Annotated in this window: 121 protein-coding genes, 5 tRNA genes, 3 rRNA genes, 1 riboswitch and 3 other annotated features (1 of these 133 only partly in view); of the genes, 115 read left to right on the top strand and 14 right to left on the bottom strand. The window is 36.6% G+C overall.

The annotated features are described in order from the left end of the window. From spoIIE to lysS, 13 genes are all read left to right on the top strand, one after another. A protein-coding gene (gene spoIIE, locus FHY60_RS15780; protein ID WP_163216046.1) for a stage II sporulation protein E crosses the window boundary here: on the top strand, nucleotides 1–258 show its final stretch. 2,121 nt of this gene lie to the left of the window's left edge; only the last 258 of its 2,379 coding nucleotides appear in the window; the start codon falls outside the window, past its left edge; it ends in the stop codon at nucleotides 256–258. A 98-nt stretch (nucleotides 259–356) separates the two neighbouring features. Further along, a complete protein-coding gene (tilS, locus tag FHY60_RS15775) occupies nucleotides 357–1,787 on the top strand; it encodes a tRNA lysidine(34) synthetase TilS (protein WP_341472532.1) in 1,431 nt (476 codons plus the stop codon). Then, a complete protein-coding gene (gene hpt / locus FHY60_RS15770) occupies nucleotides 1,784–2,320 on the top strand; it encodes a hypoxanthine phosphoribosyltransferase (protein WP_139905930.1) in 537 nt (178 codons plus the stop codon). Before tilS ends, hpt begins: the two co-directional genes overlap by 4 nt. A 94-nt stretch (nucleotides 2,321–2,414) precedes the next feature. Then, a complete protein-coding gene (gene ftsH, locus FHY60_RS15765; protein ID WP_139905929.1) occupies nucleotides 2,415–4,226 on the top strand; it encodes an ATP-dependent zinc metalloprotease FtsH in 1,812 nt (603 codons plus the stop codon). Between the two features lie 42 nt (nucleotides 4,227–4,268). After that, nucleotides 4,269–5,939, top strand: a complete 1,671-nt coding sequence (locus FHY60_RS15760) for a formate--tetrahydrofolate ligase (protein WP_139905928.1) — start codon at nucleotides 4,269–4,271, stop codon at nucleotides 5,937–5,939. Between the two features lie 157 nt (nucleotides 5,940–6,096). Continuing rightward, nucleotides 6,097–7,581, top strand: a complete 1,485-nt coding sequence (locus FHY60_RS15755) for an acyl-CoA carboxylase subunit beta (RefSeq protein ID WP_139905927.1) — start codon at nucleotides 6,097–6,099, stop codon at nucleotides 7,579–7,581. 15 nt (nucleotides 7,582–7,596) lie between these two features. Beyond that, a complete protein-coding gene (locus tag FHY60_RS15750) occupies nucleotides 7,597–7,944 on the top strand; it encodes a hypothetical protein (RefSeq protein WP_139905926.1) in 348 nt (115 codons plus the stop codon). 18 nt (nucleotides 7,945–7,962) lie between these two features. Then, entirely contained in the window at nucleotides 7,963–8,400 is a 438-nt protein-coding gene (locus tag FHY60_RS15745) for a biotin/lipoyl-containing protein (RefSeq protein WP_139905925.1), read from the top strand. A 117-nt stretch (nucleotides 8,401–8,517) separates the two neighbouring features. Beyond that, entirely contained in the window at nucleotides 8,518–9,297 is a 780-nt protein-coding gene (locus FHY60_RS15740; protein WP_139905924.1) for a type III pantothenate kinase, read from the top strand. An 8-nt stretch (nucleotides 9,298–9,305) separates the two neighbouring features. Continuing rightward, nucleotides 9,306–10,286: a tRNA dihydrouridine synthase DusB gene (gene dusB / locus FHY60_RS15735; protein ID WP_139905923.1), complete on the top strand. Its 981-nt coding sequence runs from the start codon at nucleotides 9,306–9,308 to the stop codon at nucleotides 10,284–10,286. A gap of 109 nt (nucleotides 10,287–10,395) precedes the next feature. Then, complete coding sequence (locus FHY60_RS15730; RefSeq protein ID WP_180375421.1) at nucleotides 10,396–11,208, top strand: hypothetical protein; 813 nt, start codon at nucleotides 10,396–10,398, stop codon at nucleotides 11,206–11,208. A gap of 147 nt (nucleotides 11,209–11,355) precedes the next feature. Next, complete coding sequence (gene greA, locus FHY60_RS15725; RefSeq protein WP_139905921.1) at nucleotides 11,356–11,838, top strand: transcription elongation factor GreA; 483 nt, start codon at nucleotides 11,356–11,358, stop codon at nucleotides 11,836–11,838. A 17-nt stretch (nucleotides 11,839–11,855) separates the two neighbouring features. Further along, the gene (lysS, locus tag FHY60_RS15720) at nucleotides 11,856–13,364 is read left to right on the top strand and encodes a lysine--tRNA ligase (protein WP_139905920.1); all 1,509 of its coding nucleotides are present in this window, start codon (nucleotides 11,856–11,858) and stop codon (nucleotides 13,362–13,364) included. A gap of 333 nt (nucleotides 13,365–13,697) precedes the next feature. Here lysS and FHY60_RS15715 read toward each other — a convergent pair whose 3' ends face one another. Further along, complete coding sequence (locus FHY60_RS15715) at nucleotides 13,698–14,993, bottom strand: IS30 family transposase (protein ID WP_139905919.1); 1,296 nt, start codon at nucleotides 14,991–14,993, stop codon at nucleotides 13,698–13,700. 441 nt (nucleotides 14,994–15,434) lie between these two features. Further along, entirely contained in the window at nucleotides 15,435–16,730 is a 1,296-nt protein-coding gene (locus tag FHY60_RS15710; protein WP_139902412.1) for an IS30 family transposase, read from the bottom strand. Nucleotides 16,731–16,979: 249 nt separating this feature from the next. Between FHY60_RS15710 and FHY60_RS15705 the strand changes: the two genes are divergently transcribed. The 13 genes from FHY60_RS15705 to FHY60_RS15650 all read left to right on the top strand — a co-directional run bounded on the left by FHY60_RS15705 (nucleotide 16,980) and on the right by FHY60_RS15650 (nucleotide 33,227). Further along, nucleotides 16,980–17,054: transfer RNA gene (locus tag FHY60_RS15705), tRNA-Asn, on the top strand. A 148-nt stretch (nucleotides 17,055–17,202) separates the two neighbouring features. After that, nucleotides 17,203–17,365: a binding site (T-box leader), on the top strand. Nucleotides 17,366–17,411: 46 nt separating this feature from the next. Then, complete coding sequence (locus FHY60_RS15700) at nucleotides 17,412–18,803, top strand: glycine--tRNA ligase (RefSeq protein WP_139905918.1); 1,392 nt, start codon at nucleotides 17,412–17,414, stop codon at nucleotides 18,801–18,803. Nucleotides 18,804–18,841: 38 nt separating this feature from the next. Beyond that, nucleotides 18,842–19,009 (top strand): hypothetical protein, encoded by a 168-nt coding sequence (locus FHY60_RS18060; protein ID WP_180375420.1) that lies wholly within the window; start codon nucleotides 18,842–18,844, stop codon nucleotides 19,007–19,009. 304 nt (nucleotides 19,010–19,313) lie between these two features. After that, the gene (gene murD / locus FHY60_RS15695) at nucleotides 19,314–20,684 is read left to right on the top strand and encodes a UDP-N-acetylmuramoyl-L-alanine--D-glutamate ligase (protein ID WP_139905917.1); all 1,371 of its coding nucleotides are present in this window, start codon (nucleotides 19,314–19,316) and stop codon (nucleotides 20,682–20,684) included. 88 nt (nucleotides 20,685–20,772) lie between these two features. Then, complete coding sequence (locus FHY60_RS15690) at nucleotides 20,773–21,264, top strand: shikimate kinase (protein WP_139905916.1); 492 nt, start codon at nucleotides 20,773–20,775, stop codon at nucleotides 21,262–21,264. A gap of 216 nt (nucleotides 21,265–21,480) precedes the next feature. After that, complete coding sequence (locus FHY60_RS15685; RefSeq protein WP_163216155.1) at nucleotides 21,481–22,158, top strand: metallophosphoesterase family protein; 678 nt, start codon at nucleotides 21,481–21,483, stop codon at nucleotides 22,156–22,158. 232 nt (nucleotides 22,159–22,390) lie between these two features. Beyond that, nucleotides 22,391–23,182, top strand: a complete 792-nt coding sequence (locus FHY60_RS15680; RefSeq protein WP_163216158.1) for a ParA family protein — start codon at nucleotides 22,391–22,393, stop codon at nucleotides 23,180–23,182. A gap of 18 nt (nucleotides 23,183–23,200) precedes the next feature. Further along, on the top strand, nucleotides 23,201–27,436 hold the full coding sequence (locus FHY60_RS15675; RefSeq protein ID WP_139905913.1) for a hypothetical protein: 4,236 nt from the start codon (nucleotides 23,201–23,203) through the stop codon (nucleotides 27,434–27,436). A gap of 578 nt (nucleotides 27,437–28,014) precedes the next feature. Next, a 16S ribosomal RNA gene (locus FHY60_RS15670) occupies nucleotides 28,015–29,515 on the top strand. Between the two features lie 413 nt (nucleotides 29,516–29,928). Beyond that, nucleotides 29,929–32,879 (top strand): 23S ribosomal RNA (locus tag FHY60_RS15665). 46 nt (nucleotides 32,880–32,925) lie between these two features. Then, nucleotides 32,926–33,042, top strand: a 5S ribosomal RNA gene (gene rrf / locus FHY60_RS15660). The 16S, 23S and 5S rRNA genes sit together here with 2 tRNA genes alongside, the layout of an rRNA operon. A gap of 28 nt (nucleotides 33,043–33,070) precedes the next feature. Next, nucleotides 33,071–33,146 (top strand) — tRNA-Phe (locus FHY60_RS15655). 7 nt (nucleotides 33,147–33,153) lie between these two features. Beyond that, nucleotides 33,154–33,227 (top strand) — tRNA-Cys (locus tag FHY60_RS15650). Nucleotides 33,228–33,478: 251 nt separating this feature from the next. Here the strand turns inward: FHY60_RS15650 and FHY60_RS15645 are convergent. Further along, nucleotides 33,479–34,399: a S66 peptidase family protein gene (locus FHY60_RS15645; protein ID WP_139905912.1), complete on the bottom strand. Its 921-nt coding sequence runs from the start codon at nucleotides 34,397–34,399 to the stop codon at nucleotides 33,479–33,481. 140 nt (nucleotides 34,400–34,539) lie between these two features. Continuing rightward, nucleotides 34,540–35,484 (bottom strand): magnesium transporter CorA family protein, encoded by a 945-nt coding sequence (locus FHY60_RS15640; protein ID WP_139905911.1) that lies wholly within the window; start codon nucleotides 35,482–35,484, stop codon nucleotides 34,540–34,542. 322 nt (nucleotides 35,485–35,806) lie between these two features. On the opposite strand from FHY60_RS15640, the gene FHY60_RS15635 reads away from it, so the two are divergent. Then, the gene (locus FHY60_RS15635; protein WP_139905910.1) at nucleotides 35,807–36,319 is read left to right on the top strand and encodes a hypothetical protein; all 513 of its coding nucleotides are present in this window, start codon (nucleotides 35,807–35,809) and stop codon (nucleotides 36,317–36,319) included. An 11-nt stretch (nucleotides 36,320–36,330) separates the two neighbouring features. Here the strand turns inward: FHY60_RS15635 and FHY60_RS15630 are convergent, their stop codons facing one another. Continuing rightward, nucleotides 36,331–37,500: a zinc-binding metallopeptidase family protein gene (locus FHY60_RS15630; RefSeq protein WP_139905909.1), complete on the bottom strand. Its 1,170-nt coding sequence runs from the start codon at nucleotides 37,498–37,500 to the stop codon at nucleotides 36,331–36,333. Nucleotides 37,501–37,743: 243 nt separating this feature from the next. Between FHY60_RS15630 and FHY60_RS15625 the strand changes: the two genes are divergently transcribed. The 8 genes from FHY60_RS15625 to FHY60_RS15590 all read left to right on the top strand — a co-directional run bounded on the left by FHY60_RS15625 (nucleotide 37,744) and on the right by FHY60_RS15590 (nucleotide 43,095). After that, nucleotides 37,744–37,947, top strand: coding sequence for a sigma factor G inhibitor Gin (locus FHY60_RS15625; RefSeq protein WP_139905908.1), 204 nt, complete (start codon nucleotides 37,744–37,746; stop codon nucleotides 37,945–37,947). A gap of 48 nt (nucleotides 37,948–37,995) precedes the next feature. Next, nucleotides 37,996–39,429, top strand: a complete 1,434-nt coding sequence (locus FHY60_RS15620) for an aminotransferase class I/II-fold pyridoxal phosphate-dependent enzyme (RefSeq protein WP_139905907.1) — start codon at nucleotides 37,996–37,998, stop codon at nucleotides 39,427–39,429. A 12-nt stretch (nucleotides 39,430–39,441) separates the two neighbouring features. Next, entirely contained in the window at nucleotides 39,442–40,134 is a 693-nt protein-coding gene (locus FHY60_RS15615; protein WP_479723582.1) for a dTMP kinase, read from the top strand. Nucleotides 40,135–40,223: 89 nt separating this feature from the next. Next, on the top strand, nucleotides 40,224–40,553 hold the full coding sequence (locus FHY60_RS15610; protein WP_139905905.1) for a cyclic-di-AMP receptor: 330 nt from the start codon (nucleotides 40,224–40,226) through the stop codon (nucleotides 40,551–40,553). 89 nt (nucleotides 40,554–40,642) lie between these two features. Beyond that, nucleotides 40,643–41,587, top strand: a complete 945-nt coding sequence (locus tag FHY60_RS15605; protein ID WP_139905904.1) for a DNA polymerase III subunit delta' — start codon at nucleotides 40,643–40,645, stop codon at nucleotides 41,585–41,587. Nucleotides 41,588–41,719: 132 nt separating this feature from the next. Beyond that, nucleotides 41,720–42,628, top strand: a complete 909-nt coding sequence (locus FHY60_RS15600) for a PSP1 domain-containing protein (RefSeq protein WP_139905903.1) — start codon at nucleotides 41,720–41,722, stop codon at nucleotides 42,626–42,628. A gap of 10 nt (nucleotides 42,629–42,638) precedes the next feature. After that, complete coding sequence (locus FHY60_RS15595; protein WP_139905902.1) at nucleotides 42,639–42,842, top strand: heavy-metal-associated domain-containing protein; 204 nt, start codon at nucleotides 42,639–42,641, stop codon at nucleotides 42,840–42,842. 82 nt (nucleotides 42,843–42,924) lie between these two features. Continuing rightward, a complete protein-coding gene (locus FHY60_RS15590) occupies nucleotides 42,925–43,095 on the top strand; it encodes a DUF362 domain-containing protein (RefSeq protein WP_139905901.1) in 171 nt (56 codons plus the stop codon). A 43-nt stretch (nucleotides 43,096–43,138) separates the two neighbouring features. Here FHY60_RS15590 and FHY60_RS15585 read toward each other — a convergent pair whose 3' ends face one another. Next, nucleotides 43,139–43,783 (bottom strand): MBL fold metallo-hydrolase, encoded by a 645-nt coding sequence (locus FHY60_RS15585; protein ID WP_139905900.1) that lies wholly within the window; start codon nucleotides 43,781–43,783, stop codon nucleotides 43,139–43,141. Nucleotides 43,784–44,006: 223 nt separating this feature from the next. On the opposite strand from FHY60_RS15585, the gene FHY60_RS15580 reads away from it, so the two are divergent. The 6 genes from FHY60_RS15580 (at nucleotide 44,007) to disA (ending at nucleotide 51,194) form a co-directional block, all read left to right on the top strand. After that, nucleotides 44,007–44,465: a CtsR family transcriptional regulator gene (locus tag FHY60_RS15580; protein ID WP_139905899.1), complete on the top strand. Its 459-nt coding sequence runs from the start codon at nucleotides 44,007–44,009 to the stop codon at nucleotides 44,463–44,465. A 16-nt stretch (nucleotides 44,466–44,481) separates the two neighbouring features. Next, complete coding sequence (locus tag FHY60_RS15575) at nucleotides 44,482–45,006, top strand: UvrB/UvrC motif-containing protein (RefSeq protein ID WP_139905898.1); 525 nt, start codon at nucleotides 44,482–44,484, stop codon at nucleotides 45,004–45,006. A gap of 1 nt (nucleotide 45,007) precedes the next feature. Beyond that, the gene (locus tag FHY60_RS15570) at nucleotides 45,008–46,033 is read left to right on the top strand and encodes a protein arginine kinase (RefSeq protein ID WP_139905897.1); all 1,026 of its coding nucleotides are present in this window, start codon (nucleotides 45,008–45,010) and stop codon (nucleotides 46,031–46,033) included. A 29-nt stretch (nucleotides 46,034–46,062) separates the two neighbouring features. Further along, on the top strand, nucleotides 46,063–48,504 hold the full coding sequence (locus tag FHY60_RS15565) for an ATP-dependent Clp protease ATP-binding subunit (protein WP_139905896.1): 2,442 nt from the start codon (nucleotides 46,063–46,065) through the stop codon (nucleotides 48,502–48,504). Nucleotides 48,505–48,702: 198 nt separating this feature from the next. Beyond that, entirely contained in the window at nucleotides 48,703–50,070 is a 1,368-nt protein-coding gene (gene radA, locus FHY60_RS15560; RefSeq protein ID WP_139905895.1) for a DNA repair protein RadA, read from the top strand. Nucleotides 50,071–50,129: 59 nt separating this feature from the next. Beyond that, nucleotides 50,130–51,194 (top strand): DNA integrity scanning diadenylate cyclase DisA, encoded by a 1,065-nt coding sequence (gene disA / locus FHY60_RS15555; protein ID WP_139905894.1) that lies wholly within the window; start codon nucleotides 50,130–50,132, stop codon nucleotides 51,192–51,194. 49 nt (nucleotides 51,195–51,243) lie between these two features. Here the strand turns inward: disA and FHY60_RS15550 are convergent, their stop codons facing one another. After that, entirely contained in the window at nucleotides 51,244–51,642 is a 399-nt protein-coding gene (locus FHY60_RS15550; protein WP_139905893.1) for a nucleoside triphosphate pyrophosphohydrolase family protein, read from the bottom strand. Nucleotides 51,643–51,921: 279 nt separating this feature from the next. Here FHY60_RS15550 and FHY60_RS15545 point away from each other — a divergent pair, with 279 nt between their 5' ends. From FHY60_RS15545 to rpsI, 62 genes are all read left to right on the top strand, one after another. Then, entirely contained in the window at nucleotides 51,922–53,031 is a 1,110-nt protein-coding gene (locus FHY60_RS15545; RefSeq protein ID WP_139905892.1) for a PIN/TRAM domain-containing protein, read from the top strand. A gap of 12 nt (nucleotides 53,032–53,043) precedes the next feature. After that, nucleotides 53,044–53,736 carry a 2-C-methyl-D-erythritol 4-phosphate cytidylyltransferase gene (ispD, locus tag FHY60_RS15540; protein ID WP_139905891.1) on the top strand — a complete coding sequence of 231 codons (693 nt, stop codon included), beginning with the start codon at nucleotides 53,044–53,046 and terminating at the stop codon, nucleotides 53,734–53,736. A 60-nt stretch (nucleotides 53,737–53,796) separates the two neighbouring features. Next, nucleotides 53,797–53,966: a binding site (T-box leader), on the top strand. A 76-nt stretch (nucleotides 53,967–54,042) separates the two neighbouring features. Next, nucleotides 54,043–55,479 carry a proline--tRNA ligase gene (gene proS / locus FHY60_RS15535; RefSeq protein WP_139905890.1) on the top strand — a complete coding sequence of 479 codons (1,437 nt, stop codon included), beginning with the start codon at nucleotides 54,043–54,045 and terminating at the stop codon, nucleotides 55,477–55,479. Between the two features lie 55 nt (nucleotides 55,480–55,534). Continuing rightward, a complete protein-coding gene (cysS, locus tag FHY60_RS15530; RefSeq protein WP_139905889.1) occupies nucleotides 55,535–56,935 on the top strand; it encodes a cysteine--tRNA ligase in 1,401 nt (466 codons plus the stop codon). Between the two features lie 137 nt (nucleotides 56,936–57,072). Further along, a complete protein-coding gene (locus FHY60_RS15525) occupies nucleotides 57,073–57,498 on the top strand; it encodes a Mini-ribonuclease 3 (RefSeq protein WP_139905888.1) in 426 nt (141 codons plus the stop codon). 10 nt (nucleotides 57,499–57,508) lie between these two features. After that, a complete protein-coding gene (rlmB, locus tag FHY60_RS15520) occupies nucleotides 57,509–58,378 on the top strand; it encodes a 23S rRNA (guanosine(2251)-2'-O)-methyltransferase RlmB (protein WP_139906475.1) in 870 nt (289 codons plus the stop codon). A 239-nt stretch (nucleotides 58,379–58,617) separates the two neighbouring features. Next, nucleotides 58,618–59,253, top strand: a complete 636-nt coding sequence (gene sigH, locus FHY60_RS15515) for an RNA polymerase sporulation sigma factor SigH (protein WP_139906474.1) — start codon at nucleotides 58,618–58,620, stop codon at nucleotides 59,251–59,253. A 66-nt stretch (nucleotides 59,254–59,319) separates the two neighbouring features. Beyond that, a tRNA-Gly gene (locus FHY60_RS15510) sits at nucleotides 59,320–59,393 on the top strand. Between the two features lie 6 nt (nucleotides 59,394–59,399). Beyond that, a tRNA-Thr gene (locus FHY60_RS15505) sits at nucleotides 59,400–59,475 on the top strand. 67 nt (nucleotides 59,476–59,542) lie between these two features. Continuing rightward, nucleotides 59,543–60,736 (top strand): elongation factor Tu, encoded by a 1,194-nt coding sequence (gene tuf / locus FHY60_RS15500; RefSeq protein WP_139905874.1) that lies wholly within the window; start codon nucleotides 59,543–59,545, stop codon nucleotides 60,734–60,736. Between the two features lie 163 nt (nucleotides 60,737–60,899). Next, nucleotides 60,900–61,049 carry a 50S ribosomal protein L33 gene (gene rpmG / locus FHY60_RS15495; protein ID WP_139905887.1) on the top strand — a complete coding sequence of 50 codons (150 nt, stop codon included), beginning with the start codon at nucleotides 60,900–60,902 and terminating at the stop codon, nucleotides 61,047–61,049. Between the two features lie 43 nt (nucleotides 61,050–61,092). Continuing rightward, nucleotides 61,093–61,326 carry a preprotein translocase subunit SecE gene (gene secE / locus FHY60_RS15490; RefSeq protein WP_139905886.1) on the top strand — a complete coding sequence of 78 codons (234 nt, stop codon included), beginning with the start codon at nucleotides 61,093–61,095 and terminating at the stop codon, nucleotides 61,324–61,326. A 39-nt stretch (nucleotides 61,327–61,365) separates the two neighbouring features. Beyond that, the gene (gene nusG / locus FHY60_RS15485) at nucleotides 61,366–61,887 is read left to right on the top strand and encodes a transcription termination/antitermination protein NusG (RefSeq protein ID WP_139905885.1); all 522 of its coding nucleotides are present in this window, start codon (nucleotides 61,366–61,368) and stop codon (nucleotides 61,885–61,887) included. An 85-nt stretch (nucleotides 61,888–61,972) separates the two neighbouring features. Further along, nucleotides 61,973–62,398 (top strand): 50S ribosomal protein L11, encoded by a 426-nt coding sequence (gene rplK / locus FHY60_RS15480; RefSeq protein ID WP_139905884.1) that lies wholly within the window; start codon nucleotides 61,973–61,975, stop codon nucleotides 62,396–62,398. Between the two features lie 83 nt (nucleotides 62,399–62,481). Continuing rightward, complete coding sequence (gene rplA, locus FHY60_RS15475) at nucleotides 62,482–63,171, top strand: 50S ribosomal protein L1 (protein WP_139905883.1); 690 nt, start codon at nucleotides 62,482–62,484, stop codon at nucleotides 63,169–63,171. A 38-nt stretch (nucleotides 63,172–63,209) separates the two neighbouring features. After that, nucleotides 63,210–63,341: a sequence feature (ribosomal protein L10 leader region), on the top strand. Nucleotides 63,342–63,375: 34 nt separating this feature from the next. Continuing rightward, nucleotides 63,376–63,873: a 50S ribosomal protein L10 gene (gene rplJ, locus FHY60_RS15470; RefSeq protein WP_139905882.1), complete on the top strand. Its 498-nt coding sequence runs from the start codon at nucleotides 63,376–63,378 to the stop codon at nucleotides 63,871–63,873. Nucleotides 63,874–63,903: 30 nt separating this feature from the next. Beyond that, on the top strand, nucleotides 63,904–64,272 hold the full coding sequence (gene rplL / locus FHY60_RS15465; protein ID WP_139905881.1) for a 50S ribosomal protein L7/L12: 369 nt from the start codon (nucleotides 63,904–63,906) through the stop codon (nucleotides 64,270–64,272). Between the two features lie 250 nt (nucleotides 64,273–64,522). Beyond that, entirely contained in the window at nucleotides 64,523–68,224 is a 3,702-nt protein-coding gene (gene rpoB / locus FHY60_RS15460; protein WP_139905880.1) for a DNA-directed RNA polymerase subunit beta, read from the top strand. A gap of 22 nt (nucleotides 68,225–68,246) precedes the next feature. After that, entirely contained in the window at nucleotides 68,247–71,783 is a 3,537-nt protein-coding gene (gene rpoC, locus FHY60_RS15455) for a DNA-directed RNA polymerase subunit beta' (protein WP_139905879.1), read from the top strand. A gap of 134 nt (nucleotides 71,784–71,917) precedes the next feature. Further along, nucleotides 71,918–72,163: a ribosomal L7Ae/L30e/S12e/Gadd45 family protein gene (locus tag FHY60_RS15450; RefSeq protein ID WP_139905878.1), complete on the top strand. Its 246-nt coding sequence runs from the start codon at nucleotides 71,918–71,920 to the stop codon at nucleotides 72,161–72,163. A gap of 55 nt (nucleotides 72,164–72,218) precedes the next feature. After that, the gene (gene rpsL, locus FHY60_RS15445) at nucleotides 72,219–72,596 is read left to right on the top strand and encodes a 30S ribosomal protein S12 (RefSeq protein ID WP_139905877.1); all 378 of its coding nucleotides are present in this window, start codon (nucleotides 72,219–72,221) and stop codon (nucleotides 72,594–72,596) included. 140 nt (nucleotides 72,597–72,736) lie between these two features. Next, on the top strand, nucleotides 72,737–73,207 hold the full coding sequence (rpsG, locus tag FHY60_RS15440) for a 30S ribosomal protein S7 (RefSeq protein WP_139905876.1): 471 nt from the start codon (nucleotides 72,737–72,739) through the stop codon (nucleotides 73,205–73,207). 70 nt (nucleotides 73,208–73,277) lie between these two features. After that, nucleotides 73,278–75,341: an elongation factor G gene (gene fusA / locus FHY60_RS15435; RefSeq protein WP_139905875.1), complete on the top strand. Its 2,064-nt coding sequence runs from the start codon at nucleotides 73,278–73,280 to the stop codon at nucleotides 75,339–75,341. A gap of 85 nt (nucleotides 75,342–75,426) precedes the next feature. Further along, complete coding sequence (tuf, locus tag FHY60_RS15430) at nucleotides 75,427–76,620, top strand: elongation factor Tu (protein ID WP_139905874.1); 1,194 nt, start codon at nucleotides 75,427–75,429, stop codon at nucleotides 76,618–76,620. Between the two features lie 486 nt (nucleotides 76,621–77,106). After that, entirely contained in the window at nucleotides 77,107–77,415 is a 309-nt protein-coding gene (gene rpsJ / locus FHY60_RS15425) for a 30S ribosomal protein S10 (RefSeq protein ID WP_139905873.1), read from the top strand. Nucleotides 77,416–77,490: 75 nt separating this feature from the next. After that, nucleotides 77,491–78,120 carry a 50S ribosomal protein L3 gene (rplC, locus tag FHY60_RS15420; RefSeq protein ID WP_139905872.1) on the top strand — a complete coding sequence of 210 codons (630 nt, stop codon included), beginning with the start codon at nucleotides 77,491–77,493 and terminating at the stop codon, nucleotides 78,118–78,120. A gap of 25 nt (nucleotides 78,121–78,145) precedes the next feature. Continuing rightward, nucleotides 78,146–78,766, top strand: coding sequence for a 50S ribosomal protein L4 (gene rplD, locus FHY60_RS15415; RefSeq protein ID WP_139905871.1), 621 nt, complete (start codon nucleotides 78,146–78,148; stop codon nucleotides 78,764–78,766). Continuing rightward, nucleotides 78,766–79,062, top strand: a complete 297-nt coding sequence (gene rplW / locus FHY60_RS15410) for a 50S ribosomal protein L23 (RefSeq protein WP_139905870.1) — start codon at nucleotides 78,766–78,768, stop codon at nucleotides 79,060–79,062. The genes rplD and rplW overlap by 1 nt, the downstream gene beginning before the upstream one ends. Nucleotides 79,063–79,125: 63 nt before the next feature. Then, on the top strand, nucleotides 79,126–79,959 hold the full coding sequence (gene rplB, locus FHY60_RS15405; RefSeq protein ID WP_139905869.1) for a 50S ribosomal protein L2: 834 nt from the start codon (nucleotides 79,126–79,128) through the stop codon (nucleotides 79,957–79,959). A gap of 62 nt (nucleotides 79,960–80,021) precedes the next feature. Further along, nucleotides 80,022–80,303: a 30S ribosomal protein S19 gene (gene rpsS, locus FHY60_RS15400; RefSeq protein WP_139905868.1), complete on the top strand. Its 282-nt coding sequence runs from the start codon at nucleotides 80,022–80,024 to the stop codon at nucleotides 80,301–80,303. 22 nt (nucleotides 80,304–80,325) lie between these two features. After that, nucleotides 80,326–80,661 carry a 50S ribosomal protein L22 gene (rplV, locus tag FHY60_RS15395; protein ID WP_139905867.1) on the top strand — a complete coding sequence of 112 codons (336 nt, stop codon included), beginning with the start codon at nucleotides 80,326–80,328 and terminating at the stop codon, nucleotides 80,659–80,661. Between the two features lie 16 nt (nucleotides 80,662–80,677). Continuing rightward, entirely contained in the window at nucleotides 80,678–81,361 is a 684-nt protein-coding gene (gene rpsC, locus FHY60_RS15390; RefSeq protein ID WP_139905866.1) for a 30S ribosomal protein S3, read from the top strand. A 23-nt stretch (nucleotides 81,362–81,384) separates the two neighbouring features. Next, on the top strand, nucleotides 81,385–81,828 hold the full coding sequence (gene rplP, locus FHY60_RS15385; protein WP_139905865.1) for a 50S ribosomal protein L16: 444 nt from the start codon (nucleotides 81,385–81,387) through the stop codon (nucleotides 81,826–81,828). Next, nucleotides 81,818–82,030: a 50S ribosomal protein L29 gene (gene rpmC / locus FHY60_RS15380; RefSeq protein ID WP_139905864.1), complete on the top strand. Its 213-nt coding sequence runs from the start codon at nucleotides 81,818–81,820 to the stop codon at nucleotides 82,028–82,030. Before rplP ends, rpmC begins: the two co-directional genes overlap by 11 nt. A 20-nt stretch (nucleotides 82,031–82,050) precedes the next feature. Continuing rightward, on the top strand, nucleotides 82,051–82,305 hold the full coding sequence (gene rpsQ / locus FHY60_RS15375) for a 30S ribosomal protein S17 (protein ID WP_139905863.1): 255 nt from the start codon (nucleotides 82,051–82,053) through the stop codon (nucleotides 82,303–82,305). A gap of 30 nt (nucleotides 82,306–82,335) precedes the next feature. Then, nucleotides 82,336–82,704: a 50S ribosomal protein L14 gene (rplN, locus tag FHY60_RS15370; protein WP_139905862.1), complete on the top strand. Its 369-nt coding sequence runs from the start codon at nucleotides 82,336–82,338 to the stop codon at nucleotides 82,702–82,704. Nucleotides 82,705–82,719: 15 nt separating this feature from the next. Next, the gene (gene rplX, locus FHY60_RS15365; protein ID WP_139905861.1) at nucleotides 82,720–83,043 is read left to right on the top strand and encodes a 50S ribosomal protein L24; all 324 of its coding nucleotides are present in this window, start codon (nucleotides 82,720–82,722) and stop codon (nucleotides 83,041–83,043) included. Between the two features lie 22 nt (nucleotides 83,044–83,065). Beyond that, nucleotides 83,066–83,611 carry a 50S ribosomal protein L5 gene (gene rplE, locus FHY60_RS15360; RefSeq protein WP_139905860.1) on the top strand — a complete coding sequence of 182 codons (546 nt, stop codon included), beginning with the start codon at nucleotides 83,066–83,068 and terminating at the stop codon, nucleotides 83,609–83,611. Nucleotides 83,612–83,623: 12 nt separating this feature from the next. Then, on the top strand, nucleotides 83,624–83,809 hold the full coding sequence (locus FHY60_RS15355) for a type Z 30S ribosomal protein S14 (protein ID WP_139905859.1): 186 nt from the start codon (nucleotides 83,624–83,626) through the stop codon (nucleotides 83,807–83,809). Nucleotides 83,810–83,841: 32 nt separating this feature from the next. Further along, nucleotides 83,842–84,240, top strand: coding sequence for a 30S ribosomal protein S8 (gene rpsH, locus FHY60_RS15350; RefSeq protein WP_139905858.1), 399 nt, complete (start codon nucleotides 83,842–83,844; stop codon nucleotides 84,238–84,240). Nucleotides 84,241–84,470: 230 nt separating this feature from the next. Next, a complete protein-coding gene (gene rplF, locus FHY60_RS15345; RefSeq protein ID WP_139905857.1) occupies nucleotides 84,471–85,013 on the top strand; it encodes a 50S ribosomal protein L6 in 543 nt (180 codons plus the stop codon). A gap of 19 nt (nucleotides 85,014–85,032) precedes the next feature. Beyond that, the gene (gene rplR / locus FHY60_RS15340) at nucleotides 85,033–85,395 is read left to right on the top strand and encodes a 50S ribosomal protein L18 (RefSeq protein ID WP_139905856.1); all 363 of its coding nucleotides are present in this window, start codon (nucleotides 85,033–85,035) and stop codon (nucleotides 85,393–85,395) included. 14 nt (nucleotides 85,396–85,409) lie between these two features. Further along, on the top strand, nucleotides 85,410–85,907 hold the full coding sequence (rpsE, locus tag FHY60_RS15335; RefSeq protein ID WP_139905855.1) for a 30S ribosomal protein S5: 498 nt from the start codon (nucleotides 85,410–85,412) through the stop codon (nucleotides 85,905–85,907). A 12-nt stretch (nucleotides 85,908–85,919) separates the two neighbouring features. Beyond that, nucleotides 85,920–86,099 carry a 50S ribosomal protein L30 gene (rpmD, locus tag FHY60_RS15330; protein WP_139905854.1) on the top strand — a complete coding sequence of 60 codons (180 nt, stop codon included), beginning with the start codon at nucleotides 85,920–85,922 and terminating at the stop codon, nucleotides 86,097–86,099. Nucleotides 86,100–86,269: 170 nt separating this feature from the next. Further along, the gene (gene rplO / locus FHY60_RS15325) at nucleotides 86,270–86,710 is read left to right on the top strand and encodes a 50S ribosomal protein L15 (protein ID WP_139905853.1); all 441 of its coding nucleotides are present in this window, start codon (nucleotides 86,270–86,272) and stop codon (nucleotides 86,708–86,710) included. A gap of 1 nt (nucleotide 86,711) precedes the next feature. After that, entirely contained in the window at nucleotides 86,712–87,995 is a 1,284-nt protein-coding gene (gene secY / locus FHY60_RS15320) for a preprotein translocase subunit SecY (protein WP_139905852.1), read from the top strand. A 23-nt stretch (nucleotides 87,996–88,018) separates the two neighbouring features. Continuing rightward, complete coding sequence (locus tag FHY60_RS15315; protein WP_139905851.1) at nucleotides 88,019–88,675, top strand: adenylate kinase; 657 nt, start codon at nucleotides 88,019–88,021, stop codon at nucleotides 88,673–88,675. After that, nucleotides 88,672–89,415, top strand: a complete 744-nt coding sequence (map, locus tag FHY60_RS15310) for a type I methionyl aminopeptidase (RefSeq protein WP_139905850.1) — start codon at nucleotides 88,672–88,674, stop codon at nucleotides 89,413–89,415. The genes FHY60_RS15315 and map overlap by 4 nt, the downstream gene beginning before the upstream one ends. 47 nt (nucleotides 89,416–89,462) lie before the next feature. Beyond that, entirely contained in the window at nucleotides 89,463–89,744 is a 282-nt protein-coding gene (locus tag FHY60_RS15305) for a KOW domain-containing RNA-binding protein (protein ID WP_139905849.1), read from the top strand. Nucleotides 89,745–89,751: 7 nt separating this feature from the next. Next, nucleotides 89,752–89,970, top strand: a complete 219-nt coding sequence (gene infA / locus FHY60_RS15300; RefSeq protein ID WP_079425314.1) for a translation initiation factor IF-1 — start codon at nucleotides 89,752–89,754, stop codon at nucleotides 89,968–89,970. Nucleotides 89,971–89,985: 15 nt separating this feature from the next. Beyond that, nucleotides 89,986–90,099: a 50S ribosomal protein L36 gene (gene rpmJ, locus FHY60_RS15295; RefSeq protein WP_003373491.1), complete on the top strand. Its 114-nt coding sequence runs from the start codon at nucleotides 89,986–89,988 to the stop codon at nucleotides 90,097–90,099. Between the two features lie 123 nt (nucleotides 90,100–90,222). Further along, a complete protein-coding gene (rpsM, locus tag FHY60_RS15290; protein WP_139905848.1) occupies nucleotides 90,223–90,594 on the top strand; it encodes a 30S ribosomal protein S13 in 372 nt (123 codons plus the stop codon). A 15-nt stretch (nucleotides 90,595–90,609) separates the two neighbouring features. Next, nucleotides 90,610–91,005 (top strand): 30S ribosomal protein S11, encoded by a 396-nt coding sequence (gene rpsK / locus FHY60_RS15285; protein WP_139905847.1) that lies wholly within the window; start codon nucleotides 90,610–90,612, stop codon nucleotides 91,003–91,005. 27 nt (nucleotides 91,006–91,032) lie between these two features. Beyond that, on the top strand, nucleotides 91,033–91,653 hold the full coding sequence (gene rpsD, locus FHY60_RS15280) for a 30S ribosomal protein S4 (RefSeq protein WP_139905846.1): 621 nt from the start codon (nucleotides 91,033–91,035) through the stop codon (nucleotides 91,651–91,653). Between the two features lie 141 nt (nucleotides 91,654–91,794). After that, nucleotides 91,795–92,742 (top strand): DNA-directed RNA polymerase subunit alpha, encoded by a 948-nt coding sequence (locus tag FHY60_RS15275; protein ID WP_139905845.1) that lies wholly within the window; start codon nucleotides 91,795–91,797, stop codon nucleotides 92,740–92,742. A gap of 12 nt (nucleotides 92,743–92,754) precedes the next feature. Next, nucleotides 92,755–93,096 (top strand): 50S ribosomal protein L17, encoded by a 342-nt coding sequence (rplQ, locus tag FHY60_RS15270; protein WP_139905844.1) that lies wholly within the window; start codon nucleotides 92,755–92,757, stop codon nucleotides 93,094–93,096. Between the two features lie 144 nt (nucleotides 93,097–93,240). Further along, complete coding sequence (locus FHY60_RS15265) at nucleotides 93,241–94,086, top strand: energy-coupling factor transporter ATPase (protein WP_139905843.1); 846 nt, start codon at nucleotides 93,241–93,243, stop codon at nucleotides 94,084–94,086. Further along, a complete protein-coding gene (locus tag FHY60_RS15260; protein WP_139905842.1) occupies nucleotides 94,071–94,919 on the top strand; it encodes an energy-coupling factor transporter ATPase in 849 nt (282 codons plus the stop codon). The genes FHY60_RS15265 and FHY60_RS15260 overlap by 16 nt, the downstream gene beginning before the upstream one ends. A gap of 19 nt (nucleotides 94,920–94,938) precedes the next feature. After that, the gene (locus FHY60_RS15255; protein ID WP_139905841.1) at nucleotides 94,939–95,748 is read left to right on the top strand and encodes an energy-coupling factor transporter transmembrane component T family protein; all 810 of its coding nucleotides are present in this window, start codon (nucleotides 94,939–94,941) and stop codon (nucleotides 95,746–95,748) included. A 16-nt stretch (nucleotides 95,749–95,764) separates the two neighbouring features. Continuing rightward, nucleotides 95,765–96,499 (top strand): tRNA pseudouridine(38-40) synthase TruA, encoded by a 735-nt coding sequence (gene truA, locus FHY60_RS15250; protein WP_139905840.1) that lies wholly within the window; start codon nucleotides 95,765–95,767, stop codon nucleotides 96,497–96,499. 146 nt (nucleotides 96,500–96,645) lie between these two features. Beyond that, entirely contained in the window at nucleotides 96,646–97,080 is a 435-nt protein-coding gene (gene rplM / locus FHY60_RS15245; RefSeq protein ID WP_139905839.1) for a 50S ribosomal protein L13, read from the top strand. 24 nt (nucleotides 97,081–97,104) lie between these two features. Beyond that, entirely contained in the window at nucleotides 97,105–97,497 is a 393-nt protein-coding gene (gene rpsI / locus FHY60_RS15240) for a 30S ribosomal protein S9 (protein ID WP_139905838.1), read from the top strand. A gap of 189 nt (nucleotides 97,498–97,686) precedes the next feature. On the opposite strand, the gene tnpC is transcribed toward rpsI, so the two are convergent. The 4 genes from tnpC to FHY60_RS15220 form a co-directional block, all read right to left on the bottom strand. Then, nucleotides 97,687–99,321, bottom strand: coding sequence for an IS66 family transposase (gene tnpC / locus FHY60_RS15235; RefSeq protein WP_139904024.1), 1,635 nt, complete (start codon nucleotides 99,319–99,321; stop codon nucleotides 97,687–97,689). Between the two features lie 140 nt (nucleotides 99,322–99,461). Next, complete coding sequence (gene tnpB, locus FHY60_RS15230) at nucleotides 99,462–99,818, bottom strand: IS66 family insertion sequence element accessory protein TnpB (protein WP_139902289.1); 357 nt, start codon at nucleotides 99,816–99,818, stop codon at nucleotides 99,462–99,464. Then, on the bottom strand, nucleotides 99,812–100,120 hold the full coding sequence (gene tnpA / locus FHY60_RS15225) for an IS66 family insertion sequence element accessory protein TnpA (RefSeq protein WP_139902291.1): 309 nt from the start codon (nucleotides 100,118–100,120) through the stop codon (nucleotides 99,812–99,814). Before tnpA ends, tnpB begins: the two co-directional genes overlap by 7 nt. Before the next feature lie 85 nt (nucleotides 100,121–100,205). Next, nucleotides 100,206–100,793 (bottom strand): class I SAM-dependent methyltransferase, encoded by a 588-nt coding sequence (locus tag FHY60_RS15220; RefSeq protein ID WP_139905837.1) that lies wholly within the window; start codon nucleotides 100,791–100,793, stop codon nucleotides 100,206–100,208. A gap of 318 nt (nucleotides 100,794–101,111) precedes the next feature. Between FHY60_RS15220 and FHY60_RS15215 the strand changes: the two genes are divergently transcribed. Beyond that, nucleotides 101,112–102,731 carry a Na/Pi cotransporter family protein gene (locus FHY60_RS15215; protein WP_139905836.1) on the top strand — a complete coding sequence of 540 codons (1,620 nt, stop codon included), beginning with the start codon at nucleotides 101,112–101,114 and terminating at the stop codon, nucleotides 102,729–102,731. 158 nt (nucleotides 102,732–102,889) lie between these two features. Further along, entirely contained in the window at nucleotides 102,890–103,546 is a 657-nt protein-coding gene (gene cwlD, locus FHY60_RS15210) for an N-acetylmuramoyl-L-alanine amidase CwlD (RefSeq protein WP_243122164.1), read from the top strand. Nucleotides 103,547–103,635: 89 nt separating this feature from the next. On the opposite strand, the gene FHY60_RS15205 is transcribed toward cwlD, so the two are convergent. Beyond that, on the bottom strand, nucleotides 103,636–103,845 hold the full coding sequence (locus FHY60_RS15205) for a hypothetical protein (RefSeq protein ID WP_139905834.1): 210 nt from the start codon (nucleotides 103,843–103,845) through the stop codon (nucleotides 103,636–103,638). A gap of 200 nt (nucleotides 103,846–104,045) precedes the next feature. Between FHY60_RS15205 and FHY60_RS15200 the strand changes: the two genes are divergently transcribed. Together FHY60_RS15200 and FHY60_RS15195 are read left to right on the top strand one after the other, a co-directional pair. After that, nucleotides 104,046–104,888: a fumarate hydratase gene (locus tag FHY60_RS15200; RefSeq protein WP_139905833.1), complete on the top strand. Its 843-nt coding sequence runs from the start codon at nucleotides 104,046–104,048 to the stop codon at nucleotides 104,886–104,888. 13 nt (nucleotides 104,889–104,901) lie between these two features. Continuing rightward, on the top strand, nucleotides 104,902–105,429 hold the full coding sequence (locus FHY60_RS15195; RefSeq protein WP_139905832.1) for a Fe-S-containing hydro-lyase: 528 nt from the start codon (nucleotides 104,902–104,904) through the stop codon (nucleotides 105,427–105,429). Nucleotides 105,430–105,505: 76 nt separating this feature from the next. On the opposite strand, the gene FHY60_RS15190 is transcribed toward FHY60_RS15195, so the two are convergent. Continuing rightward, entirely contained in the window at nucleotides 105,506–105,925 is a 420-nt protein-coding gene (locus FHY60_RS15190) for a hypothetical protein (protein ID WP_139905831.1), read from the bottom strand. Between the two features lie 100 nt (nucleotides 105,926–106,025). On the opposite strand from FHY60_RS15190, the gene FHY60_RS15185 reads away from it, so the two are divergent. The 8 genes from FHY60_RS15185 (at nucleotide 106,026) to FHY60_RS15150 (ending at nucleotide 114,424) form a co-directional block, all read left to right on the top strand. After that, a complete protein-coding gene (locus FHY60_RS15185; protein ID WP_139905830.1) occupies nucleotides 106,026–106,907 on the top strand; it encodes a YitT family protein in 882 nt (293 codons plus the stop codon). 95 nt (nucleotides 106,908–107,002) lie between these two features. Beyond that, nucleotides 107,003–107,557 (top strand): RNA polymerase sigma factor, encoded by a 555-nt coding sequence (locus FHY60_RS15180; protein ID WP_139905829.1) that lies wholly within the window; start codon nucleotides 107,003–107,005, stop codon nucleotides 107,555–107,557. Then, nucleotides 107,554–108,639: a DUF4652 domain-containing protein gene (locus FHY60_RS15175; protein WP_139905828.1), complete on the top strand. Its 1,086-nt coding sequence runs from the start codon at nucleotides 107,554–107,556 to the stop codon at nucleotides 108,637–108,639. Before FHY60_RS15180 ends, FHY60_RS15175 begins: the two co-directional genes overlap by 4 nt. Before the next feature lie 94 nt (nucleotides 108,640–108,733). Next, complete coding sequence (locus FHY60_RS15170; protein ID WP_139905827.1) at nucleotides 108,734–110,008, top strand: tetratricopeptide repeat protein; 1,275 nt, start codon at nucleotides 108,734–108,736, stop codon at nucleotides 110,006–110,008. Nucleotides 110,009–110,080: 72 nt separating this feature from the next. After that, entirely contained in the window at nucleotides 110,081–111,253 is a 1,173-nt protein-coding gene (gene iadA, locus FHY60_RS15165; protein ID WP_139905826.1) for a beta-aspartyl-peptidase, read from the top strand. Between the two features lie 193 nt (nucleotides 111,254–111,446). Continuing rightward, nucleotides 111,447–113,126, top strand: a complete 1,680-nt coding sequence (locus FHY60_RS15160) for a PQQ-binding-like beta-propeller repeat protein (protein WP_139905825.1) — start codon at nucleotides 111,447–111,449, stop codon at nucleotides 113,124–113,126. A gap of 110 nt (nucleotides 113,127–113,236) precedes the next feature. Further along, nucleotides 113,237–113,551: a thioredoxin gene (gene trxA / locus FHY60_RS15155; protein ID WP_139905824.1), complete on the top strand. Its 315-nt coding sequence runs from the start codon at nucleotides 113,237–113,239 to the stop codon at nucleotides 113,549–113,551. A gap of 12 nt (nucleotides 113,552–113,563) precedes the next feature. Then, nucleotides 113,564–114,424: an NAD(P)/FAD-dependent oxidoreductase gene (locus tag FHY60_RS15150; protein ID WP_139905823.1), complete on the top strand. Its 861-nt coding sequence runs from the start codon at nucleotides 113,564–113,566 to the stop codon at nucleotides 114,422–114,424. A 175-nt stretch (nucleotides 114,425–114,599) separates the two neighbouring features. On the opposite strand, the gene FHY60_RS15145 is transcribed toward FHY60_RS15150, so the two are convergent. Continuing rightward, entirely contained in the window at nucleotides 114,600–115,133 is a 534-nt protein-coding gene (locus FHY60_RS15145) for a cell wall hydrolase (RefSeq protein ID WP_139905822.1), read from the bottom strand. Then, a riboswitch (cyclic di-AMP (ydaO/yuaA leader) is annotated at nucleotides 115,133–115,275 on the bottom strand. It overlaps the preceding gene by 1 nt. Nucleotides 115,276–115,343 lie beyond the last annotated feature (68 nt).

Genomic DNA, 115,343 nt, shown 5'->3' with positions numbered 1-115,343 from the left:
GACAAAGTAGATGTTGATGTAACTGACAAAAAGGTTAAGAACGGTGACATTATAGTAATGCTAAGCGACGGTGTACTGGAATGTGAAGGCAATAGTGACTCAATGCAAAATTGGATAACCAATTACCTTGAAAAATGTATTCATACAAATCCAAAGGATATAGCTGAAGAAATTGCTGCCAGAGTAAAAGAGGTCAATAATGGAAAGGCTAATGATGATATGACGATAATAGCTTCAAGAGTATATAGTTTATATTAATTTATAAATTGGGATGGCTTATAGTCATCCTATTATTTTGATTTACTTGACATGTTTAGACTATTAATGGTTATAATGGATATAAAAAAGGTAATGAGGTGTCCATTTTGCTGCAAAAAGTTATAGATTTTATAAATAAATATTCCATGCTAAATAAAGGGGATAGGGTAATTGTAGCTCTTTCAGGAGGACCGGACTCTGTGTGCCTTATGCATATGTTGAATGAAGTAAAAGAAATATATGATATTGAAATATACGGTGCCCATGTAAACCACTGCTTAAGAGGAGAAGAGGCAGATGAAGATGAAGCTTATGCTGAAAGATTTTGCAGAAGTCTTGGGGTGGAATTTTATTCTAAAAAAGTTGATATTAATGAAATGGCCAAAAGGCAAAATATATCCAGTGAAACTGCAGGTAGAGAAGCTAGGTACAGGTTTTTTAATGAATTAAAGGAACGCTTGGGTGCCAATAAAATTGCTCTGGCCCATAATTTAAATGATCAGGCGGAGACAGTGCTTATGCGTATAATGAGAGGAGCAGGCATAGAAGGTCTCCAAGGTATAAAACCGGTTAGAGACGGCATTTTCATAAGACCTATACTGGTGCTGAAAAGAGAAGAAATTGAAAGCTACTGTGCATTTAATCAGCTCAATCCAAGAACAGATAAAACAAATTTTGAGAATATATATAATAGGAATAAGGTTAGGCTTGAGTTAATACCATATATTGAAAAAAACTTTAATAAAGATATTTTAAATACCTTAAATAGGTTGGCGAACATAGTTAGCAAGGACAATGAATATATTGATGAGGTTGCAGGGAAAAAATATAAGACCTACTGTTCCTTGGAAAATAATACAGTGACCCTTAACAAAAGATTGGCAGAGGAGCATGAGGCAATTATATCAAGAGTAATAAGAAAGGCGTTATACGAGATAAATGGAAGCTTAGTAAATATTGAGATGATCCACATAGGTGACATTATTGACCTATTCACAATAGGTACAGGAAAGAAGGTTACTTTACCATCCGGCGTACAAGCGGAGAATGTATATGGAGATATAAGGATATATAAGGTAAATGAAACTATACAGGATAAAACCTTTGACGGATGTATTGTTTTATTAGCGAAAAATGATATTTCCAGGGAAATATTGTTTTCAAGATACATAGAAGAAATGGATGTAACAGTGGGCATAAGACTGGTTAAAAAAGATGAAATTATTAAATTTGGCGAGGATCCATATAAAAAGTACTTTGATTATGATAAAATTATAAACAGTATATCTATAAGATATAGACTTCAAGGGGACAGATTTAGTCCTTATGGAATGAAGGGGAGCAAAAAGATCAAGGATTTGTTTATGGATTTAAAGATTCCCAAGGATGAAAGAGATAACATCCCCCTGCTCTGCTTTGACGAAGAAATTGTTTGGGTTGTGGGATATAATGTCAGCAATAATTACATTGTGACAAAAAATACAAAAAACATTTTAGAAATAAAAATTAGGAAAGGAGAAACTAAATGATAAAGCACTTAAAAGAAATTCTATTGGATGAGAACAAAATTAAGGAGAAAGTAAAAGAACTGGGAAAAATAATTACTCAGGATTATGAGGGCAAAGAACTGGTGCTGGTTGGAGTATTAAAGGGCTCTGTAATGTTTATGTCCGATTTGATGAAGAACATTGAGATTCCATGTTGTATGGACTTTATGGCGGTTTCAAGTTATGGAGCGGCAACGGAAAGCTCTGGCATCGTTAGGATATTAAAGGATTTAGATTATCCTATAGAAGGAAAGGATATACTCATAGTAGAGGACATAATAGATTCAGGGATAACATTAAAGTACTTATTGGAATACCTGAAGGCAAGGAAACCATCATCCATAGAAGTTGCTTGCTTATTGAATAAACCTGAGAGAAGAAGGGTAGAAATAGAAGTGAAATATCAAGGCTTTGAAGTACCGGATCACTTCTTGGTTGGCTATGGATTGGATTATGCGGAAAGGTATAGAAACTTACCTTTTATCGGCATACTGAAGGAAGAGGTTTATAAATAATGTTACAATAAAGTTATTGTAATGAAAAAACTGTTATGATACAATTTTATAGTATCAAGTTAGATAGCAAATTTTATAGAGAGGGGGGCCAGATATGAAGAAATTTTCCAGTGCAACACTCTGGCTTTTTGTATTGATAATGGTAATTGTTGCGGCTTTTCTTTTGGTGGATGCCGGAAGAGGATCTAATACAATAACAGCCGATGAGTTTGAAAAAGCATATGAGGGTGGAAAACTCGCTTCGATGCAGGTTCATGAAGATATGATGACAGTTACAGGAAAGTTTGCTGATACCAATAAGGAATATCAAGCAATAGTCCCTTATCAGAGGGTGCTTCAAATAATTGATAAATATCCAGCAAGTAACACTATGAAGGAGACTTATGTAAAGCCCACTAATGTTCCGTTTTGGATACAATACCTACCAACCATTTTACTGATTGTAATGCTGGTGGCCTTTTGGTTCTTATTTATGCAGCAGTCACAAGGCGGCGGTGGTAGCAGAGGGGTAATGAATTTTGGTAAGAGCAGGGCTAAGATGGCTTCACCAGATAAGAAAAGGGTAACTTTTGCAGATGTTGCCGGAGCCGATGAGGAAAAGGCTGAGCTTGCCGAAATTGTAGACTTTTTAAAGCAACCTAAGAAATACACTGACATGGGAGCCAGAATACCTAAGGGAGTCTTATTGGTAGGACCTCCAGGAACAGGAAAAACCTTGCTTGCAAAGGCTGTTTCAGGTGAAGCAGGCGTACCGTTCTTCAGCATCTCAGGTTCTGACTTTGTTGAAATGTTTGTAGGTGTGGGTGCTTCCAGGGTAAGAGATTTATTTGATCAGGCGAAGAAACATACATCAAGTATAGTTTTCATAGATGAAATTGATGCTGTGGGAAGACAAAGAGGCGCAGGCCTTGGCGGTGGTCATGATGAAAGAGAACAAACATTAAATCAGTTGTTAGTTGAAATGGATGGCTTTGGAATAAATGAAGGTATAATAATCATAGCAGCAACTAACAGACCGGATATATTAGACCCTGCCCTATTAAGACCAGGTAGATTTGATAGACAGATAGTGGTTGGAGCTCCTGATGTTAAAGGTAGAGAAGAAATTCTTAAGGTTCATTCCAGAAATAAAAAGTTATCAGATGACGTAAAACTGGATGTACTGGCTAAGACTACTTCAGGCTTTACCGGTGCAGATTTGGAGAACTTAATGAATGAAGCTGCCCTCTTAGCAGTAAGAAACAATAAGAAGGTTATTGGACAGCAAGAATTAGAGGAAGCAGTAACAAGAGTAATTGCTGGTCCGGAGAAGAAGAGCAGAGTAATACAAGAGTACGATAAGAAGATAACAGCTTATCATGAAGCAGGCCATGCAATAGTGGCTAAGCTTGTACCAAATGCAGATCCTCTGCATCACATAAGTATAGTACCTAGAGGAATGGCAGCAGGTTATACAATGCACCTTCCTAAGGATGATAAAACTCATGTGTCAAAATCTTATCTTTTAGATCAAATGGCTGTTTTGCTAGGCGGCAGAGTGGCAGAAAAACTTGCCCTAGATGATATATGTACCGGTGCTCAAAATGATATTGAAAGGGCCACAGCCATAGCAAGAAAGATGGTTATGGAGTACGGTATGAGTGATGAGATAGGTCCTATGGCTCTAGGTTCAGACCACAACGAGGTCTTTTTGGGAAGAGATATCGGTAGAAGCAGGAACTTCAGCGAAGAAGTTGGTGCTAAGATAGATAAAGAGATAAAGAGACTTATAGATGATGCTTATCATAGAGCTGAAAAGTTAATAGGTGACAATATGAATAAGCTTCATGCAGTGGCTCAAGCATTACTTGAAAAGGAAAAGCTTGAAGCATACGAATTTGAAGAAATATTTAATGCTACAGTATAAAGGATGACAGATGTCATCCTTTTTAAAAAGGATGTGTTGTTTATGAAAAGTGATATTGAAATAGCTCAGAGTGCAACCATGGAAAAAATAGCTGTTATAGCAGAGAAAATAGGATTAACTGAAGAAGATATTGATTTATACGGAAAGTATAAATGTAAAATTTCTTTGGACGTATTGGATAGACATAAAGAAAAAAAAGATGGAAAGCTTATCCTTGTAACTGCCATAAATCCAACTCCTGCCGGAGAGGGAAAATCAACGGTAACAGTTGGATTGGGTCAAGCCTTATGCAAAATGAAGAAAAATGCCATAATAGCCTTGAGAGAACCGTCTCTCGGTCCGGTGTTTGGAGTTAAAGGCGGAGCTGCCGGCGGGGGATATGCCCAGGTAGTTCCAATGGAAGATATAAACCTTCACTTTACCGGTGATTTTCATGCTATCACTTCTGCAAACAATCTTTTGTGTGCAGCTATAGACAATCATATACATCAAGGAAATAGCTTAAATATAGACTTAAGAAGAATTGTGTTTAAAAGAGTAATAGATATGAATGACAGAGCCTTAAGGGAAATAGTGGTAGGCCTTGGGGGAAAGATCAATGGCTTTCCAAGAGAAGAAGGCTTCATGATAACTGTAGCGTCTGAAATAATGGCTATTCTTTGCTTGGCCAAGAACTTAATGGACCTTAAGGAGCGTTTCGGAAATATAATTGTAGCTTATAATATCAATGGAGAACCTGTATATTGCAGAGATCTAAATGTGCATGGTGCTATGGCACTATTGATGAAGGATGCTATTAAACCTAATCTTGTACAAACTTTAGAAAATACTCCGGCTATAATACATGGAGGACCTTTTGCAAATATAGCTCATGGCTGCAACAGCATATTAGCCACAAAAATCGCACTTAAATTAGGAGATTTTGTTGTGACAGAGGCTGGCTTTGGAGCTGACTTAGGGGCCGAAAAATTTATGAATATTAAGTGTAGGTTTGGACAGCTTGCTCCAAGCTGTGTAGTAATCGTTGCTACCATCAGAGCCCTTAAGCATCATGGAGGGGTAAAGAAGGATATGCTTAGCAAACCAGATGTGGAGGCCCTAGCCAGAGGAATAGAGAATTTACACAAGCAGATTGAAAATGTAAAGAAGTTTGGAGTACCTGCAGTTGTTGCAATCAATAGATTTGTTACAGATAGTAATGAAGAAATTCAATTTATTAAGCAATTCTGTGATTCTATAGAAGTACCTGTAGCCCTTACAGAAGTATGGGAAAAGGGAGGAGAAGGTGGCTTGGAATTGGCCAAGGCTGTCCTTGAAACCATAAAACATAAAAGTGGAGATTTTAAACTTCTATATGATGAAAAATTACCTATCAGAGAAAAGATGAGGATAATTGCAAGAGAAATATATGGTGCTAAGGATGTATCATTTGATAAAAATGCGGAAAAGCAAATAGCTGAAATAGAGAAGCTTGGCTTAGACAAAAGGCCTATATGTGTGGCGAAAACGCAATATTCACTATCGGATGATCCTCAGCTATTAGGAAGGCCCGAAGGGTTCACAATTAACGTAAAAGAAGTAAGGGTATCTAACGGTGCAGGGTTTATCGTAGTCTTAACTGGGGACATAATGACTATGCCGGGCTTGCCTAAGGTTCCCGCTGCTGAGAGAATGGATATACAGCAGGATGGTTCAATTACCGGTTTATTTTAGTAATTATTGTAGAAAAACTAACCCTGTATAAGACTTCTTATACAGGGTTAAATTATTTGTAACCAAGGTTAATTGTTAGTCTGATGTACAAATACACTCCATTATGATAACATAAAAAATGAGTTGCATTAGGGTTTATAGTTAGGAGGCACAGATAATGATAGATTTTGATGAGTTGAGTAATAGAAGAGCTATTAGTTTAGAAGGTGGTGGATCGGGAAAAGACTCTATACAGCATAGTAATGGAAAAATGACAGCAAGAGAGAGAATAGAATACTTGATTGATAAGGATTCTTTTGTTGAGTTGGGACTTTTGTCTAAAGGCAATGGAGGAGGAGTACTAACTGGTTACGGTACAATTAATGGAAGTCTTGTCTATATATACAGTCAGGACATTACAGTTAACGGCGGAATAATGAATAAAAGTAATTCTGAAAAGATCTTGAATATAATGAATTTAGCTTTAAAAATGGGTGCTCCTCTAATACATATACTCGATTCGGTTGGTGGAGATATCAATGAGGGCATGAGCATTTTATCTTCCTACGGAGCCATTTTGAACTTGCAATCCAAAATGTCAGGTGTTATACCCCAAATATCTCTGGTATGTGGACCTTGCACTGGAGCAGCTGCCATATCTGCATGCCTTAGTGATATTACAATTATGACAAAAGTGGCAGAGCTTTATATAAATTCTTCAGAGAGAATAGAAAAACAAAGTAGAACATATACTGAAGGCAGCAAATATGCAACCGCTGAAGTTGGGGCAAGAAGCGGAAGTGTCCAATTAATTGCAGACAATGACAAAGACGGGCTGGATAAGATAAAGTCCACTCTATCTTACATTCCTCGAAATAACCGTCAATTAATGAGCTTTGAAGCATCAGCAATGGATGAGGTCATAAAAAATGATATTGACACTCTTTATTGTGAAGGAAAAGCTACATATAAAGAGATTTTGACTTATATTGCAGATGAAAATAGTGTATTTGAAATTGATAATTGTATGGGGACTGACCTATACACTTGCTTTATTAAGTTAAGAGGTTTAAGTTTAGGAGTTATTGCAACAGATAGCTCAAGAGCTCAGGGACTTAATATTAAGGATTGTGAAAAAGCTGTCAAATTTATAAAGCTGTGTAATGCCTTCAATATATCTATATTATCATTAGTTGATTGCAAGGGTTTTATTGGAAGTGCTGAAGAAGAGGCTAAGGGACTATCTCTATATGCAGCCAAGCTGGTGTATGCTCTTGTAGAAGCAAATGTTCCGAAGGTTGCATTGATAATTGGGAATTCTTTAGGTGCAGGTCACATGGCCTTTGCGAGTAAAGACACTGCCTTTGACCTAGCTTTTGCACTTCCATATGCCACTATATGCCCAGCAGACCCTTCTGAAATGGTGAGATACTTACACGGAGAGGAAATAACTTTATCGGATAATCCAAAGTTGAAGGAAGATGAGCTTCTGAAGAAATTCATTGCAAAAGAGGCTTCAGCCCTTAAAGCTGCTGAGGATGGCCATATAGATGATGTAATCAAACCCTCTGAAGCAAGAATTACCTTGCTTAGGAGCTTTGACATGCTTCAGAGTAAAAGAGAACTTAGATACCCAAGAAAGCATGGAAGTGTTCTCATATAAAACGGAGGGGTGAAAATGCGAGAATTATTTAGTGATAACTTAGTCAGTGTGGTAAGCTTTATGGCTGTAGTTTTGGCGGTTCTTGTTGTGGTAATGCTGTACTTATTGTCTCAGTATAGGCAGCTTAAGTCTAATAGTGAGATTGAGTCTATTGACACTGCAGCTATTACCTTAGAGGAAAGCAGTCCTGGAGCCATTAGGCAAGAACAAACAGAAAATAATGACGAAGAGGTTGTTGCAGCTATTATTGCCGCTATATGCACATACAGCGGTATGTCTGCAGAACAATTTGTAATAAAGTCAATAAAATTAGTGAATAGCGGTAATTTCAATTGGAGAAATGAAAGTATAATACCGGAATAATTCTTGGGAGGATTTTTTATGAAGAAGTATTATGTCACTGTAAATGGCAAAAAGTATGCAGTTGAAGTTGAAGAAGTTCAGGGAGATTTGGTAATACCCGTAACCAATACAGTACCACTTTATACTGAGGGACCTTCGGAGGAGAAGGTTATTACACAACAACCGAAAAAGGAAGAAACTCCAAAGGAGGCAGAAGAAACAAAGAAGAATGAGCCAGAGCTATCACAGACCCAAGCGGCAGATGGAGAAAAGATTGAGTGCCCTATGCCTGGTACAATCGTCAGGGTTGATGTATCTGTAGGGAGTACAGTAAAGAAAGGTGAAGTACTAATGGTGCTGGAGGCCATGAAAATGGAAAATGAAATTATGGCACCAAGAGATTGCAAAGTTGTTAGCATAAATGTTACTAAGGGGACATCAGTAGATACCGGTGATGTATTGCTTGTTATACAGTAGTTTGGAAAGGCTTGACAAATGCCAATAAGTTGCTAGAATTATATTGTTATAATGATAACAAACTATTAAAAAGCAGCTACTATAGGCTGCTTTTATACTATATAGGATGGTGGTCTTATGATACTTGTTGTAGATGTTGGAAATACTAATATTGTACTTGGTGTATATAAAAATAAGAGTCTGATAGCAGACTGGAGATTATCTACGGATTCAAAAAGAAGTGCTGATGAGTACGGAGTAACGGTGCATCATCTTTTTATGATGAATAATCTGGATATAAAAGATGTTACTGGAGTGATAATATCTTCTGTAGTGCCTAATATAATGTATTCATTGGAGCATATGATAAAAAAATATATTGAGGTTGATCCTATAGTAGTAGGTCCAGGGGTGAAAACAGGTATTAATATCAAATATGATAACCCTAAAGAGGTAGGTGCTGATAGGATTGTAAATGCTGTGGCAGCACATGAGATATACAAGCGGCCCCTAATAATTATAGATTTTGGCACAGCTACAACCTTCTGCGCAGTAACTAGAAACGGTGATTACCTTGGAGGGGCTATTTGTCCGGGAATAAAAATATCTGCAGAGGCCTTGTTTGAAAGAGCAGCCAAGCTTCCCAGAATAGAGATAAATAAACCTTCTTCCGTTATATGTAAAAATACAGTTACAAGCATGCAGGCTGGTGTAATTTATGGATATATAGGTCAAGTAGACTATATAGTTTCTAAGATGCAAAAGGAAATGAGAGATTATGATAGCGAAAAAGCATTTGTGATTGCTACCGGCGGTCTTGCAAAGCTTATATCAGGTGAGTCGAAATATATAGATGAAGTGAATTCATATCTGACATTAGAAGGTTTGAGAATAATATATGAAAAGAACAAAGAGTAGGTGAATAGGTGAAAATTTTAAATCTTTCCTTTGATAATAATGTTTTTTTAGCACCAATGGCAGGAGTTACAGATATTGCATTTAGGGGCCTGTGCAAGGAGATGGGGTGCGGCTTAGTTTATAGCGAAATGGTCAGTGCAAAGGCATTGTTTTATGGGAGTGAAAATACTGAGACCTTACTTCGTACCTCAGAGGAAGAAAGACCGATTGCCGTTCAAATATTTGGTAATGATCCTTATATAATGGCAAAGGTCTGTGAAAGATTTAATACCGATGATGAAGTATGCATAGTAGATATTAACATGGGATGCCCTGCCCCTAAAATAGTCAATAACGGCGAGGGATCGGCATTGATGAAAACACCGGAATTGGCTGCAGAAATTGTTAGGGAAGTAAAAAGGGCTTCTATTAAACCTGTAACGGTAAAGTTTAGAAAAGGTTTCACAAATGATAAAATTAATGCTGTGGATTTTGCAAAAATTATAGAAGAGGCCGGTGCAGATGCTATAACAGTTCACGGAAGAACCAGACAACAGATGTATGAAGGTGTGGCAGATTGGGACATAATAGCTAGGGTAAAAGAGGCCGTTACTATTCCGGTCATAGGAAACGGAGATGTTAAGAGCGTAGAAGATGCAAAGTTGATAAAAGATATTACCAATTGTGATGGTATTATGATTGGCAGAGGAAGTTTAGGAAATCCATGGATCTTCAAGCAGATTAGAGATGGTCTTGCAGGAAGAAGGGTGGTTTATCCGGACTGTAGTGAAAGAATAGACTTGTGTATCAGGCATTATGGCCTTGCGGTTAAATATCATGGCGAATATAAGGCTGTTAGAGAGATGAGAAAGCATACAGCCTGGTATATTAAAGGCATGCCAAATTGTACAGAAATAAAAAATGCTATAAACTTAGAGAATAGCAGTGAGAATGTAATAAAACTTCTCTTGGCGTATAAGGATGAATTGTTGAATAATTTACAGCCATAGCTGAAAAACATATGATTTTAATTAAAATGATAGAATTTTAGAGGAGTTATGGGAATACAATTAAAATATAGCATGTATTTTCGAGGTTAATATGTATCCCATAGCTCATGTGACTTGTGATATAGCCAGAGGTTATGAAAGTGATTACTGGTTGACAAGAATTAAAGAACGTTTTTCAATCAGCAAGATAGGAGAAAGTAATATTAAGGACTTAAATCTAAGAATATCAAGAATAGCACTTCCTCCAAACTATAATCAAAAGAACTATATAAATAACATGAGTTTGGCAGCGAAAAAAGTCTCGCGGTCCAACGTATACGTGGCTCCGGAGACTTGGAGGCTGTATGACTATAATAATATATACAATACTTTTCAAAAGAAAATGTTTGCTCACAGCGTAATAGATAGTATAAAATTACTGCTGCGAGTCAGTAACAAGAGTTTAAAGAGTAGTTGTATAGCCATATATGATGCTTGTGACAATGTAAATAACGCGATTATTGAAGAGGCAGCAAAAAATTGCCGATTCATAATACTTATTTCTAATTTTATGGATAAATTAAATAAATTGTGTAATTATATAATAAGCGAATATGGGATATCTCCCGTAATAACAAATGATATAAAATATGCCTTTCAAAAGGCAAACTTTATTATTACCAGCAGAAAAGTACAAATTAAAAGTGAAGCCTTCACATGGTATGTAGATAATAGTCTCCAACCTGATGTTTCACAGGGTAAAGCTGTAAGTGAAGTAACCTATAGTGTTCCTTGGCAGGGAGATTATTCAGTAATGTCACCGCAATTATTGGGAGCAATATTATGTCAAATGGGTAGCAGAAGTAATATTGAGGATATTCTAAAACAAAACGATATATACATAGACAGTATACTATTCAATGGAAAGGTTATAAATTTGTAAATAACAATATGTTGACAATGATTAGTTAGCTGATTTATAATAACTTAAATGATTACAAGGCCTAATTATAATAAATATGTGAGTTTAAATACTTAAAGGTATTAACTAATTAATAATTGTGTAGTTATGAATAAAGGGGAGAAAGAAATGAGCGATGCAAAGAAGTATGTAATGACTTATGAAGGGGTTAAGAAGCTCGAAGATGAATTAGAGTATTTAAAAACCGTAAAAAGAAAAGAGATTACTGAAAAGATAAAAGTAGCTCTGGGATATGGTGACTTGAGCGAAAACTCTGAATATGATGAAGCAAAAAATGAACAGGCCTTTGTTGAAGGAAGAATTCTACAGCTTGAAAATATGTTAAAGAATGCTACAATAGTTGATGAAAGTGAAATACCAACAGATATTGTAAGCGTTGGATCTAAGGTAAGGGTAAAGGACTATGACTTCGATGAAGAAGTGGAATACATGATAGTTGGTTCCGCAGAGGCAGATCCAATGAACTTTAAAATTTCAAATGAGTCTCCGGTTGGAAAGGCCTTTATGGGTAAGAGGATTGGAGATGTTGTAGAAGTTGCAGTACCTGGTGGAGTTAGTAAGTTTGAGATATTAGGTATCAGAAGAGATTAACTTGGAGGGATTTTAGAATGGCCAATGAGGATATGAATATTAACATTGTTGAAGAGGAAAAGGCCTTTAACGAGCTTATAAGGCAAAGACGACAGAAACTGGCTGATGCTCAAGCAGCGGGCAAAGACCCTTTTGATGTGTACAAGGTAAATAGAACTCACACATCAAAGCAGATAAAAGAAAATTTTGATGAGTTAGAAAATCAGACCGTTACCGTAGCTGGTAGATTAATGTCTAAGAGAGTCCAGGGTAAGGCTGGATTCTCTGATATACATGATAGAGACGGTAAACTTCAGTTATATATAAAGATTGATGATGTAGGTGAAGAAAAGCTTAAGGAATTTAAGACCTTTGATTTAGGCGACTGGATAGCTGTTACTGGCTTTGTGTTTAAGTCAAAAACCGGCGAAGTATCAGTACATATAAAAGACTTCCAACTTATATCAAAGTCCCTGAAACCATTACCAGAAAAGTGGCATGGATTAAAGGATCCTGACTTAAGATACAGACAAAGGGAAGTGGACTTAATATCCAATCCTGAAGTAAAAGAAACCTTTATTAAAAGAACAAAAATTATCAGAGCTATAAGGGAGTTCCTTGATAACAGGGGATATTTGGAAGTTGAGACTCCAATACTTTCTCCTATAGCAGGTGGAGCTGCTGCAAGACCTTTTATAACTCACCACAATGCCCTTAATATAGACATGTATCTCAGAATAGCTACAGAGTTGTATCTAAAGAGATGTATAGTTGGTGGCCTTGAGAAGGTTTATGATATGGGTAAAAACTTCAGAAATGAAGGAATAGATATAAGACATAATCCTGAGTTTACAATGATTGAGCTATATGAGGCCTATGCTGATTATTACGACATGATGGAGTTAATGGAGAATCTTATTGCAGAAGTTTGCCAAAAGGTCAATGGAAGCATGAAGGTTACTTATCAAGGTACAGAAATAGACTTTACTCCACCGTGGAGAAGACTTACTATGGTTGATGCTGTAAAGGAATATGCCGGCATAGATTTTAATGAAATCAAGACTGACGAAGAAGCTCAGGCTATTGCTAAAGAAAAACACTTGGAATTCAAGAAAGATTTAAAGGATTGTACAAAGGCCGACGTATTAAATGCTTTATTTGAGGAATATGCTGAGGAACATCTGATTCAGCCAACCTTTATCATGGATTATCCAAAGGAAATCTCTCCTCTTACAAAGAAGAAGAGAGGAAATCCGGACTTTACTGAAAGATTTGAAGGCTTTATCTATGGTAGAGAAGTATGTAATGCATACTCAGAGCTTAATGATCCTATAGTTCAAAGAGACAGATTCAACCAGCAGGCTAAGGAAAGAGAACTTGGTGACGATGAAGCTTATGTGATAGATGAAGAGTTTATGAGTGCCTTAGAAACAGGAATGCCTCCAACAGGCGGTCTTGGAATAGGAATAGACAGAATAGTTATGTTCCTTACTGACTCATACTCTATAAGAGATGTCATAATGTTCCCAACAATGAAGCCGCTCTAAATTTAAAAGATAAAAGTTATATATCAGAAGAGTTCAAAGCGGTGCTTTGAACTCTTTTAAATAAAAAATTGGTGAATTGAAAAGTTAACTTCCACTTTGTAGAATTAACTTCCACCGTAAAATCGATACTAGATAAGATTTTTGGTTATAAGAGTAATTTTTTGCTTATTTTAGACAAAAATGAGGTATAATTTAAGTAGCTCAAGCAGATTTCAGCTGATTTTGGGTATAGCAAACAAAGGGTGAATATTTTCCGTTTTTTTTGCAAAGGTAAATTCCACCCATTGAAAAAGTTTTAACTTAAGCGCCAGCGGTAATCCCTGCTTGAGTAGGTTAATATTTTAATAAACTCGGATTCATGATAATCTCATTTGGTTTGATGAGTTCTGAATCCAACTTTGCGAGCGTTTTAGCGCCGTAAAGGAAGCTGAATACCGAGTATGGAGACTGGTCATTCAGCTTTTTTCTTGAATAAGAATTAATGTGACTCATCATCAATGAGATATCCTTCTGTTGAAATGAGTTGAAGCTCTGGCCTTTAGGAACAATTCTCCGGATCAATTCATGGTTGTTTTCTGCAGCACCTTTCTGATATGGCGCTGAAGGGTCGCAGTAGAAGATGCGTGTTATGCGGTTTCCCTGCCTATCAAACTCGATAGCCTTTGGATTTGTAAACTCACTGCCGTTGTCAGTTAGAATGACAGGAAATAGTTTTAGAAAAGTGTCAGGCCCCAGTTCCAAATAAAGATTTTCGAAAATATCTATGACGGAACGTGAAGTGTTTGCATCCCTAATAAAAGCAAGCATAAACTGAGAATCAACGAAATGGATAGTGAGCAACACCTTACCACCTTTAGTACCTTCAACAGAATCCATTTCAACTACTGGAGTATCAGGATTTTCCTTCATGAATTCAAGAAAATCCTGATATGTGCGTCCAATTCTGTAGGACTTATCCACTTTAAAATGATTTTTAAGCTTTTTTCTTGGACGATAAACAACTTTTCTTGGAAGGTCAATATTTTTTGTGGAGAAAAGATTGTAATCAATATAGTTGTAGATTGATTTTTCACTATGCATGATAAGGTCTCTGTTATTAACGCAGATATGGTGTATAGATTGACCTCTTTGAATGAGTGGGGTTATGATTTTATCAAGACGTTTAATCTCGTCCTCAGAAATAGTTATGCCGCTTCGTGACTCAGAACGACGAAGTACATATTCATCATGGGCATAGGAAGCATTATAGATTGCTTTCTCCAGAGTACATTTTGTAAGGCTAGCACATCCATTGCACACATAAGGTGGCTTAGAGAGTAAGTCACAAGTATATGCTTTGTAATCAGAACAGAATTTTGAACAATCTGAACAAAAGCGACAGCGTCGAATTCTACAATGTGATTTCTCACATAGATATGTATGGTTGCAAGTTAAACGATGAATACAGTTGTTAAAAGGTCTACCGTAAGAACCTGTTCGCTTGAACATGATATGATTTTTAACCTCTTTGGAAATGGTTGTACAATCTCGATCAAGCTCTCGGGCTATTGCTTTGAAAGAAAGGGAGGCTTTAAGCATTATTTCAATAGAGACTCTTTCCTCTAACGTAAAGTGTTTGAATTTAGCCATAATGAAAAACTCCTTCCTTACCAAGCAAGGATTACTGTAATGACGCATATATCAATATAATAATATTTTGTATTACTAAATTCCACTCTCTATACTCTTTCATATTTGTAGAATTAAAATCCACTCTTACCACCTAGAGAGGTGGAATTTACTTTTGCAATTAAAGAAATAAAAAATTGGTGAATTGAAAAGTTAACTTCCACTTTGTAGAATTAACTTCCACCGTAAAATCGATACTAGATAAGATTTTTGGTTATAAGAGTAATTTTTTGCTTATTTTAGACAAAAATGAGGTATAATTTAAGTAGCTCAAGCAGATTTCAGCTGATTTTGGGTATAGCAAACAAAGGGTGAATATTTTCCGTTTTTTTTGCAAAGGTAAATTCCACCCATTGAAAAAGTTTTAACTTAAGCGCCAGCGGTAATCCCTGCTTGAGTAGGTTAATATTTTAATAAACTCGGATTCATGATAATCTCATTTGGTTTGATGAGTTCTGAATCCAACTTTGCGAGCGTTTTAGCGCCGTAAAGGAAGCTGAATACCGAGTATGGAGACTGGTCATTCAGCTTTTTTCTTGAATAAGAATTAATGTGACTCATCATCAATGAGATATCCTTCTGTTGAAATGAGTTGAAGCTCTGGCCTTTAGGAACAATTCTCCGGATCAATTCATGGTTGTTTTCTGCAGCACCTTTCTGATATGGCGCTGAAGGGTCGCAGTAGAAGATGCGTGTTATGCGGTTTCCCTGCCTATCAAACTCGATAGCCTTTGGATTTGTAAACTCACTGCCGTTGTCAGTTAGAATGACAGGAAATAGTTTTAGAAAAGTGTCAGGCCCCAGTTCCAAATAAAGATTTTCGAAAATATCTATGACGGAACGTGAAGTGTTTGCATCCCTAATAAAAGCAAGCATAAACTGAGAATCAACGAAATGGATAGTGAGCAACACCTTACCACCTTTAGTACCTTCAACAGAATCCATTTCAACTACTGGAGTATCAGGATTTTCCTTCATGAATTCAAGAAAATCCTGATATGTGCGTCCAATTCTGTAGGACTTATCCACTTTAAAATGATTTTTAAGCTTTTTTCTTGGACGATAAACAACTTTTCTTGGAAGGTCAATATTTTTTGTGGAGAAAAGATTGTAATCAATATAGTTGTAGATTGATTTTTCACTATGCATGATAAGGTCTCTGTTATTAACGCAGATATGGTGTATAGATTGACCTCTTTGAATGAGTGGGGTTATGATTTTATCAAGACGTTTAATCTCGTCCTCAGAAATAGTTATGCCGCTTCGTGACTCAGAACGACGAAGTACATATTCATCATGGGCATAGGAAGCATTATAGATTGCTTTCTCCAGAGTACATTTTGTAAGGCTAGCACATCCATTGCACACATAAGGTGGCTTAGAGAGTAAGTCACAAGTATATGCTTTGTAATCAGAACAGAATTTTGAACAATCTGAACAAAAGCGACAGCGTCGAATTCTACAATGTGATTTCTCACATAGATATGTATGGTTGCAAGTTAAACGATGAATACAGTTGTTAAAAGGTCTACCGTAAGAACCTGTTCGCTTGTACATGATATGATTTTTAACCTCTTTGGAAATGGTTGTACAATCTCGATCAAGCTCTCGGGCTATTGCTTTGAAAGAAAGGGAGGCTTTAAGCATTATTTCAATAGAGACTCTTTCCTCTAACGTAAAGTGTTTGAATTTAGCCATAATGAAAAACTCCTTCCTTACCAAGCAAGGATTACTGTAATGACGCATATATCAATATAATAATATTTTGTATTACTAAATTCCACTCTCTATACTCTTTCATATTTGTAGAATTAAAATCCACTCTTACCACCTAGAGAGGTGGAATTTACTTTTGCAATTAAAGAAATAAAAAATTCGACAAAATATTTATCAAAAAAGTATTGCTTTTTTTAGAATACTTGATATAATATTTATTGTGATAAGCGTTCCGCGATAGCTCAATGGTGGAGCATTCGGCTGTTAACCGAAGGGTTGGAGGTTCGAGTCCTCTTCGCGGAGCCAATTTTATTTTTTGAAGATTAGGGGATCAGGTGAAAGCCTGATTTTTATTTTTATAAGTGGTTAATTTATAGAATATAAATTCAATGTGGAGCTTGTCTTGTATTGACAAATAGCTTTTATTTGGTACAATTATACTAAAGTAAATAAAGAAGGTACGATGATAAAGAAGAGTAGCCTTAATGATTTTTTTAGAGAGATGGTGGCTGGTGGGAACCATTAAAATTATAAGGTGAAGGGAGCTTTAGAGTATATATTTGAGAGAGCAGGGCTTATGCCAAAAAGGGTGGAACCGCGGTTATACCGTCCCTTATGGTATGGGTCCTTTTTATTTTATAAATAATAGGGGAGGATATCAAAATGGCTTTTGAAAAAACTATGGATAAGTTAGTAGCTCTGTGTAAAGGTAGAGGATTCATATATCCAGGATCAGAGATTTATGGTGGATTAGCTAATTCATGGGACTATGGTCCTTTAGGCGTTGAATTTAAAAATAACGTTAAAAAGGCTTGGTGGAAGAAGTTCGTTCAAGAAAGTCCATACAATGTAGGTGTGGATTGTGCTATTCTCATGAACAGAGAAGTGTGGGTGGCTTCCGGACACGTTGGCGGTTTTTCAGATCCTTTAATGGACTGTAAGGAGTGTAAGTCAAGATTTAGAGCAGATAAGTTAGTTGAAGATCACATGACAGAAAATGGTGCTGAGGTTGCTTCTGCAGATGGTTGGACCAATGAGGAGCTAAAGAAGTATATAGAAGAAAATGGCATAGTATGTCCAAAGTGTGGTAAGAAGAATTTTACTGATATAAGGAAGTTCAACCTGATGTTCAAGACTTTCCAAGGGGTTACCGAGGATGCAAAGTCAGAGATATATCTCAGACCAGAAACTGCACAAGGTATATTCGTTAACTTTAAAAATGTACAGAGAACTTCAAGAAAAAAGGTTCCATTTGGTATAGCGCAGATAGGTAAATCCTTTAGAAATGAAATAACTCCGGGTAACTTCATTTTCAGAACCAGGGAATTTGAACAAATGGAATTAGAATTCTTTTGTGAACCAGGTAAGGATTTAGAGTGGTTCAAGTACTGGAAGGACTACTGCTGGAACTTCTTATTAAGTCTTGGTATGAACAAGGATAATTTAAGAATGAGAGATCATAGTGCTGAAGAGCTTTCCTTCTATAGTAATGCCACTTCCGATATAGAATATTTATTCCCATTTGGCTGGGGAGAACTATGGGGTATAGCTGACAGAACAGATTATGATTTGAAGCAACATGCTAACCATTCCGGAGAAGATATGTCCTATCTTGATCCAAATACAAACGAAAGATATATACCATATTGTATAGAACCTTCCTTAGGAGCAGATAGAGTAGCGCTTGCCTTCCTTGCAGATGCGTATGATGAAGAGGAACTAGAAGGTGGAGATGTAAGAACAGTGTTGAGATTACACCCTGCTTTAGCTCCGTTTAAAGCTGCTATACTGCCTTTGAGCAAGAAACTTTCGGAAAAATCAACTGAGATTTATGATATGCTAAGGAAGAAGTTCAATGTAGACTATGATGAGGCAGGAAGTATAGGTAAGAGATATAGAAGACAGGATGAGATAGGAACTCCTTTCTGTATTACTATAGACTTTGATACCTTGGAAAACAATACAGTAACAGTAAGAGATAGAGATTCAATGACTCAAATTAGATTAAGTGTTGATGAATTAGAAAAGTATCTCGCTGAGAAAATGGAGTTTTAGCAAAAAAGAGCACTTCAAAGTGCTCTTTTTAACTTTATATGGCATATGACTATACTGTTGGTTTTGTGAGAAAGTATACCAATATACTGGAGGTAAAGCTAAAAGCTCCAATACCTGAAGCTATGAACTTTGATGTCCTGTTTATCTTTTCTTTGTATGTAAATATTAGACTAATGATTAAGCCTATGGGGATTCGGAAGCTATAATTAACCGAAACATACATCTGACATAAAAGCCATATCAGCACCAGCTTAATTAATAAGAACTTTTCTGGCTCTCTACGTTTTTTATGAGCTATGTATATTAATGGTAGAGTGAGAAACATTGTAAGAAGTGGCATAGTATCACCTATATAAATTAATATGGTATATTATATTTTGTGGAAGATAATTTAATTAATATTTTCACATTTTTTAACCATGATGTTATAATAAATTATTAAAAGGGAATTATTTATAGATGGACAAAGGTTTGAATTTTTTGTAAAATTATCTAGGAGGAAAACAGTGTATGAAAAGGAATTTCAGCGAGTTTAAAGCGTTTATCAAGAATAAGAAAACTGCAGTAGTTGGTATAGGTGTCAGTAATATACCGCTTATAAACTTCCTGCTTCAATTAGGGGCAAAGGTTACCGCCTTTGATAAAAAGTCTATGGAAGAGTTAGGTGAGGTAGGTAAAGAATTTACCGAAAAGGGAGTGGAGCTTTCATTAGGTGAAAACTATTTGGATAGGCTAAAGGGCTTTGAGGTTGTTTTCAAGACTCCATCAATGAGAATAGATAGTGATGCACTGCAGGCTGCCAAAAGAGAAGGGGCTTATATTACCTCTGAGATGGAGGAATTTATGAGGTATTGTCCTGCGAAAATATATGGGGTTACAGGCAGTGACGGAAAGACCACAACAACTTCAATAATATACAACTTATTAAAGGAAGCCGGATATAAAACTTGGGTTGGTGGCAACATTGGAACACCCTTGTTTTCAAAGATAGAAGATATTCAAGCACAAGATAGGGTAGTTTTGGAACTTTCATCCTTTCAACTTATGACAATACAAGTTTCTCCTGAAGTGGCCGTTGTAACTAACATGACACCAAATCACTTGGATATGCACAAAAGTATGGAAGAATATATAGATGCTAAGAAAAACATATATAAGTTTCAGAATAAAGAAGGTGTCTTAATCTTAAACAAAGATAATGACATCACCTATTCATTTGTTGCCGAAGCAAAAGGAAAGGTACGGCTATTTAGTAGCAGCAGGGACGCAAATGGCTACTATAAAGATGGTGGACTATATATAGATGGTAAAGAAGTTTGTAAAAAAGACGAAATAATTATTAAGGGTATGCATAATGTTGAAAATTACTTGGCGGCATTTTTGGCTGTGAAGGATGAAGTACCAAAGGAAATCATGAGAAAAGTTGCCCTTAGTTTTAAAGGTGTATCACATAGAAGCGAATTTATCAGAGAAGTGGCCGGAGTTAAGTATTACAATGACTCTATAGGTTCAAGCCCTACAAGAACCCTTGCTACTATATCAGCCTTTGACAAGCCTGTAGTTCTGATAGCAGGTGGATACGACAAACATATACCTTTTGAACCCTTAGCTGAGAAGGGATGGGACAAGATAAAAGCTTTAGTGCTGTTAGGAGCGACTAAGGAAAAAATAAAGGAAGTATTTGATAAAGTTCTAAAAGAAAAACAAGTTAATATTCCTATTTATATAGTGGATTCTTTGGATACTGCAGTGAGCAAGTGTGAGAAGATTTCCGCTCCTGGTGATTATGTTGTGTTATCTCCAGCATGTGCTAGCTTTGATATGTTTCCTAACTTTGAAGTAAGAGGAAATAAGTTTAGGGAGTTAGTGAATAGCTTATAGTATCTCTCGATATTAAAGCATTTACTGAAAGGAATATACAGTAAGTGCTTTAATATTTTAATAGTATATAAGCGAAAGGAAGGAAATTATGAATATTATATTGATAGGTATGCCTGGAGCAGGTAAAAGTACATTAGGCGTACTGCTTGCAAAGGCTTTAGGAAAGAACTTTATAGACACTGATATTATAATACAACAGAATGAAGGAATGAAACTATTTGAAATTATTAACAAGTGCGGATTAAAGGGCTTTCTAGACATAGAGGAATGGTATATACTAAAACTTGAAACGGAAGACTCAGTGCTTGCAACCGGAGGAAGTGTTGTCTATAGTAAAAAGGCTATGGAACGTCTTAAAAGCATGGGAACAATAGTATATCTCAAACTCCAATATGAGGAGATAGAGCGCCGACTAAAGGATATAACTACAAGAGGGGTTGCCATTGGGAATAATATGACGCTGAAGGAACTATATTTAGAAAGAAAGTCCTTATATGAGAAATATGCTGATATCATAATTGAATGCGACAATAAAGGCATTGAAGAAATTGTTGAGCATATAATTAAAATATTGGCATAAGTTATATAATGAGAGTATTAGTTTTTACATACTGAGCATAAGATGATATAATAGTATTAATAATCGCTAGTAAAATTTACATAATGGAGTAACAGTTTTTATATTTGTAGTATAAACTATTATTTAGATTAACCCTAGTATACCAAAAAGGCGGTGTAATTTATAAATTATTACATGTAAATGTTTACATTTTTATATGCATGAAGGAGAATGACTATGAAATTTAAGAGAGTTGCTGTAGTATCAGATATACATGCCAACATTCATGCCTTAAAGGTGTTTATGGATTATTTAAACGCAAGGCCTGAAATAGAGATAGTTTTAAATTTGGGAGATTTTCTTCAGTTAGGTCCCAATCCCACTGAAGTGTTTGATATTGTTGTTGAGGACAAAAGATTCGTCAATATACTAGGCAATAATGAAATTGAACTAATAGAAGAAGCAGGAAAAGATGAAAGCCTAGAGAGAATAAAACATATGGAATGGACAAAGAACGCTATTGGAGAGCACCGTTTAAAGAAACTAAGAGACGTTCCCAAGTCAAAAGCTATAGATCTATACGGGAAGAAGTTCATGATGGTTCATACTGTAACAGAGCAGTATATAGACTTAAAGGAATTGGAAGAGTGTGAGTATGTACTAATGGGGCATACTCACCAACAAGTTTTTGGGAGCTATTGGAAGGAAAGGCGGATAATGAATCCGGGGTCTATAGGCCATACTCCAAATGGACTTGTCAATTTTGCAGTTATTGAAATATGTGGTGAGATGATTAACTTTGTCTTCAAGAATATCAGCTATAACAAAGAACTTTTGCATAATGATCTGTTAAAATTCAATGTGCCTGGAGCACAAAGGATAATTAAGCACTTAATAACGCCGGGGGAACTTTAAATTCCGGCGTTTTTGTTATTTTTGGAAAAAAATAAAAAAATAATTTACCAGAATAAGTTTTTTAAGTATAATATAATTGATAAATGTAAAAATAATGATGAATATTATTATATTTCCTAATTAGAAAGATTATATTAAAAAAGTTAATATTATCGTTTAAACTTATTAGCTCAAGCTTGCTGTACGCTTAGAGGAATAACTGGGGAACTTTAGTAAAAAAGGGGGGAGAAATGTGAGGAAAATAATTACTTTTGGAACACTTAAAGGGGGAACAGGTAAGTCAACTACAGTATTCTCAACAGCGGGCATATTGGCAGAAAGAGGATACAGGGTGTTGATAATTGATGTAGATCCACAGGCAAATATTACGTCAAATCTTGGTATAGATGAAACCCTAGAAGGTTACATAGGCATAAAAGAACTATTTGAAGACGAGAGGATCAATCCGGAAAAAGCAATTATTAAAGGACCCATCAGGGAGCTTCCTACACTGGATATCATAGGAGCATCTATGGGATTGACATCTACGGAAATGAGAATAATTAGCTATCCCGGTAGAGAGTATTTATTAAAAAAGTACTTTAGGAAATACAATAGTACTTTTAACAGATATGACTACATAATATTCGATACAAATCCAAGTATGTCAATTACAAATCAAAACAGTTTTGTAGTTAGTGATGCAATTGTAATCGTTTCTGATATCGGGATTAATTCTCTAAAGGGTTTGGAACTGTTTGTTGCTCTATGGGAGGATATTGTAGATAGACTTGACATTGAAAACAATATTAAAGGGCTACTCATAAATAAGTATAATTCACGCAGCAGTATTTCAAGAGAGTTTGTTGAGTACTGCAATGAAGAAGAGGATATTAAGAGGCTTCTGTTCCGTAGCTTTATACCTGCAGATGAACGAATCTCAGAATGTGAGCTATCAAGAAAGCCTGTTAATCTTTTATACAAAAATTGCGAGATTTGTGAAAAGTACAATTCATTTGTTGATGAACTAATTAGCAGAGTATAAAGTGAGGGGGGTTAAATAATGGCAAATAGGTTTAGAGCAGCTATTAAAGGCACCAGTCAAGAAATCTTGTCTGCCGGTAAAGTTACTGTTCCACAAGAAGAACCGGTAGTCGTAGAGCCTACTATGGATATCAAAGAAGTGGATGAACAAGTAAAAGAAAAAGAAATTCAGCCAAAGGAGCAGATTTCCGCTGTGGAAGAACCTGCGATAGAGTATCCGGTATATGGCGATATTTCTTTTGAAAAAGTATCCGAATTTTTAAAACAGAAGGTTAATGCTAAAATATTTGAACTTAGAATGAGTAAGGTTAAGGATATACTAAATGCATTAGTTGACTATAGAAATTCTCATAAGCCGGTTATGCTTTGCGATGTTAAAGATAATATCCCCTATTGGATTGCTGCGGTAAAAATGTCCCTACCTGAAAAGGTAGGATCAACCCTTGTGTTTAGAAGTTACGGTAATGAAAAGCATCCAGAAATAACAAATTGTCTGATTTTCATAGATGAAGAGGAAGAAAAACTGAATAGTAAAAATTATACAGATGAAGATGCTTCGGTTATAGTTTTCAACTTTGCAAAGGGTACAAGCTCTAGAGTTACATATAACAGCAAATACTCTGAACTGGCTCAGGTTGGATATATGTTAAACGATCAGAGTTTTTATGTTTTTGAAAACTTTGTAGACGAGTTTGATTATACAAAACTTGGTCCTGATATCGATAGTTGTCTAGAATTATTTTATCTGATTAATAATGGCATCGAGTTTATGGACTATGATTCAATAGAAAATGCCATGAGTTTTATAAATAAGTATGCTGTTAAAGATACTTATAAAATGCTGCTTCAGAAAATGAATGTAGTTGTAACCAGAATTGGAGTGGATATTGATGAAAGAACTGCATTTATACTAACAAGTACAATGGTTAATATGGCAAGTAAGTTAGGTGAAGAAGTATTCTACCACATGGTATGTAAGTTCTTATACAGCTATACACAGAGTCTACTGGAAAGAACTGATGAAAGCAAGATAGGTATAGTTTATAAGTTCTTCAACGATATCAAAGAACTTGAAGGACATGATATTAATCAGTTTGCAAAGTACAGTTTAGGTGAAGAAAATGTAAGAAAACTTTCTTCATATGTCTCTGATTATGACAGTAAGTACGCTAAATTTTATCTAAGCATAGTATTGGATATTATAAAGGATAGCAATATTGGGTCAGTAGACAATAATTTATTTGAAGATTTTGTGAGTAAATGTGCAGACCGATTAATTAAGAGCAATGTAGATCTAAGAGAAATAATAGGAAAATTCAGAGGAAACTTGAATTATACTGCCAGCGTGCTAGGACTTTATTACAGCAAGCTCCAAGATAATGAAATAATGAGAAAAGATGCAGTTAAGTTCTATATGGACAAGCTTGAAGAGAATAATACCAAGTCAATAGAACTAAGAAATCTTGTATTCAGTACACCGAAAGGAAAAGATCTTATATTTGACGAATTCATTATGAAATTAGAAGCTTCTGATAGAAAAGATGAATTCTTCTGGATTTATTCTGCGCAAGTTTTTGATAGTATAAATGGATTTAAAGAAAAATATTTTTCAGAAGCTATACAGTGCTATTTGAAGCTGATTAAAAATGAACTTATATATAAAGACCAATGCTTGAAAATCATTAACATGGCTTCTAAGAATCAAGTTCAGTTAGATGACCAAATGCTTGCAGCTATAATAGAAGAGTATGAAAATCAAATACCATTAGCTGTACAAGATAAAGAAACAAAAGCTATAATGATGAATCTATCAAATATAAAGAAGTCAAGAAAGATTGTTACCACCAATAATGTAGCAGCTCTAACTGAATTTGGTATGAAGCTGGAGGGTGCAACAAATTACAGGGATTTATCAGATCTATTATCTACGGGTATACCAGACCTTACAAAGGTTTCTGATAATAAGTACCATGAATTCATTGAATGGACAGTTAATTTACTCCTAAATAATAGCCATAGTAGAATTATGGATATATTGACCTACTACAAAAAAGTTACAGATATGAAGGAGCATGGCTCTGAGAGATTTGTTGAGCATTGCTTAAACATTGAGAGCATAAGACAAACTACTGCAACAGTTAGCAAAATGAATGCAAAGCAGGTTCAATTCTACATGAGTATTATCCTTGAATATCTTATAAAGACCGGAAGCCATTGGAATAGTAAGGGAGCATATGAGGAATTCTTAAATAGCTGTGTAGATTTTCTGTCAAATCAAAGTAAAGAATTATACGCTGTACTAGATGGCATATCTGATGCTAGGGAGTATTTTGCAAATATATTGGTGAGATATTATAGTAATTTGAATAATAATTCTTCAGAGGCAGTTAAGTTCTTAATTGAAAGAAGCAAGACTAACAGTGAGGAATGGATTGAGGGTGTAAGACAATACATAAGTGGCAGTTCAAAAGGTTTGGAACTACTCCTTAACGAGTTTAAGATGTTGTTTGATGCTGCGGAGGATAAAGCCGAGTATTTCTGGTATTATAATAATAATGTATTTAATAAACTTTTGAGATATAAGAAGGAGTATTTTTCACCTGCTTTTGAGTATTATATGACCCACATTGAAGGAACTGAAAGATATACTGAAGAATGCATGAATATACTGGAAATGGTGGCGGACGAAAAAGTAACCTTAGCGCCAACGGTACTAGCAGCTATTATAAAAGAATATGAAGCAACAATACCTTTGCTATATCCGGCAGAGCAAACCTTAAGTATCATAGAAGAAATTGAAAATATTAAAGAAAAGAATAATGTTACTGTAACTCCTAATGTGGGAGATATCCTTAGACTTGGAATTGATGTTGAAGCTATCCAAGAGCCTGAGATGCTTATTGTAATGTTGAGGGATACAAATGTTCAAATACATGGAATTACTGATATTAGGTATTCCGAGTATTTGAACTGGTGTTTACCTAATGTATTTAATAAAATTAGTGTTCTTGAAAATGCCGAAATCATACGCAACGTTTTTTATGTAGAGGAGCATAAAGAAATCTTTAATAATAAATATAACGAGTTGCTTATGTCTCAAATTCGCACCGGAAGACTTTCTGCATCTAAGAGTGAGCTCCTCAGCCTCTTAAAGGATATGAATTTGCAAGTTTCAGAGCTTTGCAATATAATAATTTCATACTTTAGCAAGCAAAAAGAACTGGGCGAAGTAAAGGATTCTGTAGGATTGTTTGTAGACATTATCGACAGCAAGTCACCAGAACAAGCTACAGAAATGAGAAGATACATCAGTTCATTACCTCACGGAAATGATATACTTTTTGAGGAGTATCTCAGCAACTTAAATGTAGCTTCTAATGTTCAAAAGTTCTTCTGGAGATATGTAAAGAATGTGTTCAATGAAATAGAAACCTATAAATCAAAGTATTTTGTAGGGGCTATCAGTAAGTACCTAGATAGTATAGAAGGAACACAGGATTATTCAAAGGCATGCTATGAACTTTTAAATATCATAAAAGAGGGAAAAGATGAACTTGGAAATGAACTTGAAGCTAGGATACTTTCAGGTTGCGAAATGATGCTTTCTCTTTCTAAGAGCTATGAAAGTCAAGAAGAACTTATAAGAGAAATAGAAGACATAAAATCCACAAGAAACATTAAAACCTCCCCTGACATGGTAGCTTTAGTGAGATTTGCTACAGAGTTTGAAAAAATTAAAGATCTAGATGCTATGCATAAGTTACTAAACAACACTAATCTTCAGCTTCAGAATATGGATATAATCAAGTACGAAGAATTTCTAGATTACTTCTTGCCAAGAGCTGCTTTGAGTGTTAACTCCTGGACCTTGCATGCTGTAATTAAAAAGGTATTCTGTGTTGAGAAGAGAAAGGCTCTGTTCTTCACTAAGTATGTTGCAATACTTGCAGATAATATTGATTTAGACAAGCTATTGGGCGCAAAAATATTTGCAGAGTTCATAATATACTTCTTTAATGCAAGAGAGCAGCATGGGGAAGATTTATACGTACAAGTTAAAACTACCTTAGTTAATATTTTGTACAGACTGCAGGGAAATACTTTAAAAGACATCAATAATTCCTTAAAGGCAGAAATTAGCGGTATGAGAAATAAAGAAATGATAATCAAAGACTGGGATCAAATGTATAGTAGAGTAGTACCTACAATTAAGTCGGAACAAGGATTCTTTGGAAAGCTCTTTGATAGAAGATAGTAGCTCTTGACTAATAGAGACTGGACCGAAATCTATGAATCAAATAATTATATAAGAAACAATAGCAACCTAGGAGATAAAATTCTCCTAGGTTGTTTTCTTTGCTGGTGTATACAATTGGGGAATAGGATAATCCATATGTGCTTTTATTCTGAAAGGAGCATAATACTCTACCTGGTGTGTCAATAATAGTGATTTTGAATAATAATTAGATATTACAAGCTATTAGTATATATTCTTAAAATTTAGATTATCTATAAAAAAGATATCTTTATTACTGTGTTATTATATAAAACGTCGCTGGAACACAGAGACAAGCTTAATGTATAAAATAATTGTCACCATTTATACGAATTATTTATGATTTTAAAATATACAGTTAAAAATGTTGACAAATTAATTTTATAATGTTAAGATATAAAAGCTGTCAGACGACAGCGAAATAATAACAAGTTGGTCTTTGAAAATTGAACAGAGATAAAGATAATTCTTTTACAAGAATAAATCATGGTCAGCGATTTCTTTGACAGACGGAAGTCTGAAAAATAAATTTAGCGATAAGCTAGAGTTCAAACTTTTAAATTGAGAGTTTGATCCTGGCTCAGGACGAACGCTGGCGGCGTGCCTAACACATGCAAGTCGAGCGGGGGACTTCGGTTCCCAGCGGCGGACGGGTGAGTAACACGTGGGTAACCTGCCTCATAGAGGGGGATAGCCTCCCGAAAGGGAGATTAATACCGCATAATAAGCAGCTATCGCATGATGGCAACTTTAAAGGAGCAATCCGCTATGAGATGGGCCCGCGGCGCATTAGCTAGTTGGTGAGGTAACGGCTCACCAAGGCCACGATGCGTAGCCGACCTGAGAGGGTGATCGGCCACATTGGAACTGAGACACGGTCCAGACTCCTACGGGAGGCAGCAGTGGGGAATATTGCACAATGGGCGAAAGCCTGATGCAGCAACGCCGCGTGGAGGATGAAGGCCTTCGGGTTGTAAACTCTTGTCTTCTGGGACGATAATGACGGTACCAGAGGAGGAAGCCACGGCTAACTACGTGCCAGCAGCCGCGGTAATACGTAGGTGGCGAGCGTTGTCCGGATTTACTGGGCGTAAAGGATGCGTAGGCGGATATTTAAGTGAGATGTGAAATACCCGGGCTTAACTTGGGTGCTGCATTTCAAACTGGATATCTAGAGTGCGGGAGAGGAAAGTGGAATTCCTAGTGTAGCGGTGAAATGCGTAGAGATTAGGAAGAACACCAGTGGCGAAGGCGACTTTCTGGACCGTAACTGACGCTGAGGCATGAAAGCGTGGGGAGCAAACAGGATTAGATACCCTGGTAGTCCACGCCGTAAACGATGAATACTAGGTGTAGGAGGGTCCAACCTTCTGTGCCGCCGTTAACACATTAAGTATTCCGCCTGGGGAGTACGGTCGCAAGATTAAAACTCAAAGGAATTGACGGGGGCCCGCACAAGCAGCGGAGCATGTGGTTTAATTCGAAGCAACGCGAAGAACCTTACCTAGACTTGACATCTCCTGAATTACCGGTAATGCGGGAAGCCCTTCGGGGCAGGAAGACAGGTGGTGCATGGTTGTCGTCAGCTCGTGTCGTGAGATGTTGGGTTAAGTCCCGCAACGAGCGCAACCCTTATTGTTAGTTGCTACCATTAAGTTGAGCACTCTAGCAAGACTGCCGGGGTTAACTCGGAGGAAGGTGGGGATGACGTCAAATCATCATGCCCCTTATGTCTAGGGCTACACACGTGCTACAATGGCGAGTACAACGAGAGGCAAAGCCGCGAGGCGGAGCAAAACTATAAAACTCGTCCCAGTTCGGATTGCAGGCTGAAACTCGCCTGCATGAAGCCGGAGTTGCTAGTAATCGCGAATCAGCATGTCGCGGTGAATACGTTCCCGGGCCTTGTACACACCGCCCGTCACACCATGAGAGTTGGCAATACCCGAAGTCCGTAGTCTAACCGCAAGGAGGACGCGGCCGAAGGTAGGGTCAGCGATTGGGGTGAAGTCGTAACAAGGTAGCCGTAGGAGAACCTGCGGCTGGATCACCTCCTTTCTATGGAGAACCTGCTCTAAAGATATCTTAAGATACTTAGAGCGCAGGTCTGACCAATCTCTGTTCAATTTTGAAAGACTAACGTCTTTCAGGTGGAAGAAATTACAGGTTGACGCCAACGCGTCAGCGGTGTAAAATAGTATTCCGTTGTTCTTTGAAAATTGCACATAAGAAATTAAGCAGATATCCAACTACAGCTAATAATTTAAACATGCCTGAAAACCCGTTGAAGATTCGGGATTTTCAAACAAGTTTAAATCAAGTTTCCGTAGGATATCTGGAGTAAAGCTAAAAATAATATCAATTATTATTCTTTATAACAAAGTTGTACAGCTGAATGGACTCGCCATTCACTGACAACGAGTCTCAGGAGAAGCAGGCAGTAATGCGTCGCTTATCGTGAGACGATGTAAGGTCAAGTTATAAAGGGCGCATGGTGAATGCCTTGGCATCAGGAGCCGAAGAAGGACGTGATAAGCTGCGATAAGCTTCGGGTAGGCGCAAATAGCCTGTGATCCGGAGATCTCCGAATGAGGAAACTCACATGGGTAACCCCATGTATCCTTAAGTGAATCCATAGCTTAAGGAAGGTAAACCCAGGGAACTGAAACATCTAAGTACCTGGAGGAAGAGAAAGAAAAATCGATTCCGTCAGTAGCGGCGAGCGAAAGCGGAAGAGCCCAAACCAGAAACTTGTTTCTGGGGTTGCGGACAGATCATAACTCACTGAGATGGTTAACTGAATATTTCTGGAAAGTTAAGCCGCAGAGTGTAACAGCCACGTAAGTGAAAACTGTCAAAGTGAAGATCTGATCCAGAGTACCACGAGACACGTGAAACCTTGTGGGAAGCAGGGAGGACCACCTCCCAAGGCTAAATACTACCTGATGACCGATAGCGAAGAAGTACCGTGAGGGAAAGGTGAAAAGAACCCCGGGAGGGGAGTGAAATAGAACCTGAAACCGTGTGCCTACAACCGGTCAGAGCACTATATTCTGGGCGGGACTCACCTTCAGGTGTGTCCCCCGTCCTTAATCAGTGTGATGACGTGCTTTTTGTAGAACGATCCAGCGAGTTACGGCATGTAGCAAGGTTAAGTACTTAAGGTACGGAGCCGAAGGGAAACCGAGTCTGAACAGGGCGGATAGTTGCATGCTGTAGACCCGAAACCGGGTGACCTATCCATGGACAGGGTGAAGCGGAAGTAAAATTCCGTGGAGGCCCGAACCACGTTGGTGTTGAAAAACCATGGGATGAGCTGTGGATAGCGGAGAAATTCCAATCGAACTCGGAGATAGCTGGTTCTCCTCGAAATAGCTTTAGGGCTAGCGTCGGATAATTGAGTAATGGAGGTAGAGCACTGAATGGGCTAGGGGGCATTGCGCTTACTGAACCCTATCAAACTCCGAATGCCATATACTTGTATACCGGCAGTCAGACTGCGAGTGATAAGATCCGTAGTCAAAAGGGAAAAAGCCCAGACCGTCAGCTAAGGTCCCTAAGTGTAAGTTAAGTGGAAAAGGATGTGGGATTTCTAAGACAACTAGGATGTTGGCTTAGAAGCAGCCACTCATTTAAAGAGTGCGTAATAGCTCACTAGTCGAGAGATCCTGCGCCGAAGATGTCCGGGGCTCAAACTTACCACCGAAGCTACGGGTTGACGCTTGCGCGTCAGCGGTAGAGGAGCATCCTGTACGGGCTGAAGTCATACCGAAAGGAGTGGTGGACTGTACAGGAGAGAGAATGCTGGAATAAGTAGCGAGAAAAGAGTGAGAATCTCTTTGGTCGAAAACCTAAGGTTTCCTGGGGAAGGCTCGTCCTCCCAGGGTTAGTCGGGACCTAAGCCGAGGCCGAGAGGCGTAGGCGATGGACAATCGGTTGATATTCCGATACCACTATGACGCGTTATTACCGATGGGGTGACGCAGGAGGATAGGATGTGCCCACTATTGGATGTGGGTCTAAGCATCTAGGCAGAACAGATAGGCAAATCCGTCTGTTCAATGCTGAGGTGTGATGGGGAGCGAAATTTAGTAGCGAAGTATCTGATTCCACGCTGCCAAGAAAAGCCTCTAGGGAGTGAAGTAGTGCCCGTACCGCAAACCGACACAGGTAGGTGAGGAGAGAATCCTAAGACCAGCGGAAGAATTGCAGTTAAGGAACTCGGCAAATTGACCCCGTAACTTCGGGAGAAGGGGTGCCTACGCGAGTAGGCCGCAGAGAATAGGCCCAAGCAACTGTTTAGCAAAAACACAGGTCTCTGCTAAAGCGTAAGCTGATGTATAGGGGCTGACGCCTGCCCGGTGCTGGAAGGTTAAGGGGATTGCTTAGCGCAAGCGAAGGCATGAACTTAAGCCCCAGTAAACGGCGGCCGTAACTATAACGGTCCTAAGGTAGCGAAATTCCTTGTCGGGTAAGTTCCGACCCGCACGAATGGCGTAATGATTTGGGCACTGTCTCAACTGCAAATCCGGCGAAATTGTAGTGCAAGTGAAGATGCTTGCTACCCGCGATTGGACGGAAAGACCCCGTAGAGCTTTACTGTAGCTTAGCATTGAGTTTCGGTATTATCTGTACAGGATAGGTGGGAGACTTGGAAGCAAGGGCGTCAGCCTTTGTGGAGTCGACCTTGGGATACCACCCTGATGATACTGAGATTCTAACCGGACACCATGAAGCTGGTGACGGGACATTGTTAGGTGGGCAGTTTGACTGGGGCGGTCGCCTCCTAAAAAGTAACGGAGGCGCTCAAAGGTTCCCTCAGAACGGTTGGAAATCGTTCGTAGAGTGTAAAGGCAGAAGGGAGCCTGACTGCGACACCCACAAGTGGAGCAGGGACGAAAGTCGGACTTAGTGATCCGGTGGTACCTCGTGGGAGGGCCATCGCTCAACGGATAAAAGCTACCTCGGGGATAACAGGCTGATCTCCCCCAAGAGTCCACATCGACGGGGAGGTTTGGCACCTCGATGTCGGCTCGTCGCATCCTGGGGCTGAAGTAGGTCCCAAGGGTTGGGCTGTTCGCCCATTAAAGCGGCACGCGAGCTGGGTTCAGAACGTCGTGAGACAGTTCGGTCCCTATCCGTCGCGGGCGTAGGAAATTTGAGAGGAGCTGTCCTTAGTACGAGAGGACCGGGATGGACTGACCTCTGGTGTACCAGTTGTTCTGCCAGGAGCACCGCTGGGTAGCTATGTCGGGACGGGATAAACGCTGAAAGCATCTAAGCGTGAAGCCCACCTCAAGATAAGATTTCCCATGACGTAAGTCAGTAAGACCCCTTGAAGAACACAAGGTTGATAGGCTAGAGGTGTAAGCACAGTAATGTGTGCAGCTGACTAGTACTAATAGGTCGAGGACTTGACCTAAAACACATTCTTATGTGCAATTTTCAGAGAACAAGCTTCTCTGATATCTGGTGATAATAGCGTGAGGGTTACACCCGTTCCCATTCCGAACACGATGGTTAAGACTCACAGCGCCGATGGTACTGCTCGGGAGACTGAGTGGAAGAGTAGGACGTTGCCAGGTTGGCCGAAAGGCTTAATTACATATGAATGGCTAGATAGCTCAGTCGGTAGAGCAGAGGACTGAAAATCCTCGTGTCCCTGGTTCGATTCCTGGTCTAGCCACCATTAATATGGCGCTATAGCCAAGTGGTAAGGCACGGGTCTGCAACACCCTCATCCCCAGTTCAAATCTGGGTGGCGCCTCCATAGTGAGAACTCCGATAAATTCGGAGTTCTTTATTTTTTTCTACAATAGAAGGAAAGTGTGTACCAGTGACAAATGATAAGTGACAAGTTACAATTTATGGATGAAATTCACCAGAACAGAATTTCTTATCTTATATGTTTTAAGCTTTTCTCAGCAAAGCTGAGAAAAGGTATCATAAACTTGTAACTCTTAACTTGTCACCAAACAAATTGCTACGCAATTTTCTTTTATTATGCATTAATTACTGGAATTATTTTACGACCTTTTCCAGCACCCTAATGCCATTACTGTTTGGATCTAGTGCAACTTTGGCTCCAATGGGCAGTGTTAGTTTTGGGCTGCCGTGGCCGCTCATAAAGTTTGAACAAGTTGGGACTCCAAGATTATAAATCCTGTCTTTAATGACCTCCTCCAAAGTTAAACTTCTCTCGTAATGGGGCAAAGTACAGTCAGTAAACTGGCCTAACAAAATAGCTTTGCAACGGTGAAGTTTACCGGAGAGGATAAGTTGAGTCAACATTCTATCTACCTTATATGGAGGCTCATCTACGTCCTCCAGAAAGAGGATTTTATTGTCCGTATTAATTTCGTATTTAGTTCCAAGGGTACTGCATATAAGGGCTAGATTACCCCCGACAATTCTTCCTTCTACAGAATCTTTGAAATTTATATAGTTTAGAGGTGTATCTGGAGGATTATAAATATTATAGGGCCGGTCCCCTTCCATCAATGTGGTTAACATAGAATTTAAGGTAGTGCTATCTTTTAGGTCTGAGTTCACCATAGGACCGTGAAAGGTAATAAGCCCTAATTTTTGATAAAAAATATTAAGTAGAACGGTTATATCACTAAATCCCATAAATATTTTTGGGTTACTTTTTATTACATCCAGATCTAAGTGAGGTAGCAGTCGCATGGTTCCATAGCCGCCTCTAAAGCATAAAACCATCTTTATATCACTAGCATAGAACAGTGACATAAGATCTTCTGCCCTATGGATATCATCACCGGCTAGGAAGCCTTTGTGGTCATACAGATGTTTTCCAGCTTTTATTTTAAAACCTAATTCCTTTAGAACAGTAAGTTTTTCTTCAATAACTGATCTATCTTCAGGACTGGCCGGAGCAATTACACCGATAGTATCACCGTATTTTAACTTATTTCCTAACATAATTTCACCCTCAACTATGGTTATTTTATTATAGTATATTGTATTAGTAACTATAATGGCTTGATAACCATTTTAGCATTTATTTAAGACCATGTGTAAAAAAAGCACAATAATCCAAGATAGATTGTTGTGCTTTTTTATTAAAACATATCTTTTTTATTTAGGTATACGGCAGTTGAGACACATAAGAACGCTATAGTGCCAATGACAAACCAAAACCCGAAGGGGTGGTCACCAAATGGAATATTTTCGAAGTTCATACCAAACAGACCTGAAATCATATTAGGTATGGACATGACAATTGTAACTGAAGCTAAGAGCTTCATAACAATGTTCAGATTATTAGATATTACTGAGGCAAAGGCATCCATTGTTCCGGAAAGAATATTACTATAAATATTTGCCATTTCGATAGCTTGCTTATTTTCTATTATTACATCTTCCAGGACATCCTTATCTTCTTCATACTTAGTAATAAACTCCAACTTCAACATCTTTTCTAAGGTAATTTCATTAGATTTTAAGGAAGTTGAAAAGTATACTAAGGACTTTTCCAGTGAAAGAAGTTGTATTAGCTCTTTGTTTTTCATGGACTTATGAAGCTTTTTTTCAATCATAAGACTTTTCTTATCAATCTGCCGTAGATAAAGTAAGTAGTATGTTGATATTCTATTTAAAATCTGCAAGATGAACCGCGAACGTTTATAAGTAAAAAAGGAACGAACTTTTCCTTCTGTAAAATCCGTAAGTATTTTGCTGTTTTTTAAGCATACTGTAATAATCTCTTTTTCAGTGTGTATAATTGCCAATGGATAAGTGTCATAAGTAAGGGAATTATCTTCCATCTCTGTAAAAGGGATATCCACAATAACTAAGATGTTACTATCTTCAATTTCAAGACGAGAGGTTTCCTCATCGTCAAGAGGTGCTCTTAAAAATTCAATAGGCACCCCGGTCTTTTTGGATACAAGTAGAAGTTCTTGATCTGTGGGGGCCACCACATTTATCCAACAACCAGGTTCAAGATTATCAATTTTTTGAAGGCTACCACTGTTCTCATCTATGCTCTTAAATATATTTATCATAACTTCACCTCCTAGAATTCACTGCAGCAAAAACATTATACTATTAAAAAATAGCAGTGTACAGAATATTTTTATTATAAATTATGAAAAGGTTTAGATATAAAACCAAAATGTAAGGGCTAGATAATAAAAGGAATACATAGAAAACATCACGGCTATGGTGTTTTTATAGTAATTTAAGCTGTATTGACAGTTTTTAAAGTAAACAAGCCTACAAAAGAGTGTACATGCTATGGATATTTAGCTACAATACATGTATAATCTCTATGTCAGCTATAGATTAGCTGTATAAATCACTTAAGGGTGTATCTGGAGGAATATAATGAAAACCATATATAAAGAAGAATATTGCCATAGAAAGTTGCCAACTATAATAGGTATATTCTTTTTACTCGCTATAATAATACCAATAAATGATATGTTAAGGGATTTTATTGATGGCGGTACGCTTGCAGATGGAATAACCAGTGCTTTAGTTTTCACTATACTTGTGGCTATAGTAACGAAATTAACTATAAGGTTTAAATATAAATACAAAATTTCACTGATTTCTAATCAACTAATTATTTATAAAATTTCAAAACGGGAACAACATGTTGAGCATAATATTAAAGTTAAGGATATTATAAGTATAAAGAAGATAAATACATTCAGATTTTTACTTTTGGGAATGAAGTATAACTGTTATTTATGTTCTATTTTTAATGGTGGAATATATTATTGCATATATAAATCTGATGACAGAGAAAAGATGTTTTTCTTTCATCCTAGCAGTACCTTGATTAATAAAATAGAGCAGACAATAAAAGATGAATATAAGTGTAAGGTTTCATAAAAAATAGAGGGTTATCCCTCTATTTTTTTCTTACTCGCATAAAATTCCTCTTTAATTTTTGATAATATGGTTTCCTTCTGAATTATATCCACAGCAGTAACTGCTAAAGCAGCTGCAGCAGTAATTGCTCGTTCCTGAGCAAAAGAGCTTAGGGTAGCAGCAGCGAAGTCAGGACTTCCATAAGAAATATCATCTCTATCTGTTATTTGTATAAAGGGATGTATGCATGGGACATACTCACTAACAGTACCCATACTAATACCGGCTTCAATATCGTAGACACCACAGGAATCAATAACTCCTAATTCCTTCAAATTGTGACTGAATATACGTGAAAGAGTTTTATTGGTGGTCAGTTGACAATAAGGAAGTTCATTTATTTTGACTTCACAAGAAATATTTGTTATTGCCGAAGAAGCCTCAACCAACTTCTTTATCTGATCCTTAACCTGTTCAGCAGTACAATAATCCACTGCTCTTATATATAACCTTATTTCACATACATCATGAGGCAAAGAGGGAGTATAGCCTCCATTTTCTAATAAGGTATCAATTTGTACTGTACCATTATAGCCCTTTAAAATCACATTAAGTCCATTTAAAACAAAAAGGCATGCATCAAGAGGAGACAGAGAATTAGATTTCAAATAGGTAACACCGTCGTTACTAGTAAATTTAATACATAAGGGCAATATAGCTTTTGAAGTTCCGCTTTCAGCAGTAAGTATATCAGGATGAACCATCATAGCAACATCCATATCATTTAATATACCTTGCTTTGCCATTGTTACCTTAGCTCCGCCTACGTATTCACCAGGACTACCTAAAACAATTATTGTGCCTCCAATTTTATCTACTACTTTTGACAGGGATAAGGCTGCTGCACAAGAAATTGCGCTGCTTAAATTATGCCCATGAATATGGCCCTTATCAGGAACCGCGTCATAATCACAGAAAAAACATATTCTCGGATAGCCATTTCCATATTCAGCGTAAAAGGCTGTTGATATATCTAAATAGTTTGGAATGACTTTGAAGTTGTTATTCTTTAAGGTTTCAATTAGTAAATTACAAGCCTTGGTTTCGTGATAGCTTTTTTCCGGATTATCATAAAGAAATTTAGTTAGATTATATATCTCATCTTTGATTGTATGTAAATAGGATATTACTTCCTGCTTCATAAAAGGCCTCCACTCTATTTTTTTCTTTCAAAACTTATGGAAGTATTTTTCCCTATTAAACAAATTATATTTACAATTGTTGAATAAAAAAGTTAAATAAAAAAAGTGGACAACATAAGTTTTTGACTTCTTCTGAATACAATATAGTATACGAGGCAATAATCAAGATAGTTTTAACATTTATAAGGGGGTGCGTGTCATTCTGCTGAACCAGGGCAAAAGGCTGAAGCAGAATGCCTGCTTATGGAAAAGCAAAGATGTATAATTTGTAGAAAGACACTAAACAATGGTATAATTATCAATGGAAGAATTCTATGTAAAGCTTGCGAAAACAGGTTGATTAACGCAAAAGTTAATACAGACTTTTATAACTACTATAGAGATTGCATAAAGAAAACCGTAGTTGATTTATTATTGAGAGAAAAAAGGTTGAGCAGCCATATGTAGTAGAACATAGAATATGACTTCTAGATAAATTTGAGGGGCGGATGAAAATTGAATAATATACCGGTTTTAAAAGCCTTGAAAAAGTATATAGATGAGAGAAATGCGCCTTTTTCAATGCCGGGACACAAAAGCGGAAGAGGGTTTACATGTACAGATGAGGGAAGGCTTTTTAATGAAGTTATGCTAAAAGGTGACATAACGGAAGTTGAAGGCTTAGATAATCTTCACAATCCTCAAGGGATAATTAAAGAGGCTCAGGAATTGCTGGCGAAGTTATACGGAAGCAGAGCGTCATATTTTCTTGTAAACGGTAGTACCAGTGGTAACTTAGCAATGATATTTTCAGCCTTCAAAGAGGGGGATAAGGTTCTGGTTGAAAGAAACTGTCATAGGTCTATATTTAACGGTATAATAATGAGGAAGCTTCAACCAATTTATATAAAAAATTATATGAGTAAAAGGTACAATGCTCCCATATCTATAGATATGGGACATTTTCTACAAACATTAGAAGAGAACAGTGATATTAATGGGGTAATACTGACTTATCCAAACTATTATGGGATAACCTGTGACTTGAGTTTGGTTGTTAAGAAGTGCAAGGAAAGAGGCATTAAGGTGTTGGTTGACTGTGCTCATGGGGCCCATTTTGGAATATCACCATTACTTCCGGATAATCCAATAAAGCTTGGAGCAGACATGGCTGTAATGAGTGCGCATAAAACATTACCCAGCTTAACCCAGACAGCATACTTACACATAGGAGAAACCATGGATAAGAGTTTAACCGATTTTTATGTCAGTATGTTTTCTTCTACCAGTCCTTCTTATACTTTCATGGCTTCCATGGATTATGCAAGGTATTATTTAGAAACATACGGTAGAGAAGCTTTTGATAGTTTAATTAAAACTGTTGATGATTACAGGGATAGAATAAACCAGATAAAGGGGCTGCATGTTATAAGTCAGGAGGATATAAAATCAGAGTATGCGCAATCTCCAGTAGGGTTTGATAGGACAAGGTTGATAATTAATGTAGATAAGGAGTACAATGGTTATGCCCTTCTTGATTATTTAAGGCTCAAAGGTGTTCAATCAGAGATGAGTGATGGTTTTAACACTGTTCTTATATCATCACCTTTTAACTCAAAGGAAGATTTTGAAAGGCTTTTTATGGCACTAAAGGACTTTCCTATGAGTGACTATAAAAGGAAACCTATTGAAATTAAAGTAGGCACCATACCATCAAGAGCACTTCTTCCGTGGCAGGCAGTAGAATCAAAGAGCGCGCTGGTAGATCTTAAGGACTGTGAAGGTAAGATAAGTGGGACAAACATAGTTCCATACCCGCCGGGTGTACCTATAATTATGATGGGTGAATTTATAGATAGGGATGCCATAAGTATGGTACAATATTATCTATCTAACGGTGTTACAATACTAGGTATTGATGAAGAAAAAATAAGAGTTATTGAACAATAGGAAAAGAGGGAAATTATGAAGGGCAAACTGATAATAATTGACGGTTCCGATGGCAGCGGTAAAGCGACACAGAGTTTAACTCTTTTTGCACGATTGCAGACTGAGGGATTTAAGGTGAAAAAAGTAGAGTATCCTGACTATAACAGCGATTCTTCTGCGCTCATTAAGATGTACCTTAATGGTGACTTTGGTAGTAATCCGGAGGATGTGAATCCCTATGTAGCATCCACCTTCTATGCTGTAGACAGATATGCTTCCTATAAGATGAAGTGGAAGGACTTTTATGATGAAGGAGGAATTATTTTAGCTGATAGGTATACTACCTCCAATATGGTACATCAGGCATCAAAGTTTAAAGGCCAAGAAGAAAAAGAAAGATTTTTGAACTGGCTTTGGGATTATGAATTTAATATTTTCGGTCTCCCTATACCTGATAAGGTTATTTTCTTGGATGTTCCACCGGAGTACAGCAGGAAACTTATGGAAGACAGACTAAATAAGTTTACAGGAGAAGAGAAAAAGGATATACATGAAAGAAACAGTAAATTTCTTGAGAAATCCTATTATAATGCTAAATGGATTGCTAAGAAGTACAACTGGGTAAATATTGATTGCGTAGAAAATGGAAGTATGCTTTCCATAGATGAAATACATAAAAAAATATATGATAATATAGTATTGACGCTGAGGCGGGATAAGGAGTAAAACACATAGGATAAATTAGCAAATTTACTATTTCATATAATATAAATGTGGTAAAATATTTATAATAATTAATATAAAGGAGGAACATCATGAAATTAATTGTTGCCATTGTTCAGGATGATGATGCTGGAGATTTAATCGATATTTTGACAGAGGAAGGTTTCAGAGTTACAAAGCTTGCAACTACTGGTGGATTCTTAAAGTCAGGCAATACAACATTAATGATAGGTGTGGAAAAAGAAAAGGTTGACAAGGTACTTTCTGTAATTGAAGAGGTTTGTAAAGTCAGAGACCAAGTGGTTACTTCACCATCACCGGTAGCAGGTGCTACAGGAGTATATGTTCCTTATCCTATAGAAGTTGAGGTAGGCGGTGCCACTATATTCGTATTGGATGTAGACAAATTTATACGTTATTAATCAGGGTAAAGCAGAGGAATTTAAATAGAGTTTTACTGAGAAAATAGGATTAAATAGTTTAGATACACAAAGAAGCAGGAGGTGATGGCATGAGAGAAAATGAGATTATAGGACATAAACAAATAAGAGAGTATTTCCGTAACGCAATTACTAGAGGAGATCTATCTCATGCACACCTAATTATAGGAGAAGAGGGTATTGGCAAAAGTCTTTTGGCTAAGGCAGCAGCAATACAGATTCTAGGCAAGGAAGAAATAAAACAATATATAGACATAATTGAGTTTAGAGTGCCTAAGGGAAAGAAAACAATAGGCGTTGACGAGATCCGAAGTATAATAGAAGAGGTGTCTAAAAGGCCTTATGAGGGTGACAAAAAGGTAGTTATACTCTATGAAAGCAATAGAATGACTCCTCAGGCCCAAAATGCCTTTTTAAAAACCATTGAGGAACCACCAGTTGGAGTGTTCATTTTTCTGCTTGCTGATAATGGTGAGGCCATATTGGATACAATTAAATCAAGATGTCAAATTCATAAACTAAATAGTCTACATTCTGCTGAGATGGAGCAGTTTATAAGCAAGAGATTTCCTGAGCTTAGCCCGGAAGAATCAAAAACTTTGCTGGCATTTGCTAACGGAATACCTGGAAGATGCGAATATTTTATAGAGAACGAAGAATTTAAAGAAATTAGGAATACTACAGCAATGCTGTTAATGGATATACATAAGTCGTCAGAGTCAAAACTCCAAGACTATACAAAATTTCTGCTTAAGTATAAGGACCGCAGTGATGAAGTCTTCGATACAATATTGTCTTTTACTAGGGATATTATTATTTACAAGGATTCAAATAAAATGGAGCTTGTAGTAAATAAGGATAAACAAGATTTTATACTGGAAGTGTCAGAAAACTTTTCTTATAATTCATTAGAACAGATTGTTAAGGCTGTCAACTATGCAAGAAACAGCTTGAGCAGTAATGTTAATCCGGCATTAACCTTTGATGTAATGCTCATAACGATGTTAAATTCTTAGTAGAGTATTTGTAATTTGTTCTATACCTACTGTAAAGCAATTGGGGTTATTTTGTTCAGAATTTTATAAAGTTGGTTATAGCATGAAACTTTGGTTAAACTATAATTATTTAATACATAATTGGAGGTAAATATGGTACAGGTCGTTGGAATACGGTTTAAAAAGGCCGGAAAAATATATTACTTTGATCCTGCAGGTCTTGATATGCATACGGGAGACAGTGTCATCGTGGAAACTGCAAGAGGAATTGAATTTGGTGACTGCGTAATTGGGCCAAAAGAGATAAGAGAAGATGAGATTGTTTCGCCCCTAAAAAGTGTGCTTAGAAAAGCAACAGAAGAGGATATCAGGATTCATCAAGAAAATAAAGCCAAGGAAAAGGATGCTTATAATATATGCATCGATAAAATAAATCAACATAAGTTAGATATGAAATTAATTGATGTAGAATATACTTTTGATAATAATAAAGTGATATTTTACTTTACTGCTGACGGAAGAGTGGACTTTAGGGAACTTGTTAAGGATTTAGCTACTATATTTAAAACAAGGATAGAATTAAGACAGATTGGGGTTAGAGACGAAGCGAAAATGGTAGGAGGACTTGGTCCTTGTGGAAGACCCCTATGCTGTTCATCCTTTTTAGGAGACTTTGCATCTGTTTCAATTAAAATGGCTAAGGAACAGAATTTGTCTTTGAATCCTACTAAGATTTCGGGAATTTGCGGCAGACTTATGTGCTGTCTAAATTATGAGCAAAAAACCTATGAAGACATAAGACGTAAGCTTCCTAGGGTTGGATCAATAATAAATACTCCTAGGGGAAAAGCCGAAGTTATAGCTAACAGCGTAGTTAAGGAAAAAGTTAAAGTCAAGCTCACGTTAAAAGAGGGAGAAGAAGTCATTGAAGATTTCAGCATCTATGATGTTTCCCTTATATCCGGAGGCTATGAAGGTACAGTAAGTGAAGACGAAATCAAAATTGAAATTAATGAAGATGTAGATGAGGTAGTAGTAAAAGAACTTTTCAAGGATAATTGAGGTGAAGTCTATGAAAGATATTATAAAAGTTTGTAATATGAATAGTATAGATGATGTGAACAACATAAGGCGAGCTATCTCAGCAAATGAAGGTGTTGTTGCCTGTGAAATTAACAGAGAAAAAGGTGAAGTTAGCGTAGTATATGATGGATACTTTATAGGGATAGAAAAAATTATAGAATCCATAGAGGACTTAGGATATACAGTGCTTTAAAAAATACTTCCAAAATCTATAGGAACATGGTAAAATAATTAGTGGACATGATTTGTCTTAATAGATTAAGGAGGTGTTTGTAATGGCATACATAATTACAGACGCATGTGTAAGCTGTGGGGCTTGTGCTTCAGAATGTCCAGTTAGCTGCATCGATCAAGGAGATAGCCTATACGTTATAGAATCATCTTCTTGTATTGAGTGCGGAAATTGCGCTAATGTTTGTCCAGTGGGAGCACCTGTTCAAGAATAATTGAACAAAAAAAGACCGCTATTAGCGGCCTTTTTTATTTATATTAATCTTCTGATTTATATTTCAGTATCTTTACTCTGTTTTTCACATCAGGTAAATCATTAAGCTCAAGTGTGCAGCTGTCAACTTTACAGCTGTTACCCATCTTAATAATAAATTTTTCAACACCATCTAATGGAAAAGTAAGGGCGTTAGTTTTATAATGCATTGGAATTACCACATAGCTATCAATCATTTTAGCAATGGCCGCAGCTTCTTCGCCATCAATGGTATAGTTTCCTCCAACAGGTATCATGAGCACATCTATTGGACCTATTTCAGTTAACATTTCTGGAGTGGGGATATGGCCTAAATCACCAAGATGGCAGATATTAAATCCATCAATGGTAATCAAAAAAATTATATTATTACCACGCTTGGCACCAAAGTCTTTATCATGAAAAGATTGAATACCTTTTATGTTAATGTCAGAAAAAGTATAGCTGCCAACATTGTCTATTATGGTAGGTATGCCAGGAAGTGACTCTGTGAAATTGTGATCAAAATGATTATGACTGATAGTAACAAGGTCTACTGATTCGTTAGGAAGGGGATATCCTACTGACTCGTCATAAGGATCTGTTAACACTTTTTTACCTGTTTTGCTTTTTATCAGGAAACAGGAATGTCCAAACCATATTATCTCCATAAAAATACCTCCATGAGAATTTTGTTATATATAATTATATCCAATATAATTATAATGCTTTCATGCTTAAATATTATGTTGTAATTTTAAGAAAAGTGGACATAATATTCAATAACTGAAATTAATTCGAAGCATAAACTGATAAATATTATTGAAAAAAAGTAAGAGAATAATTATAATTAAATTAAGGTCAAAGAAAGGCAAAGTCGAAGGGAGGAGAAAAATGACGAGATTATCTGATATTATTGAGCAATTCATAAAAGATATGTTAGATGACAAGAATGACAAAGAATTGATGATACAGAGAAATGAATTAGCTAATTACTTTAGTTGTGCTCCCTCGCAGATTAATTATGTACTTACTACGAGGTTTACAACTGATCGAGGATACTATATTGAAAGCAGAAGAGGTGGGGGTGGCTACATTGTAATAAAAAGAATAGAGCATGGAAAAGGAAAGAATTTGCTTGACATATTAGTTGAAAAGATTGGCGATAGTATAACATATGACAGAGCCCATCAAATTATTGAAGGACTCTGTGAGTCAGAAGTAATAACTGACAGAGAAGCAGCTATAATGAAAATTGCAGTAAATGACAGAACTCTTTTGCACTATGATAATAGAAATGCTTTAAGAGCTGATATTCTGAAAGGAATGATTATGGTAATATGCCAAAAATAATTAGGGAGGATTAATAATGCTGTGTGATAAATGTAAAAAAAATAATGCTTCCGTCCATATAGTAAAGATAATTAATGGTGATAAACAAGAATTAAACTTATGTGAAGACTGTGCAAGACAAAATAATGAAATAGATATAAGCGATACCTTTAAATTTGATAATACTTTTTCCTTCCAAAATATACTCAGTGGCCTTGTAGATTATTTTAATCAAGGGCAAAATGGGAATAAGCCTGCCCAAGCATCTTGTTCAATATGTGGAACCACATACAATGATTTCAAGAAAAGAGGTTTACTTGGATGTGACAATTGCTATAGGTATTTTAATTCAGATTTGATTCCTGTAATTAAGCGTGTACAGGGAAATACCGAGCATATAGGGAAAGTTCCTCTTAAAGCTGGAAAAGATATAGTTGAAAAGAGACAACTAATAAAGCTAAAAGAAGAACTTCAAAAGGCTATATTGATGGAGGAGTATGAAAAAGCAGCTAAGTTAAGAGACGAAATCAGAGCACTTCAAAAAAATGAGGGGGAACAATAAAATGGAAAATTGGCTGACATATTCTAGTAGCCCAGAAGAGTTAGTTATAAGTAACAGAATAAGAATTGCCAGAAATATTAAAAGTAAACCCTTTCCTCATAAGCTATCTATAGAAGAAGCAAGAAAGGTAGTGAAGGAAGTAGAACAGTCATTTTTTACTACTTCATATATAAACAATAATTATAAGTCAGTACGATTATGGGAACAAAGTCCATTAGAAGCTAATAGATTTGTAGAAAGACATTTGATAAGTAATGAATTGGTCAACAACAGAGAGGGATCTGCTTTTATTTTCGGAGAAAATGAAACAGTGAGTCTCATGGTAAACGAGGAAGACCATATTAGGCTTCAGTGCATGGGCGGAGGGTTCAATCTGAGAGAAAGTTTCGACATGGCTAATAAGCTTGATGACTTGATAGAAGAAAATCTTCAATATGCTTTTGATGACAAAATGGGCTATATAACAGCATGTCCTACGAACTTGGGAACCGGTATGAGAGCATCGATCATGATACATCTTCCGGCCTTGACTATGAATAATGAAATGAATGGTATATTAAAGGTATTAACACAGGTGGGCATGACCATTAGGGGATTATATGGAGAAGGAAGCAAGGCACAGGGCAATATATACCAAATATCCAATCAGATTACACTAGGTTTATCTGAGGAAGATATCATTTCTAATCTGGAAGCAGTAGTGAATCAGATTATTGCTCAAGAAAGAGCTACCAGAGAAAGGCTTTATGCTTATTATAAATATGAATTAGAGGATAAGATATTTAGATCTATAGGTATTTTGAAAAATGCCGTGATGCTAAATCTAAATGAATCTTTAGATTTATTATCCAATGTAAGAATGGGAGTAGAAATGGACATAATTAAGGATATAGATAAATCCATGCTTAATGACCTGTTGATTAGAATCCATCCGGCCTCACTTCAAAAGGAGTATAATGCTAATTTTAATGAAAAAGAGAGCAATATAAATAGGGCAAGAATGATTAGGGATGCTTTGGGAAACTAATAGAAATTTCTAAATGGAGGTTTTAAAATATGATGTTTGGCAGATTTAGTGAGAGATCACAAAAGGTAATTATCTATGCACAAGAAGAAGCAAGAGAATTCAAGCATGGATATGTCGGTACTGAACACATACTCCTGGGAATATTAAAAGAAGATGATGGAATAGCAAAAAAAATTTTAAATGATATGGGAGTAACAATAGATTCAGTTAAAAAGCTGATTAATGAATTTGAAGGACAGGGAGATATGGAATTCTTCAAGAATGAAATACCATTGACTCCAAGAACAAAGAGATTATTAGAATTAAGCCATATAGAGGCCAGAAATTTAAATCATAACTACATCACGCCGGAGCATATATTGTTAGCCCTGATAAGAGAATCTGAGGGTGTAGCCTTCACAATATTATCAAATCTTGGTGTTGATTTTGAAAAGCTTAGAAGGGATGTAGTGCAAAGTATGGCAGGAGAGCAAAAGTCAACTGCCGGTGGAGCAAGCAGAGCTAAAGACCAATCGACTCCTAACTTAAATCAATACGGAAGAGATTTAACAGAGATGGCCAGAGAAGGAAAGCTGGATCCTGTTATAGGGCGAGGCAATGAAACACAAAGAGTACTTGAGATACTTTGCAGGAGAATTAAAAATAACCCATGTTTAATTGGAGACCCAGGTGTAGGTAAAACTGCTATAGCAGAGGGGCTTGCTCAAAGAATTGTGGAAGGAAGTATTCCTGAGATACTAAAGGACAAACGAGTAGTAACTTTGGACCTTTCCTCAATGGTGGCCGGCTCAAAATATAGAGGTGAGTTTGAAGAAAGACTTAAAAAGGTAATGGATGAAATTAGAAAATCAGGAAATGTAATTTTGTTTATTGATGAAATCCATACTATAATTGGTGCCGGTGGAGCTGAGGGAGCTATAGATGCTTCAAATATATTAAAACCTGCTTTGGCAAGAGGTGAAATTCAGTGCATTGGTGCCACTACTATAGAGGAATATAGAAAATATATAGAAAAAGATTCCGCTTTAGAGAGAAGATTTCAGCCTGTGAATGTTGGGGAACCTACTAAGGAAGAAGCCATACAGATACTAATGGGCTTACGAGATAAATATGAAGCCCATCATGGTGTGAAGATCACCGATGAGGCAATCATTGCTGCTGTAAACCTATCAGATAGATATATTACGGACCGTTATCTTCCCGATAAAGCAATTGACCTAATTGATGAAGCAGGAGCAAAAGTTAGAATACAGAATCTTACTACTCCTCCGGACTTGAAAGAGATGGAAGAACAGGTGGAGAAAATAACCAGGGAAAAGGAAGATGCTATAAGAGTTCAGGATTTTGAAAGGGCCGCTAAGCTTAGAGATCTTGAGAAGGAATTAAAAGATAAGCTTGAAAATGAGAAGAAGAACTGGAAAGCTCAAACTGACGTAACTAAGCATATAGTTTCAGAAACACAAATAGCCAGCGTAGTTTCCAAATGGACCAACGTTCCTGTGGAAAAGCTTACTGAAAAGGAATCTGAAAGGTTGCTTAAGTTAGAAGAAATCCTTCATAACAGAGTAATAGGTCAAGAAGAGGCAGTAAAATCAGTAGCTAGAGCTGTTAGAAGGGCCAGAGTGGGCTTAAAGGACCCCAAAAGACCAATTGGTTCCTTTATATTCCTAGGACCTACAGGAGTGGGAAAAACTGAGCTGAGCAAGGCATTGGCGGAAGCTATGTTTGGTGATGAGAATAGTATAATCAGGATAGATATGTCAGAATACATGGAGAAACACGCAGTTTCAAGGCTTATAGGTTCTCCTCCGGGATATGTTGGATATGATGAAGGAGGCCAGCTGTCAGCGAAGGTTAGAAGAAATCCATACTCAGTGGTACTATTTGATGAGATAGAGAAGGCTCATCCCGATGTGTTTAATGTGCTGCTTCAAATTCTGGAGGATGGACGTCTTACTGATGGTAAGGGAAAGACAGTAAGCTTTAAAAATACAATAGTAATAATGACTTCAAACGCTGGAGCCTCTACAATCAAAAAACAAAAATCCATGGGTTTTAATATAGGAGGAGAAAATCAGCGTGAGAGCGAATATGAGAAGATGAAGGAAAATATAATGGAGGAGTTAAAGCGTACCTTCAGACCGGAATTTTTGAACAGAATAGATGATATAATTGTCTTCCATCAACTAGAGGAGAAAGACCTGAAGAAGATAGTGTCCTTAATGCTTAACTCTGTAGCAGGTAGATTAAAGGAACAGGGTATATCCATAGAATTTGATGAGTCTGCTGAGGCATATTTGGCTAAAGAAGGCTTTGATACTGTCTATGGAGCACGACCTTTAAGAAGAGCAATCACTAAAGCCGTAGAAGACAGACTATCTGAAGAGATTTTAAAAGGCAATGTAAAAACAGGCTCTCATATAGTTGTTACAGTTAGGGACAATGAAATGGTATTTAGCAATAAAATTTAGAAATTACGAATTAAAATTTAAGAATTAAGAATGATGGAGGATTTTTCTTCGCTTCTCTAGGAAAAATCTTTAAAATATAATTTTGTAGAAATTCATCTCCGCTGAATTTCATCCATCATTCTTAATTTTTATTCTTATTTTTAAATTGATGAAGTTTAACCTTTCGATAAAATAAAAAAAGTAATGGAGTTGATTTTTTTGGCAAAAGTTAAAACTGTTTACGTATGTCAACAGTGTGGTTATGAATCACCAAAGTGGTTGGGAAAATGTCCGGATTGCAGTGCATGGAATAGTATGATAGAGGAGCAAAAACAAGAAAAGGTGCAGCCAAGATACGCTGCTCTGGATACACGGAGCGTTCCAAAAAGTATTGTACATATTAAATCAGGAAATATAGAGAGATTTGACACCGGCATCGAAGAGTTAAACAGGGTTCTGGGTGGTGGCCTGGTTAAAGGGTCATTAACTTTGATATCAGGTGATCCTGGAATAGGAAAGTCCACTTTATTACTGCAAACCAGCAATAATATTGCTAAAAGATATGGAAAGGTGCTCTATGTTTCTGGAGAGGAGTCAGAAGAACAGATTAAAATCAGAGGGGATAGGCTGAATATAGTTTCGGAAAATCTTTATATTTTGTCTGAAACTAACTTAGAACTTATTCATCAACATATAGATGAAATGAAACCGGCTTTTGTCATTATAGATTCAATTCAGACTTTATACAAGGACAGTATTTCATCGGCTCCGGGAAGTGTTTCACAAGTTAGAGAGTGCTCTAACCATATGATGAGACTGGCTAAGACTAATGATATTCCGTTTTTTATTGTAGCGCATGTTACTAAACAGGGAGAGCTGGCTGGGCCAAGAGTACTGGAACATATGGTGGATACAGTGTTGTCCTTTGAAGGGGAAAGGACAGAGGATATAAGGGTACTGAGAGCTGTAAAGAACAGGTTTGGTACCACCAGTGAAATCGGGGTATTCGAAATGAAAGATGTGGGTCTCATGGAAATCTCAGATCCCTCCAGACTATTTCTTGAGGATGCAAGCTTTAATGCTGAGGGTTCCGTTATAATAGGGGTCATGGAAGGAACACGTCCAATTTTAGTAGAAATTCAAGCCTTGGTTACAGAAACAAAAACTGCTAACCCCAGAAGAACTTCTGTAGGTATAGAAACTTCTAGACTGAACCTAATTCTTGCAGTTTTAGAGAAGAAGCTTAGAATTCCCTTTTATAATTTTGACGTCTACGTGAATGTTGTTGGAGGGCTTAACATTGATGGAACCTATGCAGACTTAGGCTTGGCACTTGCACTGCTATCCAGTATACGAGGCAAAGAATTCAAATTGGAAAAAATGATGGTGGTGGGAGAAGTAGGACTTACCGGAGAGGTTAGGCCTATTGGTGCCTGTGATAGATTGGTAAAAGAGGCCTATAAGCTTGGGTTCAAGAATGTAGTTATACCTGAAAAAAATAAGGCATCAGTAGATCCGAAGCTAGTAAATACTATACTGGTTTCTTCACTAAAGGAAGTATCTTATAAAGTATTTGATGCCAGCTGAGTATATTATAAAATGTTAATAATAACAATAGATATGGGGTACATTGAGATGGTGATTTTATGAGATTGGAAAAGGATAAAGAACTAAAAAGTATATTAAAGATACTAGCACCTGGAACAGCACTGAGAGAGGGGCTAGAAAACATCTTAAGAGCAAAAACTGGAGCCTTGATTGTATTAGGAGACAGTGAGGCTGTTATGAAGCTTGTTGACGGTGGCTTTGCTATAAATGCTGATTATAACCCATCTTATATTTATGAATTGGCGAAGATGGATGGAGCTATAATACTGAGTAGTGACCTAAAAAAGATACTTTATGCAAATACTCAATTGATACCTGAATCTTCCATACCAACTTTTGAAACGGGAACAAGGCACAGAACAGCAAACAGAATAGCAAAGCAAACCGGGGCAATTGTGGTAGCCATATCTCAAAGAAGGCACATAATCACTATTTATAAAAATGACTTAAAATATGTTCTAAGGGAAAGCAGTATTATATTAGCTCGAGCAAATCAAGCCATACAGACCTTAGAAAGATATGTGGCAGTGCTGGATAGAGCACTTAACAACTTAAATCTTCTGGAATTTCAAGATATAGCAACCTTGATGGATGTCATAACAGCTATACAAAGAACTGAGATGGTTATGAGAATTGTAGCTGAAATAGAGAGGTATATATGTGAGCTTGGAAATGAAGGAAGACTAATAACCATGCAATTAAATGAATTAATTAAATATATAGAACAAGATGGAATTTTACTGATTAGAGATTATTGTAAGTCAGGTATGGATTACAACGAGGTTTATAAAGCTATACAAGAATTGACCTCTGAGGAGTTAGTAGATGTAGATATCATTTCAAAACTTTTAGGCTATACCGGTGTACCACTGGTTGATACCCTTATTTCACCAAGGGGTTACCGAATATTAAGTAAAGTACCTAGAATACCTGCTTCAATAATTGAAAATTTAGTAAGAAACTTTAAGGAGCTAAAGGCTGTTATTGAGGCTTCTTATGATGATTTGGATAAGGTTGAAGGTATTGGAGAGGCGAGAGCTAAAGCAATAAGGAATGGTCTTAGAAGAATAAGAGAGCAGGTTATGCTAAATAAGCAGTTCTAGAAAAAATTTAGAACAATAACCTAATGCTATTGTTCTAAATTTTTGTATATTATCTGAAAGTATACTTGCCTAAAGTGTTAATCTTATCGTATTCTTTTATTAAGGAATCGTAGAGATTTACTCCTAGATGATTGCAGAGGGCTGTTAAATAAAATATGTTATTCCCTATTTCTCTTTCGATAACTTCGCGGCAACCTTCGCATAATTCACCGCTAAGATGAGTCTTCATGCAGTCATTTAAGGATTCAATATCGTCATCATCACAAGGAATTTGTTGTTTTGAAGCATCTATTTTAATGCAGCCGCAGTTAGTTACTGATTTGGCTACCGCTCTGTTAATTCGGGCATTTGATTCTTGGAACTTTGTCAAAATATCTAAAATACTTTTATGCCGTAATAGTGATTCGCTTACTTTATCCTGAAGTTCGTCAAATATAACATCTTTCATCAGTCTCAACTCCTTAAATTATTTTGATAAAGTTACCTGTAGTTTAATTATAAAATTCTTTTATTGAAAAGGCAATGAGGCACAGAGTGTTTTTGTCCATGGCAATATGATAAACTATAATAAAGTTCTTTCATAGGGGGATAACTGATGGAAAAGTTTAAAACAATATTTCATAAATATTGAAAATAAGCATTAATTAATATATATTAGTTATAACCCTTAATAGTTAAGAGATTCTAAATTTTTAAATAATACAAAATTCTTAAGGAGGTGAAGGCAATGTTAAATAAAATATTAAGAACCATATTCACTCTGATGGGCTTAGTTATCGGGTATTTTGTTGGTGACATATTGTTAAACACAAATTTTGCAATGGAGTCTGGTTACTTTAACGATAATACTTTCAATAAGATATTAATTTTAGTTTTTATAACACTTTTGTTTGGCATTATTTTATTCTTAATATCACCGCTAATAAATGATTTAATAGCTAAATCCATGGAGTACACAGAAAAAAGCATTCAAAAGTTTCCCGCAAGTGTCATTCTTTTTGGTGCCGGAGGTGCAATAATTGGATTAGCCATATCCACAATGTTGGTAAACGTTCTTACGACTATACCGTATATTGGGACCCTTATATCTGTATCAATAAATATCGTTATGGCTGTGTTAGGGGCAAATATTGCCGTTAAAAAGAAGGATGAACTGATGGCACTATTTTTTAATATGAAAAAAATAGGCAATTCAAAAGACAAAAAAGTAAAAGGTATATCAAAAGCAGATCCTAAGGTATTAGATACATCTGTAATAATTGACGGTAGAATTTTTGATCTTTGCCAGACTGGTTTCATAGAGGGTCCACTCATAATTCCTAATTTCGTATTAGAAGAGCTGAGACATATAGCAGACTCCTCAGATACTTTGAAAAGAAACCGTGGGAGAAGAGGCTTAGATATATTAAACAAAATACAAAAGGAATTAAAGATGGAAGTTGTAATTAGTGAAAAGGACTTTCCTGATATTGCGGAAGTGGATAGCAAGCTGCTTAAGCTTTGCCAAGCTATTGGAGGGAAGGTAATCACTAATGATTATAACTTAAATAAAGTTGCAGAATTTCAAGGGGTACCAGTACTGAACATAAACGAACTTGCCAACGCAATAAAACCTATAGTACTACCTGGGGAAGAGATGAAAATCCAAGTGGTAAAGGACGGTAAGGAATCCGGACAAGGAATAGCATATCTGGATGACGGTACAATGATAGTAGTAGAAGGTGGAAGAAAGTTCATTGGAGAATTTATTGATGTCATAGTAACTTCAGTACTTCAAACTGCTGCAGGTAGAATGATATTTGCCAAGCAAAAGGAAATGTTAGAAAAGGCTAATTAGGAAGGTTGAAAGATGATAAAATCATATATAGCATTAATTGTGGCAGCGGGCAAAGGAACCAGAATGGGGAGTAAAATAAGCAAGCAATTTTTACAGATTAACGGAAAGCCAATTTTGTATTATGCAATAAAATCCTTTGCTGAATGTGATAAAATTGACTCGATTGCCTTGGTTTTAGCTGAGGAAAACATTGAATATGTAAAGACAGAGATAATTGAGAAATACCGATTGGATAAAGTGAAGGTTTTAGCGGCAGGTGGAAAGGAAAGACAACAGTCAGTATTAAATGGACTGAAAGCATTAAATAATTGCGGTATTGTTCTCATTCATGATGGTGCTAGACCTTTTGTAGGAAAGGATATTATTGAAAATGGTATAGCCTACGCTGAAAAATATAGTGCAGCGGCCTGTGGTGTTAGGCCAAAGGATACAATCAAGGTCATTGATAAAGAAGGATTTTCCATCAGCACTCCGGATAGAGATACTCTGATTGCTGTTCAAACACCGCAATGCTTCAATTACGATTTGATATTAGCTTGTCACCAGAAAGCAGAGTTAGAAGGTTTTAAAGCTACGGATGATACAATGGTGGCTGAACATTATGGTCATAAGGTGTTTTTATATGAGGGTGATTATAAAAATATAAAGATTACTACTCCTGAAGATATGCTGATAGGAGAAGAAATTTTAAAGCAAATGCATTAAATCTCCGAGATATTGACAGGGTATTTATTAGAAATTATAATTAGTTATTATAAAAGTGCATAGTACGCTATGAAGAAGAATAGTAGAAAAACATACAGAGAGAAAATCATTTGCTGAGAGATTTTCAAATTTTCGAACCCGCTTCTGAGCTGTAGTTAATCACTACCGGTAATTCCGTTAAAGTAATGAGTACAAATTTAGGTGGTACCGCGATAAAACTCGCCCTAATATAGGGTGAGTTTTTTTAATTTATGTTAATAATAAAAAATATATAACTTTGAGTGAGAAAGATTAGGAGGAAGATTCATGTCAAAGAATAAGAAGATGGTAGAAGCTATAACTAGTATGGATGAGGATTTTGCACAATGGTATACTGATATCGTAAAGAAGGCTGAGTTGGTAGATTATGCAAGCGTTAAGGGCTGCATGATTATTAGACCTTATGGTTACGCCATATGGGAAAACATACAGAAGGATTTAGATGCCAGATTTAAAGAAACTGGCCATGAAAATGTATATATGCCTATGTTTATACCGGAATCACTGCTGCAAAAGGAAAAGGAGCATGTTGAAGGTTTTGCTCCGGAGGTTGCTTGGGTAACTCATTTTGGAGAAGAAAAGCTTACAGAGAAGCTATGTGTTCGACCAACCTCAGAAACCTTATTTTGTGAGCATTATTCCAAGATAGTTCAATCTTACAATGACCTGCCAAAGCTCTACAATCAATGGTGCTCTGTTGTAAGATGTGAAAAGACAACAAGACCATTCTTAAGAACTACAGAATTTTTATGGCAGGAAGGACATACAGTACATGCTACTGCTGAAGAGGCTCAGCAAGAGACTATAAGAATGTTGAATGTCTATGCTGCACATTGTGAAGAAATACTTGCGATTCCTGTAGTAAAGGGTCAAAAGACTGAAAAGGAGAAGTTTGCAGGAGCAAAGGCTACATACACCATAGAGAGTTTAATGCATGATGGAAAGGCACTTCAGACAGGTACTTCTCATAATTTTGGTGACAATTTTGCTAAAGCATTTAATATACAATACACAGATAACACCGGTAAGCTCCAATATGTACATGAAACATCCTGGGGTATGACCACAAGGTTAATTGGTGCGGTTATTATGGTTCATGGGGATGACAACGGTCTTGTACTACCTCCAAGAATTGCTCCAATTCAGCTAGTTATTGTTCCTATTGCACAGCATAAGGAAGGTGTTTTGGAGAAGGCTGAAGAACTTAAGGGTAGACTTTCAAAGTTAGTAAGAATTAGGCTTGATTCATCTAATAAGATGCCAGGATGGAAGTTTGCTGAGTATGAAATGAAGGGTGTTCCGCTGAGATTGGAAATTGGACCTAAGGATATAGAAAACAATCAATGTATACTTGCAAGAAGAGATACAGGAGAAAAGTTAACTGTTGCTCTTGATGAAATAGAAACAGTAGTTCCGCAACTTCTAGAAACTATTCAGAAAGATATGCTTAAAAGAGCAAGAGAAAACAGAGATAAAAATACATTCTCTGTAAGAACTCTGGAGGAGTTTGTGAATACAATAGAAACTAAACCTGGCTTTATAAAGGCAATGTGGTGCGGGGAAAGAGAATGTGAAGACAAGATAAAGGAATTAACTTCTGCTACATCAAGGTGTATACCATTTGAACAGGAGAAAATCAGTGATACTTGTGTTTGTTGTGGAAAGCCGGCCAAACATATGGTATATTGGGGAAAAGCTTATTAAAAAGAGAGTTTTGTCTATAAGTGCATTATGTAATAATCAGATAGGGAGGTATAGAATGAAGATTTATAATACCCTAAAGAGGACAAAAGAGGAGTTTGTACCTCTAAAGGAGGGCGAGGTTAGCATGTACGTATGTGGACCTACTGTATATAATTTATTTCACATAGGCAATGCTAGAACTTTTATTGTCTTTGACACCATAAGAAGGTATTTAGAGTATAGGGGATACAAAGTTAAGTTTGTTCAAAATTTTACAGATATAGATGACAAGATGATAAAAAGAGCTAATGAGGAAGCTACTACGGTTAAGGAATTAGGAGATAGATATATTAGCGAATATTATAAGGATGCGGATGGGCTAAATATCAAGAGAGCTACTGTAAATCCAAGAGCTACCCAGTTTATTGATGAGATTATTGTTTTTGTCCAGGACTTGATAGAAAAGGGCTATGCTTATGAAGTAGATGGAGATGTGTATTTTAGTACCAAGAAATTTAATGAATATGGTAAGCTTTCAGGGCAGAACCTTGAAGACTTGCAGGCAGGGGCAAGAATAGACGTAGATGATAGAAAAAAGGATCCGATGGATTTTGCTGTATGGAAAAAGCAGAAGCCAGGAGAACCTGCTTGGGAAAGTCCGTGGGGACTAGGGAGACCAGGTTGGCATATTGAATGCTCCTGCATGGCTGATAAGCTTCTAGGAAAAACTATAGATATTCATGCTGGGGGTACTGACTTAATATTCCCTCACCATGAAAATGAGATTGCACAAAGTGAATGCAGAAATAATACTGAATTTGCAAGGTATTGGATGCATGCGGCGTTTATTAATGTAAATAATCAGAAGATGTCTAAATCACTAAACAACTTCTTTACTGTAAGAGAGATACTTGAAAGGTACGATTCTGATGTTGTACGATTCTTTATGCTGTCAGGACATTACAGAACTCAAATGAACTTCAGCATAGAACTGCTTGATTCTGCTAGAGCATCAGTTGAAAGACTTTATAATACTATAGGAAACTTAGAAAGACTTCTAGAAGAGGTTAAGTTAGAGGAATTGCAAGAAAAGGAAAAGGCTTTTGTGGAAACTCTAATTTCATATAGAGACAAATATATTGAGAAGATGGACGATGACTTTAACACAGCAGACGCTATCTCAGTGATATTTGATTTAATTAGGGATATTAATATAAATATTTCTCCAGAATCTTCAAAGGCTATTATAGAAAAGTCATTGGCTATCATTAGAGAATTAGGCTCTCCTCTAGGAATACTGCAAAAGTCTACAAAAGTAACTTTGGAAGAAGAGGTTGAGAAGCTCATTGAAGAAAGACAAAAGGCAAGAAAAGAGAAGAATTGGGCCCTGGCTGATAAGATAAGAGATGACTTAAAGGTTAGAGGAATAGTGTTGGAAGACACCCCACAGGGAGTAAGATGGTTTATTAAGCAGTAATATAATTTTTGTTAAAAGGGTTATGCTAATTATGTTATATTTAGTTAGCTTAACCCTTTTGTCAGTATTGAATTTGCTTCAAAAGTAATGTATAGTAAATTCTAGTCTGATGACTTTGTTTATTAAGGAGAAGAAAAATGATTTTTAGCTATACAGGGAGAAAGTTCACAATAGATGAAGCCAGAAGGATGAACAGTCTGGCATTAGCATATATAGGAGACGCCGTTTTTGAGGTGATGGTAAGAGAACACCTGTTGATAAATAATACTAATTTATCTGCCCACAAGTTGCATGTGAAGGCTATCTCCTATGTGAAGGCTAGTTCACAATGTGCTTTTGTCAGAAAATTGGAAGAGCATTTCACTGAAGAAGAAATGCAAGTTTTTAAAAAAGGGCGGAATGCAAAATCACCTACTATGCCCAAAAATACCAGCGTATCAGATTATAGAACAGCTACAGGTTTTGAGGCTTTGCTAGGATATTTATACATAACAGCGCAAATTGATAGACTTGAGCTATTTATGAACATAATATTTAATGATAAAAAAGTTACTAAGGAGTGATTATATGAGGATGACCAAAGGACCAAATAAAAAAGATGACGCCAGAGATAGAAGAGAAACTAGGAATCTTAAGGATAGTAGAGAAAGGTCGGATTTTAAAAGGGAAAGATCACATTCCAGAGCTGTTGAGGAGAATAATGTTGTTATAAGAGAAGATTTAATTGAAGGTAGAAATGCGGTAATAGAGGCCCTTAGAGGTGGCAGAACCATTGAACAGATACTGTTGGCTAAAGGGGATTTAGAGGGCGCAGTAAATGTAATATTGGCGCTGGCTAAAGAGAAGGGCATAGTTGTAAAAGAGGTAGACAGAAGAAAACTGGATGCAATGTCTTCCACAGGAAGTCACCAAGGTGTAATAGCTCAAACAACACCCTATAGTTACTGTGAATTGGAGGATATACTTCAATATGCCAAAGAAAAGAGAGAGGATCCGTTTATTGTTTTATTAGATGAAATAGAAGATCCTCATAATTTAGGGTCAATAATTAGAACCGCTGAAGTTTGTGGTGCCCATGGAATAGTAATTCCTAAAAGAAGAAATGTAGGAGTCACGGCTTCTGTTTACAAGTCAAGCGTAGGGGCGGTAGAATATGTTAAAATTGCGAAGGTTACAAACATCAATACTGCAATTGAGAATTTAAAAGAGAGCGGGGTTTGGGTATATGGTGCTGACATGGATGGGGAAGAGTTTTGCTATCAGACATCTTTCAAAGGAGCTGTTGCATTAGTTATAGGCAGTGAGGGAAGAGGTATATCCAGACTTACTAAGGAAAAATGCGATAAGATTATTAAGATACCGATGAAAGGTAATGTAAACTCATTGAATGCGTCAGTGGCAGCTGGAATAATCATGTATGAAGTGTTAAAAAGCAGACTATAGTTGGAAATTAAAATATCTTCCTTGGAGTTTTTATCCTATGGAAGATATTTTTGTGGTTTAGAAATGTATGAGAAAAAAATATGAATAAGAAAAAATTAACTTTAAAAATAACATATAAAAGGTGTTGGAAGAAGTTGAGAAAATTAGCAGAAACCGTTGAATTATCTTGACTTATACTTTTAATATACGGTATAATCTAAGAGGTGACATATGAAAAGCTGGGGGGGAGACCTTTGGAAATGCGGGGAAGGTGCTTAAAAACGTTTACAAACTTTGGTGACAAACTTGACGAAGAAGTGGTAATAGAGGCGAAAAAAGGTGATGTCAGAGCACAGGAATATTTGATTAATAAATATCAAAACTTTGTAAAAGCGAAAGCTAAATCTTACTTTCTTATAGGGGCAGACAAAGAAGATATATATCAAGAAGGTATGATAGGGCTTTATAAAGCTATAAGAGATTTCAAACCTGACAAGCTATCTTCCTTTAAGGCTTTTGCGGAGCTATGTGTTACTAGACAAATAATAACCGCAATAAAAACAGCAACCCGTCAAAAACATATACCTCTTAATACATATGTTTCATTGAATAAACCTATTTATGATGAGGAATCTGATAGGACATTATTGGACGTACTGTCTAGTTTAAAGGTATCTGACCCGGAAGAATTGATTATAAGCAAAGAAGAGATGAGTCATATTGAAACAGAAATCGGAGAGGTGCTCTCTGATTTGGAAATGGAAGTGCTCATGTCATATCTTGATGGTAAGTCATATCAAGAAATCGCCTGTGATCTTGATAGGCATGCTAAATCCATAGATAATGCACTGCAGAGAGTAAAAAGAAAATTAGAAAAATGTTTAACTAATAGATAAAATTTCATATTGACAAATCACAATAACAGTAGTAAAATCTTTAATTGTTACATGTATGAGAGAAAAGCGGGTGTAACTCAATGGTAGAGTTCTAGCTTCCCAAGCTAGCTACGAGGGTTCGATTCCCTTCACTCGCTCCATATATTGCCCATATAGCTCAGTAGGCAGAGCGTCACCTTGGTAAGGTGGAGGTCACCGGTTCGATCCCGGTTATGGGCTCCATTTAATACATACAACACGCCAGGCAAAGTTTATTTGTAATTATAGATATATAAGGAGGAAAAACCAAATGGCAAAGGCAAAATTTGAAAGAAGCAAACCACATGTTAACATTGGAACAATCGGTCACGTAGACCATGGTAAGACAACATTAACAGCAGCTATTACAACAGTATTAGCAAACAAGGGATATGCACAGGCAACAAAGTATGACGAAATAGATAAGGCACCAGAAGAAAAAGAAAGAGGAATCACAATCAACACAGCACACGTTGAATATCAAACAGACAACAGACACTATGCACACGTTGACTGTCCAGGACACGCTGACTATGTAAAGAACATGATTACAGGAGCAGCACAGATGGACGGTGCTATACTAGTATGTAGTGCAGCAGACGGTCCAATGCCACAGACAAGAGAACATATATTACTTGCATCAAGAGTAGGTGTTGACTATATAGTAGTATTCTTAAACAAGGCAGATATGGTAGACGATCCAGAACTACTTGAATTAGTAGAAATGGAAGTTAGAGACTTGTTAAGTGAATACAAGTTCCCAGGAGATGAAATACCGGTAGTAACTGGATCAGCATTAAGAGCATTAGAAAACCCAACAGATCCAGAAGCTACAAAGTGCATAGAAGAGTTAATGGCAGCAGTAGATAGCTACATTCCAACACCACAGAGAGCAACAGATAAGCCATTCTTAATGCCAGTAGAAGATGTATTCACAATCACTGGTAGAGGAACAGTTGCAACAGGAAGAGTTGAAAGAGGAGTACTGCACGTAGGTGACGAAGTAGAAATAGTAGGACTCAGCGAAGAAAAGAAGAAGACAGTTTGTACAGGAGTAGAAATGTTCAGAAAGCTACTTGATGAAGCACAAGCTGGAGATAACATAGGAGCATTATTAAGAGGTATACAGAGAAGTGAAATCGAAAGAGGTCAGGTTCTAGCAAAGCCAAATACAGTACAGCCACACAAGAAATTCGTAGGTCAAGTATACGTATTAAAGAAAGAAGAAGGTGGAAGACATACACCATTCTTTGATGGATACAGACCACAGTTCTACTTCAGAACAACAGACGTTACAGGAACAATCAAACTTCCAGAAGGAATGGAAATGGTTATGCCAGGAGACCACATCGACATGACTGTTGAATTAATTACTCCAGTAGCAATGGATGAAGGATTAAGATTTGCTATAAGAGAAGGCGGAAGAACAGTAGGTTCAGGTGTTGTTACTAAGATAATAGAGTAATAATACAATTGGTATATTCAAATATTTAATAGGACTGGGTTTCAGGACCTGGTCCTTTTGAAAGTATTAAACATTGACATAATCATATAATATATGATAAATTATTTTAGTGATATTAAGCAAAAGGCACCGTTAGACTCATAAGAATTTGGAGGTGTAGATAGTGAGAGTTAAGATTACATTGGCCTGCACTGAATGCAAGCAAAGAAATTACAATTCTATGAAGAACAAGAAAAATGATCCTGATAGATTGGAAATGAGAAAGTACTGCAAGTTTTGCCACAAGCATACAGCTCATAAAGAGACAAAGTAATTTCATATAAAAATGTCTTATAAATTTTAAGGATGTGGATTTAATGGCTGTGGAGAGTAGAGTAAAAGAGAAAAGGAAAAAAAGTGTATTGGCCTCAATCACAGGTGTTTTCAGAGGATTTAAGGCAGAAGCGAAAAGAATAACATGGCCAACAAAAAAAGATGTAAAGAAAGCGTCTATTACAGTGTTTACTTTATGTGCGATTTATATGGTATATGTGGTAGTTTTAGATGCTGGATTCAAGTATCTATTTAATTTAATACTTGGAATAAAGTAAAAAAAAGGAGGCCGGAGTGGTTTATCTGCTCCTAAGCGTATGAGTGAAAGAGCTAGATGGTATGTTGTCCATACGTACTCTGGTTATGAAAACAAAGTAAAAGCCAATCTTGAAAAAACTATTGAAAATAGAAACTTACATGACTTAATCCATGACGTTCAGGTGCCAATGGAGGAAGTTGTGGAAGAAAAGGATGGCAAGAAAAAAATTACACAAAAGAAGATTTTTCCAGGGTATGTTTTAGTGAAAATGGTTATGAATGATGATTCCTGGTATGTAGTTAGAAATACTAGAGGTGTAACAGGATTTGTTGGTCCGGGATCAAAACCAGTACCATTGACCGATGATGAGGTTGATTCTATGGGTATAGTTGAAAAGCCAGTAGATATCGACTTGGAGGTTGGTGAAACGGTGAAGATTATTTCTGGACCGCTAGAGAACTTTGTCGCTATAATTAAAGAGATTAATCTCGAAAAGCACAAGGCAAAGGCATTGGTTGATATGTTCGGTAGGGAAACCCCTATTGAAGTGGATTTCAACCAAATTGAAAAACTCGATTAATGCTAGTAAACCTGGGTTTTTACCGGGGTTTCAATAAGTGGGAGGGAATTATCCCGATAAACCACATAATAGGAGGTGTAAACACATGGCTAAGAAAGTAACAGGAATGATAAAGCTTCAACTTCCTGCAGGAAAAGCAACTCCAGCTCCACCAGTTGGTCCAGCTCTTGGTCAACATGGTGTTAATATCATGGGATTCTGTAAGGAATTTAATGCAAGAACAGCTAATCAAGCAGGATTAATTATACCTGTTGTAATTACTGTTTATCAGGACAGATCTTTCAGTTTTATTCTTAAGACACCACCAGCTGCAGTTCTATTAAAGAAGGCTTGTGGAATTGAAAGTGGTTCTGCTGTACCTAACAGAACAAAGGTTGCAAAAGTTACAAAGGCTCAGTTAAGACAAATTGCTGAACTTAAGATGCCTGATTTAAATGCAGCATCAGTTGAGGCAGCGATGAGCATGATAGCTGGAACAGCTAGAAGCATGGGTATAACAGTAGAAGAATAATTATGATGTTATACAGTTTGTTAAGTGATCTCTCAATTAAAGTGGGAGGTAAAAACCGCTAATACCACAAGGAGGATAAATTAATGGGAAAGAATTATATTGAAAGCGCAAAGCTTGTAGATAAGAGTACTTTATATTCTCCTGCTGAAGCGATGGAACTTGCTGTTAAGACTGCTAAGGCAAAGTTTGATGAAACTATAGAATTAGCAGTAAGACTAGGAGTGGATCCAAGACATGCAGATCAGCAGGTAAGAGGAGCTGTAGTGCTACCTCATGGAACAGGCAAAACTGTTAGAGTTTTAGTGTTTGCTAAGGGTGATAAGGCTAAAGAGGCAGAAGATGCAGGAGCAGATTTTGTTGGAGCTGAAGAGTTAGTTGACAAAATCCAAAAAGAAAACTGGTTTGGATTTGATGTAGTTGTAGCAACTCCAGATATGATGGGCGTTGTAGGTAGATTAGGTAGAGTACTTGGACCTAAGGGTTTAATGCCAAATCCAAAGTCTGGTACAGTTACATTTGATGTGGCTAAAGCTATAGCTGAAATTAAAGCTGGTAAGGTAGAGTACAGAGTAGATAAGACATCTATAGTACACGTACCACTAGGTAAGAAGTCATTCGGTGGAGAAAAGTTAGTTGATAACTTCCACACACTAATGGAAGCGCTTATCAAAGCTAAGCCAGCTGCAGCAAAAGGTCAATACATTAAATCTGTAGTTGTATCAAGCACAATGGGACCTGGAGTTAAGATTAACCCTATAAAGGTTCTTGAATAGTATTGACATATATTTATTGGTTTGATATAATTTCATAAGTTAAATACGATAATAAACCGTAGACAGTAGGTGCTGTAAGGCGTAACGAGAAATCTACCTACCGAGGGTTCCGATACATTTAGTTAGTTGAGGTCTCTCATTGTCTACGAGGGACCTTTTATTATTGTGTATGGACTGTGAGAAGCGTAAGGAGGTGGACACACAGTGGAAAACAAGAACAGAGTTATTAAAGAAGCTAAAGTTGCTGAGATAAAGGAAAAGTTATCTAAGGCTCAAGGTGTAGTACTTGCTAATTATCAAGGGCTAACAGTAGAGGAAGATACAGAATTAAGAAAGAAGTTAAGAGAAGCTGGTGTTGAATACAAAGTATATAAAAATACAATGGTTACATTAGCAGCTAAAGAGGTGGGTCTTGATGGAGTAATAAGCTATCTTGAAGGACCAGTTTCAATGGCTTTCAGCTATGATGATGCTACAGCTCCAGCTAGAGTATTAAATGATTTTGCTAAAGATCATAAGAAGCTAGAGTTAAAAGCAGGTATCGTTGAAAATCAGATTTATGGGTCTGAACAAATTAAAGCTATCGCTGCGATACCATCAAGAGAAGTTCTTATTTCAAAACTTCTTGGAAGCTTCAAGGCTCCATTATCAAATCTTGCATACTTATTAAATGCAATTAGTGAAAAGAAAGAAAACGCATAATAAAAAAGAAAATTTGGAGGTGTCTTATAAATGACAAAGGCAGAAATTATTCAAGCTATAAAAGAAATGACTGTTTTAGAATTAAATGAATTAGTAAAGGCATGTGAGGAAGAGTTCGGCGTTAGCGCAGCAGCCCCAGTAGCTGTAGCAGGTGCTGCAGGTGCAGCAGCTCCAGCAGCTGAAGAAAAGACTGAATTCGATGTAATACTAGCAAGCGCTGGTTCAGAAAAGATAAAGGTTATAAAAGTAGTTAGAGAATTAACTGGATTAGGATTAAAGGAAGCTAAGGAAGTAGTTGACGGAGCTCCTAAGACATTAAAAGAAGGCGCTTCAAAAGAAGAAGCTGAAAACATTAAGGCTAAACTTGCTGAAGTTGGCGCAACAGTAGAAATAAAATAGTAAAAATAAAAGAGGCACTTTTAGGTAAGTGTCTCTTTTTTAAAGTTGTATATTGACAACAATAATCTATTGTGATAATATATTAAAATGCATTAATTTACTTATAATTATATGGATTTTTTTTGTCTTTATAAGACGAATTAAATTTATTATAATGGTTATACTAAAATAATGAGGTTGTGTGCAATCCGTTAGGTAATTCCTAGGGGATAATGTATTTTATTTAAGTATTTACAAGGGGTGATAGCTAATGGTACATCCTGTCCAAGTTGGAAAACGAACAAGAATGAGTTTCGGAAAAGTAAAAGAAGTGGCAGATATGCCAAATCTTATCGAAGTTCAGCTAGACTCATATAAATGGTTTCTAGATGAAGGGCTTCAAGAAGTATTTGACGACGTTAATCCAATAATGGATTACACCGGAAATCTCGTTCTGGAATTTGTTGGGTATAAGCTCGATATGGATAATATTAAGTATTCTGTTGAGGAATGCAAGGAAAGAGATGCAACTTATGCAGCTCCACTTAAGGTTAAAGTAAGGCTTTACAACAAAGAAACAGGAGAATTAAAAGAACAGGAAGTTTTTATGGGGGATTTCCCTCTCATGACAGAGCAGGGAACATTCATAATAAATGGTGCAGAAAGAGTAATAGTTAGCCAATTAGTAAGATCTCCCGGAGTTTACTATAGTTTTGCTATGGATAAGTCCGGCAAGAAGTTATTTTCCTCAACGGTTATACCAAACAGAGGAGCATGGCTTGAGTATGAAACAGATTCTAACGAAGTAATTTATGTTAGAATTGATAAGACAAGAAAACTACCTATTACTATTTTAGCAAGGGCAATGGGTATAGGAAGCGACCAGGAAATCATTAGCTTTTTTGGCGAAGAGGAGAGGCTAAAGGCGACAATAGAGAAGGACAATACAAAGACAAAAGAAGAAGCCTTACTTGAAATCTATAAGAGATTAAGGCCTGGTGAACCTCCAACTGTAGATAGTGCCGTAGCTTTAATAGATTCCCTATTTTTTGACGCTAAGCGTTATGATCTTTCAAGAGTAGGGCGCTACAAGTTTAATAAAAAGTTAGCATTAAACCTGAGAATAGCTAATCAAATAGCAGCAGATGACATAATGAATCCACATACAGGCGAGATCTTTGTTCAAAAAGGTGAAAAGATTGACAGAGATGTTGCTGTTCAAATTCAAGATGCTGGTATTAATGCTGTAGATATAATTGTAGATGACAAAAGGATTAAAGTAATTGGCAATTATTTTGTTAACATACATAACGTTGTACCGTTTGATATTAGCGACTTGAATATAAGAGAATATGTTCATTATCCTACTTTAAAAGAGATATTGGACAATTACGATGATGAAGCTATTATTAAGGAAGAAATAAGAAAGAATATTCATAGATTAATACCAAAGCATATAATTAGGGATGATATCTATGCAACAATCAGCTATGAAATAGGATTAACTTATAATATTGGTAATGTTGACGATATTGACCATCTTGGTAATAGAAGACTAAGATCTGTGGGAGAACTACTTCAGAACCAGTTTAGAATAGGTCTTTCAAGGATGGAAAGAGTTGTCAAAGAGAGAATGACTATACAGGATCAGGAAGGTATAACTCCTCAGGTTCTGATAAATATAAGACCTGTTGCAGCTGCTATCAAGGAATTCTTTGGTAGTTCACAGTTATCACAATTCATGGATCAGACAAATCCACTTTCAGAATTAACTCATAAGAGAAGATTATCTGCGCTAGGACCAGGTGGATTATCAAGAGAAAGAGCAGGATTTGAAGTAAGAGACGTTCACCATTCACATTATGGTAGAATGTGTCCTATAGAAACTCCTGAAGGACCTAATATAGGATTAATCAACTCCTTAGCTACATATGCGCGAGTAAATGAATATGGCTTTATTGAAACTCCATATAGGGTAGTAGATAAGAAGACCGGAGTTGTTACAGATAAAATTAAATACTTTACAGCTGACGAAGAAGACCATTATCTAATAGCTCAATCCAACGAACCAGTAGGGGAAGATGGAAGGTTTATAGATAAGAGAATTACAGTTAGATATAAGGAAGATGTTTTAGTAGTTGCCAGAGAAGATGTTGATTTAATGGATGTTTCTCCAAGACAGTTGGTTTCTGTGGCAACAGCTATGATTCCATTCTTGGAAAATGACGACGCTAGCCGTGCACTCATGGGTTCTAACATGCAGCGTCAGGCGGTTCCGCTTCTAAAACCACAGGCGCCAATTGTTGGTACCGGTATAGAGTTTAAAGCAGCATATGATTCTGGTGTTCTGCCAAAAGCTAAAAACAGTGGTGTAGTAACTTTTGTAAGTGCTAATGAAATTAGAATCAAGAGAGATTCAGATGGCGGTATAGATGTTTACAGGCTACTTAAGTTTAAAAGATCAAACCAAGGAACTTGTATAAATCAAAGGCCAATAGTAAGTAAAGGCGAGAGAGTTATTGCGGGAACAATACTTGCTGATGGACCTTCAACGGATTTAGGTGAAATAGCTCTTGGTAAAAACATAAGAATAGGCTTCATAACTTGGGAAGGTTATAACTATGAAGACGCTATGCTTATTTCTGAAGAGCTTGTAAGAGACGATGTCTTTACTTCAATTCATATAGAAGAATATGAGGCAGAGGCTAGAGATACCAAGCTAGGACCAGAAGAGATAACAAGAGATATTCCAAATGTTGGTGACGATGCGCTTAAGGACATCGATGAAAGAGGTATTATAAGAATTGGTGCAGAAGTTAGATCCGGAGATATACTTGTTGGGAAAGTGACTCCGAAGGGAGAAACTGAATTAACTGCCGAAGAAAGGCTTTTAAGGGCGATCTTTGGAGAAAAGGCAAGAGAAGTAAGAGATACTTCCTTGAGGGTTCCCCATGGTGAAGCCGGTATTATTGTAGATGTTAAAGTGTTTACAAGAGAAAATGGTGACGAGTTACCTCCTGGAGTTAATCAATTAGTAAGATGTTATATAGCACAGAAAAGAAAGATTTCTGTTGGAGATAAAATGGCTGGTAGACATGGTAATAAGGGTGTTATTTCCAGAGTGCTTCCGGAAGAAGATATGCCATTTTTACCAGATGGTAGACCGCTTCAGATATGTCTTAATCCGCTAGGTGTACCGTCCCGTATGAATATCGGGCAAGTTTTAGAGGTTCACCTTGGTTGGGCTGCAAGTAAGTTAGGTTGGCATATAGCCACTCCTGTATTTGACGGTGCAACTGAAGATGATATTGAAGAATGCCTAAGAAACGCCGGTTATCATATTGATGGTAAGACTGTCCTCTATGATGGAAGAACTGGAGAACCTTTTGATAGTAGAGTAACTGTTGGATATATGTATATATTAAAGCTGGCCCACCTTGTTGACGATAAGATACACGCAAGATCAACAGGTCCATACTCATTAGTAACTCAACAACCACTTGGAGGTAAAGCACAGTTTGGTGGCCAAAGATTCGGCGAAATGGAAGTTTGGGCACTGGAGGCCTATGGTGCTGCACATACTCTTCAAGAAATATTAACAGTTAAGTCTGATGATGTAGTGGGTAGAGTTAAAACGTACGAAGCTATAGTTAAGGGTGAAAACATTCCTGAGCCAGGTGTTCCAGAATCCTTTAAGGTATTAATTAAGGAACTTCAAGCTCTTTGTTTAAATGTTAAGGTTCTTAATGATTCTAATGAAGAAATTAAGATCAAAGAATCTGTAGATGAAGAGATGGAAGATCTGGAAGTTAATATTGAAGGAACTGAGGAACTTATACCACCTACGCCTACAGACGATTATCTTGATAACGATGAAGAAATCGACGAAGATATAGATATAGATTATGACGAACTTCCGTTGGATGATTTCCAGGACGAACTGGAGCTAGATGATTTTGGTGATGAACATTAATTAATGAAGGGAGGAAGAACCCTTGTTTGAACTAAATAATTTTGACGCTATACAAATCGGCCTTGCGTCACCGGAGCAAATAAGAGAATGGTCTAGAGGTGAGGTAAAGAAGCCGGAGACTATTAATTATAGAACATTGAAGCCTGAAAGAGATGGCCTTTTCTGCGAAAGAATATTTGGACCAATTAAAGATTGGGAATGCCATTGTGGTAAGTATAAAAGGGTTAGATATAAAGGTATAGTATGTGACCGATGCGGTGTTGAAGTCACAAAGGCAAAGGTTAGAAGAGAGAGAATGGGGCATATTGAACTTGCTGCCCCTGTCTCCCATATATGGTATTTCAAAGGTATACCTTCAAGAATGGGTCTAATCTTAGATATGTCCCCAAGATCCCTTGAAAAAATACTTTACTTTGCTTCATATGTCGTATTAGATCCAAAGGATACACCATTACTAAAGAAGCAGCTCTTAAATGAAAAGGAATATAGAGAAGCTGTTGATAAATATGGTGATGACAGCTTTACTGCAGGTATGGGAGCAGAAGCTGTAAAAGTTCTGTTACAAGAGATTGCTCTAGAAAGATTATCAGAAGAATTAAAAGAAGAATTAAAAGTAAGTACAGGTCAGAAAAAGGTAAGAATAATTAGGAGACTAGAGGTGGTTGAATCCTTTAGAAAGTCCGGAAACAGACCTGAATGGATGATTATTGACGTTATTCCTGTTATTCCACCAGATTTAAGACCAATGGTTCAGCTTGATGGTGGCAGATTTGCTACTTCTGACTTAAATGACTTATACAGAAGAGTAATTAATAGAAATAACAGATTAAAGAAGCTTTTAGATTTAGGAGCTCCTGATATAATTGTCAGAAATGAAAAAAGAATGCTTCAAGAGGCAGTAGATGCTTTAATAGATAATGGAAGAAGAGGTAGACCTGTAACAGGACCCGGAAATAGACCACTTAAGTCGCTTTCCGATATGTTAAAGGGTAAGCAAGGTAGATTTAGACAGAATCTTCTTGGTAAGCGTGTTGACTATTCTGGTCGTTCTGTTATAGTAGTTGGACCAGAACTAAAAATGTATCAATGTGGGCTACCTAAGGAAATGGCTCTAGAATTATTTAAGCCTTTTGTAATGAAAAAGCTCGTCGAGGGGGGAGTAGCCCACAACATAAAGAGTGCTAAGCGAATGGTTGAAAGAGTAATGCCTCAAGTATGGGATGTACTAGAAGAAGTTATTACAGATCATCCAGTACTTTTAAACCGTGCCCCCACACTGCATAGATTAGGAATACAGGCATTCCAGCCTGTACTAGTTGAAGGTAGAGCTATCAAACTACATCCTTTAGTATGTACTGCATACAATGCGGACTTTGATGGTGACCAGATGGCTGTCCATGTACCACTTTCTGTAGAAGCACAAGCTGAAGCAAGATTCTTAATGTTGGCCGCTGGAAACATTCTTAAGCCTTCAGACGGAAAGCCGGTTTGCGTACCTACACAGGATATGGTATTGGGTTCCTATTATCTAACCATCGATAAGGATGGCGGAAAAGGTGAAGGAAAAATGTTCTCATCTCCTGAAGAAGCTATTATGGCTTATGAGTTAGGTGAGGTTGATATTCACGCTAAGGTAAAGATTAAGCTTAGAAAAATGATAGATGGTGTAGAAAAATCCGGTATCATAGAGACAACTGTTGGAAAAGTTATATTCAATGAATCTATACCACAAGATCTAGGATTTGTAGATAGATCAGTTTCGGGCAATGAATTCCTGTTGGAAGTTGACTTTTTAGTAAATAAGAAGAACCTAGGTAAGATTATTGATAGATGTTATATGAAGTACGGCCCGACAGAAACTGCTATAATGCTAGACAAGATAAAGGCTAAAGGATACCATTATTCAACTATAGGCGCAATCACAGTAGCAGCCTCAGACATGATAGTTCCAGAAGCTAAGAAGACTCTTCTTGAGGATGCAGACGCAACTGTTGATAAGATCGAAAAGCTCTATAAGAGAGGATTTATCTCTGAAGACGAAAGATATGAAAGAGTAATTGACAAATGGACTAAAACTACTGAGGAAGTAGCTGATGCCCTTATGGATAGCCTAGATAAGTTCAATCCAATATTTATGATGGCTGATTCAGGTGCGAGAGGATCTAAGAGCCAGATTAAACAGTTGGCTGGTATGAGAGGTCTTATGGCCAATCCTTCTGGTAAAATCATTGAGTTGCCAATTCGTGCATCCTTTAGAGAAGGTCTATCAGTGTTGGAATACTTCATATCAACCCACGGAGCTAGAAAAGGTAATGCGGATACAGCCTTAAAAACAGCTGACTCAGGATACTTAACAAGAAGACTTGTTGATGTAAGTCAGGATGTTATAGTTAGACAAGAAGACTGCGGTTCAGAAGAAGGCTTTATAGTTGCAGAAATAAAGGAAGGTAATGAAATCATTGAATCCTTGAGGGAAAGATTAACCGGAAGATACACCGCTGAAGATATCATAAATCCTGAAACTGGAGAAGTAATTGTTCCTAAAGATGAATATATGGACGGTGAAATAGCCGAGAAGATTGAGAAAATTGGTATCAAGAAGGTTAAAATCCGCTCGGTATTCACATGTAAAGCTAAATTTGGAGTATGTGCAAAGTGCTATGGAATGAACATGGCTACAGCTCAAAAGATAAATATTGGTGAAGCAGTAGGTATTGTGGCTGCGCAAAGTATAGGTGAACCTGGTACCCAGCTTACAATGAGAACATTCCATACCGGTGGTGTTGCAGGTGCTGATATAACACAGGGTCTTCCAAGAGTTGAGGAATTATTCGAAGCAAGAAAGCCAAAGGGGCTTGCAATAGTAACTGAAATTGCAGGTACTGTTAGAGTAGAAGAAACTAAGAAAAAGAGAACTGTTGTTGTAACAAGTGAAACCGGTGAAGAAGCAAGCTATGACATACCTTTTGGTTCAAGGCTAAAAGTTACCAATGGCGATACTGTGGCTGCCGGAGATGAAATTACTGAAGGTTCCGTTAATCCTCATGATATCTTGAGGATAAAAGGAATTGATGGTGTTAGAAACTACTTGTTATCTGAAGTACAAAAGGTTTATAGACTTCAAGGTGTTGATATCAATGATAAGCATCTGGAAGTAGTTGTTAGACAGATGACAAGAAAGGTAAAAGTTATAGAATCGGGGGATACAGATCTTCTTCCAGGTGTTATGATTGATATTTTTGATTTTGAAGAAGAAAATGCAAGAGTAAGAGCTCTAGGTGGCGGAGAAGCTAAAGGTGAAAAGTCACTTCTAGGAATAACAAAAGCTGCCCTTGCAACAGACTCCTTCTTATCAGCTGCCTCCTTCCAGGAAACAACAAGAGTACTTACAGATGCAGCTATTAAAGGAAAGATAGATCCATTAGTAGGATTAAAAGAAAATGTTATTATCGGTAAGCTGATACCTGCTGGTACCGGTATGATGAGATATAGATCTGTAAGATTGAATACTGAAGTTGAAAGTCAGGAGGAAGAGGCAATAAATACCAACGAGGCTTAACACATAATGCATTGACAGGTTTAGTTTAAAGTGATAAAATACTTTCTGTGTGATTTTTTATAGTGTTTTGGCTTAGTTGAATAGTGAGGCAAGAATTTTGCCTCACTATGAATAAGTTTTAAGGAGTGAATTAGATGGTTGAAAGGCTTTCTGGGAAGAAAGTTATAGGTATCAAGCAGACTGGTAAGTCTCTCAAAAATGGCCTTGGCAAACATTTGTATGTAGCTAAGGACAGTGAAGAACATCTGATAAGCCCTTTAATTAAGTTAGCAGAAGATTTATCTATAGAAGTGACCTATGTAAATACTATGAAAGAATTAGGTAGACTTTGCGGAATAGATGTTGGAGCTGCTGTAGCTTTAATTTTAAAAGAAGCTTAAATGCTATCAACTAATTTAAATAGATTGATAAACAAGAATCTAAGGAGGTGAAATTATGCCAACAATTAACCAGCTAGTAAGAAAGGGCAGAAAATCAGTTGTTACTAAGTCAGCTTCTCCAGCTCTTAAGGAATGTCCTCAGAGAAGAGGTGTTTGTACTGTAGTTAAAACTACAACTCCAAAGAAGCCTAACTCAGCGTTAAGAAAAATTGCGAGAGTAAGACTTACTAACGGATATGAAGTTACTGCTTATATCCCAGGTGTAGGACACAATCTTCAAGAGCACAGCGTTGTTCTTATAAGAGGTGGAAGAGTTAAGGACCTTCCTGGTGTTAGATACCACATTGTTAGAGGAGCTTTAGACTCTGCTGGAGTGGCTAACAGAATGCAGGGAAGATCCAAGTACGGTGCTAAGAGACCTAAGAAGAAGTAGTTTTTTAAAGTAAATAGTGCTATGTCTTCAGCATTTATATAGATTATTTATATATTAACTGGTGGAGTACAGAGCGCTTTGCGGCGAAACTTCGTCGAGTACCGATGAACTTAAATTTAAATGTTAAGGAGGGAAGAAAAGTGCCAAGAAAAGGACATATTGCCAAGAGAGACGTATTAGCTGATCCATTATATAACAGCAAAGTTGTTACTAAGCTTATAAACAATATAATGGAAGATGGAAAAAGAGGAGTGGCTCAAAAGATCGCTTATGATGCTTTTGAAATCATAGCTCAGAAGACTGGTAAGGATCCACTAGAAGTATTCGAAACAGCTATGAATAACATAATGCCATTACTTGAAGTAAAAGCTAGAAGAATAGGTGGAGCTACTTATCAGGTTCCAATAGAGGTTAGACCTGAAAGAAGACAGACACTTGGAATAAGATGGCTATTAATTGCTGCAAGAAAAAGAGGCGAAAAGTACATGAGAGAGAAATTAGCCAACGAACTTATGGACGCAGCAAATAATACTGGCGCAGCTGTTAAAAAGAGAGAAGACACTCATAAGATGGCTGAAGCTAACAAGGCATTTGCTCACTATAGATATTAATACAAAACTGTTTTGGCTAAGCCAAAACAGTTTTGTATAATTTAAAAGCTAATCGAGAGGAGGAGAATTCGTGGCTAGACAATTTCCATTAGATAAGTTTAGAAATATAGGAATAATGGCGCACATTGATGCTGGTAAGACTACCACAACAGAACGTATACTGTTTTATACTGGTAAGACTCATAAAATTGGTGAAGTTCATGAAGGCGGAGCTACAATGGACTGGATGGTACAGGAGCAGGAAAGAGGTATTACAATAACTTCAGCCGCTACTACTTGCCAATGGAAGGGGCACAGTATCAATATAATAGACACACCTGGACACGTAGATTTCACTGTAGAAGTTGAAAGATCACTTAGAGTATTAGATGGTGCAGTAACAGTATTAGATGCTAAGAGCGGAGTTGAACCTCAGACTGAAACTGTTTGGAGGCAGGCAGACAAGTACAGAGTACCAAGAGTAGTTTATGTTAATAAAATGGATGCAGTAGGAGCAGACTTCTTTATGTGCATTAATACTCTTAGAGAAAGATTACGTTGTAATGCAGTTCCGATACAACTTCCAATTGGTGCAGAAGACCAATTTAAGGGTATTATTGACCTTATCACAAATGAAGCTATTATATATAAAGATGATTTAGGTAAGGTTGAAGAGTCAACTGCCATCCCTGAAGAGTATAAGGATAAGGTAGAAGAATACAGAAACGCAATGATAGAGGCAATAGCGGAACTAGATGAAGAATTGATGATGAAGTATCTTGAAGGTGAAGAGATAACGGTTGAAGAACTTAAGGCTGTTTTGAGAAAAGGCGTTATTGCAAGTCAAATAGTACCAGTTGTTTGTGGATCATCCTACAAAAACAAGGGTGTTCAGCATATGATTGATACCGTTGTTGACTATCTTCCATCACCTTTAGATATCCCAGATGTTAAGGGAGTTAATTCTGAGACAGGAGAAGAAGATACTAGACCTGCAGCTGATGAAGCGCCTTTATCTGCATTAGCTTTCAAAATTGCATCAGATCCATTTATTGGAAAGCTTGCCTTTACAAGAATTTACTCTGGTGCAATGAAGAGTGGTACTTATGTACTTAACTCTACTAAGGGTAAGAAGGAAAGAATAGGAAGACTTGTTAAGATGCATGCAAATCACAGGCAAGAAGTCGAAGAACTGCTTGCAGGAGATATAGGTGCTATTATAGGGCTTAAGGATACAACTACAGGAGATACACTTTGTGATGAGAATAATCCAATAGTTCTTGAAAAAATGGAATTCCCTGAACCAGTTATCAATGTAGCTATAGAGCCTAAGACAAAAGCAGGTCAGGAAAAGATGGGAATAGCTCTTGCTAAGTTGGCAGAAGAAGACCCAACATTCAAGACCTATACAGACCAAGAAACAGGCCAGACTATTATTGCTGGTATGGGTGAACTACATCTTGAAATTATAGTTGACAGACTTCAAAGAGAATTCAAAGTAGAATGTAATGTTGGTGCTCCACAGGTTGCATACAAAGAAACTATCAGAAAGCAAGTTAAGGCTGAAGGTAAGTTTGTTAGACAATCAGGTGGTAGAGGTCAGTACGGTCACTGCTGGATTGAACTAACACCACATGATGGAGAATACGAATTTGAAAATGCTATCGTAGGAGGAGTAATTCCAAAAGAATATATTGCTCCAATCGATGCAGGTATTCAAGAGGCAGCTCAGAGTGGTATACTTGGCGGATATCCTGTTCTTAACTTCAAGGTTAAGCTTTATGATGGATCCTATCATGATGTAGACTCATCAGAAATGGCTTTTAAGATAGCTGGATCTATGGCGTTCAAGAACGCTATGGCTAAAGCAGACCCTGTACTTCTAGAGCCTGTCATGAAAGTTGAAGTAACAGTGCCAGAAGAATACATGGGTGATGTTATGGGTGACCTTAACTCAAGAAGAGGAAGAATAGAAGGAATGGAAGCTAGGGCCGGTGCTCAAGTTATAAGAGCAATGGTACCACTAGCAGAGATGTTCGGTTATGCTACAGCTCTTAGATCTAGAACTCAAGGTAGAGGAGTTTACACAATGGTCTTCGATCATAATGAAGAAGTTCCAAAGAACATTCAAGAGCAAATTCTTGGAAAGAAATAATAGTAAAATAAAAGCATCTGTAGGTAAACTTATACCTACAGATGTTACATAGAATAAATATTAGATTGCGAGGAGGAAAAACCATATGGCAAAGGCAAAATTTGAAAGAAGCAAACCACATGTTAACATTGGAACAATCGGTCACGTAGACCATGGTAAGACAACATTAACAGCAGCTATTACAACAGTATTAGCAAACAAGGGATATGCACAGGCAACAAAGTATGACGAAATAGATAAGGCACCAGAAGAAAAAGAAAGAGGAATCACAATCAACACAGCACACGTTGAATATCAAACAGACAACAGACACTATGCACACGTTGACTGTCCAGGACACGCTGACTATGTAAAGAACATGATTACAGGAGCAGCACAGATGGACGGTGCTATACTAGTATGTAGTGCAGCAGACGGTCCAATGCCACAGACAAGAGAACATATATTACTTGCATCAAGAGTAGGTGTTGACTATATAGTAGTATTCTTAAACAAGGCAGATATGGTAGACGATCCAGAACTACTTGAATTAGTAGAAATGGAAGTTAGAGACTTGTTAAGTGAATACAAGTTCCCAGGAGATGAAATACCGGTAGTAACTGGATCAGCATTAAGAGCATTAGAAAACCCAACAGATCCAGAAGCTACAAAGTGCATAGAAGAGTTAATGGCAGCAGTAGATAGCTACATTCCAACACCACAGAGAGCAACAGATAAGCCATTCTTAATGCCAGTAGAAGATGTATTCACAATCACTGGTAGAGGAACAGTTGCAACAGGAAGAGTTGAAAGAGGAGTACTGCACGTAGGTGACGAAGTAGAAATAGTAGGACTCAGCGAAGAAAAGAAGAAGACAGTTTGTACAGGAGTAGAAATGTTCAGAAAGCTGCTTGATGAAGCACAAGCTGGAGATAACATAGGAGCATTATTAAGAGGTATACAGAGAAGTGAAATCGAAAGAGGTCAGGTTCTAGCAAAGCCAAATACAGTACAGCCACACAAGAAATTCGTAGGTCAAGTATACGTATTAAAGAAAGAAGAAGGTGGAAGACATACACCATTCTTTGATGGATACAGACCACAGTTCTACTTCAGAACAACAGACGTTACAGGAACAATCAAACTTCCAGAAGGAATGGAAATGGTTATGCCAGGAGACCACATCGACATGACTGTTGAATTAATTACTCCAGTAGCAATGGATGAAGGATTAAGATTTGCTATAAGAGAAGGCGGAAGAACAGTAGGTTCAGGTGTTGTTACTAAGATAATAGAGTAATAGTTATAATTATAGTTGCATGCAAATTAAGCTTAAGCGATAGAAAGAGGATAGGGGACGCCCTATCCTCTTTTATTATAAAACTATGAAAATCAATTATTTGAGTAAGTGATTATATCAGAAGTTTCATGAAGTTTGTCGAAAAGTTTTTATTTTTGCTTGCAAGACTATTATTATTTAAGTATAATATTTTAAGGCAAATTCGAAATGTCTACAACCTTTTAAAATCAATACTTTACATAAAAAAATACTTGAAAAAAAGAAAAGGTTGTAGTATAATAAAGAAGTTGCGAAGCAAACAGTGATGAATCAAGAGGTTGCCGGACTTCCGGGTAATTCTTGATGAGCATGTCAGGATCTAGAATCCGACGACGGTAGTCTGTATTGGTTTGTTATGTTTCTAAAGTGGAAACACCCGGAACGGTTTACAGAACGTCCGCTGTTGTGCGTAAGAAGTAATGCGTACATGAAAAGGAGGGAAAGTAAATGTCAAAACAGAAAATCAGAATCAGATTAAAGGCTTTTGATCACACAATTTTAGATCAGTCAGCTGAGAAAATTGTTGAAACTGCAAAAACAACTGGGGCTAAGGTTGCTGGACCAGTGCCACTACCAACAGAGAAGGATATAGTTACTATCCTAAGAGCTCCTCATAAGTATAAGGACTCCAGAGAGCAGTTCGAAATCAGAACACATAAGAGATTGATAGATATAATAAATCCATCATCAAAGACTGTTGACGCTCTTATGAGATTGGATTTACCAGCTGGTGTAGATATTGAAATTAAACTTTAATAGGTATGTGTAATATGCAATTACCAACTATTATGATCGCAAGTCGATCCGCTAATATGTTTAGGAGGTGTAACAATGAAAAAAGCAATAATGGGTAGAAAAGTTGGAATGACTCAAATATTTGATGCTAATGGCAAAATAGTGCCTGTTACAGTGATAGAGGCAGGCCCCTGTGTTGTAGTTCAAAAGAAAACTGCTGAAAAAGATGGCTATAATGCAATAAAGGTTGGTTTCGGTGAAATAAGAGAAAGTCTTGTGAACAAACCAACAAAGGGACAATTTGCAACAGCAGGTGTATCTGTTAAGAGACATCTTAAGGAATTTAGATTAGAAGATATATCTGGTTATGAAGTAGGTCAAGAAATTAAGGTTGACTTATTTGAAGTTGGAGAGAAGGTTGATGTATCTGGAGTTTCAAAAGGTAAGGGATTCCAAGGTACAATAAAGAGATGGAATGCTAACAGAGGACCAATGTCTCACGGTTCTAAGTTCCACAGAGCAGTTGGTTCAATGGGTGGTTCTTCAGATCCATCAAGAACTTTCAAGAACAAAAAGATGCCAGGACATATGGGAAATGTAAATACTACAGTTCTTAACCTAGAAGTAGTTAAGGTAATGCCTGAAAAGAATGTTATATTAGTAAAAGGCGGAGTGCCAGGACCAAATAAAGGTGTTGTGGTAATCAGAAATTCAGTTAAGGCTTAGTTTTAGAAGGAAAGGAGGATGCAGAATGCCTACAGTAGGATTATTTAATAAAGAAGGACAGAAAGTTGGAGATATCCAATTATCTAGCAATGTCTTCGAAGCAGAAATAAATAAGGATGCTATGCATCAAGTAGTTGTTGCTCTTTTGGCGAACAAAAGACAAGGAACACAAAGCGCGTTGACAAGAGCAGAAGTTCGTGGAGGCGGTATAAAAATATACAGACAAAAGGGAACTGGTAGAGCAAGACATAGTTCTAATAGAGCACCACAGTTTACACACGGTGGAGTTGTATTTGCTCCAAAGCCAAGAGATTATAGAATGTCTCTTCCAAAGAGTCTGAGAAGAGTTGCTATGAAGTCAGCACTTTCAAGTAAAGTTGCTGCTAACGAAATGATTGTTTTAGAGAATCTTGAACTAGAAACTCCAAAGACAAAGGAAATAGTTAAGATGCTTAACGCATTTGAAGCTAAGAAAACTTTAATAGTAACTGCTGAAGTAAATGAAAATGTATATAAGTCAGCGAGAAACATTGAAGGTGTTGCAGTAATACCTGTAAACAATATTAATGTTTATGATATCCTTAAGTATGAAAAATTCATAGTTACAAAGGATGCTGTATCTAAGATTGAGGAGGTGTATGCATAATGACTATGAATAGCCATGATATTATAAGAAAGCCAGTAATCACTGAAAAGAGTATGGCTGCTATGGCAGAAAAGAAATACACCTTCATAGTTAACATTAAGGCTAACAAGTCTCAAATAAAGAGAGCTGTTGAAGAAGTTTTTGGTGTTAAGGTAGAAGAAGTTAAAACCATGAGAACTGAAGGAAAGACTAAGAGAGTGGGAGTTCACATAGGTAAGAGACCTGACTATAAGAAAGCTATAGTTAAGCTTACTGAAGATAGCAAATCTATTGAATTCTTTGAAGGAATGCAATAATAGTCAGATTATAAGCCGTTATTGGCGGAAAAGCCAGATAAGCTAAAAAAGGAGGGAATTATAATGGCAGTTAAATCATTTAACCCTACCACTCCATCTAGAAGACAAATGACTGTGCCAACTTTCGAGGAAATTACGACTGATAAGCCAGAAAAGTCATTACTTGTAGTACAGAAGAAAACTGGTGGTAGAAATGCTCAAGGTAAAATAACTGTTCGTCACAGAGGTGGCGGCGCTAAGCAGAAATATAGAATCATAGATTTCAAGAGAAATAAAGATGGTATTCCCGCAAGAGTTGCAACAATAGAATATGATCCAAACAGATCAGCCTACATTTCTCTAGTTGTTTATGCTGACGGAGAAAAGAGATATATTATAGCACCAGTTGGATTAAAAGTTGGTGATGTAATAGTATCTGGTCCTGATGCAGATATAAAGGTAGGTAATGCACTACCATTAAAGAACATACCTGTAGGTACAGTAATTCACAACGTTGAGTTATCTGCTGGAAAAGGCGGTCAATTAGTCAGAAGTGCTGGAGCTTCAGCCCAACTTATGGCTAAGGAAGGCAATTATGCTACATTGAGGTTACCAAGTGGCGAAATGAGATATGTCAGAATAGAATGCAGAGCCACTGTAGGAACAGTTTCTAACTTAACGCATGAAATAGTTAATATAGGTAATGCTGGCAGAAAGAGACATATGGGTTGGAGACCGACTGTTAGAGGTTCCGTAATGAACCCTGTAGATCACCCACACGGTGGTGGTGAAGGTAAATCACCAATAGGTCATCCAAGTCCTCTTACTCCATGGGGTAAGCCAGCTCTTGGATACAAGACTAGAAAGCATAAGAAGTATTCAGATAGATTAATAGTTAAGAAGAGAAATGCTAAATAGTTGAAGAGAATTTTTTAATTCTCTTCCTCAACTTTTAAGTTTTATGAAGGGAGGCCAATATAGTGAGTAGATCAACTAAGAAAGGACCTTTTATTCAGGAGTCACTTTTGAACAAAATAAACGAAATGAATTCTAAAGGTGAAAAGAAAGTTATAAAGACTTGGTCCAGAAGCTCAACAATTTTCCCACAGATGATAGGTCACACTATAGCTGTACACGATGGAAGAAAGCATGTACCAGTATATATAACTGAGGATATGGTTGGACACAAGCTTGGAGAGTTCGTATTTACTAGAACTTTCAAAGGACATGATGATCACGAGAAGTCTACAGGCAGAAGATAATCTGGGAAGGAGGTAATTTATAATGGAAGCTAAAGCCATTGCTAAATATGTTAGAATGTCTCCAATGAAAGTTGGAATAGTTCTTGATTTAATAAGAGGAAAGAATGTAAATGAAGCTTTTGCTATTTTACAATATACTCCTAAGGACGCAGCAGTAGTTGTTAATAAGGTATTAAAGTCAGCAGTTGCTAATGCTGAAAATAATAATAATCTTGATGCATCAAATTTATTTGTTGCTGAGGCTTATGTTGGTGGTGGTCCTATCCTTAAGAGATATAGACCACATGCACAAGGTAGAGCATTTAGTATCAAAAAGAGAACTAGTCATATTACCCTAGTAGTTAGAGAAAGAGCGTAAGAAGGAGGGAAATAGAGTGGGACAGAAAGTAAATCCACATGGCCTAAGAGTAGGCGTTATAAAGGATTGGGATGCTAAGTGGTACGCAGATAATAAGAATTTTGCTGATTACTTAGTTGAAGATAACAAAATAAGAGAATACGTTAAATCAACTCTTTTCAGCGCTGGTATTTCAAAAATTGAAATCGAAAGATTTGCTAAGAGAGTGAGAATTAATATACACACTGCTAAGCCAGGTATGGTAATCGGTAAAGGTGGTCAGGGTATTGAGGCTTTAAAGAAGTCAATTGATACTTTAATTAACGGCTCAAATGCTGATGCTAAAGCAAATAAGACCGTACTAATTAACATAGTAGAAGTTAAAAATGCAGAAATTGATGCTCAGCTGATGGCTGAAAATATAGCTGCTCAGCTAGAAAAGAGAATATCTTTCAGAAGAGCAATGAAACAGGCAATACAAAGAGCTATGAAGGCAGGTGCTAAGGGTGTTAAGACTGCTTGTGCAGGAAGACTTGGCGGAGCTGAAATAGCAAGAACAGAACAGTATCATGAAGGTACAATTCCACTACAAACTTTAAGAGCAGATATTGACTATGGATTTGCAGAAGCAGATACTAGCTATGGAAAGATCGGTGTTAAGGTTTGGTTGTATAAAGGTGAAGTGCTTCCAACAAAGAAAGTTGAAAAGGTTGAAGCTTAAGCTTAAGAAAGGAGGAATGCAACATGTTAATGCCTAAGAGAGTTAAACATCGTAAGGTACAACGTGGTAGAATGTCAGGAAAAGCTACAAGAGGTAACTTTATTGCATATGGAGATTATGCGATTCAAGCAACTGAATGTGGCTGGATTACAAGTAATCAGATTGAATCTGCCAGAATTGCTATAAATAGATATGTTAGAAGAGGAGGAAAACTTTGGATAAAGATTTTCCCAGATAAACCAGTAACTCAGAAGCCAGCTGAAACTCGTATGGGTTCCGGTAAAGGTTCACCAGAATACTGGGTAGCAGTTGTTAAGCCAGGTAGAGTGCTGTTTGAGTTATCAGGAGTTTCCGAGGAAGTTGCTAGAGAAGCTATGAGACTTGCATCACACAAACTACCTATAAAGACTAAGTTCGTTACAAGAAGAGATTTTGAGGAAATGGGTGGTGAAATAAATGAAGGCTAGAGAGTTACAAGATTTAAGAGAAAATAGCCCTCAGGAATTAAAAGTTAAGCTCAATGACCTGAAAGCTGAGCTCTTCAATTTAAGATTTCAATTGGCAACAGGCCAACTTGAAAATCCGATGAGAATAAGAGAGGTTAAGAAGTCTATAGCCCAGATTAAAACCATCATTAGAGAAGAAGAACTTAAAGCGGTTAGGCAGTAAGCTGAAAGGAGGTTCGTCCTGTGGAAAGAGGAAATAGAAAGACAAGAATAGGTAGAGTTGTTTCTGATAAAATGGAAAAAACAATAGTTGTTGCTGTTGAAACAAAAGTGCGTCATCCACTATATGGTAAGACTGTTAACAGAACAACAAAGTTTAAAGCTCATGATGAAAATAATGAAGCTAAGATCAATGATAGAGTTCTGATTATGGAAACTAGACCGCTGTCTAAGGATAAGAGATGGAGATTAGTTGAAATAGTTGAGAAAGCTAAATAGTAGCTTGTAGACTGAAAGGAGGGTTTAATTATGATACAGCAGCAAACCATTCTAAAAGTAGCAGATAATTCTGGTGCTAAAGAAATTATGTGCATAAGAGTATTAGGTGGTTCCAAGAGAAAATATGGAAACATTGGAGATATAATAGTTGCTAGTGTTAAGAGTGCAACACCAGGCGGAGTTGTTAAAAAAGGTGATGTTGTAAAGGCAGTTATAGTAAGATCTGTAAAGGGCCTAGGTAGAGCAGATGGTTCATACATCAGATTTGATGAAAATGCAGCAGTAATAATCAAGGAAGATAAGCAGCCAAGAGGAACTCGTATCTTCGGACCTGTTGCGAGGGAGCTAAGAGATAAGGAATTCACAAAGATATTATCACTAGCACCTGAAGTTCTATAAGATAGGGAGGTGGCTATGTTGTTAAACAAAATACACGTTAGAAAACAAGATACAGTTGTAGTTGTATCCGGTAAGGATAAGGGTAAGATTGGAGAAGTTCTTCAAGTATTGCCAAAGAACGGTAAAGTGCTTGTAAAGGGTGTTAATGTAGTTACAAAACATGAGAAACCAAGCAGAACAAATATGCAAGGCGGTTTGGTTCGTGTTGAAGCACCTATTTATAGTTCAAAAGTTATGTTATACTGCACAAAATGTAAGAGCGCAACAAGAATTGCTCATAAGGTATTAGAAGATGGAGCAAAGGTAAGAGTTTGTAAAAAGTGCGGAGAAACATTCTAATATTTGAAAGGAGGTCAGCCAAATGGTTTCAAGACTACAAGAAAAGTATATTAACGAAGTAGTACCAGCTTTAATGGAAAAGTTCGGATACAAAAATATAATGGAAGTTCCAAAGCTAGAAAAGATAGTTATAAATATGGGAGTTGGAGAAGCTAAGGACAATGCAAAAGTTCTAGAATCAGCAGTTAGCGATTTACAGCTTATTTCAGGACAAAAGCCTGTAATAACAAGAGCTAAGAAGTCCGTAGCTAACTTTAAAATAAGACAGAACATGCCAATAGGTTGTAAAGTTACACTAAGAAAGCAGAATATGTATGAGTTCGCTGATAAGCTAATGAATGTTGCTCTTCCAAGAGTTAGAGACTTCAGAGGAGTTTCTGATAAGTCATTTGACGGAAGGGGAAACTATTCATTGGGAGTAAAGGAACAATTAATATTCCCTGAAGTAGAGTATGACAAAATAGATAAAGTAAGAGGTATGGATATAATATTCGTAACAACTGCAAAGACAGACGAGGAAGCAAGAGAGTTGTTAAGATTCCTCGGTATGCCATTCGTTCAGAAATAAGGAGGGGAAACTGTGGCACGTAAGGCAATAATTGAAAAGTGGAAGAAAGAACCTAAGTTTCAAACTAGAGCATACACTAGATGCAGAATATGTGGAAGACCACATGCTGTTTTAAAGAAATATGGAATATGCCGTATATGTTTTAGAGAACTTGCTTACAAAGGTCAAATTCCAGGATGTAGAAAAGCAAGTTGGTAATTAATTCATTGTAGTGAAAGGAGGCACAATTAATGGTTATGACAGATCCTATCGCAGATTTGCTAACTCGTGTAAGAAATGCAAACACAGCGAAACATGAAATAGTGGAAGTACCTTCTTCAACAATAAAGAAGGCAATTGTAAACATAATGCTTCAAGAAGGTTATATAAAGGATGTAGAAGAATATAACGATGGTGTTGTTCCAATGCTAAGACTTACATTAAAGTATGGACCAGCAAAGGAAAAAGTAATAAGTGGTTTAAAGAGAATCTCTAAGCCAGGTTTAAGAGTTTATTGCAAGAAGGATGAGATTCCAAAGGTTCTTAATGGACTTGGTTTAGCTATAATTTCAACTTCAAAAGGACTTATGGCAGACAGAGAAGCCAGAAAGTTAGGACTAGGCGGAGAAGTTATCTGCTACATTTGGTAATTTTTATCAATTGTATTAGTAGACGTAGAAAGTAATTAAAATTAGGATAGATAAGGTTAAATAGAGTAGCGTGACATGTTAAGTGTCACGAGGCATGCTCTAGTAGCCGGTGTGTCTTAAAAAAGAATATAACAGACATAGTCATTAGGGATTATGTACTCGTAAAGTGATACAAGAGACGTAGCTAATATTTTGGTTACGGACCAAAGAGTAATACAGGAGGTGTAATCATGTCAAGAATTGGTAGATTGCCAATAGCTATACCAGCAGGCGTAACTGTTACTGTAACACCAGATAACGTTGTTACTGTAAAAGGTCCTAAAGGACAGTTAGTTAAGTCAATGCATAAGGATATAAAGATAGCTGTTGAAAACAATACTGTAATTGTTACAAGACCAAGTGATGTAAAAGAACACAGAGCTCTTCATGGCTTGACAAGAGCGTTAGTAAATAATATGATTAAGGGCGTTTCTGAAGGATATCAGAAAACTCTTGAGTTAATAGGTGTTGGATACAGAGCACAGCTTCAAGGTAAGAAGTTAGTTATGAATCTTGGATTCTCTCACCCAGTTGAAGTAGAACCAGTAGAAGGTATCGTGTTTGAAACACCAGCTCCAAATAAGGTTGTAGTTAAAGGTATCGATAAGGAAATTGTTGGTGCAGTAGCAGCTGACATTAGAACCTGGAGAAAGCCTGAACCATATAAGGGTAAGGGTATCAAGTATGATAACGAAGTTATCAGACGTAAGGAAGGTAAGACCGGTAAGAAATAGTTGAAAGGAGTGAACCTTGATGTACAATAAGGAAGACAGAAGTTTGTCCAGAAAGAAGCGTCATTTAAGAGTACGTAAGAAAGTGACTGGTACAGCTGAAAGACCAAGACTTTGCGTATTCAGAAGTGAAAGAAATATATATGCTCAAATTATTGACGATGTTGCACAAAAGACATTAGTTGCTGCTTCTTCAATTGAAAAAGACTTTGGAGCAGAACTTGGAAGCAACAAGGAAGCTGCTAAACTAGTAGGTCAATTAGTAGCAAAAAGAGCATTAGAAAAAGGAATAAAGTCAGTTGTTTTTGATCGAGGCGGATATATTTATCACGGAAGAGTTCAAGAACTTGCTGAAGGAGCAAGAGAAGCAGGCTTAGAGTTCTAGAAGGAGGGAAATAAATGAGAATTGATCCTAGCACACTGGACCTTAAAGAAAAGGTCGTAAGTATAAATAGAGTTGCTAAGGTTGTTAAGGGTGGTAGAAACTTTAGATTTAGTGCCCTTGTAGTAGTAGGCGATGAGAACGGCCACGTTGGCGTTGGTATCGGCAAGTCAGTTGAAATTCCTGAAGCAATAAGAAAAGGAATAGAAGACGCAAAGAAGAACTTAGTAAGTGTAGCCATAGTTGGAACTACAGTTCCACATACAGTAGAAGGAATATTCGGTACTGGTAAGGTATTAATTATGCCTGCTGGTGAAGGTACCGGAGTTATCGCAGGTGGTCCTGCAAGAGCAGTCCTTGAATTGGCTGGATTGAAAGACGTTAGAGCTAAATCTTTAGGTTCAAACAACCCAAGAAATATGGTTAACGCAACAATCAATGGTTTATCAGCACTTAGAACAGCTGAACAAATAGCTAAGCTAAGAGGCAAGACCGTTGAAGAGATACTAGGTTAGGAGGGAAGAACCTTGGCTAAACTTAGATTAACACTTGTCAAGAGTCTTATAGGCAGAAAAGCAGAACATATTGCTACTGCTAAAGCTCTTGGACTAAAGAAGATTGGTAGCGTAGTAGAACATGAGGACACTCCTCAGATCAAAGGTATGGTAAACAAAGTAAACTATCTTGTAAAGGTAGAAGAAGTTTAATAAAAATTTCTAAATTATAAATGGTATATATTTACTAAACCAAAATCGTTATTTCGTATTATTAATAAGAGCGTAAGGATACATAATCTTTACGTGCTACAAAGAATAGCAGGAGGCGAAACAATTGATAATTGTTTCGTGCTACAAAGAATAGCAGGAGGTGTAATCATATGAAACTTCACGAGTTGCAGCCAGCAATCGGTTCTAAGAAGGCTCCTAAAAGAGTTGGCAGAGGAACTGGTTCTGGATTAGGAAGAAACGCTGGTAAGGGTGAAAAGGGTCAAAACGCTAGGACTGGTGGTGGAGTTAGACCTGGATTCGAAGGTGGTCAAATGCCACTATACAGAAGACTTCCTAAGAGAGGGTTCACAAATATATTTGCAAAAGAATACGCAGTAATAAATATTGATAGATTGAATGTTTTTGAAAATGGAGCAGTTGTAACACCAGAATTACTACTTGAAAAAGGTCTAGTAAGCAAGTTATATGACGGGGTTAAAATACTTGGAAACGGCGACTTAGAAAAGAGTTTAACGGTTAAGGCTACTAAATTTTCAAAAACAGCAGCTGAAAAGATTCAAGCCGCTGGAGGAAAAGCAGAGGTGATTTAAAATGTTATCAACTCTCAAAAATGCCTTCAAGGTACCAGACCTGAAGAAACGAATATTATTCACACTATTTCTGATCGCGGTATATAGGCTAGGAAGCCATATACCGGTTCCAGGAATAAATCGTGAAATACTGCAGAGTAGTTTAAACACTAGTGACAATGTTTTACTAGGTTTTTATGATTTAATCTCTGGCGGTGCTATAAGAAATTTCAGTATATTTGCGATGGGGGTAGTACCCTATATAAACGCATCAATTATAATACAGCTACTAACCGTAGCTATACCTTATTTAGAGCAGCTATCTAAAGAAGGTGAAGAGGGAAGAAAGAAAATTCAAAAGTATACTAGGAATGCAGCACTTGTGTTAGGAATAATTCAAGCATATACTACTTATATACTAATCAGTAATTATGGTGGTATAGCTGATCATTCAACAGTAAATGTATTTTTGATAATACTAACTTTGACAACATCATCAACTTTCTTAATGTGGTTAGGTGACGTAATTACTGTAAAGGGATTAGGTAATGGAGTATCACTTTTGATATTTATTAACATAATTTCTTCACTGCCACAAACAGCTCAAAGTATCTATTTACTAAAGGTTGCAGGTACTATTGACCTTGTACAGGTAATAGTATTCATTTTAGTTCTTTTAATAATGATAATAGCTGTAATAACAATGAGTATGGCTGAGAGAAGAATTACTGTACAATATGCTGGTAAAACAGTTGGCAATAAGAACTTCAAAGGACAATCTTCTCATATTCCTTTTAACATGACATCAACAGCAGTTATTGCTATAATATTTGCTATGTCAGTTATGAGTTTCCCCAAAACTATCGCACAGTTTTGGCCAAATGCATGGCTAAGTAGGCTAATAATTAATGGTACATGGAGTCCATTTAACGAAAAAAATTTCATATATCCTATAGTTTATGCTCTTCTAGTTGTGTTTTTCTCTTGGTTCTATGCAGAAGTTACTTTCAAGCCTGAAGAAATGGCTGAAAATATATATAAATCTTCTGGATTTATACCAGGCATAAGACCAGGAAAACCAACAGCAAAGTTTATCTCAAAGATATTGACTAGAGTTGCTATAATTGGTGGTATATTTGCTACAATAGTTGCGATAACACCTGTTTTGGTTCAGAATCACACAAAGTTTACTAATATATCCTTTGGTGGCACTTCAATACTGATTATGGTAAATGTAGCTATGGAGACTTTAAGAACCCTAGAATCTCAGTTGGTAATGAGACATTACCACGGTTTCTTAAAGTAGTATGAAATTTGGGGATGAAGAAATTGAAAATTGTTCTTATGGGGCCTCCGGGAGCAGGCAAGGGAACCCAAGCTAAATCAATTAGCTTAAGATATTCTATACCGCATATATCCACGGGGGATATATTTAGAAAGAATATATCCAATAACACGGAATTAGGCTTAAAAGCAAAAAGTTTTATAGAAAATGGTGATCTAGTACCAGATGAGATTACAATTGCTTTGTTATTAGATAGGCTTAATCAAGAGGATTGTTTAGATGGCTTTCTATTAGATGGATTCCCAAGATCTATTGGGCAGGCCGAAGCCCTAGATAAATATCTATTAGAAAGAAAACAACACTTAGATGCTGTTTTGCTGATAACAGTTCCTAGCGAGTTCATAATTGATCGTATGACTGGCAGGCGAAGTTGTATTTCCTGTGGTGCAAGTTATCATATTCGATATAATCCTCCTTTTACTTCTGGAAAATGTGATATATGTGGTTGTGATATTATACAGCGCAAAGACGATACTGAAGAAGTTCTCAGAGAACGATTGGAAGTATACCAGTCTCAAACCAGACCATTAATTGACTATTATAAGTCAATGGGTATTTTGAAAGAAGTCGATGGAACACAATCGATAAATGCTGTCTTTGAAAATATGACTAGGATTCTGGGGAGCGCGTATAATAAATGATTATAATTAAGAGAAATTATGAAATTGAATACATGAAGCGTGCTGGTAAGGTAGTGAGCAATACTCTTGCAAAATTACAAGAGGTAGTGAAACCTGGTATAACAACTGCAGAGTTGGATAGATTAGCAGAAGATATGATATTGAAGCAGGGGGCCAAACCTTCTTTTAAAGGATATCATGGTTTTCCGGCTTCAATATGTGCCTCTGTGAATGATGAAGTTATTCATGGTATTCCAAATGATAGAGTTCTAAAGGAAGGCGATATAGTAAGTATAGACTGTGGAGCCTGTCTCAATGGGTATCATGGTGATGCAGCCAGAACAATTCCTGTAGGCAAAGTATCTGAGGAAGCTTATCGATTAATAAAAATTACTCAAGAAAGCTTTTTTGAGGGTGTAAAGAAAGCTTTAGTTGGAAACAGGCTAACGGATATAAGTCACGCTATACAAGTGCTTGTTGAAAATGAAAGTTTCTCAGTTGTAAGGAATTATGTGGGTCATGGCATAGGAAGAAATATGCATGAAGATCCGGATGTACCAAACTACGGAAGTCCGGGAAGAGGGCCGAAACTTTCTGCAGGTATGGTGCTGGCCATTGAGCCGATGGTTAATACTGGTGGTTATCATGTAAAAACATTAGATAATGGCTGGACAGTCGTAACAGTGGATGGAGGATTATCTGCGCACTATGAAAATACTGTTGCCATACTAGATAACGGACCGGAAATATTAACACTTTAATAATACGATCGGTTATATAGTAAAGGGTAAGCATTGAGGTGAAAGCTTTGGAAAAGGATGAGGTACTAGGTAGAGTAGTTCTTTCAACAGCAGGAAGAGATGAAGGCAAATATTATATTGTAATAGATATGATTAGTGATAATTATGTACTATTAGTTGATGGAAGGCTAAGAACTGAAAATAAACCCAAGAAAAAAAAGTTGAGGCATTTACGCTTTACTGATATAATAGCTGAGGACATAAAGAGAGATATATTATCAGGTAATGAGTTAAGCAATTCAACTATTAGAAGGTATTTGCAGTTGAATGACATAAATAAGGAGGTTTGATTACCTTATGTCAAAGGAAGATGTAATTGAGATGCAAGGTACTGTGCTTGAAGCTTTGCCAAATGCAATGTTTTTAGTAGAGTTAGAAAGTGGTCATAAGATATTAGGCCATATATCTGGAAAATTAAGAATGAATTTTATTAGAATTTTGCCAGGTGATAAAGTTACAGTGGAACTTTCTCCATATGATCTGACGAGAGGGAGAATTACCTGGAGAGCAAAGTGATAAGGAGGGTTAACTATGAAAGTAAGACCGTCAGTAAAGCCGATTTGCGAGAAATGCAAGGTTATAAAGAGAAAAGGCAGAGTAATGGTTATATGTGAAAACCCTAAGCACAAACAAAAGCAGGGTTAATTTCAAATTGTAAAGTTTATTCAGTTTTGGAGGCGGCTGGAGTAGTCTAAGTACTACTTACCAAAACTTTATATAAAAATTATATTTAACTATGGACATAAAACCTAGGAGGTGTAAATTTTAATGGCAAGAATTGCTGGTGTAGATATACCAAAAGAAAAGAGAGTTGAAGTAGCACTAACTTATATTTTTGGAATAGGACTACCAACTGCTCAAAAGATGTTAGCTGAAACTGGTGTTAATCCAGATACAAGAGTTAGGGATTTAACTGAAGAAGAAGTTAATAAGCTAAGAGATTATGTGAACAAGAACGTTAAGGTTGAAGGTGACCTTAGAAGAGATATCGCTCTTAATATCAAGAGACTTATGGAAATAGGCTGCTACAGAGGTATAAGACACAGAAAGGGCCTTCCAGTTAGAGGACAAAGAACAAAGACTAATGCTAGAACAAGAAAAGGTCCAAAGAGAACAATAGCAGGTAAGAAAAAGAAGTAGTAAGGAGGGACAATAATGGCAGCTCAAAAGGTAAAGAAGACTAGAAGAAGAAAAGAAAGAAAAAATGTTGAGCACGGAGCAGCTCATATTAAATCAACTTTTAACAACTCAATCGTAACAATAACTGACAGTGTTGGAAATGCACTTTCTTGGTCAAGTGCCGGTGCACTAGGCTTCAGAGGTTCAAGAAAGAGCACTCCTTTCGCTGCACAGATGGCAGCTGAGACAGCTTCAAAAGCTGCTATGGAACATGGCTTGAGAACTGTTCAGGTATTTGTAAAGGGACCTGGAGCAGGTAGAGAGGCTGCTATAAGATCTCTTCAAGCTGCTGGTTTGGAAATAACAATGATAAAAGATGTTACTCCTATACCACACAATGGATGCAGACCACCAAAAAGAAGAAGAGTATAATAGTAGAAGTAACAGGAGGTGTAGTTAATGGCAAGATATACTGGAGCTGTATGCAGACTTTGCAGAAGAGAAGGTATGAAGTTATTCCTTAAAGGGGATAGATGTTACACAGGCAAATGTGCTATAGATAGAAGAAATTATGCACCTGGGCAACATGGTGCTAACAAGAAAAAGTTATCTAACTATGGAGTTCAGTTAAGAGAAAAGCAAAAAGCAAGAAGAATTTACGGTATTTTAGAAGGTCAATTCAGAACTTACTATGAAAAGGCCGATAGAATGAGAGGAATAACAGGTGAAAACTTGTTAAAACTTCTTGAAATGAGATTGGATAACGTAGTATACAGATTAGGATATGGAGATTCCAGAAAAGAAGCTAGACAGCTTGTAACTCATGGACATTTCCTTGTAAACGGAAAAAAGGTTGATATTCCATCATACCAAGTTTCTGTTAACGATGTTATAACTGTAAAAGAAAAAAGCAGACAAAGCGAATTATTCAAGGGTTTTGCTGAAAATCCAAAAACTCTGCCAAATTGGTTGAGCGGAAACCCAGAAAACTTTGAAGGTAAGATAATAACTGAGCCATCAAGAGCTGATATACAAGTACCAGTTAATGAAACATTAATTGTTGAGTTATACAGCAAGTAATAATTAATTCAGTACATCGAATTAACATTGAATGGCTTAGTTTGAGATATACACAGCTAAGTAAAGAATTCAGGCTTGGCAAAAAAGAATCAGTTGCCCTCAAAATAAGGTTGCCATTTAATTAATAAGGAGGGTTTGTGAATGTTAGAGATAGAAAAGCCAAAAATAGAATGTGTTGAGTCTAGTGATGACGGCACATATGGCAAGTTTGTAGTAGAACCCCTAGAGAGAGGTTACGGTATTACACTGGGGAATGCTTTGAGAAGAATTCTTCTCTCATCCTTACCTGGTGTAGCAGCTAATGCTGTAAAAATAGATGGAGTACTACATGAGTTTTCAACAGTACAGGGCGTTAAGGAAGATGTTCCTGAGTTAATACTTAATATAAAAGCTCTTGCGCTGAAAATGACTGGAGATGGCCCTAAAACCATATATATTGATGCTAAAGGACCTGGAGAAGTTAAGGGCGGAGATATTAAAACTGATGGCGATGTAGAAATTGTAAATAAGGACTTACATATCGCCACCCTTGACGATGACGCAAAATTATATATGGAGATAACAGTTAACAGGGGAAGAGGATATGTATCACAAACTAAGAACAAGAGTGAGGAACTTAGCATATCCACTATTCCGGTAGATTCCATATATACTCCTGTAAAGAGAGTTAACTTCACTGTAGATAATACAAGAGTTGGCCAAATTACAGACTATGATAAGCTTACCATAGAAATATGGACTAATGGAACAATTAAAACTGATGAAGCCATAAGCTTATCTGCTAAGATATTGATTGAGCATTTCAAACTATTTATGACTCTAACAGACCACGCTAATAATGTTGAAATTATGGTAGAGAAAGAAGAAGACAAGAAAGAAAAGGTTCTTGAAATGACAATAGAAGAATTGGATCTTTCTGTCAGAAGCTATAACTGCCTGAAGAGAGCAGGTATAAATACTGTTCAAGAATTATCCGAGAGATCTATGGAAGATATGATGAAGGTTAGAAATCTTGGTAAAAAATCATTAGAAGAAGTAGAAAAAAAGCTGCGTGATCTTGGGTTGAGTTTAAAAGAAAGCGATGAGTAAGGAGGTAAAGACATGGCAGGATATCGTAAATTAGGTCTTCCTACAGACCATAGAAAAGCTATGCTTAGAAATCTAGTTACAAGTTTTCTAAAGCACGGTAAAATAGAAACAACTGTTACTAGAGCTAAGGAAACAAGATCTCTTGCAGAAAAGATGATCACTCTTGCTAAAAGAGGGGATTTGCATGCAAGAAGACAAGTTCTTTCTTTTATTACTGAGGAGGACGTTGTTAAAAATCTATTTGATAATGTTGCACCAAAGTATGCTGAAAGAAAAGGCGGATATACTAGAATGTATAAAGTTGGACCAAGAAGAGGAGACGGCGCTGAAGTCGTTATACTTGAGCTGGTTTAAAGACAAAAGGGGATTAAGTGTATGTCTGACTTAGTCCCCGTTTTATTATAATTAAACCGCGTATAGTCCATACTAGAAATTAGATTGCATAGTAGTTCAGTCTAATTCCTAGTGGGGATTATATAATAAAAAGGGGATATGCACATGTTAGATAATATGATAAAATGCGATAATGTTGTTTTCAAGTATACCGGCAATGAGGTTAAAGAAGAGAGAGTTGCGATTGACGGAGTGAATATTGAGGTCAAGAAAGGTGAGTTTCTTGTTATACTTGGACATAACGGTTCAGGTAAATCTACACTGGCAAAGCATATGAATGCTTTACTTTTGCCTACTGAGGGAAAGGTATATGTAGATACAATGGACACTCAACAACAAGATCTACTATGGGAAATACGAAGTAAAGCAGGAATGGTATTTCAGAATCCTGATAACCAACTGGTAGCTACCATAGTAGAAGAAGATGTAGCTTTTGGACCTGAGAACCTAGGAATACCCAGCGAAGAAATCAGGAAAAGAGTGGATGAAAGTTTACAAACAGTAAATATGTATGATTATAGACGACATGCCCCCCATCTGCTATCCGGTGGTCAGAAACAGAGGGTAGCTATAGCAGGTATACTGGCGATGAGGCCGCAATGCATAATTTTAGATGAACCTACGGCAATGCTGGACCCATCAGGAAGAAAAGAAGTTATTAAGACCATAACAAAGTTGAACAGAGACTTAGGAATTACAATAATTCTTATAACTCACTATATGGAAGAAGCAGTAGAGGCTGATAGGATTATAGTTATGGATGAAGGTAAAGTTAAGCTTACTGGAACGCCAAGGGAAGTATTCAGCAAGGTACCTGAAATGAAGAGCATTGGACTTGATGTTCCACAGGTTACAGAGCTAGCCTATGAACTGAGTAAAAAAGGTATTAATATTAGCAACGATATATTAACGATAAGTGAGATGGTGAATGCATTATGTCAATTAAGGTAGAAAACTTAACTCATGTATATATGCCTGGTACTCCCTTTGAGAAAAAGGCTTTAGATAATGTAAACATAGAAATCAACAATGGAGAATTTGTGGCGCTGATAGGCCATACGGGATCTGGAAAGTCTACTTTAGTTCAGCATCTAAATGGATTGTTAAAGCCAACCTCAGGAAGAATTGAGGTAGATGGAACCTGCATAACTGATGGTAAGGTAAAGCTTAGCGATGTAAGAAAAAGAGTTGGTTTGGTATTTCAGTACCCGGAATATCAGTTATTTGAAGAAACTATAGAAAAGGATATAAGCTTTGGCCCTGAAAAATTAGGACTGGATGGAGAAAAAGTTTTAAGCAGGGTTAAAAGGGCTATGGAAATTGTTGGCTTAAATTATGAAAAGTATAAGGATAAGTCCCCTTTTGAACTAAGTGGAGGTCAAAAAAGAAGGGTTGCAATTGCAGGTGTAGTGGCAATGGAACCTAAGGTTCTTATACTGGATGAACCCACAGCAGGACTGGATCCTAAGGGGAGGGATGAAATTCTACAGCAAATAAAAAATTTACACAATGAATATGGAATGACCATAATACTTGTATCTCATAGTATGGAAGATGTGGCAAAATTAGCAGATAGGATTATTGTAATGGATAAAGGAAAGGCAATACTTGACGGAAAACCTTCCCTTGTCTTTAAGGAGATAGAGCTTCTAGAATCCGTTGGGCTTGCAGTACCTCAGGTAACCTATCTAATAAGGGAATTAAGAGACAGAGGCATTGATATTTCTGAAGAAATATTCACTATTAATCAAGCCTTAGATGCATTAACCAAGATTTTTAAGTAGCGGAAGGAAGGTTAAGGTCATGGTAAAGAATATAACAATTGGTCAATATGTGCCCGGAGATTCCTTCGTACATAGATTAGACCCCAGAGTTAAAATAATACTATCTATACTCTTTATAATAGATTTATTCATTATCACAAATTTTAGTGGATATGTCTTTGTTTTGACATTTATATGTTTTGTAATTGCTATAGCAAAGTTGTCTCCAAGTTATGTATATAAAGGTTTAAAGCCAGTATTTGTTCTTTTGATTATAACGGCTTTGCTCAATATGTTAATGACAAGAAATGGACAACTGATCTTTGTATGGAAGTTTATTAAAATCTATGATGAAGGTTTAAGAATAGCTGCTTTCATGGCACTTAGACTGATCTTCCTAATAGCAGGAACATCAATTCTGACGCTTACCACATCACCAATAGAACTTACAGATGGTATTGAGCGTTTGTTAAATCCCTTTAAAAAAATTGGTGTGCCTGCCCATGAATTAGCCATGATGATGACTATAGCATTAAGATTTATACCTACACTTATGGATGAGACTGATAAGATTATGAAAGCTCAGATGGCAAGAGGAGCTGATTTTGACTCGGGAAATATACTGGCAAAGGCAAAAAGTCTTATCCCCTTACTGGTACCGCTTTTTATAAGTTCCTTTAGAAGGGCAGACGAATTAGCCATGGCTATGGAAGCTAGATGTTACAGAGGGGGAGAAGGTAGAACCAGAATGAAGGTATTAAAACTTACCTATGATGATTTAATTGCTATATTGTTTTTCATCCTTTTTATAGCAATAACAATCATAGTAAGAATGCTTAATATACCATAAAGTTTAGAGGAGAGACATGAAAAATATTAAACTGGCGCTTGAATATGATGGAACAAATTATGGCGGATGGCAAAGACAAAAAAATATAGTTACTGTACAGCAGGCTCTAGAAGATGCCATTTTTATTATTACCTCTGAAAGATGTAATGTCATAGGATGCAGCAGAACTGATGCCAAGGTACATGCCAGAGAATTTATATGCAATTTTCATACTAATAGCAGTATTCCAAGCGAACGAATAAGGGAAGCTCTGAACACTAAGCTGCCTGAGGACATAAGGGTACTGGAATCCATGGAAGTGGATATGGACTTTCATGCAAGATATGACAGCAAAGGAAAAACATACTGCTATACTATATTAAACCAGCTAGTGAACTCAGCCTTATTAAGAAATTATGTAGGTCACGTAGCTCAGCCTCTTAACATCAGCTGGATGGAGGAAGCAGCTTTACATTTTTTAGGCACCCATGATTTTGCTGCCTTCAGAAACTTAGGGAGTTCTGTAAAGACAACCACACGAACCATAAGTCAATTAGATATAAGCGTGGAAGCCCCCCTTATAAAGATATATTGTACAGCAGACGGATTTTTATATAATATGATGAGAATAATAGTAGGTACTCTTATAAATGTGGGAATAGGTAAAATATCTCCGGGACAAATACCGGAAATAATAGCTAGCAAGGACAGAACTAAGGCTGGAAAGTCAGTGTCGCCTCAGGGACTATGCCTAGAAAAAGTTTATTATTAATTTTAATATTCGTGGTGAAAAAAACATTGACACGCCCGGATGATTGTATTATAATAATAATGTTTGTTAAGGAAGTTATTAAGATCCACTAGCCCCGGGTCTTGAAATAGAAGATAATGAACGCAGGTTTTCAAGGAGGGAAAAAGATGAAATCATACATTGCAAAGCCAAATGAAATTGAAAGAAAGTGGTATGTAGTTGATGCTGCAGGAAAGCCACTTGGTAGAGTTGCTAGTCAGGTTGCTACAATATTAAGAGGTAAGAATAAGCCAACATTTACACCAAATGTTGATACTGGAGATTTCGTTATAGTTATAAACGCTGAAAAGGTAGTTTTAACAGGAAAGAAATTAGACCAGAAAATGATGAGACATCACTCATTATATCCAGGTGGATTAAAAGAAACTCCATACAGAGAAGTATTAGCTAAGAAGCCTGAATTCGCATTTGAAGAAGCAGTTAGAAGAATGCTTCCGAAGGGACCTCTTGGAAGACAAATGCTTAAGAAGCTTAAGGTTTACAGAGGTGCAGAGCATAACAATTCAGCACAAAAACCAGAAGTACTTGAATTAAAGTACTAATGGAAAGTGAAGGGAGGAAAAATCATGGCTAAGGTTCAATACAGTGCTACTGGAAGAAGAAAGAAGTCCGTTGCAAGAGTAAGACTTGTTCCAGGTGAAGGAAAAGTTATTATAAATAAAAGAGATATGGATACATATTTCGGATTAGACACTTTAAAGATTATAGTTAATCAACCACTTGTTCTGACTGGAACAAAGGATTCTTATGATGTACTTGTAAATGTTCACGGTGGTGGTTTTACAGGTCAGGCAGGAGCTATAAGACATGGTATTGCAAGAGCTCTTGTAAAAGCTGATGAAACACTAAGAGGAACCCTAAAGAAGGCTGGGTTCTTAACTAGAGATCCAAGAATGAAGGAAAGAAAGAAATACGGTCTTAAAAAGGCAAGAAGAGCTCCACAGTTCTCAAAGAGATAATTTATCCCCCAAATACAAGCTGCAATGCTTACAATTACGATTTTTCTCAGATAAAAAAACGTCAGAGGATTTCCTCTGGCGTTTTTTATATGTGTAAAATATCTATACTAATTCACAGGAGATTACATACCAACCCTTCTTTTTGTAAGCGTAAAATAGTCCCCACCTATTATTCAGATGGGGACTCTGCTATACTTGTTTTGATTTACAGTATTTAGGTAAGGTAGATGACCAAGGCAATAAAGAATCTAAAACTTCAGAATCATTTATATCAACATTTGGAAACTGCTCAAATAAGTATTTTAAGTATTCAAAAGGATTAAGATCATTTTCCTTTGCAGTTTCAATAATACTATAAGTAACTGCACTTGCCTTTGCTCCCTGCGGAGTATTGGCGAACAGCCAATTTTTTCTCCCAATGACAAATGGCTTTATTGCCCTTTCGGCGCGGTTATTGCTAAGTTCCAGCCTGCCATCTTTGAGTATACTCATCAGTTTATCCTTCTGATTGAATGAGTAATTGACAGCTTTCCCGTAACTTGATTTGGGTAGTGCAAGAGCGTGTTCCTTTTCAATCCATGAGAAATAAGCCTCTAGCATTGGTTTAAGTTTGCTAAGGCGTTCATCATACCGGTCTTCAGATGACAAACTTGATAGTTCTTCCTCAAGCTTAAACATTTCATCAATATATTTGACTCCTTGATAAGCAGAGGTATACATGTAGCTTTCTTTATCAGTCACTGCCTTTAAGGTATCAGTGAAATACCTCCTTGCATGTGCGAAGCACGCTACGAGAGTAACTTCCATGGCACCGCCGGCTTTGGAATCTTTCAAAAGTTTGTCATAACCGTCATAGGCATCAACATGAAGATAACCCTTAAATCCATTTAAGAAGGTTTTGGCATTATCTCCTGCCCTTGATGGCTGATAATCGTATAGAACAATAGGATCATGCCCATTGCCTGTACGGTACATCCACATATAAGACCTTGTTGTGGCCTCACGGCCCGGCTCATTGAGAACTTCTAGTTCTGTTTCGTCCGCATGAGCTACATCATAGTCCGTAAGGTATTTACGTAGACGCAGGTACAAAGGATTCAGCCAATCTTGTGCAGCCCGAATAATCCAGTTAGCCATGTTTTGACGGTTAACTGGTAAACCACGCCGCTTGTATTCTTGTTCCTGCCTATAAAGAGGAGTAGCATCTACATATTTCCTAGTCATGATATATGCTATTATAGAAGAGGATGCTATACTTCCCTTAATGACAGGCTTAGGGGTTGGCGCCGAAATCATTGGGACAGTTATATCTTCCTTTTCACATTTCCGACAGGAATAAATCATGCTGTGGATTTCTTTTACGATAATTTGTGCCGGGATGACCTCCAGCTCTCTGCGGATTTCGGAACGCACCTCATGGAGTTGACCGCCACATTGAGAACAAACCTGTTCTTCAGCTGAGAGCTTATATTCAACTATTTGCTTAGGAAGATCTGAAAGATCTTTTTCACGTTTTCCTTTAAGCTTTTTAGCCTTGGATGAAGATTGTTGTTGCTTTGCACAATCATCTAAATTAGGCTCAGCAGTAAAAGGCTGTCGCTCACTTTCAGCCTCGTTAAATATTGGCATGTTAATCTGACCATCTATATTCTTTTCACTGGATTTACCAAATAGTCTCTGCTTGTTGAGCTTGTATTGCTCTTCATACCATTTTAGTCTAAGCTCAGCCTGCTCCTTTTCAATGCTGAGTTTTATGAAGGCATCCTCTAGCTCTTTACGACTGTAATTCTCTAAGTTAAATGATTTTACTTCTGTTTTACTCATACTTATATTATACACTTTTCATACAAAATTATCAAGAAAAAAAGTCGTAAAAAGCTAGTGTTTTCAACGGTTTTAGAAGTTTTAAAGAGTTGGAAATTATCCACTTTTTGATTGAATTTTTTAGGGTTATCCACAAAAAATCAAATGATTTTTCTCTGCATAATATCACGATGTACTCCCTTTTGGTTAATATCCAGTCCATCTAAAAGCCAGCGGAGCTCCCGCTCCGTTACATGTATAACTTTGTCTTTAGAATTATTAGGCCACTTAAAGCGACCTTTTTCCAAACGGCGATAGTAAAGCCAGAATCCATTCCGCTCCCAATAGAGCAACTTGAGTTTGTCGCGTTTAGCGTTGCAGAATACAAAAAGTGCATCAGAGAATGGATCTAACTTAAAATTCATCTGAACGATGATGGCGAGACCGTCAATAGATTTTCTCATATCAGTACTTCCAGCAGCCAAAAATACATTAGAAGTCTGCTTTAGGTTTAACATAAAGTTAATAGGGATTGGACAACATCTGCAAAGAGTTCTTTATCGAAGTCTTGCGAAACTGAAATTTCAGCCTTACCGACTTTTACAGTAATAGATGTTGTTGTTATAGATAAATTTGTTTTTACTGAAACCCACTGCTGTCTTGGTTCTTCTTTAAACTCTGCTTTGTTGAATTTGTTAATCCAATAGCGTAATTTGTGTATACTCAATTGTTTTTGCTGACACCATACCGGCCCGGTAAGGCCGCTAGATCTATAATCAGCAATGAGCTGCTGCCAATCTTCCATATTTAATTTTGTCAATAAAAACACCTCCGGAATTTTATTCTAGAGGTATTATCTCACAAGATTTATATTCATAAAATGTGTGGACAGTTTGACGCTTACTCTATACTAATTCACAGGAGATTACATACCAACCCTTCTTTTTGTATAAGATCTCATAGTCATTAAAGATCTCATTAACCTTTTCAATACTGCTTTCAGCTCCATGTTTCTTATTGATTACAAAAATAAATTTTCCATGTTTATTTAAATGTTGATATGAATCCTCATACAATTTAAAAATTGTTTTTTTTCCTGCCCTTATGGGAGGATTTAAAATTATAAAATCAAACTTATCACTAATATTAGAAAAACCATCAGACTGAATAATGGATATATTATTTAGTCCGTTATTTTTACAGTTCAGCGCTGCCAGTTCTAAAGCCCTTTCATTAATATCAGCCATGGTAAGGTCAATATCATTGGTCATTTTGAGGGATATGCCAATACAGCCGTAACCGCAGCCCAAGTCTAGAACTTTACCCCTTAACTCCGGTAGATTATTAAGTAATATTGTAGTCCCTTCATCAACATGATTCTTTGAAAACACACCTGAATCCGTAGTAAACTTAAAGTCCCTGTTTTTATAGTGAAAGTTAATAGTTTTATAATTATGAGTTAATGATTCATCGTTAATAAAATAGTGCCCCATATTCCTATTCTCCTATAAATTAAAGTTTTTTATTAAAAATTGAAAATGAACGTGAAAATATTTCAAATAATTATATTTCAATAGCCCTCTAATGTCAATAATTATTGAGAAATGTTGCAGCTAAACAATGACATAAAGTAATAGAGATTCTAACATGATGTTGAGTATAATCATTGGATACATATGTATGTTAAATCTATGTTAAATACGTAAAAAGTCACTTTGTAAATATTAATTTTGTGTTAAGATATATTAGAGGTTTTTTTGACATATAACAATTCATAATGTCGAATATGAAACTTATATGGGGGGATTTAATTGGACATTACAAAAATGATTATAACGTTAATTGGCGGCTTGGGATTGTTCCTTTTTGGAATGAAGATGATGGGCGATGGTCTTGAAAATGCTGCAGGTGAAAAGTTAAAAGGTATATTGGAAAAGGTTACTTCTAATCCCATCGTAGCAGTATTAGTCGGTACTGTTGTGACCATGATAATTCAAAGCAGTAGTGCTACTACAGTTATGGTTGTGGGCTTTGTTAATGCTGGACTTATGAATTTGATGCAAGCTGCAGGAGTTATAATGGGTGCTAATATTGGAACAACTATCACAGCACAGCTTGTATCACTAAAACTAACAGATGTAGCTCCAATTTTTATTGGGGCAGGTACAGTTATTGTACTATTTTCAAAAGGCAAAAAGAACAGAGAGATTGGGAACATAGTTTTAGGCTTTGGTATATTATTTTTAGGTATGGACCTAATGGGGGATTCAATGGCACCATTGAAAGAATCAGAAGGCTTTAAATCCATGATGAATGTTATTTCAAACAGCTGGATACTTGCTTTGGGCGTAGGACTTTTAATGACTAGTATTATACAAAGTTCATCAGCAACCACAGGAATATTAATCGCTTTAGCGGGAACTGGTGCAGTGCCGCTATCTGCTGCAATACCATTTGTTTTTGGATGTAATATTGGAACCTGTGTGACTGCATTGCTGGCAAGTATTGGTACTTCAAAGAGCGCAAGGAAAGCTGCCTTGATACACGTAACTTTTAATTTAATTGGTACCATAATATTTATTCCTCTTAGATTTCAACTGGCAGAGATAGCACAATGGATTAATCCAGGTAATACTCCTGGGGCTATTACAAGACAAATTGCAAATGTGCATACTATATTTAATATAGTAAACACAATGATTTTAGTCTGGTTTATAAAGTATCTTGTTGTGTTTGTTAATAAGCTCATACCTGGTGAGGACGAAAAAGAGCATCTTGGTACTAAATATATAGATGATAGATTATTAGAAACGCCTGTAATAGCCGTAGGGCAGATGGTTAAGGAAACAATAAGAATGGCTAATAAGGCGAAAGAGAATCTGGAAATCGCAATGAAAGCCTTTGAAGGTAATGACGAAAATCTGATAAATAAGGTTTATGAAAACGAAAAGTTAATCAACATACTAGAGCATGATATTACAAATTATCTGGTAAAATTATCTAATACGGAGCTTTCAGAAGAACAGCTTAAAATAGTAACATCTACCTTCCATGTAGTAAATGATGTGGAGAGAATCGGTGATCATGCAGAAAATATTGCGGATTTAACAACCGAGAAAATTGTAAAAAAATTAAACTTTTCAAATGAGGGATTAGAAGATTTAAGGAATATGTACAAATATACTATAAATGCTCTACAGGCTAGTATTGAAAGCTATGAAAATCACGATATTAAGAAAGCAGAGAGCGTAGCATCTATAGAGGAAAGAATTGATACTCTTGAGAAGGAATATAGAGCAGGACATATAAGAAGATTGAATGCAGGCTTATGCAGTGCTTATACGGGAGCTATATTCTTAGACCTTATTAGTAACTTTGAAAGAATTGGTGACCATGCTACAAATATAGCAGAAAGTGTTCTGCAAGCATAGTCATTAAAAAGGGCACCTGACCTATATAGATAGGAAGGGTGCTTTTGGCTATAATAGCAATAGTAAAAAATGTTGTCTTGGATATAATATAAAATACTATTGAATGTATCCAGGAGGTTATAATGTATACAAGGTGGTTATTACAACTATTCTTAATTATGGCGTTTTTACTTTTATTTACAATCTACCCCATGGCAAATATAAATAATACAACTGATAAATCGAATAAATTAATATTAATAGATCCAGGCCATGGTGGAGTTGATGGAGGAGCAGTAGGCAAAGATGGAACCTTAGAAAAAGACCTAAATCTCATTATAGGCAAAACTCTCAAGGGCGAATTACTTAAAGAAGGCTATAAGATAGTGATGTCTAGAGAAGATGACAGAAGTCTCTGTACCGAAGGCGGAACTATAAGAAAGAAGAAACTGGAGGATCTAGACAACAGGCAAAAACTTATCAGAAAAAGTAATTGTGACATGTTTTTAAGCGTTCACTTAAATTCTTTCCCACAGCAGCAATATTATGGTGCCCAGATATGGTATGCAGCTAATAAAAAAAGTGAGAACTTTGGTATACTTATGCAGAACACTCTAAGAGAGGACTTGGATGTAAATAATAAAAGAAAGGCTAAAAATGCCAAGGATGATTTCATAATATTAAGGAATTGTCCTGATATACCGGCAATAATAATTGAATGTGGATTTCTATCAAACCCTGCAGAAGCTAAAAAACTAAAAGACCCAGACTATCAGAAGAAAATTGCACAATCTATTGTCAGGGCCGTTAATGTGTATTTTGAAAAAGAAATGTAGAAACAACTAATTAGTAACATGCTGCGATAAAAAACGATATATTACCCGGGTAATATATCGTTTTTTGTAAAAATATAATATTATTAAGATTATTCAGCCATACAGTGGGGACATTTTTTGTAAACAGGATGATCTAAGAATAAAGAGCCTTCATTTAATGAACTATAGGCTTCAATTAATTCTTTATCGATATTATCAATATTACAAGCAGGAGTTTCATTTTTCAGGTCATGGAGCAAATTAGTGCTGTTATCATAGGCATATCTCTTATAAAAAAATGGATATGTACTTCTAATCATTTAACCACCTCGCAGAATCTACTTTTCTTAAATTCTATCATAATAATAAATTAAAGGAAACAGGTCAATCCTCACTGATAGTAATCCACTAGGTTTTGAAAAATCTTCTTAGTAATTGTTATCACCTCTGAAAATATTACTACTAATTTATTTATTATATAGTATAATTATGCTATCAAAAGTTCTAGGGGGTATAGCCGGTGAGAGAGATAAATATTTCGGAGATTATTGAGGTAGTTAAGAGACTATGTATTGAAGCAAATTACAATATATCTGAAGATATACAAAGCGGACTGGATAAGGCCATGGACGTGGAAGAGGAAGAGTTACCAAAGGACATATTAAATAAAATATTGCTAAATTCTAAAATAGCCAGGGAAGAGGCGATTCCTATGTGTCAGGATACAGGAATGGCCTGCGTGTTTGTTGAGCTTGGCCAGGATGTGCATATCTGCGGTGGCAGCTTGGAAGAGGCAATAAATGAAGGTGTAAGAAGAGGGTATGAGGAAGGGTATTTGAGAAAGTCTGTAGTAAAGGATCCTATTCATAGGGTAAATACAAGGGATAATACACCGGCTATTATCAATTACGAGATAAAGCCTGGAGATAAGCTTAAAATAACTGTTGCACCTAAAGGGTTCGGCTCAGAGAATATGAGTCAGCTAAAAATGCTGAAGCCTTCAGATGGCATAGAAGGGGTTAAAGACTTTGTTTTAAAGACTGTTATCGAAGCCGGCTCAAATCCTTGTCCGCCTATAGTTGTGGGAGTAGGTATAGGTGGGACCTTTGATAGAGCTGCATTGCTTGCAAAAAAGGCCTTGTTGAGACCCATTGATAAAAGAAATGCCGACAGCTATTATGAAAGCATAGAAAGAGAATTGTTGAAACGGATAAACGAAACCAATATAGGACCACAGGGCTTTGGTGGAGTTACCACTGCATTGGCAGTTAATATAGAAACCTACCCTACTCATATAGCAGGACTGCCTGTTGCTGTAAATATAAACTGCCATGCTACAAGACATGCTGAAGCTGAAATATAATGGGGGGACCAGTATGATAAAAAATATTATTACACCTTTTACAACTAAAGATGCAGAAGCTTTAAACTGTGGTGACAGCGTATATATTTCAGGAACTATATATACCGCCAGAGACGCAGCACATAAGAAGATGATAGAGCTATTAGATAAAGGGGAAAGCCTACCTTTTGATATACAGGACACCATAATATACTATGTGGGACCAACCCCTGCTAGACCCGGAATGATAATGGGGTCTGCAGGACCTACTACCAGCGGCAGGATGGATGCCTATACTCCTAAACTATTGGACCTGGGGCTTAGAGGGATGATAGGAAAAGGTTCCAGAGACAAAAGGGTGGTAGAGGCGATGATTAAGAATAAGGCTGTTTATTTTGCTGCCATTGGCGGTGCCGGGGCCCTTATCAGTAAATCAATTAAGAGTGCAGAGCTTGTAGCTTATGAGGAATTGGGAACAGAGGCTGTTATGAAACTTCAGGTTGATAACTTTCCCGCAATTGTAGCAATAGACTGTAGAGGAAACTGCATATACAAGGAGTAATTAATATTGAATTAATTCAAAAAAAACTGCGTTTAAGCGCAGTTTTTTATGTTACAACAGCTGTAATTTAACTAGTTTACCTTTTATTGGATATGGGTGTAAGTATGAAGGTGAGTTGATTGTTTCTCATTTTAACATCTTTAATATCCAGCCAGCCTATAGAGGTGAGCATTATCTCTTTGATGTTTACAGACAATAAATTATTATCTAGGGAAAGGGTGCTCTTATCCAATCCTTCAAAATTTATATTATTTACTATTGCTTGTATTACCTTTGTCGGATAGTTAGTGTAAACTTCGAATTTTATAATGCCCTTGTTGAATGAGTGATAAGCCAAGGATACAGGTATATCAGGAAAAAGTTTTGATACGGAAATGAGAAGCTTTATTTTATTTTTATCTACCAATTCTACTTCTTTCAATTTATCTGAAGCACCGGAAAGTGTGGTTCTTAATACAACAACTACTTCCGACATAGACATTGTTAACTCTGCCATGGTTACCCTCCTTGAAATGTATAATATGAGCAAATACTTTAATATATAAATATGCTATAATATACTAGGTTATATCTGATATGTTGAGGAGGAAACTTTAATGACAAACCTAAGGATAAGCTACTTTGATTTTAGAGAAAAGAAAACTGTATATGCAAAGAGAGCAATAATCATATTACTATCGAGTTTATTGTTTTCCATATCTATTAATCTATTTCTTGCTCCGAATAAATTTCTAAGTGGAGGAGTTTCAGGTATTGCGCTTATTCTCCAGTATGTGACTGGAATAAGTGCTGGTTATAGTGTTATCTTAATAAACATTCCATTGCTCATATTAAGTCTTAAGAAGCTGGATAAGGAGTTTACTTTCTTAACGGCCTTAGGTATTGTTTCACAGTCAGTCTTTCTAATACTTACCAAAGGGATTTCGAAATACTATCAAACCAATGATCTGCTGCTAGTCAGTATATGTGCCGGAGTAATCAATGGGTTTGCCTTAGGAAATATATTTAAGTGCCATGGTTCACTTGGTGGAACTGATATCATTACTATGATAGTAAGAAGAAAAGCTAACTTTAATTTGGGAAAGGCTTCTTTTGCAATAAATCTTGTTATAGTTTCAATAGGTTCACTTATTTTTGGAGTGGAAAAGGGAATATATACTTTAATTGCAATGTACATAAACTCTTCTGTTATAGATCAGGTTATAAAGGGTTTCAATAAGAAGAATTTAGTTTTCATAGTAACCTCAAAGGAAGAACTAATTATAGATAGAATAACCCATGATTTAAGAAGAAGCGCCACAATACTGAAAGGAAAGGGAGCTTATTCGAAAATGGAAAAGACAGTAATATATTGTGTTGTGGCTACATCGCAAATTCCACGAATTAAGCAGATAGTAGAAAAGACCGATGGGGGAGCCTTTATGTCCATCTTAGATGCCTCTCAGGTACAGGGTAGAGGCTTTGATCATCCTATTTAATAAAATGAAATATCCTATAAGAAAATTGGTGACTTTCTAAAAAAAGCTTCCGTATATATAGATGTAAGGACGCCGCGGTGAAAGGGGTAAAGATAATGGATGAAGATATAAAATTGGTCAAATCCGTTTTAAATGGAAATATAGATAGTTTTAACATAATAGTCAATAAGTATGAAACTATGATTTTAAAATTTATATATAATATATTGAGAGATAAAGAGGCCTCAGAAGATATATCTCAAGAAGTTTTTATTACAGTATATAATAAGCTGTATATGTATAATACAAGCTACAAATTTTCTAACTGGATTCTTCAGATAGCCAGAAATAAATGTATTGACTATATCAGAAAATATAAAAGGGTGTATGAGTCAAATCTTGACGATATAAAAGAAGTTGCCAGCAATGAAATGTCACCTGAACAGACTGCTGAGTTTAAAGAGACCAAGGAAACTGTTTTAAATTTCATCAAGGAGCTTAGTGAAACGGACAGACAGATAATAATATTAAGATATACTCAAAACCTAACTTTTTATGATATAGGTGAGATACTGAATATTAGTGAATCTGCCGTTAAAAGAAGGTACTATAAGCTAAGAGATAAATTTAAAGAAAATTCTAAAGTAAAGGAAAAGAGGTGGAGAGTATGAATTGCAAAATTTTCATGAAAAAGCTGCCGGAGCTTATTGACAACACCTTGATATACGATATGAAAGAAGCTATGGAAAAGCATATGAGTACTTGTCCAGAATGCAGAGCGTCTTATGAAGCAGAGAAAAGTCTTGATGAAATGTTTGCAAATGCTCTGCAGTTTGAAGATATTAAATTTAACAGCTCCAGGGCAGAAATAATGAGAGGCATAGATAAAAATAGATATGGTAAAGGTCCGCTTAAGAAGATGAAGTACAGCATGAAAAAGTTTCGCTGGCAAATTGTTTCTACTGCCGCAATATTAGTTATTGGAATAGTCTCTGCACCTCTTATAATGGACTTTAACTCTCAAAGAGATAATTCTGACCAGTATATGACAGAGTATGCAAGAATAGAGGGTGTACAGGAGAGTAGTGAAGCCCCAAGTATGAAGGAAGCTGATAGAGTACAGAATGATTTTAGTAACGTTAAAATGGGTATAACAGCTTCATTAAATAATCCAGAAAGCTATGATGCTACAGAAAAAGTAAATCAAGTATATATGCCAGTGTTCGAAAAAATTGCTATCAACAAAATTGAGGAACCTAAATTGGCTACAGCATGGAAAAAGTCACCTGACGGAAGTCTAGACATAACTATAAGCGGAAAAGGTGCAAATGCTTCAGAAGAAGGGGTAGCGGACTTGGTGGTTTCTAGAAAACAGGACTCAGCCCTTTGGAAGTTAAGTCTTGCCGATAATAAAGTAAAACAGTTTACTCCAATGTTTGTTGAATGGTTTGATAATGAGAATGTGCTTACTGTTGTCGGCTATGGATATGGAACGGTAACAGCTGGTGGGGACCTGATATTCTTAAATGTAAATACAGGAACAGCTTTCAATGTATATCCTGAAAATTCTATGGACTATAAGAACCAGGTAGTTAATGTGGTGAAGAAAGATGATACCATAGAATTAACCCTAAGACTTTATGAAGACGACAGTATGACATCCTATAAGGAAGAAAAAAGGGTATTTAATTATAAAGAAGATGAAACTAACGGATTGGTACTGACCGAAGTTAGTCGAATACCGCAAAATTAGTTCTAAGAGGCTTAATGCCTCTTTATTTTTTTTCTTATAAAGCGTATTATTATATAAAGAATAATGTAAAATATTATGAATTTTCGGTGATAAAATGGATGTGAGTACAAAATACTATAAGAAGGCAGTAACATACTACAATGAAGCTCAGATGGAAAAGGCACTTTATTTCTGTGAAAAAAGTATATCAAACAGTCTCAAAAGTGCTGCAGCCATTAACCTAAAGGGCTTATTGCTATATTTAAAAGGAGAGCTGACAGAGGCAGAAGCGCTTTGGAAAATAAACCATGACTATAATAAAGATCAAGTAGCGAAAAAGTACTTAGAGAACTTAGAAAAGGATAAGGAATTATTAAGACTGTATACAAAGGCTCAAGAAGCAATGGCACATATGGATTTTAAGGATGCATTAGTACTATTGCAGCAGTGTGCAAAAAGTGATTTTAATGCAATTGGTGTAAATAATGCTCTGTCTACAGTTTACATCCAACTAGGTCGGTATGAAGAAGCTAAAGAATGCATCAGAAAAGTAACTGCCATTGATAAATATGATAAAGTTTCAAGAGAGAATACAAATCTCCTAATAGAATATAGGGTAATAGGTAAAACACAAAAAAGGAAGTTTATTTTTGGAACCAGTGTAATTGCTTTAGCACTAATGGTTTGGATAGGGAACCGGGCATTAAATAAAGATGGCAGAAATTTTGAAGTGGACAGTCAAAATAATATAGTTCTAAAAGAAGATACCTCATTACCATCAAATGATGAAGGGGAGATGGTAATTGAAGAAACTCCTATAGTGGAGGAGACTCCTGTAATAGAAGAAATACCAATAGAAGAAAAGGAGGTATATACCTTTCCTAGAACAGAGCTTAAGAATGCAGTGGACAGTAAAAACTATGAGGGATTAGATGAGCTTTTGAAAGATGTTATCTATGATGAGCTATCCGGTGAAGATAAGGCCGTATATATTAAAGCTAAGCAGCTATTAATTGATGAGGGAGTTGCCTACTTTTATAATAAGGGGAGAGAGCAGCACGTAGAGAAAAAGTATGAGGAAGCTCTCAGATATTACAGCAGGGCAGAAGCTTATTCGGAGGCAGTTCACCTAAATGCAGATATATTATACATGACCGGTGACTGCTATGAAAGTCTAGGTAATATAGAGAGGGCTACAGACTACTACAATAAGTATTTGAGTCTATATTCTGCTTATGGTTATGAGGATACTGCATTGTATAAGTTAGCCCTGATATACAAAGACATCGATATTAACTTGGCTAAAAAGTATGCCTCCGAAATAGTAAATAACTACAAAAAATCCATATATAATAATTCAGTGATTAAGTCTATAGCTAATTTAAAATAAATTCATTGGATTTTTAGCTGATGTGGAATTGAAGAATAATATTAGACAAATAATATTGTCGGGGTGATTACTTTGATAATAATAAAAAATGCAGAAGTTTATGCTCCGGAATATTTGGGTAAAAAATCTATACTTTTAGCCGGAGGAACTATAGAAGGAGTCTATGACAATTTAGCCATACCGGAAGATTTTCCTGATATTGAGGTTATTGATGGAGAGGGAAAGCTGATTTTTCCTGGTTTTATAGATTCTCACGTGCACATAATAGGCGGTGGAGGGGAAGGCGGTTTTAGAACCAGGACTCCTGAAATACAGTTATCTGAGCTGATTGAGGGTGGTATTACCACTGTGGTAGGCTGCTTAGGTACAGATTCAGTGTGCAGAAACATGAAAACTCTCTTAGCTAAAGCCCATGGACTTGAGGAGGAGGGAATTACAGCCTACATATTATCTGGATCCTATCAAATACCGGTAGTGTCTATCACAGGAAAGGCTTCAGAGGACATTATGCTTATAGAAAAGGTAATTGGATTAGGAGAACTGGCCTTGGCAGATCACCGTTCTTCACAACCTACTTACGAAGAATTTCTTAGAATAGTTGCAGAAGCTAGGGTTGCAGGCCTATTATCAGGAAAATGCGGTATAGTAAATATTCATATTGGTAATGGCAGAAATGGAGTTAAATATTTAATGAAAATGCTGGAGGAGACAGAGATAACTGCCAAACAAGTTTTACCTACCCATATAAACAGGTCCAGAACCTTGCTTGATATGGGGGCAAAATATGCAGCTATGGGAGGTATTATAGACTTAACCACCAGCTTTGACCCGGATCATTTAGAAGATGATGAAGTCAGGGCAGGGGAAGCTTTGAAGCTACTGCTGGACTATGGAGTGGATATTGCAAACATACAATTTACTTCTGATGGGCATGGAAGTCTTCCTAAATTTAATGATGAGGGTGAATTTGCCGGTCTTGGAATAGGCTCTGTACAATCATTGTATGATGAGGTAAAAGAGGCTATATTAACATATGATGTTGATATGGAGCAGGCATTAAAGGTAATTACCTCTAATGTGGCAGACAACCTAAAGCTTGACAATAAAGGTAGGGTGCATAAGGGCAAGGATGCAGACCTCGTTATTGTAGATAAAAACACTCTAAATATAGAGGGGGTTATAGCTAAAGGTAAAAAGCTTATGATGAACGGTGAAATTTTGGTAAAGGGAACCTTTGAAGATTAGATTATTTTAAAATGGTGCAGTAAGTTACTGCACCATTTTATATTTAAGCAGCTTGAAGAAAGGATTTATAAAATATATTTTAGGGGACAAGATTGTAAAGTGAATATTATAAGTTATTAATGGCAATCTTCATACATATACTTATTACAGCATTTACCAATGCAATATTTTATGCTGGGCGGGAGAGGTATGTATGAAAGCAAAGCTGTTAAGAGTATTTATTTTTTTGTTCATATTACTTGGTCTTGGGTTAGTAACGAAGTATATTGTAATAAATGGAGATGCAAGTGAAAGCATCCTTGATACTGTATATAATTTTGATGAAGCGGTATTCAATAATTCCGTACCATATATAAGTTCCGAACCTACGGAAAACTTACCGGTTGTAGAAGAGGTACCGGAAAAGGAAATAATATTTGCCCCAGATGCCAGTGCTGAAATTGAGAACTACAACTTTACATATTCAGTTATAAGTCAAACCCTTCAGAGAGAAGAAGCTGGTTTTGACAGTTCTGAACCCTATTCAGATGTAGAGGGGGTCACTTGCTTCAGAGGTAATAACCTTAGGGACGGAGGAAGCTTTGGGAATATAGATCTAAAGGAAGAAAAGTTAGAAAAGCTTTGGGAGGTTAATATTGGGGCCATAGACAGCTGGACAGGAGTGGGCTGGAACGGTCAGCCTGCCATAGTGAAGTGGTCAGAAGAGATAAAAAAGGAAATGAATTTATATGAAGAGAAAAAGAATAAGAAGGATTTAACAGAAGTAATATATGCTGCACTGGATGGATATGTGCACTTTTTAGATTTAGAGGATGGAAAGGCAACAAGAGATAAATTATGGATAGGAGCGCCTATAAAGGGAAGTTTGACTGTAGATCCACGAGGATTACCACTGTTGTATGTCGGTCAGGGGATAGATAAAAGAGGAAGCCAGCATGTTAGCTTTGCATACAGAATTTTCAGCCTGATAGATTTTAGTAAGTTATACGAAATAAAAGGTATGGATGACTTTGCTGTTAGAAAGTGGTGGGCCTTTGATTCTACAAGTTTAATAGATAAGAGCAATGACTTTTTCTATATATGCGGTGAGAATGGACTATTTTATTCCGGTAAGTTGAACACCAACTATGAAAATGGAAAGGTCACTATAAGCCCTCAAATAGATAAATATAAATATTCAACGAATAAAACTAAGGAGAGGGGCATTGAAAATAGTATAGCAATTTATGAGAATTACGGCTTTTTTGCTGACAATGATGGAATACTGCAATGTTTGGATTTAAGGACGCTGAAACCTGTCTGGGCCAGATATGTCAATGATGATACCGATTCTACCATAGTATTGGAGAGGGACAATGAAGGCCTAAATTTGTATACTGCTTCTGAAGTTGATAATCAGGGTAATGGAGGTTATTCCTTTGTAAGAAAGATAAACGGAGCTACCGGAGGGGTTCTCTGGGAGAATAAGTATAAATGCTACTATGATTCCAATACCAATGGTGGAGCCTTAGCCACACCTATCAGTGGAAAGGAAGAACTAAAGGAGCTTGCAATATTTAATATAGCCAGAACCCCAAATTACAACAGCGGGATTCTTGTAGCCATGAATAAGAATACCGGCGAAGAAGTATGGAAGCTTATCTTAGATAACTACTGCTGGAGTTCGCCCTTGGCACTATATTCAAAAGATGGAAAGGGATATATAGTTCAATGTGATTCGGCAGGAAGAGCATTTCTTATTGAAGGAATCAGCGGCAAAATATTGGATATAATAGATTTGGAGGCTAATGTAGAAGGAACACCGGCGGCCTTTGATGATATTATAGTGGTTGGAACCAGAGGAGGTAAAATAATTGGATTTAAGGTAAAGTAGTTCATTTTTAAGTCCAATTATAAGAGACCTGGGGTTGACACCATATCTAAAACAATTATATAATTATTATATACCTGTACGGGGTATCAAATTATATTGGAGGGATAACAATGAGACAAATTGGAGACAGCACTTTTATAGAAGAAGTTGAAAATTATCAAGGAGTGGCAGTAATAGACTTTTGGGCAGCCTGGTGCGGACCCTGCAAAATGCTTGCACCAATTTTCGAAGAACTTAACAATGAGTTAGGCGATAAAATTAAATTTGCAAAAGTTAATGTTGATGAGAATCCAACAGTAACAAATAAATACAGAATAGCAAGCATACCAACTATACTTATATTTAAAAATGGGACTGTGGCAGAAACTCTTATTGGTTTCAGACCAAAGCAGGAACTAAAAACCCTACTTGAAAAATATGTTTAAAGAGGTGCGGCCTTGGGAAAAAGATATGATGTAGCTATAGTAGGAAGTGGGCCTGCAGGATTATCTGCGGCCGTTAATGCTAAAATCAGAAATAAAGAAATTATCCTTTTCGGTTACAGTGACTTAAGCAATAAGCTTATAAAGGCACCAAAGATAAATAATTACTTAGGATTTCCTAATATCACCGGCCAAGAGTTGAAGGAGAACTTCCAAAGGCATATGGAGGCCATGGATATTGAAATAACTACTGAAAGAATTAATTCCATCTATGCCATGGGAGACTACTTTGTACTGATGGCTAATGAAAAAATGTATGAAGCTAAGGCTGTAATACTGGCTACAGGAATGGAGTACACAAAGCCATTGAAAGGTGAAGCAGAATTTCTCGGTAGAGGAGTTGGTTACTGTGCTACTTGTGATGCTCCTCTATACAAGGGTAAGGTGGTAACGGTAATAGGCTATAATAAGGAAGCTGAAGAAGAGGCCAATTATGTCAGTGAGTTAGCACAAAAACTCTACTATATACCCGTGTATAACGGAGATTATAAATTAAGCGATAAAATTGAAGTGATAAAGGATAAGCCTGTAGAAGTAAAGGGTGAAAATATAGTTACAGTATTGGAATTGGCCAACGGCACATTGAAGACAGATGGGGTGTTTATTTTAAAAGACAGCATATCACCGGGGCAGTTGGTTCCTGGTCTTGAAATGGAAGAGGGACATATTAAGGTGGACAGAAATATGAAGACTAACTTAAAGGGATGCTTTGCTGCAGGTGATTGTATAGGTAAGCCCTATCAATATATAAAAGCAGCAGGAGAAGGGCTCATAGCAGCACTCAGTGCTGTTTCGTATGTTGATTCCATGAGATAGTTAATTAGATGAAATATAGTAATAAGTAAGCGACCATGAGAAATCTTATGGTCGCTTACTTATATTTTAAGGATACCTACGCAAGCTAAAACATAATAAATGCATGGGTATCCTTTTATAAATCCCTTTTATTATTTATTAAGAAATAAAAAATTTGAATTTATATCAGTTAATATTACTTTACTACGAAGAAAATATGGTTTCCAATAGGCTTTACATTACTCTTTTTGACATTTATCATCCACTTAGAAGTAGCAATTCGGGGATTATAAAAGAAAACAGCTGCACCGGTAGGGTCTTTCCCCTTAAGTGCTTCGTATACAGCATCAAAGCATTCCTCTGTGGGAGTTACTGATAATTTCCCGTTTTTAACACAGGAAAAAGCCCCCTTTTGTTTTATTACATCTTCTACAGTATTCGGAAACTCAGGATGAAGCAGTCTGTTTAGTATTACAGAAGCCACAGCAACTTTTCCTTGATATGGTTCTGCATTGCTTTCTGCGAAAACTACTTGAGCCATGAGATAAATGTCATCATCGCTTATTAGTATTTTTTTGTTCTTATAGTTAAATACTTGAGTGGCATCATCCTTGCTGGCCTTAAGGACAGAATCTACATTTGTGCGACACACAACTGCCTCGGTATTTGTATGCCCCCAAAATTCTAATAGCAAAACAAAACTAAAGCCTATTATTAATTTTTTATTCATTTAATACCTCCTTTTGCCTGCGAAGTTAGCTGACGGGTTCGGAAAAGGTGTAACCTACACCGAACTGGTGATTCACCCCAAAATTTGGTTCCTCCGCATTTTAAAGCATAATAATCCTCTAAAATTTAGGCTAATGATATGATGCCCCAATGAGGGAAAAATATTCATATTAAATAAAAATTGCGTCACAACGCAATTTTCTAAATGAGT

Origin of the sequence: Clostridium thermarum (assembly GCF_006351925.1) — a bacterium.
GTDB lineage: Bacteria > Bacillota > Clostridia > Clostridiales > Clostridiaceae > Clostridium_AU > Clostridium_AU thermarum.
This window is presented reverse-complemented; position numbering and strand designations above follow the sequence as displayed.

Excerpts from the sequence above, each read along its gene's own strand:
- rpmJ (WP_003373491.1), top strand. The coding sequence starts at position 89,986 with ATGAAAGTAAGACCGTCAGTAAAGCCGATTTGCGAGAAATGCAAGGTT.
- ftsH (WP_139905929.1), top strand. The coding sequence starts at position 2,415 with ATGAAGAAATTTTCCAGTGCAACACTCTGGCTTTTTGTATTGATAATG.
- rpsE (WP_139905855.1), top strand. The coding sequence starts at position 85,410 with ATGAGAATTGATCCTAGCACACTGGACCTTAAAGAAAAGGTCGTAAGT.
- FHY60_RS15195 (WP_139905832.1), top strand. The coding sequence starts at position 104,902 with ATGATAAAAAATATTATTACACCTTTTACAACTAAAGATGCAGAAGCT.
- cysS (WP_139905889.1), top strand. The coding sequence starts at position 55,535 with ATGAAGATTTATAATACCCTAAAGAGGACAAAAGAGGAGTTTGTACCT.
- FHY60_RS15625 (WP_139905908.1), top strand. The coding sequence starts at position 37,744 with ATGGAAAAGCAAAGATGTATAATTTGTAGAAAGACACTAAACAATGGT.
- FHY60_RS15700 (WP_139905918.1), top strand. The coding sequence starts at position 17,412 with ATGGCTTTTGAAAAAACTATGGATAAGTTAGTAGCTCTGTGTAAAGGT.
- rpsJ (WP_139905873.1), top strand. The coding sequence starts at position 77,107 with ATGTCAAAACAGAAAATCAGAATCAGATTAAAGGCTTTTGATCACACA.
- disA (WP_139905894.1), top strand. The coding sequence starts at position 50,130 with ATGAGATTGGAAAAGGATAAAGAACTAAAAAGTATATTAAAGATACTA.
- rplL (WP_139905881.1), top strand. The coding sequence starts at position 63,904 with ATGACAAAGGCAGAAATTATTCAAGCTATAAAAGAAATGACTGTTTTA.
- FHY60_RS15545 (WP_139905892.1), top strand. The coding sequence starts at position 51,922 with ATGTTAAATAAAATATTAAGAACCATATTCACTCTGATGGGCTTAGTT.
- rplF (WP_139905857.1), top strand. The coding sequence starts at position 84,471 with ATGTCAAGAATTGGTAGATTGCCAATAGCTATACCAGCAGGCGTAACT.
- rplM (WP_139905839.1), top strand. The coding sequence starts at position 96,646 with ATGAAATCATACATTGCAAAGCCAAATGAAATTGAAAGAAAGTGGTAT.
- rplC (WP_139905872.1), top strand. The coding sequence starts at position 77,491 with ATGAAAAAAGCAATAATGGGTAGAAAAGTTGGAATGACTCAAATATTT.
- tuf (WP_139905874.1), top strand. The coding sequence starts at position 59,543 with ATGGCAAAGGCAAAATTTGAAAGAAGCAAACCACATGTTAACATTGGA.
- rplQ (WP_139905844.1), top strand. The coding sequence starts at position 92,755 with ATGGCAGGATATCGTAAATTAGGTCTTCCTACAGACCATAGAAAAGCT.
- rplK (WP_139905884.1), top strand. The coding sequence starts at position 61,973 with ATGGCTAAGAAAGTAACAGGAATGATAAAGCTTCAACTTCCTGCAGGA.
- rpoB (WP_139905880.1), top strand. The coding sequence starts at position 64,523 with ATGGTACATCCTGTCCAAGTTGGAAAACGAACAAGAATGAGTTTCGGA.
- sigH (WP_139906474.1), top strand. The coding sequence starts at position 58,618 with ATGCGGGGAAGGTGCTTAAAAACGTTTACAAACTTTGGTGACAAACTT.
- rplD (WP_139905871.1), top strand. The coding sequence starts at position 78,146 with ATGCCTACAGTAGGATTATTTAATAAAGAAGGACAGAAAGTTGGAGAT.
- rpmC (WP_139905864.1), top strand. The coding sequence starts at position 81,818 with ATGAAGGCTAGAGAGTTACAAGATTTAAGAGAAAATAGCCCTCAGGAA.
- FHY60_RS15600 (WP_139905903.1), top strand. The coding sequence starts at position 41,720 with ATGGTACAGGTCGTTGGAATACGGTTTAAAAAGGCCGGAAAAATATAT.
- FHY60_RS15570 (WP_139905897.1), top strand. The coding sequence starts at position 45,008 with ATGGAAAATTGGCTGACATATTCTAGTAGCCCAGAAGAGTTAGTTATA.
- infA (WP_079425314.1), top strand. The coding sequence starts at position 89,752 with ATGTCAAAGGAAGATGTAATTGAGATGCAAGGTACTGTGCTTGAAGCT.
- FHY60_RS15265 (WP_139905843.1), top strand. The coding sequence starts at position 93,241 with ATGTTAGATAATATGATAAAATGCGATAATGTTGTTTTCAAGTATACC.
- proS (WP_139905890.1), top strand. The coding sequence starts at position 54,043 with ATGTCAAAGAATAAGAAGATGGTAGAAGCTATAACTAGTATGGATGAG.
- rpsH (WP_139905858.1), top strand. The coding sequence starts at position 83,842 with ATGGTTATGACAGATCCTATCGCAGATTTGCTAACTCGTGTAAGAAAT.
- FHY60_RS15755 (WP_139905927.1), top strand. The coding sequence starts at position 6,097 with ATGATAGATTTTGATGAGTTGAGTAATAGAAGAGCTATTAGTTTAGAA.
- nusG (WP_139905885.1), top strand. The coding sequence starts at position 61,366 with ATGAGTGAAAGAGCTAGATGGTATGTTGTCCATACGTACTCTGGTTAT.
- secE (WP_139905886.1), top strand. The coding sequence starts at position 61,093 with ATGGCTGTGGAGAGTAGAGTAAAAGAGAAAAGGAAAAAAAGTGTATTG.
- FHY60_RS15715 (WP_139905919.1), bottom strand. The coding sequence starts at position 14,993 with ATGGCTAAATTCAAACACTTTACGTTAGAGGAAAGAGTCTCTATTGAA.
- FHY60_RS15565 (WP_139905896.1), top strand. The coding sequence starts at position 46,063 with ATGATGTTTGGCAGATTTAGTGAGAGATCACAAAAGGTAATTATCTAT.
- rplB (WP_139905869.1), top strand. The coding sequence starts at position 79,126 with ATGGCAGTTAAATCATTTAACCCTACCACTCCATCTAGAAGACAAATG.
- tuf (WP_139905874.1), top strand. The coding sequence starts at position 75,427 with ATGGCAAAGGCAAAATTTGAAAGAAGCAAACCACATGTTAACATTGGA.
- rplN (WP_139905862.1), top strand. The coding sequence starts at position 82,336 with ATGATACAGCAGCAAACCATTCTAAAAGTAGCAGATAATTCTGGTGCT.
- FHY60_RS15255 (WP_139905841.1), top strand. The coding sequence starts at position 94,939 with ATGGTAAAGAATATAACAATTGGTCAATATGTGCCCGGAGATTCCTTC.
- FHY60_RS15160 (WP_139905825.1), top strand. The coding sequence starts at position 111,447 with ATGAAAGCAAAGCTGTTAAGAGTATTTATTTTTTTGTTCATATTACTT.
- FHY60_RS15525 (WP_139905888.1), top strand. The coding sequence starts at position 57,073 with ATGATTTTTAGCTATACAGGGAGAAAGTTCACAATAGATGAAGCCAGA.
- secY (WP_139905852.1), top strand. The coding sequence starts at position 86,712 with ATGTTATCAACTCTCAAAAATGCCTTCAAGGTACCAGACCTGAAGAAA.
- rplR (WP_139905856.1), top strand. The coding sequence starts at position 85,033 with ATGTACAATAAGGAAGACAGAAGTTTGTCCAGAAAGAAGCGTCATTTA.
- FHY60_RS15640 (WP_139905911.1), bottom strand. The coding sequence starts at position 35,484 with ATGATAAATATATTTAAGAGCATAGATGAGAACAGTGGTAGCCTTCAA.
- truA (WP_139905840.1), top strand. The coding sequence starts at position 95,765 with ATGAAAAATATTAAACTGGCGCTTGAATATGATGGAACAAATTATGGC.
- tnpC (WP_139904024.1), bottom strand. The coding sequence starts at position 99,321 with ATGAGTAAAACAGAAGTAAAATCATTTAACTTAGAGAATTACAGTCGT.
- trxA (WP_139905824.1), top strand. The coding sequence starts at position 113,237 with ATGAGACAAATTGGAGACAGCACTTTTATAGAAGAAGTTGAAAATTAT.
- FHY60_RS15550 (WP_139905893.1), bottom strand. The coding sequence starts at position 51,642 with ATGAAAGATGTTATATTTGACGAACTTCAGGATAAAGTAAGCGAATCA.
- rplW (WP_139905870.1), top strand. The coding sequence starts at position 78,766 with ATGACTATGAATAGCCATGATATTATAAGAAAGCCAGTAATCACTGAA.
- FHY60_RS15710 (WP_139902412.1), bottom strand. The coding sequence starts at position 16,730 with ATGGCTAAATTCAAACACTTTACGTTAGAGGAAAGAGTCTCTATTGAA.
- FHY60_RS15675 (WP_139905913.1), top strand. The coding sequence starts at position 23,201 with ATGGCAAATAGGTTTAGAGCAGCTATTAAAGGCACCAGTCAAGAAATC.
- FHY60_RS15220 (WP_139905837.1), bottom strand. The coding sequence starts at position 100,793 with ATGGGGCACTATTTTATTAACGATGAATCATTAACTCATAATTATAAA.
- rplX (WP_139905861.1), top strand. The coding sequence starts at position 82,720 with ATGTTGTTAAACAAAATACACGTTAGAAAACAAGATACAGTTGTAGTT.
- tnpB (WP_139902289.1), bottom strand. The coding sequence starts at position 99,818 with ATGTTAAACCTAAAGCAGACTTCTAATGTATTTTTGGCTGCTGGAAGT.
- rplO (WP_139905853.1), top strand. The coding sequence starts at position 86,270 with ATGAAACTTCACGAGTTGCAGCCAGCAATCGGTTCTAAGAAGGCTCCT.
- FHY60_RS15145 (WP_139905822.1), bottom strand. The coding sequence starts at position 115,133 with ATGAATAAAAAATTAATAATAGGCTTTAGTTTTGTTTTGCTATTAGAA.
- FHY60_RS15590 (WP_139905901.1), top strand. The coding sequence starts at position 42,925 with ATGGCATACATAATTACAGACGCATGTGTAAGCTGTGGGGCTTGTGCT.
- rlmB (WP_139906475.1), top strand. The coding sequence starts at position 57,509 with ATGACCAAAGGACCAAATAAAAAAGATGACGCCAGAGATAGAAGAGAA.
- FHY60_RS15585 (WP_139905900.1), bottom strand. The coding sequence starts at position 43,783 with ATGGAGATAATATGGTTTGGACATTCCTGTTTCCTGATAAAAAGCAAA.
- FHY60_RS15170 (WP_139905827.1), top strand. The coding sequence starts at position 108,734 with ATGGATGTGAGTACAAAATACTATAAGAAGGCAGTAACATACTACAAT.
- FHY60_RS15760 (WP_139905928.1), top strand. The coding sequence starts at position 4,269 with ATGAAAAGTGATATTGAAATAGCTCAGAGTGCAACCATGGAAAAAATA.
- rplP (WP_139905865.1), top strand. The coding sequence starts at position 81,385 with ATGTTAATGCCTAAGAGAGTTAAACATCGTAAGGTACAACGTGGTAGA.
- rpsL (WP_139905877.1), top strand. The coding sequence starts at position 72,219 with ATGCCAACAATTAACCAGCTAGTAAGAAAGGGCAGAAAATCAGTTGTT.
- FHY60_RS15610 (WP_139905905.1), top strand. The coding sequence starts at position 40,224 with ATGAAATTAATTGTTGCCATTGTTCAGGATGATGATGCTGGAGATTTA.
- FHY60_RS15630 (WP_139905909.1), bottom strand. The coding sequence starts at position 37,500 with ATGAAGCAGGAAGTAATATCCTATTTACATACAATCAAAGATGAGATA.
- FHY60_RS15185 (WP_139905830.1), top strand. The coding sequence starts at position 106,026 with ATGACAAACCTAAGGATAAGCTACTTTGATTTTAGAGAAAAGAAAACT.
- map (WP_139905850.1), top strand. The coding sequence starts at position 88,672 with ATGATTATAATTAAGAGAAATTATGAAATTGAATACATGAAGCGTGCT.
- FHY60_RS15645 (WP_139905912.1), bottom strand. The coding sequence starts at position 34,399 with ATGTTAGGAAATAAGTTAAAATACGGTGATACTATCGGTGTAATTGCT.
- FHY60_RS18060 (WP_180375420.1), top strand. The coding sequence starts at position 18,842 with ATGGCATATGACTATACTGTTGGTTTTGTGAGAAAGTATACCAATATA.
- lysS (WP_139905920.1), top strand. The coding sequence starts at position 11,856 with ATGGCCAATGAGGATATGAATATTAACATTGTTGAAGAGGAAAAGGCC.
- greA (WP_139905921.1), top strand. The coding sequence starts at position 11,356 with ATGAGCGATGCAAAGAAGTATGTAATGACTTATGAAGGGGTTAAGAAG.
- FHY60_RS15740 (WP_139905924.1), top strand. The coding sequence starts at position 8,518 with ATGATACTTGTTGTAGATGTTGGAAATACTAATATTGTACTTGGTGTA.
- rplV (WP_139905867.1), top strand. The coding sequence starts at position 80,326 with ATGGAAGCTAAAGCCATTGCTAAATATGTTAGAATGTCTCCAATGAAA.
- FHY60_RS15750 (WP_139905926.1), top strand. The coding sequence starts at position 7,597 with ATGCGAGAATTATTTAGTGATAACTTAGTCAGTGTGGTAAGCTTTATG.
- FHY60_RS15450 (WP_139905878.1), top strand. The coding sequence starts at position 71,918 with ATGGTTGAAAGGCTTTCTGGGAAGAAAGTTATAGGTATCAAGCAGACT.
- FHY60_RS15575 (WP_139905898.1), top strand. The coding sequence starts at position 44,482 with ATGCTGTGTGATAAATGTAAAAAAAATAATGCTTCCGTCCATATAGTA.
- rpsD (WP_139905846.1), top strand. The coding sequence starts at position 91,033 with ATGGCAAGATATACTGGAGCTGTATGCAGACTTTGCAGAAGAGAAGGT.
- FHY60_RS15260 (WP_139905842.1), top strand. The coding sequence starts at position 94,071 with ATGTCAATTAAGGTAGAAAACTTAACTCATGTATATATGCCTGGTACT.
- FHY60_RS15595 (WP_139905902.1), top strand. The coding sequence starts at position 42,639 with ATGAAAGATATTATAAAAGTTTGTAATATGAATAGTATAGATGATGTG.
- rplA (WP_139905883.1), top strand. The coding sequence starts at position 62,482 with ATGGGAAAGAATTATATTGAAAGCGCAAAGCTTGTAGATAAGAGTACT.
- FHY60_RS15275 (WP_139905845.1), top strand. The coding sequence starts at position 91,795 with ATGTTAGAGATAGAAAAGCCAAAAATAGAATGTGTTGAGTCTAGTGAT.
- rpsK (WP_139905847.1), top strand. The coding sequence starts at position 90,610 with ATGGCAGCTCAAAAGGTAAAGAAGACTAGAAGAAGAAAAGAAAGAAAA.
- FHY60_RS15180 (WP_139905829.1), top strand. The coding sequence starts at position 107,003 with ATGGATGAAGATATAAAATTGGTCAAATCCGTTTTAAATGGAAATATA.
- cwlD (WP_243122164.1), top strand. The coding sequence starts at position 102,890 with ATGGCGTTTTTACTTTTATTTACAATCTACCCCATGGCAAATATAAAT.
- FHY60_RS15580 (WP_139905899.1), top strand. The coding sequence starts at position 44,007 with ATGACGAGATTATCTGATATTATTGAGCAATTCATAAAAGATATGTTA.
- FHY60_RS15205 (WP_139905834.1), bottom strand. The coding sequence starts at position 103,845 with ATGATTAGAAGTACATATCCATTTTTTTATAAGAGATATGCCTATGAT.
- FHY60_RS15745 (WP_139905925.1), top strand. The coding sequence starts at position 7,963 with ATGAAGAAGTATTATGTCACTGTAAATGGCAAAAAGTATGCAGTTGAA.
- ispD (WP_139905891.1), top strand. The coding sequence starts at position 53,044 with ATGATAAAATCATATATAGCATTAATTGTGGCAGCGGGCAAAGGAACC.
- FHY60_RS15685 (WP_163216155.1), top strand. The coding sequence starts at position 21,481 with ATGAAATTTAAGAGAGTTGCTGTAGTATCAGATATACATGCCAACATT.
- rplE (WP_139905860.1), top strand. The coding sequence starts at position 83,066 with ATGGTTTCAAGACTACAAGAAAAGTATATTAACGAAGTAGTACCAGCT.
- FHY60_RS15635 (WP_139905910.1), top strand. The coding sequence starts at position 35,807 with ATGAAAACCATATATAAAGAAGAATATTGCCATAGAAAGTTGCCAACT.
- rpsM (WP_139905848.1), top strand. The coding sequence starts at position 90,223 with ATGGCAAGAATTGCTGGTGTAGATATACCAAAAGAAAAGAGAGTTGAA.
- FHY60_RS15190 (WP_139905831.1), bottom strand. The coding sequence starts at position 105,925 with ATGGCAGAGTTAACAATGTCTATGTCGGAAGTAGTTGTTGTATTAAGA.
- murD (WP_139905917.1), top strand. The coding sequence starts at position 19,314 with ATGAAAAGGAATTTCAGCGAGTTTAAAGCGTTTATCAAGAATAAGAAA.
- FHY60_RS15175 (WP_139905828.1), top strand. The coding sequence starts at position 107,554 with ATGAATTGCAAAATTTTCATGAAAAAGCTGCCGGAGCTTATTGACAAC.
- FHY60_RS15605 (WP_139905904.1), top strand. The coding sequence starts at position 40,643 with ATGAGAGAAAATGAGATTATAGGACATAAACAAATAAGAGAGTATTTC.
- FHY60_RS15690 (WP_139905916.1), top strand. The coding sequence starts at position 20,773 with ATGAATATTATATTGATAGGTATGCCTGGAGCAGGTAAAAGTACATTA.
- rpsI (WP_139905838.1), top strand. The coding sequence starts at position 97,105 with ATGGCTAAGGTTCAATACAGTGCTACTGGAAGAAGAAAGAAGTCCGTT.
- hpt (WP_139905930.1), top strand. The coding sequence starts at position 1,784 with ATGATAAAGCACTTAAAAGAAATTCTATTGGATGAGAACAAAATTAAG.